At 73.0% G+C, this 113,306-nt stretch carries 89 protein-coding genes and 1 riboswitch (1 of these 90 only partly in view); of the genes, 26 read left to right on the plus strand and 63 right to left on the minus strand.

The window, feature by feature from the left end; all coding sequences use genetic code 11:
• Together ACIQUQ_RS26770 and pglZ are read left to right on the plus strand one after the other, a co-directional pair.
• Nucleotides 1-353, plus strand: the 3' end of a protein-coding gene (locus ACIQUQ_RS26770; protein ID WP_403980598.1) for a phage resistance protein. 3,544 nt of this gene lie to the left of the window's left edge; only the last 353 of its 3,897 coding nucleotides appear in the window; its start codon lies beyond the left edge, outside the window; the stop codon is at nt 351-353.
• Nucleotides 350-3,247 carry a BREX-2 system phosphatase PglZ gene (gene pglZ / locus ACIQUQ_RS26775; RefSeq protein WP_403980600.1) on the plus strand — a complete coding sequence of 966 codons (2,898 nt, stop codon included), beginning with the start codon at nt 350-352 and terminating at the stop codon, nt 3,245-3,247. Before ACIQUQ_RS26770 ends, pglZ begins: the two co-directional genes overlap by 4 nt.
• Before the next feature lie 8 nt (nt 3,248-3,255).
• Here pglZ and ACIQUQ_RS26780 read toward each other — a convergent pair whose 3' ends face one another.
• Both ACIQUQ_RS26780 and ACIQUQ_RS26785 read right to left on the minus strand, forming a co-directional pair.
• Nucleotides 3,256-4,302, minus strand: coding sequence for a CBS domain-containing protein (locus ACIQUQ_RS26780; protein WP_403980603.1), 1,047 nt, complete (start codon nt 4,300-4,302; stop codon nt 3,256-3,258).
• Nucleotides 4,299-6,122 (minus strand): DUF262 domain-containing protein, encoded by a 1,824-nt coding sequence (locus tag ACIQUQ_RS26785; RefSeq protein ID WP_403980605.1) that lies wholly within the window; start codon nt 6,120-6,122, stop codon nt 4,299-4,301. The genes ACIQUQ_RS26780 and ACIQUQ_RS26785 overlap by 4 nt, the downstream gene beginning before the upstream one ends.
• Nucleotides 6,123-6,271: 149 nt before the next feature.
• On the opposite strand from ACIQUQ_RS26785, the gene brxD reads away from it, so the two are divergent.
• A complete protein-coding gene (gene brxD / locus ACIQUQ_RS26790) occupies nt 6,272-7,606 on the plus strand; it encodes a BREX system ATP-binding protein BrxD (protein ID WP_403980608.1) in 1,335 nt (444 codons plus the stop codon).
• Nucleotides 7,606-9,819, plus strand: a complete 2,214-nt coding sequence (locus ACIQUQ_RS26795) for a DEAD/DEAH box helicase (RefSeq protein ID WP_403980610.1) — start codon at nt 7,606-7,608, stop codon at nt 9,817-9,819. Before brxD ends, ACIQUQ_RS26795 begins: the two co-directional genes overlap by 1 nt.
• A gap of 652 nt (nt 9,820-10,471) precedes the next feature.
• Here ACIQUQ_RS26795 and ACIQUQ_RS26800 read toward each other — a convergent pair.
• A complete protein-coding gene (locus ACIQUQ_RS26800; protein WP_403980613.1) occupies nt 10,472-11,803 on the minus strand; it encodes a class I SAM-dependent RNA methyltransferase in 1,332 nt (443 codons plus the stop codon).
• 143 nt (nt 11,804-11,946) lie between these two features.
• Entirely contained in the window at nt 11,947-13,995 is a 2,049-nt protein-coding gene (locus ACIQUQ_RS26805; RefSeq protein ID WP_403980615.1) for an APC family permease, read from the minus strand.
• Between the two features lie 199 nt (nt 13,996-14,194).
• On the opposite strand from ACIQUQ_RS26805, the gene ACIQUQ_RS26810 reads away from it, so the two are divergent.
• Both ACIQUQ_RS26810 and ACIQUQ_RS26815 read left to right on the plus strand, forming a co-directional pair.
• A complete protein-coding gene (locus ACIQUQ_RS26810) occupies nt 14,195-14,863 on the plus strand; it encodes a potassium channel family protein (protein ID WP_403665323.1) in 669 nt (222 codons plus the stop codon).
• Nucleotides 14,860-15,531, plus strand: coding sequence for a potassium channel family protein (locus tag ACIQUQ_RS26815; RefSeq protein WP_403980618.1), 672 nt, complete (start codon nt 14,860-14,862; stop codon nt 15,529-15,531). The genes ACIQUQ_RS26810 and ACIQUQ_RS26815 overlap by 4 nt, the downstream gene beginning before the upstream one ends.
• A 123-nt stretch (nt 15,532-15,654) precedes the next feature.
• On the opposite strand, the gene ACIQUQ_RS26820 is transcribed toward ACIQUQ_RS26815, so the two are convergent.
• The 7 genes from ACIQUQ_RS26820 to ACIQUQ_RS26850 all read right to left on the minus strand — a co-directional run bounded on the left by ACIQUQ_RS26820 (nt 15,655) and on the right by ACIQUQ_RS26850 (nt 22,380).
• Nucleotides 15,655-16,428: a DUF3159 domain-containing protein gene (locus ACIQUQ_RS26820; RefSeq protein ID WP_403980621.1), complete on the minus strand. Its 774-nt coding sequence runs from the start codon at nt 16,426-16,428 to the stop codon at nt 15,655-15,657.
• Between the two features lie 3 nt (nt 16,429-16,431).
• Nucleotides 16,432-16,842, minus strand: coding sequence for an OB-fold nucleic acid binding domain-containing protein (locus tag ACIQUQ_RS26825; protein ID WP_403665329.1), 411 nt, complete (start codon nt 16,840-16,842; stop codon nt 16,432-16,434).
• 24 nt (nt 16,843-16,866) lie between these two features.
• Nucleotides 16,867-17,553 (minus strand): response regulator, encoded by a 687-nt coding sequence (locus ACIQUQ_RS26830; protein ID WP_403980789.1) that lies wholly within the window; start codon nt 17,551-17,553, stop codon nt 16,867-16,869.
• Between the two features lie 20 nt (nt 17,554-17,573).
• Nucleotides 17,574-20,123, minus strand: a complete 2,550-nt coding sequence (locus ACIQUQ_RS26835; RefSeq protein WP_403980623.1) for an ATP-binding protein — start codon at nt 20,121-20,123, stop codon at nt 17,574-17,576.
• Between the two features lie 358 nt (nt 20,124-20,481).
• Nucleotides 20,482-21,261 (minus strand): DUF3710 domain-containing protein, encoded by a 780-nt coding sequence (locus ACIQUQ_RS26840; RefSeq protein WP_403980626.1) that lies wholly within the window; start codon nt 21,259-21,261, stop codon nt 20,482-20,484.
• A 1-nt stretch (nt 21,262) separates the two neighbouring features.
• Nucleotides 21,263-21,796, minus strand: coding sequence for a dUTP diphosphatase (gene dut, locus ACIQUQ_RS26845; RefSeq protein WP_403665335.1), 534 nt, complete (start codon nt 21,794-21,796; stop codon nt 21,263-21,265).
• The gene (locus tag ACIQUQ_RS26850) at nt 21,796-22,380 is read right to left on the minus strand and encodes a PaaI family thioesterase (RefSeq protein WP_403665337.1); all 585 of its coding nucleotides are present in this window, start codon (nt 22,378-22,380) and stop codon (nt 21,796-21,798) included. The genes dut and ACIQUQ_RS26850 overlap by 1 nt, the downstream gene beginning before the upstream one ends.
• Nucleotides 22,381-22,438: 58 nt before the next feature.
• Between ACIQUQ_RS26850 and ACIQUQ_RS26855 the strand changes: the two genes are divergently transcribed.
• Entirely contained in the window at nt 22,439-22,897 is a 459-nt protein-coding gene (locus tag ACIQUQ_RS26855) for a DUF3093 domain-containing protein (protein ID WP_403665339.1), read from the plus strand.
• Between the two features lie 16 nt (nt 22,898-22,913).
• Here ACIQUQ_RS26855 and ACIQUQ_RS26860 read toward each other — a convergent pair whose 3' ends face one another.
• From ACIQUQ_RS26860 to ACIQUQ_RS26875, 4 genes are all read right to left on the minus strand, one after another.
• Nucleotides 22,914-23,822 (minus strand): hypothetical protein, encoded by a 909-nt coding sequence (locus ACIQUQ_RS26860; protein WP_403980628.1) that lies wholly within the window; start codon nt 23,820-23,822, stop codon nt 22,914-22,916.
• Between the two features lie 8 nt (nt 23,823-23,830).
• Nucleotides 23,831-24,127 (minus strand): DUF4193 domain-containing protein, encoded by a 297-nt coding sequence (locus ACIQUQ_RS26865; RefSeq protein ID WP_399953278.1) that lies wholly within the window; start codon nt 24,125-24,127, stop codon nt 23,831-23,833.
• Between the two features lie 383 nt (nt 24,128-24,510).
• Nucleotides 24,511-25,755: a sensor histidine kinase gene (locus ACIQUQ_RS26870; RefSeq protein ID WP_403980631.1), complete on the minus strand. Its 1,245-nt coding sequence runs from the start codon at nt 25,753-25,755 to the stop codon at nt 24,511-24,513.
• A 5-nt stretch (nt 25,756-25,760) separates the two neighbouring features.
• Nucleotides 25,761-26,414 carry a response regulator transcription factor gene (locus tag ACIQUQ_RS26875; RefSeq protein WP_030206113.1) on the minus strand — a complete coding sequence of 218 codons (654 nt, stop codon included), beginning with the start codon at nt 26,412-26,414 and terminating at the stop codon, nt 25,761-25,763.
• 315 nt (nt 26,415-26,729) lie between these two features.
• Between ACIQUQ_RS26875 and ACIQUQ_RS26880 the strand changes: the two genes are divergently transcribed.
• On the plus strand, nt 26,730-26,897 hold the full coding sequence (locus tag ACIQUQ_RS26880; protein ID WP_399953285.1) for a hypothetical protein: 168 nt from the start codon (nt 26,730-26,732) through the stop codon (nt 26,895-26,897).
• A gap of 177 nt (nt 26,898-27,074) precedes the next feature.
• Here the strand turns inward: ACIQUQ_RS26880 and ACIQUQ_RS26885 are convergent, their stop codons facing one another.
• On the minus strand, nt 27,075-27,878 hold the full coding sequence (locus tag ACIQUQ_RS26885; protein ID WP_403980634.1) for an inositol monophosphatase family protein: 804 nt from the start codon (nt 27,876-27,878) through the stop codon (nt 27,075-27,077).
• A gap of 36 nt (nt 27,879-27,914) precedes the next feature.
• The gene (locus tag ACIQUQ_RS26890; RefSeq protein WP_403980637.1) at nt 27,915-29,072 is read right to left on the minus strand and encodes a ferrochelatase; all 1,158 of its coding nucleotides are present in this window, start codon (nt 29,070-29,072) and stop codon (nt 27,915-27,917) included.
• A 161-nt stretch (nt 29,073-29,233) separates the two neighbouring features.
• Between ACIQUQ_RS26890 and ACIQUQ_RS26895 the strand changes: the two genes are divergently transcribed.
• Together ACIQUQ_RS26895 and ACIQUQ_RS26900 are read left to right on the plus strand one after the other, a co-directional pair.
• Complete coding sequence (locus ACIQUQ_RS26895; RefSeq protein WP_403980639.1) at nt 29,234-30,493, plus strand: MFS transporter; 1,260 nt, start codon at nt 29,234-29,236, stop codon at nt 30,491-30,493.
• Complete coding sequence (locus ACIQUQ_RS26900) at nt 30,435-31,772, plus strand: D-arabinono-1,4-lactone oxidase (RefSeq protein WP_403980641.1); 1,338 nt, start codon at nt 30,435-30,437, stop codon at nt 31,770-31,772. The genes ACIQUQ_RS26895 and ACIQUQ_RS26900 overlap by 59 nt, the downstream gene beginning before the upstream one ends.
• 19 nt (nt 31,773-31,791) lie before the next feature.
• Here ACIQUQ_RS26900 and ACIQUQ_RS26905 read toward each other — a convergent pair whose 3' ends face one another.
• Nucleotides 31,792-32,781: a hypothetical protein gene (locus tag ACIQUQ_RS26905; protein WP_403980644.1), complete on the minus strand. Its 990-nt coding sequence runs from the start codon at nt 32,779-32,781 to the stop codon at nt 31,792-31,794.
• A 567-nt stretch (nt 32,782-33,348) separates the two neighbouring features.
• Here ACIQUQ_RS26905 and sepH point away from each other — a divergent pair.
• On the plus strand, nt 33,349-34,371 hold the full coding sequence (gene sepH / locus ACIQUQ_RS26910; protein ID WP_399953305.1) for a septation protein SepH: 1,023 nt from the start codon (nt 33,349-33,351) through the stop codon (nt 34,369-34,371).
• A 103-nt stretch (nt 34,372-34,474) separates the two neighbouring features.
• Here sepH and ACIQUQ_RS26915 read toward each other — a convergent pair whose 3' ends face one another.
• Nucleotides 34,475-35,311: a sulfurtransferase gene (locus ACIQUQ_RS26915; RefSeq protein WP_403980646.1), complete on the minus strand. Its 837-nt coding sequence runs from the start codon at nt 35,309-35,311 to the stop codon at nt 34,475-34,477.
• 145 nt (nt 35,312-35,456) lie between these two features.
• Between ACIQUQ_RS26915 and ACIQUQ_RS26920 the strand changes: the two genes are divergently transcribed.
• On the plus strand, nt 35,457-36,230 hold the full coding sequence (locus ACIQUQ_RS26920; protein WP_403980649.1) for a VOC family protein: 774 nt from the start codon (nt 35,457-35,459) through the stop codon (nt 36,228-36,230).
• 88 nt (nt 36,231-36,318) lie between these two features.
• Here the strand turns inward: ACIQUQ_RS26920 and ACIQUQ_RS26925 are convergent, their stop codons facing one another.
• Both ACIQUQ_RS26925 and ACIQUQ_RS26930 read right to left on the minus strand, forming a co-directional pair.
• Complete coding sequence (locus ACIQUQ_RS26925; protein ID WP_399953315.1) at nt 36,319-36,804, minus strand: cupin domain-containing protein; 486 nt, start codon at nt 36,802-36,804, stop codon at nt 36,319-36,321.
• Between the two features lie 139 nt (nt 36,805-36,943).
• Nucleotides 36,944-38,215 (minus strand): MFS transporter, encoded by a 1,272-nt coding sequence (locus ACIQUQ_RS26930; RefSeq protein ID WP_403980652.1) that lies wholly within the window; start codon nt 38,213-38,215, stop codon nt 36,944-36,946.
• Nucleotides 38,216-38,696: 481 nt separating this feature from the next.
• Between ACIQUQ_RS26930 and ACIQUQ_RS26935 the strand changes: the two genes are divergently transcribed.
• Nucleotides 38,697-39,554: an arylamine N-acetyltransferase gene (locus tag ACIQUQ_RS26935; protein ID WP_403980655.1), complete on the plus strand. Its 858-nt coding sequence runs from the start codon at nt 38,697-38,699 to the stop codon at nt 39,552-39,554.
• Between the two features lie 110 nt (nt 39,555-39,664).
• Here the strand turns inward: ACIQUQ_RS26935 and ACIQUQ_RS26940 are convergent, their stop codons facing one another.
• From ACIQUQ_RS26940 to ACIQUQ_RS26955, 4 genes are all read right to left on the minus strand, one after another.
• A complete protein-coding gene (locus ACIQUQ_RS26940) occupies nt 39,665-40,315 on the minus strand; it encodes a thymidine kinase (RefSeq protein WP_403980657.1) in 651 nt (216 codons plus the stop codon).
• A gap of 62 nt (nt 40,316-40,377) precedes the next feature.
• A complete protein-coding gene (locus ACIQUQ_RS26945) occupies nt 40,378-41,577 on the minus strand; it encodes an alkaline phosphatase family protein (protein WP_403980659.1) in 1,200 nt (399 codons plus the stop codon).
• Nucleotides 41,577-42,167, minus strand: a complete 591-nt coding sequence (locus tag ACIQUQ_RS26950) for a DUF5998 family protein (RefSeq protein WP_403980661.1) — start codon at nt 42,165-42,167, stop codon at nt 41,577-41,579. The genes ACIQUQ_RS26945 and ACIQUQ_RS26950 overlap by 1 nt, the downstream gene beginning before the upstream one ends.
• A gap of 67 nt (nt 42,168-42,234) precedes the next feature.
• The gene (locus ACIQUQ_RS26955) at nt 42,235-45,255 is read right to left on the minus strand and encodes a GNAT family N-acetyltransferase (protein WP_403980663.1); all 3,021 of its coding nucleotides are present in this window, start codon (nt 45,253-45,255) and stop codon (nt 42,235-42,237) included.
• A 184-nt stretch (nt 45,256-45,439) separates the two neighbouring features.
• Here ACIQUQ_RS26955 and ACIQUQ_RS26960 point away from each other — a divergent pair, with 184 nt between their 5' ends.
• Nucleotides 45,440-45,721, plus strand: coding sequence for an HPr family phosphocarrier protein (locus ACIQUQ_RS26960; RefSeq protein ID WP_403980666.1), 282 nt, complete (start codon nt 45,440-45,442; stop codon nt 45,719-45,721).
• A gap of 167 nt (nt 45,722-45,888) precedes the next feature.
• Here ACIQUQ_RS26960 and ACIQUQ_RS26965 read toward each other — a convergent pair whose 3' ends face one another.
• The 4 genes from ACIQUQ_RS26965 to ACIQUQ_RS26980 all read right to left on the minus strand — a co-directional run bounded on the left by ACIQUQ_RS26965 (nt 45,889) and on the right by ACIQUQ_RS26980 (nt 50,724).
• A complete protein-coding gene (locus tag ACIQUQ_RS26965; RefSeq protein WP_403980668.1) occupies nt 45,889-46,575 on the minus strand; it encodes a GntR family transcriptional regulator in 687 nt (228 codons plus the stop codon).
• 253 nt (nt 46,576-46,828) lie between these two features.
• On the minus strand, nt 46,829-47,626 hold the full coding sequence (locus ACIQUQ_RS26970) for a M23 family metallopeptidase (RefSeq protein WP_399953342.1): 798 nt from the start codon (nt 47,624-47,626) through the stop codon (nt 46,829-46,831).
• Between the two features lie 12 nt (nt 47,627-47,638).
• Nucleotides 47,639-47,798, minus strand: a riboswitch (cyclic di-AMP (ydaO/yuaA leader).
• Between the two features lie 206 nt (nt 47,799-48,004).
• A complete protein-coding gene (locus ACIQUQ_RS26975; protein ID WP_403980791.1) occupies nt 48,005-49,372 on the minus strand; it encodes a M16 family metallopeptidase in 1,368 nt (455 codons plus the stop codon).
• Nucleotides 49,373-49,392: 20 nt separating this feature from the next.
• Entirely contained in the window at nt 49,393-50,724 is a 1,332-nt protein-coding gene (locus ACIQUQ_RS26980) for a M16 family metallopeptidase (protein WP_403980671.1), read from the minus strand.
• Nucleotides 50,725-50,944: 220 nt separating this feature from the next.
• Between ACIQUQ_RS26980 and ACIQUQ_RS26985 the strand changes: the two genes are divergently transcribed.
• Nucleotides 50,945-53,401: a DNA topoisomerase (ATP-hydrolyzing) subunit A gene (locus tag ACIQUQ_RS26985; RefSeq protein ID WP_403980674.1), complete on the plus strand. Its 2,457-nt coding sequence runs from the start codon at nt 50,945-50,947 to the stop codon at nt 53,399-53,401.
• Between the two features lie 112 nt (nt 53,402-53,513).
• Nucleotides 53,514-54,635, plus strand: a complete 1,122-nt coding sequence (locus ACIQUQ_RS26990) for a DUF6183 family protein (RefSeq protein ID WP_403980677.1) — start codon at nt 53,514-53,516, stop codon at nt 54,633-54,635.
• Nucleotides 54,636-54,642: 7 nt separating this feature from the next.
• Here ACIQUQ_RS26990 and ACIQUQ_RS26995 read toward each other — a convergent pair whose 3' ends face one another.
• Nucleotides 54,643-55,749: a CobW family GTP-binding protein gene (locus tag ACIQUQ_RS26995; protein ID WP_403980679.1), complete on the minus strand. Its 1,107-nt coding sequence runs from the start codon at nt 55,747-55,749 to the stop codon at nt 54,643-54,645.
• Between the two features lie 164 nt (nt 55,750-55,913).
• Here ACIQUQ_RS26995 and ACIQUQ_RS27000 point away from each other — a divergent pair, with 164 nt between their 5' ends.
• Together ACIQUQ_RS27000 and ACIQUQ_RS27005 are read left to right on the plus strand one after the other, a co-directional pair.
• Nucleotides 55,914-57,542: an ATP-binding protein gene (locus tag ACIQUQ_RS27000; RefSeq protein ID WP_403980681.1), complete on the plus strand. Its 1,629-nt coding sequence runs from the start codon at nt 55,914-55,916 to the stop codon at nt 57,540-57,542.
• A 5-nt stretch (nt 57,543-57,547) separates the two neighbouring features.
• Nucleotides 57,548-58,288, plus strand: coding sequence for a response regulator (locus ACIQUQ_RS27005; protein ID WP_403980684.1), 741 nt, complete (start codon nt 57,548-57,550; stop codon nt 58,286-58,288).
• 15 nt (nt 58,289-58,303) lie between these two features.
• Here the strand turns inward: ACIQUQ_RS27005 and ACIQUQ_RS27010 are convergent, their stop codons facing one another.
• The 3 genes from ACIQUQ_RS27010 to ACIQUQ_RS27020 all read right to left on the minus strand — a co-directional run bounded on the left by ACIQUQ_RS27010 (nt 58,304) and on the right by ACIQUQ_RS27020 (nt 62,646).
• Entirely contained in the window at nt 58,304-59,884 is a 1,581-nt protein-coding gene (locus tag ACIQUQ_RS27010) for a cation acetate symporter (RefSeq protein WP_403980687.1), read from the minus strand.
• The gene (locus ACIQUQ_RS27015) at nt 59,881-60,384 is read right to left on the minus strand and encodes a DUF485 domain-containing protein (RefSeq protein ID WP_403980690.1); all 504 of its coding nucleotides are present in this window, start codon (nt 60,382-60,384) and stop codon (nt 59,881-59,883) included. The genes ACIQUQ_RS27010 and ACIQUQ_RS27015 overlap by 4 nt, the downstream gene beginning before the upstream one ends.
• A gap of 141 nt (nt 60,385-60,525) precedes the next feature.
• Nucleotides 60,526-62,646 (minus strand): type IIA DNA topoisomerase subunit B, encoded by a 2,121-nt coding sequence (locus ACIQUQ_RS27020; protein WP_403980693.1) that lies wholly within the window; start codon nt 62,644-62,646, stop codon nt 60,526-60,528.
• A gap of 457 nt (nt 62,647-63,103) precedes the next feature.
• On the opposite strand from ACIQUQ_RS27020, the gene ACIQUQ_RS27025 reads away from it, so the two are divergent.
• Nucleotides 63,104-63,334, plus strand: a complete 231-nt coding sequence (locus tag ACIQUQ_RS27025; RefSeq protein WP_403665404.1) for a hypothetical protein — start codon at nt 63,104-63,106, stop codon at nt 63,332-63,334.
• 132 nt (nt 63,335-63,466) lie between these two features.
• Here the strand turns inward: ACIQUQ_RS27025 and ACIQUQ_RS27030 are convergent, their stop codons facing one another.
• The 7 genes from ACIQUQ_RS27030 to ACIQUQ_RS27060 form a co-directional block, all read right to left on the minus strand.
• Entirely contained in the window at nt 63,467-64,312 is an 846-nt protein-coding gene (locus ACIQUQ_RS27030) for a S1 family serine peptidase (protein ID WP_403980696.1), read from the minus strand.
• Between the two features lie 123 nt (nt 64,313-64,435).
• On the minus strand, nt 64,436-66,001 hold the full coding sequence (locus ACIQUQ_RS27035; protein WP_403980699.1) for an RNA polymerase sigma factor: 1,566 nt from the start codon (nt 65,999-66,001) through the stop codon (nt 64,436-64,438).
• A gap of 391 nt (nt 66,002-66,392) precedes the next feature.
• Nucleotides 66,393-67,280 carry a FadR/GntR family transcriptional regulator gene (locus tag ACIQUQ_RS27040; protein WP_403980702.1) on the minus strand — a complete coding sequence of 296 codons (888 nt, stop codon included), beginning with the start codon at nt 67,278-67,280 and terminating at the stop codon, nt 66,393-66,395.
• A 170-nt stretch (nt 67,281-67,450) separates the two neighbouring features.
• The gene (locus ACIQUQ_RS27045; RefSeq protein WP_403980793.1) at nt 67,451-70,933 is read right to left on the minus strand and encodes an ATP-binding cassette domain-containing protein; all 3,483 of its coding nucleotides are present in this window, start codon (nt 70,931-70,933) and stop codon (nt 67,451-67,453) included.
• Between the two features lie 110 nt (nt 70,934-71,043).
• On the minus strand, nt 71,044-71,802 hold the full coding sequence (locus ACIQUQ_RS27050; RefSeq protein ID WP_403980704.1) for an NUDIX domain-containing protein: 759 nt from the start codon (nt 71,800-71,802) through the stop codon (nt 71,044-71,046).
• Nucleotides 71,803-71,883: 81 nt separating this feature from the next.
• Nucleotides 71,884-73,914: a glycogen debranching N-terminal domain-containing protein gene (locus tag ACIQUQ_RS27055; RefSeq protein ID WP_403980707.1), complete on the minus strand. Its 2,031-nt coding sequence runs from the start codon at nt 73,912-73,914 to the stop codon at nt 71,884-71,886.
• 125 nt (nt 73,915-74,039) lie between these two features.
• Nucleotides 74,040-75,968 (minus strand): DUF4192 family protein, encoded by a 1,929-nt coding sequence (locus ACIQUQ_RS27060; protein WP_403980710.1) that lies wholly within the window; start codon nt 75,966-75,968, stop codon nt 74,040-74,042.
• A gap of 111 nt (nt 75,969-76,079) precedes the next feature.
• Between ACIQUQ_RS27060 and ACIQUQ_RS27065 the strand changes: the two genes are divergently transcribed.
• Together ACIQUQ_RS27065 and ACIQUQ_RS27070 are read left to right on the plus strand one after the other, a co-directional pair.
• Nucleotides 76,080-78,239: a RecQ family ATP-dependent DNA helicase gene (locus ACIQUQ_RS27065; protein WP_403980712.1), complete on the plus strand. Its 2,160-nt coding sequence runs from the start codon at nt 76,080-76,082 to the stop codon at nt 78,237-78,239.
• Nucleotides 78,240-78,452: 213 nt separating this feature from the next.
• Nucleotides 78,453-79,082: a hypothetical protein gene (locus ACIQUQ_RS27070; protein WP_403980715.1), complete on the plus strand. Its 630-nt coding sequence runs from the start codon at nt 78,453-78,455 to the stop codon at nt 79,080-79,082.
• 168 nt (nt 79,083-79,250) lie between these two features.
• Here the strand turns inward: ACIQUQ_RS27070 and ACIQUQ_RS27075 are convergent, their stop codons facing one another.
• From ACIQUQ_RS27075 to nrdR, 9 genes are all read right to left on the minus strand, one after another.
• Nucleotides 79,251-79,865 carry a hypothetical protein gene (locus ACIQUQ_RS27075; RefSeq protein WP_403980718.1) on the minus strand — a complete coding sequence of 205 codons (615 nt, stop codon included), beginning with the start codon at nt 79,863-79,865 and terminating at the stop codon, nt 79,251-79,253.
• A gap of 61 nt (nt 79,866-79,926) precedes the next feature.
• Nucleotides 79,927-80,628 carry a ribonuclease HII gene (locus tag ACIQUQ_RS27080; protein ID WP_403980720.1) on the minus strand — a complete coding sequence of 234 codons (702 nt, stop codon included), beginning with the start codon at nt 80,626-80,628 and terminating at the stop codon, nt 79,927-79,929.
• Between the two features lie 150 nt (nt 80,629-80,778).
• On the minus strand, nt 80,779-81,687 hold the full coding sequence (locus ACIQUQ_RS27085) for an ADP-ribosylglycohydrolase family protein (protein WP_403980722.1): 909 nt from the start codon (nt 81,685-81,687) through the stop codon (nt 80,779-80,781).
• A gap of 11 nt (nt 81,688-81,698) precedes the next feature.
• Nucleotides 81,699-82,358: a histidine phosphatase family protein gene (locus ACIQUQ_RS27090; RefSeq protein WP_403980724.1), complete on the minus strand. Its 660-nt coding sequence runs from the start codon at nt 82,356-82,358 to the stop codon at nt 81,699-81,701.
• A gap of 107 nt (nt 82,359-82,465) precedes the next feature.
• Complete coding sequence (locus ACIQUQ_RS27095; RefSeq protein WP_399953414.1) at nt 82,466-83,071, minus strand: YdbC family protein; 606 nt, start codon at nt 83,069-83,071, stop codon at nt 82,466-82,468.
• 18 nt (nt 83,072-83,089) lie between these two features.
• Nucleotides 83,090-83,959, minus strand: a complete 870-nt coding sequence (locus ACIQUQ_RS27100) for an arylamine N-acetyltransferase (RefSeq protein ID WP_403980726.1) — start codon at nt 83,957-83,959, stop codon at nt 83,090-83,092.
• Between the two features lie 14 nt (nt 83,960-83,973).
• Nucleotides 83,974-84,669, minus strand: coding sequence for a DUF6215 domain-containing protein (locus ACIQUQ_RS27105; protein WP_403980729.1), 696 nt, complete (start codon nt 84,667-84,669; stop codon nt 83,974-83,976).
• Nucleotides 84,670-84,841: 172 nt separating this feature from the next.
• Complete coding sequence (locus ACIQUQ_RS27110; protein WP_403980732.1) at nt 84,842-87,721, minus strand: vitamin B12-dependent ribonucleotide reductase; 2,880 nt, start codon at nt 87,719-87,721, stop codon at nt 84,842-84,844.
• Between the two features lie 165 nt (nt 87,722-87,886).
• Nucleotides 87,887-88,399, minus strand: a complete 513-nt coding sequence (gene nrdR / locus ACIQUQ_RS27115) for a transcriptional regulator NrdR (RefSeq protein ID WP_399953498.1) — start codon at nt 88,397-88,399, stop codon at nt 87,887-87,889.
• Between the two features lie 521 nt (nt 88,400-88,920).
• Between nrdR and lexA the strand changes: the two genes are divergently transcribed.
• On the plus strand, nt 88,921-89,712 hold the full coding sequence (lexA, locus tag ACIQUQ_RS27120) for a transcriptional repressor LexA (protein WP_403980734.1): 792 nt from the start codon (nt 88,921-88,923) through the stop codon (nt 89,710-89,712).
• Nucleotides 89,713-89,826: 114 nt separating this feature from the next.
• Here lexA and ACIQUQ_RS27125 read toward each other — a convergent pair whose 3' ends face one another.
• The 5 genes from ACIQUQ_RS27125 to ACIQUQ_RS27145 all read right to left on the minus strand — a co-directional run bounded on the left by ACIQUQ_RS27125 (nt 89,827) and on the right by ACIQUQ_RS27145 (nt 97,851).
• The gene (locus ACIQUQ_RS27125; RefSeq protein ID WP_403980737.1) at nt 89,827-91,821 is read right to left on the minus strand and encodes an ATP-dependent DNA helicase; all 1,995 of its coding nucleotides are present in this window, start codon (nt 91,819-91,821) and stop codon (nt 89,827-89,829) included.
• A 39-nt stretch (nt 91,822-91,860) separates the two neighbouring features.
• Nucleotides 91,861-93,702 (minus strand): IucA/IucC family protein, encoded by a 1,842-nt coding sequence (locus tag ACIQUQ_RS27130; RefSeq protein WP_403980739.1) that lies wholly within the window; start codon nt 93,700-93,702, stop codon nt 91,861-91,863.
• Between the two features lie 73 nt (nt 93,703-93,775).
• Nucleotides 93,776-94,570: a GNAT family N-acetyltransferase gene (locus ACIQUQ_RS27135; RefSeq protein WP_403980742.1), complete on the minus strand. Its 795-nt coding sequence runs from the start codon at nt 94,568-94,570 to the stop codon at nt 93,776-93,778.
• Between the two features lie 12 nt (nt 94,571-94,582).
• On the minus strand, nt 94,583-96,469 hold the full coding sequence (locus ACIQUQ_RS27140) for an IucA/IucC family protein (protein WP_403980745.1): 1,887 nt from the start codon (nt 96,467-96,469) through the stop codon (nt 94,583-94,585).
• A complete protein-coding gene (locus ACIQUQ_RS27145) occupies nt 96,466-97,851 on the minus strand; it encodes a diaminobutyrate--2-oxoglutarate transaminase family protein (RefSeq protein WP_403980796.1) in 1,386 nt (461 codons plus the stop codon). Before ACIQUQ_RS27145 ends, ACIQUQ_RS27140 begins: the two co-directional genes overlap by 4 nt.
• A gap of 496 nt (nt 97,852-98,347) precedes the next feature.
• On the opposite strand from ACIQUQ_RS27145, the gene ACIQUQ_RS27150 reads away from it, so the two are divergent.
• The gene (locus ACIQUQ_RS27150) at nt 98,348-99,568 is read left to right on the plus strand and encodes a trypsin-like serine peptidase (protein WP_403980747.1); all 1,221 of its coding nucleotides are present in this window, start codon (nt 98,348-98,350) and stop codon (nt 99,566-99,568) included.
• 107 nt (nt 99,569-99,675) lie between these two features.
• On the opposite strand, the gene hflX is transcribed toward ACIQUQ_RS27150, so the two are convergent.
• The 6 genes from hflX to miaA all read right to left on the minus strand — a co-directional run bounded on the left by hflX (nt 99,676) and on the right by miaA (nt 107,687).
• Nucleotides 99,676-101,163 carry a GTPase HflX gene (gene hflX, locus ACIQUQ_RS27155; protein ID WP_403980750.1) on the minus strand — a complete coding sequence of 496 codons (1,488 nt, stop codon included), beginning with the start codon at nt 101,161-101,163 and terminating at the stop codon, nt 99,676-99,678.
• 205 nt (nt 101,164-101,368) lie between these two features.
• Nucleotides 101,369-102,829, minus strand: coding sequence for a M1 family metallopeptidase (locus ACIQUQ_RS27160; RefSeq protein ID WP_403980752.1), 1,461 nt, complete (start codon nt 102,827-102,829; stop codon nt 101,369-101,371).
• 78 nt (nt 102,830-102,907) lie between these two features.
• A complete protein-coding gene (locus ACIQUQ_RS27165; RefSeq protein ID WP_403980754.1) occupies nt 102,908-104,989 on the minus strand; it encodes a RelA/SpoT family protein in 2,082 nt (693 codons plus the stop codon).
• A gap of 140 nt (nt 104,990-105,129) precedes the next feature.
• Nucleotides 105,130-106,005, minus strand: a complete 876-nt coding sequence (gene dapF, locus ACIQUQ_RS27170; RefSeq protein WP_403980757.1) for a diaminopimelate epimerase — start codon at nt 106,003-106,005, stop codon at nt 105,130-105,132.
• 128 nt (nt 106,006-106,133) lie between these two features.
• Nucleotides 106,134-106,607, minus strand: coding sequence for a hypothetical protein (locus ACIQUQ_RS27175; protein ID WP_403980798.1), 474 nt, complete (start codon nt 106,605-106,607; stop codon nt 106,134-106,136).
• 141 nt (nt 106,608-106,748) lie between these two features.
• A complete protein-coding gene (gene miaA / locus ACIQUQ_RS27180; RefSeq protein WP_403980760.1) occupies nt 106,749-107,687 on the minus strand; it encodes a tRNA (adenosine(37)-N6)-dimethylallyltransferase MiaA in 939 nt (312 codons plus the stop codon).
• Between the two features lie 162 nt (nt 107,688-107,849).
• Between miaA and ACIQUQ_RS27185 the strand changes: the two genes are divergently transcribed.
• Entirely contained in the window at nt 107,850-108,113 is a 264-nt protein-coding gene (locus ACIQUQ_RS27185; protein ID WP_403980762.1) for a hypothetical protein, read from the plus strand.
• 24 nt (nt 108,114-108,137) lie between these two features.
• A complete protein-coding gene (locus ACIQUQ_RS27190) occupies nt 108,138-108,410 on the plus strand; it encodes an antitoxin (protein WP_403980764.1) in 273 nt (90 codons plus the stop codon).
• Nucleotides 108,411-108,486: 76 nt separating this feature from the next.
• Here ACIQUQ_RS27190 and ACIQUQ_RS27195 read toward each other — a convergent pair whose 3' ends face one another.
• Together ACIQUQ_RS27195 and miaB are read right to left on the minus strand one after the other, a co-directional pair.
• The gene (locus ACIQUQ_RS27195) at nt 108,487-109,209 is read right to left on the minus strand and encodes a class III extradiol dioxygenase subunit B-like domain-containing protein (protein ID WP_403980767.1); all 723 of its coding nucleotides are present in this window, start codon (nt 109,207-109,209) and stop codon (nt 108,487-108,489) included.
• A gap of 61 nt (nt 109,210-109,270) precedes the next feature.
• Nucleotides 109,271-110,791 carry a tRNA (N6-isopentenyl adenosine(37)-C2)-methylthiotransferase MiaB gene (gene miaB / locus ACIQUQ_RS27200; protein WP_403980769.1) on the minus strand — a complete coding sequence of 507 codons (1,521 nt, stop codon included), beginning with the start codon at nt 110,789-110,791 and terminating at the stop codon, nt 109,271-109,273.
• Nucleotides 110,792-110,893: 102 nt separating this feature from the next.
• On the opposite strand from miaB, the gene ACIQUQ_RS27205 reads away from it, so the two are divergent.
• Complete coding sequence (locus ACIQUQ_RS27205) at nt 110,894-111,889, plus strand: TAXI family TRAP transporter solute-binding subunit (protein WP_403980772.1); 996 nt, start codon at nt 110,894-110,896, stop codon at nt 111,887-111,889.
• Nucleotides 111,890-112,009: 120 nt separating this feature from the next.
• Here the strand turns inward: ACIQUQ_RS27205 and ACIQUQ_RS27210 are convergent, their stop codons facing one another.
• A complete protein-coding gene (locus tag ACIQUQ_RS27210) occupies nt 112,010-112,996 on the minus strand; it encodes an ROK family protein (protein ID WP_403980774.1) in 987 nt (328 codons plus the stop codon).
• Nucleotides 112,997-113,306 lie beyond the last annotated feature (310 nt).

The raw sequence follows: 113,306 nt of genomic DNA on the forward strand, positions 1-113,306 counted from the left end.
GCAGTGAACAGCAGCGCACGGACAGGCTGGAAGAGGCACTTGCACGCACCCAGCGCGAGGTCCTGGCCCTGGTCAAGCGGAACCGGACTGTCTCTCCGCCGCCGGTAGCCCCGATCCCCGCCCCGGGGCCCTCCGACGTCCCGCTGGACACACCCACCAGCGACCCCCGGATCCCGTACGAGCCGCAGCAGCCGTCACCCGCCGCCGCCTCGGGGCGGAAGTACCGCACGAGTGGTGGAGGTACGACCACGGCCTCGCGCGCGGTGGCCGAGCTCCAGGCGGAGCTGGCGGAGCTGGCCGCCGCCGAGCCGGGCGCCAGGGTCGAGATCACCTGGCGGGTCATCGGCGGATGAGCACCACTTCCACCACGGTCGCCGTCCGGCTGAACCTTGCGACCGTCACCCAGTACCTGTCGTCCCAGAGCTCTCTCACCGCTTCTCTGGCCGGGAGCGGCCGGCGCCGTGCCGTGTTGCTGCGCTCCGCGCCCCAGTGGGACGGCCCGGCCGAGCCCTCCTGGGGTGACGGGCTGGCCGCGCGCATCGCGGCCGCGCCCTCGCCGCTCGCCGTGCACGAACTGCTGCTGGACCACCTCGACGGCAGGGTGCCCGGGCCGGCCGTGCTCGTCGTCCTGACCGACCGCGAACAGAACGAGCTCGATCCGGCCATCCTCGCGCGCGCCCACAAGAAGCGCGTCGACACGGTCGACAGCTGGGACGTGGTCCGCGACGCGTTCCGTGCCCAGCAGGTCGACCCGCGTCTCAAGGAATCCAACTGGGCCGCGGAGGCCCTGCTCGACGCCACCCCGCCGAAGGGAGGAGGCTGGCCGCCCGTCGCCGGCGGCATGCTCTCCCGGCGTACCGCGCTGTCCTCCCTGGCCCTGCGCCGGCTGCGGCTGGGCCGGTACGACGAGGAGGCTGAATCCGCGGGCCGGACACCGACGGGAGACGCCCTGGACCCCCACGCGCTGTTCGGCTGGTCCCTGTCCGCCGGCGGACCCGAACTCCTCCTGAAGCTGCGCCGTCCGGAGCGCGACGGCCTTGCCGCGTTCCTCGGGGAGGAGGACCAGGCCGGCCTCGCCGGACGGGCGCTCCTCGCGCTGGTCGAGGCCGACCACGGCGCGGACGCGGTGGCGTTCGGCCTTGTCTGCGCGGCGCTGTGGGTGCACTGCCGGCCGGACGCCTCCGCGTACAAGGCACGGGGACGGGCCGAGCGGTGGTTCGGCGAACAGCCTCTCGCCCAGGGCGAGGAGCTGGATCTCCTCGTGTCCCGGTTCGGCCTCGCCGCCGAGGAGTACGTCGCCTCGCTCCTGACGTCCGCGGCCCGCGGTACCGGGGGCGACACCGAGACCGCGCGCGAGGCCCGAAGGCTCAGCGACACCGTCCTGGACCGTGCTTCCGTACTGGTCCGCCAGTTCGGCGCGGAGGATGCCGCCGAGACCAGCGCGCTGCTCGCAGCCGGCCTGGAGGCGCGCTTCGCAGCGGTGGGCCGAGCTCTGTCGGGCGGGCAGCCCCTCGTCATCGCCGATGCCGTACGCGCCCTCGGCCGGCACAAGCGGGCCGGCGGTCCCGACGTCCTGCCGCGGGTGGAACGGGCCCGTATGGCGCAGCGGTTGGCGCAGTGGCTGGCCGGCGACCCGGCCGTCTCCTCGGACACCGTCGCCGACGCGCTGCAACGCCACATCACCGAAACCGGGTGGGTGGACCGGGCACTCGAACACATCGAAGCGGGCGGCGACCCCACCCCCGTCCTGAAGTCGGCGTACGACACGCTCGGCGAGCGGGTGCGCCTCAAACGACGCGAGATCGACGGTGAGTTCGCCCGCGCCCTGGCCGGCTGGACTTCCGCCGGCACCCGGCCCGGCTCCATGCTGACGGTGGAGACCTTCCTGGACCGGGTCGTGAAGCCGGTGGTCCGCCGCGGGGCCGACCGCCGGGTGCTCCTGCTGGTCCTGGACGGGATGAGCGCTGCGATCGCCTGCGAGCTCGGTGAAGAACTGCGTTCTGCCTGGGCGGAGTTCGATCCGCTGGACGAGGGTGCGCCGCGCCGCCGTGCGATGGCCGCGGCCCTGCCCACGCTGACGACGGTCTGCCGTACGTCCCTGTTCGCGGGAAGGCTGACCAAGGGCACCCAGGCCGAGGAGAAGAAGCTCTTCCCCGCCCACGCCTTCTGGGACGGTGCCCCGGCCGCGGTCTTCCACAAGGACGAGCTCCGGGCCGAGGGCTCGGGCGACACCTTCGGACCCGCACTCACCGAAGCCCTCGGTGACGGGCGGACGCACGTCGCGGTGGTTCTGAACACCATCGACGACCGCCTCGCCAAGGAACAGAAGCTCGGCGACGGTGCGTGGCGCCTCGACGAGATAGGGCGGCTGCGCGATCTGCTGCGGGTCGCCGCCGCCCAGGGCATGGCCGTCATCCTCACCAGCGACCACGGCCACGTCGTGGACCGCCGCAATGTCAAGGTCAGTGCCACGGCCCCGGACTCGGCGCGGCACCGCGCCCCCGGCGGGCCGCTGGCGGCCGCGGAGGTCGCGCTGTCGGGGCCTCGTGTGGTCTGGCCCGAGCCGGGCGGCTCGATCGTCGCCCTGTGGGATGCGGACTCGCGGTACACCGCGCTCAAGGCGGGCTACCACGGGGGAGCCTCCCTCAGCGAGTTCACCATCCCCGTGCTCGCCTTCCTGCCGTTCGGCGCAACGCCGCCCGAGGGCTGGCGCGAGCTGGGCGATCAGCGTCCGGCGTGGTGGTTCCTGGAGGAGCAGAAGCCGCTTGCGGCCGTCCCCCAGGCCTCCCCCTCGCCCGCTCCGCCGGAGAAGCCGAGCCGGCAGAAGCCGACGAAGGCGCAGGCCGAACTCGCCCAGACCCACGACTCCCTCTTCGACGTCGCTCTGGTACCGGCGGCCGAAGGCGAGGGCGCCCTGGTCACACCCGTTCTGCTCGCGCCGGACGAGGCACTCGTCACGGCACTGCTCGCGTCCGAGGCCTTCCAGGACCAGGTCGGGCTACTGGCCCGCAAGCCTCCGTTGGACAAGCTGGAAAAGGCGATACTGGCGCTCCTGGAGGCCGGCGGCACCCTGCCCGTGACGGCTGTCGCGCAGCGCGTCGGCTACCCGGCCACCCGCGCGGACGGCTTTGCCGCAGTGCTGCGGCAGGTCCTCAACTACGACGGAGTGCAGGTCCTGCAGACCCTGCCGGACGGAAGGACCCTCCGTCTCGACAGGAGCCTGCTGCAGCTGCAGTTCGGGGTGTAGGCGGTGGCTCAGCCGGCGTAGTCACGCAGCAGGGTGGTGAAGGCGGTCAGCTCTCGCATCGACTCGAGGGGCAAAGGTTCCGCGTCGAAATGAGCGATGCGGTTCCGCACGTCCTTCACCCGTTGCAGATGGCGGACGAACTGGCCGCGGTCCAGGGACTCACACTGGAGCGCGGCCCAGTTGAGGTCCGCCTGTTGGGCCATCGTCTGCTTCTTCTGCTCGCCGTTGAGGAGGTAGACGTAGTCGCCGAACGCCAGGTCCTCGACCCTGCCCGAGCGGTGCTCCGGCTTCTTGTTCGTCTGGACAGCCTTGATCGCCTCCTCGGTGAGCCTGGATCCCAGCCACCGGCGCAGGAGGGATTCGATCTCGCCGAGCAGGAAGAATGGGCGGGCAGCGCTCTCGAAGCGGCCGACCACGTGGGCCTGTGTCACGATGCCGGACAGGCTTCCGTCCTCGCCGCGGACCAGAAGGTAGCCGTGCTCCGACAGCATGGGCAGACACGCGAAGAACTCCTGCCGCGCATCGGCCAGCGGCAGCGTCTCCTGCTGCATGGCGTTCTCCAGGCTGCTCTCCTTCCCCCGCTCGTACATGAGGGCCAGTGAGCGCCACGTAATGACGCCGTGGATCGTTGTCATGCCCGTCGTGACCGGTATCTGCGCATAGCCTCGCTGGCGCATCAGGTACGTCGCCTGGGACAGCTCCGTGGTGAGGGACACGCACCGCACCCCGCCACGGGCCGACGGCAGGTCGCCGATGCGGAGCCGCTGGGGCAGCGCGGCCGACGGGAGCGGATCCCGCTCCGCGGTGTCGGCGTCGTCCGCCTCGGGCTCGGATTGCACGGCCGTGGCGAAAGGGACGACCTGGACGCGCTCGCCCGGAGCGCAGGTGGCGAAGTCCGGCAGGGTGGCGAGCCCCGCATCGGTCAGTGCTTCCGCGATCTCGTGCACGTTCCACGGCCGGCGCACCCGGACGCCGAACAGGTCCAGCAGCTCCCCGAGGGGTACCTCTGTGCCCTTGAGTGCCAGGAGCTCTTCAGTGCTCGGCTTCTGGTTCACTTGACCGCCTTGCCGTCGGTCATGTCGCGCAGGATCGTCCGCTTGCCCATGGCGGCGTACACCATGTCCTCGAGCTGCTTGGCCCGCGCCGCGTAGAACGCCTCGTAGTCGTTGTTCCTCAGGAAGTACGGATCGATCAGATGCGTCGCGATGACGTCGTCGAACCATTCACGACGCATGTCCGAGGCAGCGGCGAGCGAGTCGAGGTAGCTACCGGGTGCGCCGGTGAGGGCCTGAGCCGCACGAAGGGACAGCGGTGTCTTGTTGACGATGGAGTTGGCGGGGGACGACTTGGCCCCGTCCTGGTTCCGGCGCACCCAGGCCCGGGGGAAGATGTGCCGGACGTCCACACCGTACTCGTCCATCAGGCCCGGCTTCAGCGGCGCGTCCGTGTAGTGCCAGTCCACCGCGCCCTGCTTGATGAGCAGCGCATAGATGCCCTTGTAGGCAGCGCTGTTCCGCGTGGTGAGCGTGTCCAGCCGCTCCGGGAAGAAGTAGGCGTCGGTGACGGTCTCCGGTGGGGGCCCCTCGCGCCGGACCCATGCCACCAGCTGTTCGACGTCCCGTGTGAAGCGGGTCTCGGTGGAGCCGCCGTACATCTCACCGAGCACGCCGCACCAATACCACTGCGTGATCATGTCTTCCGCACCGAGCCTGTCGGTGGCCTCCCCGAGAATGGCCCTGACCGCGGCGAGGGGTACCAGCTGGGTGCGGTAGGGCAGCTCGGCGGCGCGCACGATGCACTGCCTCTCGAGGAAGGCACCGGCCCAGGTGAACGCCTGGGCAAGCCGCGGCGCGAGCGACTCGAAGTCCGCCAGGGGGAGCTCCAGGAGGTCGCGGCGCTTGCAGGAGACGCCGGTGCCCTGGCCGTCCTGCTTCCGGGACCACGTGCGGACCAGTGCCACGGCCTGCAGGAAATCGCTGCTGCTCAGCCCGTCGTCGATGCCCGCCTCAAGCCGTCCGAACACGGGGTGGCGGCCGGCCAGGTCCTCCTTGATCGCCCGCCAGACCTGCGGCAGCTGGTAGTAGTCTCCGGTCCGCTCGCGGTAGTCCCGGTCACCGGCGTAGGTCGCCGTCAGGAGCTCGAACACGTTGAGGGGAACGCCCCCCGTGTTCACCCGCTCGAAGACGGCGCACACCGCGTCCATGGAGGTCGAGGCCGCAAGTTTGATCATGGGTACCTGGAAGGAGCGCACGGGCTCCAGGACCTGCTCCTCGAAGCGGCTCCACCGGTCGAAATGGCCGTCGTCCATCTTCTCGTACGCTCGTCGCCAGGCATTCACCTTCGCGGTGTCGAAGACGATGCTCAGGGGGAAGAGTCCGGCAGCGCACTCGCCTTCGGCAGTGGTCAGGTCGTGGACGACGCTTCGGGCGAAGTTGGACCGCTGGACCTTGTCCTCCGGTACGGACACGATGGCCTCGTCGCGGTCAGCGGGCGAGCCGATCGCGTTCTTGACGTCCACGTAGTACCAGCGCCTGACAGGGTTGCCACGCGCATCGGTGGTCTCGACAGGGCTGTCCTGGAACAGGGCTTGGAACAGCGAGGTGAGACGCTGCTGTCCGTCGAGGAGCAGCAGGCTGGGCGCCACCTCGTCCGCCACCTGCGCGCCCGTGAGGGCACGGGCACGGAACGGTGAGTCACCCCCTGTCTCCAGCGTCATCACCACGCCCAGGGGGTAGTCGAGCGTCACCGTCGCAATAATGGCTCGAATTCGATCGTCATCCCACTTCCAGTCCCGCTGGAAGTCAGGCAGTTGAAGGGAGCCTGACGCCACATCCGCCAGGAGCGCCTTGAGTTTCACATTGTCGAGTCCTGCCACGTGCCCGTTCCCCACCCTCGCAGTGCTGCGCGTTCTTCACGCGGGCGGCGATTAGACCAATCACGCGACATTAAGGTCAACGAGATCGGCCGCACCAGTAGTCGACTTCAGCCAACCGCTGGACGCCCTTGCAATGGGACACTGGTGGCGTGAGTACCGCTGCTTCCTCCCGTCCCTCCCCGGCCAGCGCGGCGCGGCGCCGCGCGGTGATCGACGCCTTGCGCCGCGGCGCCGTTCCCGAAAGCGGGCTCGACCTCCTGGCCACCGGCCTGGACCGGTTCGAGGCAGCACTCGACTCCGAGCTCGACACGGTCGCCTCCGGTTCTTCGGTGTTCAAGGCCGTCCGCGGGGAGTACGGATCAGGTAAGACCTTCTTCACCCGATGGCTGGGTGAACGGGCCAAGCGGAGGGGTTTCGCGTTGGCGGAGATCCAGATCTCCGAGACGGAGACCCCCCTCCACAAGCTGGAGACCGTCTACCGACGTCTGACCGAGCGGCTCACCACCACGAGCTTTCCCCCGAGCGCGCTCCGGCCTGTCGTGGACTCGTGGTTCTACACCTTGGAAGAGGACGCCCTCGCGGACGGCGCCGACGAGGAAGACCTCCCACAGGCGGTCGAGAAACTGCTGACGGCACGATTGGCCGAGGTGTCGCGGCACGCGCCCTCCTTCGCCACGGCGCTGCGCGGCTACAAGTCAGCCCTTGCCGGAGGCGACGAGGCGACTGCAGCGGCCGTGCTGGCCTGGCTGGGTGGCCAGCCGCACGTGGCTGCGGCCGCGCGACGCTCTGCCGGAGTCCGCGGCGACCTCGATCATTTCGGGGCCTTCGGCTTCCTGCAAGGCCTCTTGACCGTACTGCGCGACTCCGGGCACAACGGCCTGTTCGTCGTCCTGGACGAGGTCGAGACCTTGCAGCGCGTCCGTTCGGACGCCCGGGACAAGGCGTTGAACGCCCTTCGGCAGCTCATCGACGAGGTGCACTCCGGCCGGTTCCCCGGCCTCTATCTCCTGATCACCGGAACTCCTGCGTTCTACGACGGGCAGCAGGGAGTTCAGCGGCTCGCTCCTCTCGCTCAGCGCCTCGCCACCGATTTCACCACCGACCCGCGCTTCGACAACCCTCGTGCGGTCCAAGTGCGGCTGCCGGGCTTCACACAGGAGTCGCTGGTCGGCCTCGGAGTGACCATCCGGGACCTGTATGCGGAGGGTGCCTCCTCGCCGGAACGCGTGAAGTCACTCGCCGACGACGCGTACGTTGCCGACCTCGCGCGCGCGGTGGGCGGAGCCCTCGGGGGGAGGGCAGGAGTGGCGCCCCGGCTGTTCCTCAAGAAAATGGTCGGTGACGTGCTGGACCGCGTCGACCAGTTCGAGGACTTCGACCCGCGCCGGCACTATCGGCTGACCGTGACGACCAGCGAACTCACGGACGTGGAGCGCAATCACGCGGCATCCGGATCAGCCGACGACGTCGACCTGGACATGTGATGGTTGCAGTCCCGGCGGGTGGGACAGGATCCGCCCACACCAGCCCCCACCCAGACGGCACGGACCCCGTCGACCGGCTCGATCCCGTCATCCTCCACCATGTCGTGAACACGCTCGGCTGGCCCGACCTGCGGCCTCTGCAGCGGGCCGCGATCGATCCCCTCATGGACGGCGAGGACGCAGTGCTGCTCGCGCCCACCGCGGGTGGCAAGACCGAGGCAGCGTGTTTGCCGATCCTGTCGGCGATGTCCGGCCAACGCTGGTCCGGCACGTCGGTTCTCTACCTGTGCCCGCTCAAGGCGCTCCTCAACAACCTGGTCACCCGTGTCGACTCCTACGCCCAGTGGCTCGGCCGCCGGGCCGAGCTCTGGCACGGAGACACCAAGGAGTCTCAGCGCAGGCGCATCCGTACGGACTCACCCGACATCCTCCTCACCACTCCTGAGTCCCTCGAGGCCATGCTCATCGGGGTCAAAACCGACCACGCCCGTCTTCTGGGCGGGATCCGGGCAGTCGTGGTGGACGAGGTGCACGCGTTCGCCGGCGACGACCGAGGCTGGCACCTCCTCGCGGTGCTGGAGCGTCTGGAGCAGGTCACGAGACGCCCCATCCAGCGGATCGGCCTCTCTGCGACGGTCGGAAACCCTCAGCAACTGCTCACCTGGCTCCAGGGCTCCGGTGCGGGCAAGCGCCCGGGGCGGGTCGTCGCCCCCGACCTCACCCTCACGCCGGCTGCGACCAATACCACGGCCACCACGGGCGGGAGTCTTCGGCCGCCGGGAGAGGTGGAGCTGGATTACGTAGGGTCCCTCGACAACGCGTCCAAGTTGATCGCGGCCCTGCACCGGGGGGAGAAGAGGCTGGTCTTCTGCGAGTCCAGACGTCAGGTGGAGGAGCTGGGAGCAGCCCTGCGGGCACGCGAAGTGACGGTGTTCCTCTCGCACGCCTCCCTCTCGGCCGAGGAAAGAGCCCGCTCGGAACAGGCCTTCGCCGAAGCACGCGACTGCGTCATCGTCTCCACCTCCACATTGGAGCTGGGCATCGACGTGGGCGATCTGGACCGCGTCATCCAGATCGACTCGCCCCGCACGGTGGCCTCCTTTCTCCAGCGCATCGGCCGCACCGGCCGGCGCCCGGGGACCACTCGAAACTGCCTGTTCCTCGCCACCGGCAAGGACACCCTGCTGCAGGCCGCCGCCCTGCTGCTCCTCTGGGGGCGCGGCTGGGTCGAACCGGTCACACCCCCTCCGGAGCCTCGCCACCTCGTGGCGCAGCAGTTGCTCGCCGCCACGCTTCAGCAGCACCGCATCGGCGACCAGGCGTGGCAAGGGATGTGGAACGGGCTGGCTCCGTTCGACAGATCAGCTTCCCCCATCCTGCGCCACCTGGTGAACGAGGGGTTCCTCGATGAGGACAGCAGCATGCTCTTCATCGGTCCCGAGGCGGAACGCCGATTCGGCCGGCGTCACTTCATCGAGTTGACTGCTTCGTTCACCGCTCCCCCGCAGTTCACGGTGCTGTCCGGCCGTTCCGAAATCGGGCAGACGGACCCTTCCGTGTTGACGGAGGAACGGCCGGGACCCCGTCGATTGCTGCTCGGTGGGCGCAGCTGGCAGGTGACGTTCATCGACTGGGGGCGCAAGCGGGTGTTCGTCGAGCCGGCTGACGGTGGCGGCGTCGCCAAATGGACGGGCGGGTCGCTCGCCGGCCTCTCGTTCGCTCTGACCCGCTCGATGCGCGACGTACTGCTCGGAGCAGACCCCCTGGTTTCTCTCACCCGTCGGGCCGAGTCGTGCCTGACCGAGTGGCGCGAGGAGGATGCGCCTCACATCACCGATTCCGACGGCTCTCTGATCACTCGACTGGGGACGGACGTCCGGTGGTGGACGTGGGCCGGCTACCGGGCTAACGCGACGCTCGCCGCCACACTTCCGTCGATCAGTGACCCCGTCCAAAGGCCGACGGACTGCTACGTGCGGCTACGAGAAGACCTGACACCCGACATGTGGCAAGTGGCTCGTGCAGATGCTGACGGTGGAAACGCACTGGTGTTGCCCGATGTTGACCACCGAGCGGTACACGGCCTGAAGTTCTCAGCAGCGCTACCTCACCGACTCGCGATGGCCACCGTTGCCGCACGACTGGCGGACTTCGACGGAGCGCGCACGACCCTTCAGGGCCCAGTCCGTTTCCATACCGAATCCCTCACGTGAGACGGTCCGCAGGTCTTGATACTGACGGCGATGCCTGACGTCTCCGCATCAAGACGCCAGACAGGACGGACAGCCAGCAGGTGTGATGGCGTGTTGATCGCCGACCACGCATCGGACGATGTGAACTGAGATGCGGATACCTCGGGGTCGTCGCGACATCGCCCTGCGCGCCCAGCTGAGGAGGTACTCACCCTATGCCCGCCCAGTTCCGCACGCCATCCACCCATGGCGGCGATCCCAGCCTCGACCGCCTGTAGGCCGTCCTCGAGGAATGGCGAAGTCCCTGCTGGACATGGGCGGGCGCAACCGGCTGCTGAACGTATGGCTCACCAGGACCTCAAGATGGTGTCGCCGGCCGCAGAGTGCTCTCCGTCAGCGAGAAGGCCGCGGCGCTGAACGTAGTACGCAACCGCCTGCACAGCATCGGTCTGGGCGACTTCGTCACGGCTCTGCACAGCGGACATGGCCGGGCCGATGTGACGGGGCTTCAGAGCGTCAGCATCCGAAGACTGCATGGGTGCTGTCAGCGAAGGGCGAGCGCGTTTCCTGCTGAATCGGCAGGTCAAGCGGCTTTCAGCAGTCTCCGGACCGCTTCACTCCTTGCTTGGCTGGAAACACGTCGAGCAAGGAGTGAAGGCCAAGAAACCGCAGGTCAGGACCCTTCCCGGATCGGCTCCAGGATTGCCACGCACTCCACGTGGTGCGTCATCGGGAAGAGGTCGAAGGCTCGGAGGGTGCGGGGCTTGTAGCCGGCGTCGCGGAAGTACGCCAGGTCGCGGGCCAGGGCGGCCGGGTCGCAGGCGACGTACGCGATGCGGCGGGCCGAGAGGGAGGCCAGGTGGCGGACCGTGGCCTTGCCGGCGCCGGCGCGCGGGGGGTCCAGGACGATGAGGTCGCACTCCGTGATGCCGGTGCGCGGCAGGACCTGCTCCACCTTGCCCTGCTCGATGCGGACCCGCGGGAAGTCGGCGAGGTTGTGGCGGGCGTCCTCCACCGCGCGCTTCGTCGACTCGATGCCGAGGACCGCTCCGGTCTCGCCGAGCCGCTCCGCGAGGGCGCCCGCGAAGATGCCCACCCCGCAGTACAGGTCCAGGGCCATCTCGCCCTTGCGCGGCATCAGGCCCTGCATCACGGCGCGGACCAGGGTGTCGGCGGCCTGGGGGTGGACCTGCCAGAAGCCGCCCATGCCGACGCGGTAGGTGCGGCCGTCGGAGCGCTCGCGGACGAAGGGGCGGCCGTGGACGCGGTGGACGCCGCCGTCCTTCTCCTCCACGCGGAGGACGGAGACCGGCTTGTCGAGCTCGACGAGCGGGAGGCGGCCGCCGGGGCGCGGGGTCAGGACGACCTGGCGGTCCTGGGAGCCGCTGGCCGCGATGGCCTCGACGGTGGCCATGTCCGGCCAGGTGCGCTTCTCGATGCCGAGTTCGGTGACGCCGGGGGCCGCGATCATGCAGTGGGAGATGGGCTCGACGTCGTGCGAGCGGTGCTTGCGCAGGCCCGCGCGGCCCTCCTCGTCGACGGCGTACTGGACGCGGGTGCGCCACTGCGGGACCTCGCCCGCCGGGAGCTTGTCTCCCTCGGCCGGCATGACCGTGCCGTCCCAGCCGGCCTCCTCGGGCGTCAGCCCGGCCAGCCGCTGCAGCTGCTCGGCGATGACCTCGCCCTTGAGGCGGCGCTGGGCGCCGGGCTTGGCGTGCTGCCAGTCGCAGCCGCCGCACTTGCCGGGACCGGCGTACGGGCAGGGGGCCTCGACCCGGTCCTTGGAGGCCGACACCACCTTCACCGCGTCCGCGCGCAGGAAGCGGGAGTCCACGTCGCCCTCGGTGACCGAGGCGACCACCCGCTCGCCCGGGAGGGCGTGGCGGACGAAGAGGACCCGGCCGTCCGCGGTACGGGCGATGCAGTGGCCGCCGTGCGCGACGGGGCCGACCTCGACCTCGTACTCCTCCCCGACCAGTGACTGCTTCTCGTTCTGGTTCTGCATGGTGGGGAGTGCTCCAGGGTTCATGGGGTGGGTGGGGCCTACGTGCGGTTGTGCCGCGGACCACGGTGAAGCGTGCGCAATGCCGACGGACGCGACCCGTCAGTCTACGTCGGGTCGCGTCCGGGTCGGTAACCAAGCGGGGCTCAGCCCTTGCCGCTCGGCTCCTTGCGGCGCGTGTCCACGGGACCGCGGCGGACGGCGCCCGGGGCGCTCCACTCCTGCCGCTTCTTGGCCCGCTTCTTCGCCGCCTCGGACGACTGGAGCTGGTACGGCACCGAGGTGACCATGACACCCGGCGTGAACAGCAGGCGCCCCTTGAGCCGGAGCGCGCTCTGGTTGTGCAGCACGTGCTCGTACCAGTGGCCGACGACGTACTCCGGGATGTACACGCTGACTGCGTCGCGCGGGTTCTCGGTGCGCAGCCCCTTCACGTACTCGATCACCGGCCGGGTGATCTCGCGGTACGGCGAGTCGAGGATCTTCAGCGGTACGTCGATCCCGCGCCGCTCCCACTCCGCCTTCAGGGCACGGGTCTCGGCCGGGTCCACGCTGACGCTGAGCGCCTCCAGCTGGTTGGCGTGCAGCAGCTTCGCGTACGCCAGCGCCCGCAGGGTCGGCTTGTGCAGCTTGGACACCAGCACCACCGAGTGCACGCGCGAGGGGCGCACGTACTCGTCGGGGCGCTCCTCGGCGGCGGCGATCTCGGCCGCGACCTTGTCGTAGTGGCGCCGGATCGCGGACATCGTCGCGTAGAAGATCAGCATTCCGAGCAGGGCGACCCACGCGCCGTGCGTGAACTTCGTGGCGAGGACGACGACCAGCACGAGGCCGGTGAAGGTGGCGCCGAAGGCGTTGATGCCCCGCGAGCGGTGCATCCGGCGGCGGGCCGCCGGATCCTGCTCGCTCCTCAGGTGGCGGTTCCAGTGCCGGACCATGCCGATCTGGCTGAGGGTGAAGGAGACGAACACGCCGACGATGTACAGCTGGATCAGCTTGGTCGAGTCGGCGTCGTAGATCCACACCAGCAGGATCGCCGCGCCCGCGAGCAGCACGATGCCGTTCGAGAAGGCGAGCCGGTCGCCGCGGGTGTGCAGCTGGCGCGGCAGGTAGCGGTCCTGGGCGAGGATCGAGCCGAGCAGCGGGAAGCCGTTGTACGCGGTGTTCGCGGCCAGGAAGAGGACGAGCGCGGTGGCGGCGGCGAGCAGGATGAACAGGAAGCTGCCGTCGCCGAAGACGGCCTCGGCGACCTGGGAGATCACCGGGTCCTGCACGTACTCGGGGCCGACCGGCACGCCGTCGACGAGCAGGTCCTGCGCGGGCTTCTCGGCCATCCGCACGTCGGTGGCCATGGCCAGGCCGATGATGCCGCAGAACATGGTGACGGCCAGGGCGCCCATGAGGGCGAGGGTGCTGGCGGCGTTCTTGCTCTTGGGCTTGCGGAAGGCGGGGACGCCGTTGCTGATGGCCTCGACGCCGGTGAGGGCCGCACAGCCGGAGGAGAAGGCGCGCAGCAGCAGGAAGACCAGCGCGAAGCCGGCGATGCCCTGGTGCTCGGCCTTGATCTCGAAGTCGGCCGTGGGGGCCTTCATGGTGTCGTCGAGGACGAGTCCGCGCCAGGCGCCCCAGGCGATCATCAGGAAGACGCCGGCGACGAACACGTAGGTCGGGATCGCGAAGAGCTTTCCGGACTCCTTGACGCCGCGCAGGTTCATCAGCGTCAACAGCAAGATCATTACGACCGCGCTGAGCACTTTGTGCTCGATGACGAAATGGACGGCGGAACCGAGGTTCTCCACTCCCGAGGAGATGGAGACCGCGACGGTCAGCACGTAGTCGACGAGCAGGGCACTGGCGACGGTGAGTCCGGCCTTCGGCCCGAGATTGGTGTTCGCGACCTCGTAGTCGCCGCCACCGCTGGGATAGGCGTGGACATTCTGCCGATACGACGCGACCACCGTGAACATCAGCACCACGACCGCGAGCGCGATCCAGGGGCTGAAGTGGTACGCCGACACGCCCGCGATGGAGAGGACGAGGAGCACCTCGCCCGGGGCATATGCCACGGAGGAGAGCGGGTCGGACGCGAACACGGGGAGTGCGATGCGCTTCGGGAGGAGCGTTTCACCGAGGCGGTCGCTGCGCAGCGCCCGGCCGATCAGGATCCGTTTGGGCAGGTCGGTCAGTTTGGACACGGAGAGGATGTTAAGCGTTCGAAAAGAGCGCTGACCAACCACCACCCGAACCCTGCCCCAATTACGCACCACCACCGCACAAGAGGTCACACTGGTGACCGCCCGTGTGTAGCTTGGGCCATGGTCTGAGACCCTGTGAAGCCAGAGGATCACCCGGGCGGGACGGGGTCCGAAACTATTGACAGCCGGAAGGACGGCCGTGCACATCGTCATTATGGGCTGCGGAAGAGTGGGCTCGGCCCTCGCGCAGACCCTGGAGCAGCAGGGGCATACGGTCGCCGTCATCGACCAGGACCCCACGGCGTTCCGTCGGCTGGGATCGGGCTTCGGCGGCCGTCGCGTCACGGGCGTGGGCTTCGACCAGGACACCCTGCGCGAGGCCGGCATCGAGGACGCGGGCGCCTTTGCCGCGGTCAGCAGTGGTGACAATTCCAACATCATCGCGGCCCGCGTGGCCCGCGAGATGTTCGGTGTGGAGAACGTCGCCGCTCGCATCTACGACCCGCGGCGCGCCGAGGTCTACCAGCGCCTGGGCATCCCGACGGTGGCCACCGTCCGCTGGACCGCGGACCAGATGCTGCGGCGCCTGCTGCCCTCCGGCGCGGAGCCGCTCTGGCGCGACCCGAGCGGCGGCGTGCAGCTCGCCGAGGTGCACACCTCCCCGGCCTGGATCGGCCACAAGGTCAGCAAGCTCCAGGACGAGACGGGCGTGCGCGTCGCGTTCCTCACCCGGCTGGGCGAGGCCATGCTGCCGTCCTCCCAGACCGTGCTGCAGGAGGGCGACCTGGTCCACGTGATGATGCGCACGGACGAGATCGCCAAGGTCGAAGAGGCGTTCGCGCAGGGTCCCGAGGAGGCACACGCATGAGGGTCGCGATCGCCGGAGCCGGCGCCGTGGGCCGCTCCATCGCGGGCGAGCTGCTGGAGAACGGGCACGAGGTGCTGCTCGTCGACAAGGCGCCGACCGCCATCTCGGTCGAGCGGGTGCCGCAGGCGGAGTGGCTGCTGGCCGACGCCTGTGAGATCACCTCGCTGGACGAGGCCGCGCTGCAGCGCTGCAACGTGGTCATCGCCGCCACCGGTGACGACAAGGTGAACCTGGTCGTCTCGCTGCTGGCGAAGACGGAGTACGGGGTGCCGCGCGTGGTGGCCCGCGTGAACAACCCCAAGAACGAGTGGCTGTTCAACGAGTCCTGGGGCGTGGACGTCGCGGTCTCGACCCCGCGCCTGATGTCCGCCCTGGTCGAGGAGGCGGTGAGCGTCGGCGACCTGGTGCGCCTGCTCCGCTTCAGCCACGGCGACGCCAACCTGGTCGAGCTGACGCTGCCGCCGGAGTCCCCGATGGCGGGCGTGCGGATCAGCGAGATCAGCTGGCCGCAGGACACCTCCCTGGTGACGATCATCCGAGGCAACCGGGTGCTCACCCCGCACCCGGAGGAGAGCCTGGAGGCGGGCGACGAGCTGCTGTTCGTGGCCGCGCAGGCCCGCGAGGAGCAGCTGGAGGAGCTGCTGAACGCGGAGCGCGCGGCGGAGTAGGCCCCCGGCCGCTGTACGTGACGAGGGCCCCCGGAACCAATCGGTTCCGGGGGCCCTCGTCACGTACCCGGGCCGTCGACACGTACGGCGACCCCTGGCGCGTACAGCGGGCGGGGATCCTCGCTACGCCTCCCCGCGCCGCGCGGCCGCGGCGGCCTCCTTGCGCTGCCGCTCGGCCTCCTCCTCCGCCTCCATCTCGGCGAAGACGTCGATCGGCGGCGGGGCCTTGGCCAGGAACACCCAGGTGAAGTACACCGCCAGCACCATCGGCGGCAGCTTGAGGGCGATCAGCACCCAGCCCAGCTGCGTCGTGTCGCCCCACCAGTACAGCGGGAAGAGGATGGCGTACTTGGCCAGGAAGATCAGGCCCCAGGCCAGGCTGGCCTTGGTGTACGCGGCCTTGCGGCCGGGGTTGCGGGTGCGCCAGGAGAGGTTCTCCCGGAAGATCGGCCCCAGCACCACGCCGAGCAGCGGGAAGCCCACCAGCGCGGAGACGGTGAAGGCGACGCCGAGCCCGGCGCCGTAGATCATGCCTGGCAGGTAGAAGTCCTTGGCGTTGCCCGTGAACATGGCGAAGGCCACGCCGAAGCCCACGCCGAAGACGCCGCTGAAGGCGTGCTTGACGGTGTCCCTGCGGGCCAGCCGGACCACGACCAGCACGAGGGCCACCGCCACCGCGGCGATGGCCGAGAGCTTGAGGTCCTTGTTGACCGTGTAGATCCCGACGAAGAGCAGGCCGGGGAGCATGGTCTCCAGCGTGCCGCGGATCCCGCCGAAGGCGTCGAAGAGCGCCGCCTGCGTCACGGCCCTGGCGTCGGCGTCCGGGTCGGCGCCGGGCGCCCGGTCGCCCCGGGTCTCCTCCGAGCCCTCGTGGCCCTTTTTGTCGAGTGACGTCACCGGCTAATGCTCCTGTCCGAGCGGTCGGAGTTCGTACTTCGGATTGAAGAGCACCCGGCGGCCGTGGCTCATCGAGATGCGGCCGGAGGCGATCATCTTGCGGCCCGGTTCGATGCCCACGATCGAGCGCCTGCCGAGCCAGACCACGTCCAGCGCGGCGGAGCCGTCGAACAGCTCCGCCTCCAGGGCCGGAACCCCGGCCCGCGGTCGCAGGGTGACGGTGCGCAACGTACCAGCCACCTTGACTATCTCGCGGTCGTGGCAGTCACAGATACGGGTGCACCCCGCGGCCTCCGCGTCCTCCTGGAGCTCCGCGGAGTGCAGCTCCTCCTGTGAGGAGGACAGCCGCTCTATCATCCGGCGGAAGCGCCCGGCAGGCTTCGCGGGCTTCTCGGAACGAGGTACAGCACTCATACAGGAAGCCTACCGGCGCGGGGGTCACCTCTCGAAGCGGTATCCCATGCCCGGTTCGGTGATGAAGTGGCGGGGGTGCGCCGGGTCGGCCTCCAGCTTCCGGCGCAGCTGAGCCATGTACACGCGGAGGTAGTTGCTCTCGGTGCCGTAGGACGGTCCCCAGACCTCCTGGAGCAGCTGCTTCTGGCTGACCAGGCGTCCGCTGTTGCGGACCAGCACCTCCAGCAGGTGCCACTCGGTCGGAGTGAGCCGTACGTCCCTGCCGTCCCGGCTGGCCTTCTTGGCGGCCAGGTCCACGGTGAAGCCGGCGGTCGCGACGGTCACCTCGTCGCCGCCGCTGCCGGGCACCGGCTCCGCCCGGCGGACGGCGGCGCGGAGCCGGGCCAGCAGCTCGTCCATGCCGAAGGGCTTGGTCACGTAGTCGTCGGCCCCGGCGTCGAGCGCCTCGACCTTCTCGTCGGAGCTGTGGCGGGCGGAGAGGACGAGGATCGGGACCCGGGTCCAGCCGCGCAGCCCCCTGATCACCTCGACGCCGTCCATGTCGGGCAGGCCGAGGTCGAGCACGACCACGTCGGGGTGCCGGGCGGCGGCGAGCTCCAGGGCGGTGGCCCCGTCGGGGGCGGCGTCGACCTCGTACTTGCGCGCCTTCAGGTTGATCACCAGGGCCCGTACGATCTGCGGCTCGTCGTCCACCACGAGCACCCGCGTCATGGAGATCCTGCTTTCTGTCGTCATCGCGCTACCACGTCATCCTCCACCGCGGCCCGTGACGCGTCGCGGTCACGGGTGACGGCCGGCAGGCTCAGCACCATCGTGAGCCCTCCGCCCGGGGTGTCCTCGGCGCCGAGGGAGCCGCCGATGGCCTCGGTGAACCCCCGCGCCACGGCGAGCCCGAGGCCGACCCCGGCTCCGCGCGGGGCGTCCCCGTACCGCTGGAACGGGGCGAAGATCCGGTCCTTGGCCTCGTCGGGCACGCCCGGCCCCCGGTCCACCACGCGGACCTCGACGCGGCCGCCGAGGGCGCTGGCCTTCACGTGGACCGGCGTCCCGGCGGGGCTGTACTTCACGGCGTTCTCGACCACGTTGGCCACCGCCCGCTCCAGCAGCCCCGGGTCGACGGCCACCATCGGCAGGGTCTCCGGGATGTCGAGCTCGACGCTGCCCTCCGGTACGCCGCCCAGCGCCATCGGCACGACCTCGTCCACGTCGATCTCGCGGATCAGCGGGGTCACGGTGCCGGTCTGGAGCCGGGACATGTCGAGGAGGTTCCCGACCAGGTGGTCGAGGCGGTCGGCGCCGTCCTCGATGCCGGCCAGGAGCTCGGCCCGGTCCTCCTCCGACCACTCCACGTCGTCGGACCGGAGCGAGCTGACCGAGGCCTTGATGCCGGCGAGCGGCGTGCGGAGGTCGTGGCTGACGGCGGCGAGCAGGGCCGTGCGGATGCGGTTGCCCTCGGCCAGCTCCCGGGCCCGCTCCGCCTCGCCGACCAGCCGCTGCCGGTCGAGGACGACGGCGGCCTGGGCGGCGAAGGCGCCGAGGACGCGCCGGTCCTCGGCGGGCAGCACCCGTCCGGACAGCGCGAGGGCCATGTGCTCGCCGACCGGCATGTCGACGTCGGCGTCCTCGGGGCGCTCCGCGGGGTGGGGCCCGACGCTGGCGGCCGGGGTCCAGGGCTCGACCTCGCCGTCGCGTTCGAGCAGGGCCACGGACTCCATCGCGAAGGTCTCGCGGACGCGTTCCAGCAGGGCGTCGAGGGTGGTCTCGCCCCGCAGCACGCTGCCGGCGAGGAAGGACAGCACCTCGGACTCGGCCCGCAGCCGGGCGGCCTGGTGGGTGCGCCGGGCGGCGAGGTCCACGACCGAGGCCACCGAGGCGGCGACGGCGAAGAAGACGCCGATGGCCAGGATGTTCTTGGGGTCGGACACGGTCAGCCGGTGCAGGGGCGGGGTGAAGAACCAGTTGAGCAGCAGCGAGCAGAAGGCGGCCGAGGCCAGGGCCGGCACCAGTCCGCCCAGCAGTGCGGCGGCCACCGTGAGGGCGAGGAAGAGCAGCATGTCGTTGGCGAGGCCGAGATCGGTGTCGACATGCGTGAGCAGCAGCGCGAGCAGGGTGGGCAGGACCACGCCCACCACCCAGCCGGCGATGATCCGGGTGCGGCTGAGCCGGGCCTTGCGGCTGACGGGCAGCCCCCGGCCCTTGGCCACCTCGTCGTGGGTGACGATGTGCACGTCGAGGTCGGGCCCCGACTCCCGGGCCACCGTCATGCCGACGCCGGGCCCGAACACGTACTGCCAGGGCCTGCGACGGCTGGAGCCGAGGACGATCTGGGTGGCGTTCACGCCCCGCGCGAACTCCAGGAGGGCCTCGGGAACGCTGTCGCCGATCACATGGTGGAACGTTCCGCCAAGATCCTCGACCAGGGTCCGCTGGACCGCCAGCTCCTTGGGCGACGCGGCGGTCAGGCCGTCGCTGCGGGCGACGTAGACGGCGAGCACCTCGCCGCCGGCGCCCTTCTCGGCCAGCCGTGCCGCGCGGCGGATGAGCGTACGTCCCTCCGGGCCGCCCGTGAGGCCCACGACGATCCGCTCCCGGGCCTGCCAGGTGCTGCGGATGCCGTGCTCGCCCCGGTACTGGCGGAGGTACTCGTCGGCCCGGTCGGCGGTCCACAGCAGCGCCAGCTCGCGCAGGGCGGTGAGGTTGCCGGGCCGGAAGTAGTTGGAGAGGGCCGCGTCGACCTTGTCCGGCTGGTAGATGTTGCCGTGGGCCATCCGGCGGCGCAGCGCCTGGGGCGACATGTCGACCAGCTCGATCTGGTCCGCCCGCCGCACCACCTCGTCCGGCACGGTCTCCCGCTGCCGCACCCCGGTGATGGACTCCACGACGTCCCCGAGGGACTCCAGGTGCTGGATGTTGACGGTGGAGACCACGTCGATGCCGGCCCGCAGCAGTTCCTCGACGTCCTGCCAGCGCCTGGGGTTCCGCGAGCCCGGGACGTTCGTGTGCGCCAGCTCGTCGACCAGGGCTATGGCGGGCCGCCTCGCGAGCACCGCGTCCACGTCCATCTCGGTGAACACCGCGTCGCGGTACGCCAGCTCCCGCCGCGGCACCTGCTGGAGACCGGCCAGCATCGTCCGGGTGCGCTCCCGCCCGTGGTGCTCGACGAACGCGACGACGACGTCGGTCCCGCGCTCGGCCCGGCGGTGGCCCTCGGAGAGCATGGCGTAGGTCTTGCCCACGCCCGGTGCCGCGCCGAGGTAGATCCGTAGCTTGCCGCGTCCCATGTCCCTATTGTCTTTCACGCCCTGGAAACTCACCGTTGCGGGGGGTCAGCTCCGGGCCGCCCACCTGGGGGTGAAGGCCGGGCCGGAGGAAGGCCGACGGCGGGCGCCGCCGGGGGAAGTCGCTTTTCGGACCATCCGAGGAAACCCCGGTTCTGCGGCGTCAGGGCCGCCGTTGACGCCCTCCATACGGCGGCGGCCGCGCCCTTGACGACTTCCTGACGCCGGACGGCCGTTCCCGGGTACGCCGATGGGCCGCACCCCCGGAGCGGGGGTACGGCCCATCGGCGTGAAAGTGCCCCTACGGCGCCTCCGGCGGGCCCCTGAGGGCCCGTCGGCGCCGAGCGGGGGACCGGGGCTGCTAGCGGACCTCGGTGATCTCCGGGCCGCGCTCCAGCTGGCCCATGCCGCCGGAGAAGCGGGAGCCCTCCTGGTCGTCGGTCTGCACGCCGTCCGGCACCATCTGCGCGTCGTTCGGCAGCTTGAGGACGATCGGGTCGCGCGGGGCCATCGGGCCCTCGCCGCGCACCACGACGGTGTCACGGAAGATCTGCTCCAGCAGACCGGCGGCCTCGGGCTGCACCGCGCCCTGGCCGGAGATGACACCGCGCAGGAACCAGCGGGGGCCGTCGACACCGACGAACCGCACCAGCTGGACGCCGCCGGTGCCGTCCGGCAGCTGTACGGGGACCTGCGCGCGCAGCTCCCAGCCCAGCGGGCCCTCGACCTCGTCGATGAGACCGCCCTGCTGGGTGATGCCCGAGGCGATCTCCTCGCGGACCTCGCCCCAGATGCCCTCCTTCTTGGGGGCGGCGAACGCCTGCAGCTGGATCGCGCTGTCGCGCAGCACCACGGTCGCGGCGACGATCGCGTCCCCGGCGACCTCCACACGCAGCTCCATGCCCTCGACACCGGGCACGAAGATGCCGCCCAGGTCCACGCGGCCCTCGCCGGGCGCGCCGACCTCGGAGATGTCCCACGGGCCGTCGGGCCGCGGGGCCGGCGGCAGGTTCACCCTGCGCTGCTCGCCCGCGGCGAGCCCGGCGAGCTCATCGGCGTCCTGCTCGACGCCGTCGACGACCTGCTCGGCCTCGCCCGCCACACTCTCGGCGGCGCTGCTCTTCTTGCGACGTCCGAACACGTCACTGTCCTTCCCGGTCGGATACGACCGAAGCGTAGCCATTCCCACCCTGCTGCCCAGCGCCGGATCCGGACACGGCCGCGTGACCGCCGGTCGATCCGAATCCCCCCTCGGCACGTGCCGAACCGGGAAGTTCCGCCACCTCGTGGAAGCGCACCTTCTCGACCCGCTGGACGACCAGTTGGGCAATGCGGTCGAACCGCTCGAACCGCACGCTTTCACGGGGGTCGAGGTTGACCACAATCACCTTGATCTCCCCACGGTACCCGGCATCCACCGTCCCCGGGGCATTCACGAGCGCGAGCCCGCAGCGGGCCGCGAGTCCCGAACGCGGGTGCACGAAGGCGGCGTACCCGTCGGGCAGCGCGATGGACACCCCGGTGGGGAGTACGGTGCGCTCGCCGGGGGCCAGCTCCGCGGCCTCCGTGGTGACGAGGTCGCAGCCCGCGTCGCCGGGGTGGCCGTAGGCGGGCAGGGGCACCTCCGGGTCGACGCGCTTGATCAGCACGTCGAGGGGTGCGTGGTTGAAGGACATCAGGGGTTCACCTCGAAGGCGCGGGCGCGCCTGACCTGGTCCGGGTCGGCCATCGCCGCCTGGATCTCCTCGGGCCGACCGTTCTCGATGAAGTGGTCGACCTTGACCTCGATGAAGAGGGCGTCGGCGCGGACCGCGACCGGGCCCTCCGGGCCGCCTATCCGGCCCACGGCGGTGGAGTAGATCTTCCGCCCGGCCACGGCCGTCACCTCGGCCTCCAGGTGGAGGACGGTGTCGACCGGGACGGGGCGCACGAAGTCGGTCTCCAGCCGGCCGGTCACCGCGATGACGCGCAGCAGCCAGTTCAGCGAGCCGAGCGTCTCGTCGAGGGCCGTGGCCAGCACGCCGCCGTGCGCGAGGCCGGGGGCGCCCTGGTGCGCCGGCTTGACCGTGAACTCCGCGGTGACGCTGACGCCCTCGCCGGCCCGCGCCTCCAGGTGGAGGCCGTGCGGCTGACCCCCGCCACAGCCGAAACAGTGGTCGTAGTGCGCACCGAGGAGCTCACCGGGGGCCGGGGCGTCGGGGTGCCGCACCGGCGCCACGGCGTCGGCAGGGGGCGTCAAGGCTGTGTTTCGTCCACTCACAGGCGCAGACCTTACCCGCGCGGCTACCCGCCGGTCGCCCCGTGCCAAGCTTGGGGTCATGCAGCTCTCCCCCGCACACCACGACGAACGCCTCACCGCCCCCCGCTCCTGGTGGGCGATCACCGCCCTCGTCGGCGTCTCGGGTGCGCTGATCATGCTGCCGCTGGGCCTGCTGCCGATGGTGGCCGGGCTGGTCGGCGGCACGGCGCTGGCGGGGGTGCTCGTGAGTTCGTACGGCTCCGCGCGCGTGCGCGTGGTGGGCGGCTCGCTGGCCGCGGGCGAAGCGCGGATCCCGGTGACGGCCCTCGGTGAGCCGGAGGTGCTGGACGCGGCGGAGGCGCGGGCCTGGCGGACGCACAAGGCCGATCCGCGGGCGTTCATGCTGATGCGCAGCTACGTCCCGACGGCGCTGCGGGTGCCGGTCACCGACCCGGCCGACCCGACCCCGTACGTGTACGTGTCCACGCGCGAGCCGGAGGCCCTGGCCGCTGCCCTGCGGGCGGCGCGGGGCGCCTGAGTCCCGCGGGCGGGGCTCACTCGCCGGGGCCGGGCTCCAGGGCGTGGGTGTTGTGCCCGGGCAGCGGCAGGGGGTGCGCCGGTTCCTCCAGGGGCGGGAGCTGCTTGAGCAGGGCCCAGGGGACGGCGTTGGCCCGCAGGTCGCCGCGTACCTTCTCGGCGAGCTTCCTGGTGTCGCGCCGGTTCATCGCGGCGCCGACCGCGGCGCCGATCATGAAGGGCATCAGGTTCGGGAGGTTCCGGACCATCCGCTTCATGATCTGCTGGCGCAGTTCGCGCTTCATCTGCCCGCCGAGCGCCGCGTTGATCGTCGTGGGCTTGGTGACGTCGATGCCGCGTTCCTCGGTCCAGGCGCCGAGGTAGGCCATGCTGCGCTCCCTGAGCCCGCCGGGCGGGCGGCGGCCGTAGACCTCGTGGAGCTCCGCGACGAGCTTCAGCTCGATGGCGGCGACGCCGGTGATCTCGGCGGCCAGCTCGGTCGGCATGGCGGGCGGCACCGGCAGCATGGCCGCCGCCCCGATGCTCGCGCCGACCGTGGACGTGGCGTTGCAGGCTCCCGCGATCAGCTTGTCGGCCAGCTGGTCGGGGTCGAGTCCGGGGAACTGCGCGCGCAGGGTCTCCAGGTCCCGCACCCGCACGCGCGGGGCGATCTCGACGACCCGGTCGGCGAGGTACGAGATGACCGTGCGGGCGCCCGTGAGGGCACCTTCTCCGCCCTTGCGTACGCCGTCCCTGACGGCGGCGCGCAGGCGAGCCCCGGCCGCGGCCCGGGGCCCCTCGGTGCCCTCCGTGACGGCGGGCGGCGTGGCGGAGGGTACGTCGCCGGCATCGTGGCCCGTCTCCGGACCCGTGCCGCTCCCGTACGCCTCCGCTGAACCCTGCTGCCTCCGGAAGCGGCGCTTCCGGGACGGCGTCGAGCCTGCCACGGCGGCTGTCAGTCGCAGTCGCGGCAGATCGGCTGGCCGTTCTTCTCGCGTGCCAGCTGGCTGCGGTGGTGGACGAGGAAGCAGCTCATGCAGGTGAACTCGTCCGCCTGCTTGGGCAGCACCCGGACGGCCAGCTCCTCGTTGGAGAGGTCGGCGCCCGGCAGCTCCATGCCCTCGGCGGCCTCGAAGTCGTCCATCTCGATGGACGAGCTCTGCTTGTCGCTGCGCCGGGCCTTCAGCTCTTCCAGGCTGTCGTTGTCGACGTCGTCGTCGGTCTTGCGTGGGGTGTCGTAGTCCGTTGCCATAGTCGCTCTCCCCCTCTGGGTGTTAGCGGTGTCTCAGCGCACGTAACGCGCGAGAGGCCGGACTTGTGCCCGACCTGAGGCGGAGATTTTGCCTCACATCAAGGTCTGTTACTCAATCGACACCCAGCCGCACGCCTGAAGGAGCGATCGGCGGGGATGTCGAGCGGGACCGTACACGGTCCGACGGTCGCGCCGCATCGGTGCCACCCCGTGTATTTCCCGCCATTCGGGGGGCCGGAAACCCGGACTTTCCCGGGCTTTCCGGCACCCCAGAGGGTCACTGAACGTACAGGACCCGGCACGGCACAATGTGATCGATCACACAGAAATCGACCTCTCGCGACCGTGCTTGATTTCGCTCAGGGCGAAATCATGTCCGGATGCTAGATGGGTAGCGTGACACGCATCACCAGGCCACCGCCCTCCCGGGGCTCCGCGACGATCCGTCCGCCGTGCGCCCGGGCGACCGAGCGGGCGATGGAAAGACCCAGCCCGACGCCCTTGTCGCTGCCGGTCCGCTCGGTGCGCAGCCGCCGGAACGGTTCGAAGAGGTTGTCGATCTCGTATGCGGGAACCACGGGACCCGTGTTCGACACCACCAGCACCGCCTGGCCGTGCTGGATCTCGGTGGTCACCTCGACCCAGCCGCCCTCCGGCACGTTGTACCGGACGGCGTTCTGCACCAGGTTCAGGGCGATCCGCTCCAGCAGCACGCCGTTGCCCTGGACGACGGCCAGGGCGCGCTCGCCGCGGATCTCCACGCCCTTGGCGTCGGCCTCGGCGCGCGCCTGGTCGATGGCGCGCGAGGCGACCTCGGCCAGGTCCACGGGCTTGCGCTCGACGATCTGGTTCTCGCTGCGGGCGAGCAGCAGCAGGCCCTCCACGAGCTGCTCACTGCGCTCGTTGGTGGCCAGCAGCGTCTTGCCCAGCTGCTGGAGCTCCACGGGCGCCCCGGGGTCCGAGAGGTGCACCTCCAGCAGCGTGCGGTTGATCGCCAGCGGGGTGCGCAGCTCGTGGGAGGCGTTCCCGACGAACCTCTGCTGGGCCGTGAAGGCCCGCTCCAGCCGGTCCAGCATCTCGTCGAAGGTGTCGGCGAGCTCCTTGAGCTCGTCGTCCGGCCCGTCCAGCTCGATCCGCCGGGAGAGGTCGGAGCCGACCACGCGCCGGGCGGTACGGGTGATCTTGCCCAGGGGCGAGAGGACCCGGCCGGCCATCGCGTAGCCGAAGGCGAAGGCGATGATGCTCAGGCCCAGCAGCGCCATCAGGGAGCGGCTCAGCAGGTCGTCCAGGACCTGCTTCTTCTGCTGGTCCATGCAGGCCGAGATGGCCTGGTTGAACTGGTCGATCGTCTGGTCGCCGCCCACCCCGGGGCAGGTCGCGCTGGTGACCTCGATCTTCTGCCCGCCGACGATCTTGAACGGCGGGAAGCTGCCCCCGTGCACCGCCTGGGCGGCGAGCAGGTAGATGATCGACAGCAGCAGGATCCCGGCGATCAGGAACATGCCGCCGTAGAGCAGCGTCAGGCGTATCCGGATGGTCGGTCTGAGCCAAGGGAAGGGACCCTCGGGCTGGCCGGGGTCCCAGGTGGGCTTCGGGGGCGCCGGTGGCGGCGCGGGGGTCGATGCCACCGCCGTCAGATCCGGTATCCGGAGCCCGGCACGGTCACGATGACCGGCGGCTCGCCCAGCTTGCGGCGCAGGGTCATGACCGTCACGCGCACCACGTTGGTGAAGGGGTCGGTGTTCTCGTCCCATGCCTTCTCCAGCAGCTGCTCGGCCGAGACGACGGTGCCCTCGCTGCGCATGAGGACCTCCAGCACCGCGAACTCCTTGGGCGCGAGCTGCACCTCGCGGCCGTCCCGGAACACCTCGCGGCGGTTGGGGTCGAGCTTGATGCCCGCGCGCTCCAGGACGGGGGGCAGCGCGACGGTCGTACGCCGGCCCAGCGCCCGCACCCGGGCCGTCAGCTCGCTGAAGGCGAACGGCTTGGGGAGGTAGTCGTCCGCCCCCAGCTCCAGGCCCTCCACGCGGTCGCTGACGTCGCCAGACGCGGTCAGCATCAGGACCCGGGTGGGCATGCCCAGCTCGACGATCTTGCGGCAGACGTCGTCGCCGTGGACCAGAGGGAGGTCTCGGTCGAGGACGACCACGTCGTAGTCGTTCACGCCGACGCGCTCCAGAGCGGCCGCGCCGTCGTACACGACGTCCACGGCCATGGCCTCCCGGCGCAGTCCGGTGGCCACCGCATCGGCGAGCAGCTGCTCGTCCTCGACGACGAGTACGCGCACGTCGATTTCCTTCCTCATGGGCCCGTGGGGGGCAGCGTCTGTTGCGCGTCCATCCTGCCCTTTTCTCCGGTAAACCGGCTGTAAGGCGTCACGGGGCGGCCTCCCGCGGGGGCCGGAGGCGAGGATTCCCGCGCCTTCCGAGGTTTCTGCGTTCCGGGGGGCGGGGAGGAGGGGGTCACACCCTCGATCACCCGGCCGTGGCAGACCCACGCGTCCTGGTGACCGGCGATGGGCCCCCCGGCACCCCCGTGCCGGGCGACCGAACCCCCGGCACCCCCGTGCCACCGACCCCGACCCACGAAGAGGGGGCGCACCATGGACGCATTCACCGCAGGTCTTCTGCAGCGCATCAAGACCACGGAGTCCGACCTCACGCAGGCGCGCGAGACGGGCGACGACTTCCTCGCGGAAGTCGAGCAGGCCGAGCTGGACGACCTGCACCGCCTCGCCGCCGAGCACGGCGTGCGGGTCAGCGCCGCATAGCGCGCACCGGCCGCACGAGAGGCGTCCGAGGCGATTCCGGTCCGTCCGGAACCTTCGTAGCCGCTCGAACCGTCACGACGCACGACACGGGGGCCCCGGTACCGCGGGACGGTACCGGGGCCCCCGTGCGTGTGTGCGCATGGCCCCGGGCTGCGGGATGCGCCGCCGGGCGGGCGGTCAGTCGTGCCAGGCCCCCGCCTCGTCCAGGAGGCTCTGGAGGGGCTCGAAGACGGCCGGGGTGGCCGCCACCGCCAGCTCGCCCGACGGGGGCTGTCCGGGCCGTCCGCCGGTGAGCGCGCCGGCCTCCCGGGCGATCAGGTCGCCGGCGGCCAGGTCCCACGGGTGCAGCCCGCGCTCGTAGTAGCCGTCGAGCCGGCCGGCCGCGACGTCGCACAGGTCCACGGCGGCCGAGCCGCTCCGCCGGATGTCCCGGACCTGCGGGACCAGCCGCTGGGCGACGTCCGCCTGGTGGGCACGGACGGTCTGCACGTAGTTGAAGCCGGTGGCGACCAGGGCCTGGTCCAGGGGCGCGGCTGCCCGGCAGCGCAGCGGCCCGCCGCCGGCCAGCCAGGCTCCGCCGCCCAGCACCGCGTGGTACGTCTCGCCGCGCATCGGCACGGCCACCACGCCGACCACGGTCTCGCCGTGGTACTCGGCGGCGATGGAGACCGCCCAGGACGGCAGCCCGTAGAGGTAGTTCACGGTGCCGTCGAGCGGGTCGACGATCCAGCGCACCCCGCTCGTGCCCGGGCTGCTGGCGCCCTCCTCGCCGAGGACGCCGTCGTCGGGCCGGTGGGCGCCGAGGTAGCCGGTGATCAGCTTCTCGGCGGCGATGTCCATCTCGGTGACGACGTCGATCGGACTGGACTTGGTGGCGGCCACCCCGAGGTCGGCGGGGCGGCCGTCGCGCAGCAGCTCTCCGGCCTGCCGGGCGGCCTCCAGGGCGATGCCGAGCAGTTCGGCGTTGAGCGGGTCGGTCATGGATCTCCTCTCGGCGGGCGGGCGGGTGCGGTGGCGTCAGGCGTACGGGCTGTCCTCGCCGGCGGCGGCCGGGCGGGGCGCCCGGGCCGGGCAGCAGCCCACGGCGCACAGGTCGTGGCTGGCCCCCAGCATGCCGACCCAGCAGCGCTCGGCCTCCTCGCCGCGCTCGACGGCGGCCCGCTCCAGCACGAGGTCGCGCACGGCGGCCGCGAAGCGGGGGTCGTCGCCGACCGTGGCCGAGCGGGCCACCGGCAGGCCCAGTTCCGCGGCCTTGGCGGTGGCCTCGGTGTCGAGGTCGTACATGACCTCCATGTGGTCGGAGACGAAGCCGATGGGGACCATCACGGCCGCCGGGGTCCCGGAACCGTGCAGGGCCTCCAGGTGGTCGCAGACGTCCGGCTCCAGCCACGGGATGTGCGGGGCGCCACTGCGGGACTGGTAGACGAGGTCCCAGGGGTGCGCGACGCCGGTCTCGACGGCCACGGCGTCCGCGATCACCTCGGCGACGTCCAGGTGCTGCCGGACGTACGCGCCGCCCTCGCCGTGCTCGGTGTGCTCCCCGGCCGGGCCCGAGGCGTCGGCCGCGGCGGTGGGGATGGAGTGGGTGGTGAAGACGAGGCGGGCGGAGTCCCGGACGTCCTCGGGCAGCTCCGCGAGGGAGGCGACCACGCCGTCGATCATGGGCTCGACGAAGCCGGGGTGGTTGAAGTAGTGCCGCAGCTTGTCGACGCGCGGCAGCTCCAGGCCCTCCCCGGCGAGGACGGCGAGCGAGTCGGCCAGGTTCTCGCGGTACTGCCGGCAGCCGGAGTACGAGGCGTACGCGCTGGTGGCCAGGACGGCGATGCGGCGGCGGCCGTCGCGGACCATCTCGCGCAGGGTGTCGGTGAGGTACGGGGCCCAGTTGCGGTTGCCCCAGTAGACCGGGAGGTCCAGGCCGTGCTCCGCGAAGTCCTTGCGCAGGGCGTCCAGCAGGCGGCGGTTCTGGTCGTTGATGGGGCTGACCCCGCCGAAGCCGAAGTAGTGCTGCCCGACCTCTTTGAGGCGCTCGCGCGGGATGCCCCGGCCCCGGGTGACGTTCTCCAGGAACGGGACCACGTCGTCGGGGCCCTCGGGGCCGCCGAAGGAGAGCAGCAGGAGGGCGTCGTACGGGCGGGCGTCGGCGGTGGTTTCGGGAGTCGCGAGCTGGTCTGGCATGTCCCGAATCCTGCCACCCGGCTCGGACACCCGGTAACCGGCCCGCCACGGGACCGCAGGTAAGGTTCACCTAACTTCTTTCCCCCGGGAAACCCCCTGCCGCCCCGTACCCGGCGCACGTAACCTGTACGGGCCATCTACGTCCCTTACGGAGGGCCCCCTTGCCCAGTCCCTACCGCGCGATCTTCGCGGCGCCCGGCACCCGGGCGTTCACGGTTGCCGGATTCTTCGGGCGGTTGCCCCTCTCGATGCTCGGCATCGGCATCGTCACGATGATCTCCCAGCTCACCGGCCGCTACGGCCTGGCGGGAGCCCTCACGGCCACCCTGGCGCTGTCCGCCGCCGTGCTCGGCCCGCAGGTCTCCCGGCTGGTGGACCAGTACGGCCAGCGGCGGGTGCTGCGCCCGGCCGCGCTCATATCCGTGGCCGCCGTGTCGGGACTGCTCGTCTCCGCGCGGGAAGGGGCGCCCGACTGGGTGCTGTTCGCCTTCACCGCGTGCGCCGGCGCGGTGCCGAGCGCGGGCGCGATGCTCCGGGCCCGCTGGGCGGCGCTCTACCGGGACTCGCCGGACCAGCTGCACACCGCGTACTCCTTCGAGTCCGTGATGGACGAGGTCTGCTTCATCGTCGGCCCGATCGCCTCCATCGGACTGTCCACCGTCTGGTTCCCCGAGGCCGGGCCCCTGATCGCGACGGTCTCGCTGCTGATCGGCCTGTTCTGGCTGACCGCCCAGCGCGCCACGGAGCCCGTCCCGCACCCGCGCGAGCCGGGCGCCGACCGGAGCTCCGCGCTCCGCGCCCCCGGTCTCCAGGTGCTGGTGGCGACCTTCGTGGCGACGGGCGCGATCTTCGGCTCGGTGGACGTGGTGACGGTGGCCTTCGCGGAGGAGCGCGGCAGTCAGGCGGCGGCCAGCGTGGTCCTCGCGGTCTGGGCGCTGGGGTCCTGCATCGCCGGACTGCTGTTCGGCCTGGTCCGCCTGAAGGGCCGCAAGGAAAGGACCTGGGTCCTGGGCATCTGTGCGATGGCCGTGAGTATGATCCCCCTCCTACTGGCCGGGAACCTTCCGTTTCTGGCCGTGGCGCTCTTTGTCGCGGGCCTCGCCATCGCTCCCACGATGGTCACCACGATGGCCCTGATCGAGACGCACGTACCGCGCGCGAAGCTGACCGAAGGCATGACCTGGGTGGGTACGGGCCTGGCCGTCGGCGTCGCGCTCGGGTCCTCCGTGGCCGGCTGGGTGATCGACGCGGCCGGGGCGCGGAGCGCGTTCGTGGTGTCGATCTCGGCAGGGGCCGCCGCGGCGGCGGTCGCGTTCGCGGGTTACCGCAGGCTGACGAGGCCTGCGCTAGGGGAGGGACCCGATGGGCACGCAGAGCAGCACGAGGACGGCCGGCGCGACGACGCCCGGCACGTGGCGTAACTGGGCCGGCAACGTCACCGCGCGGCCCGCGCGGGTGGTCGCGCCCCGCACCGTCGAGGAGGTCCGGGAGGCCGTGCGCCGCGCCGCGGCCGACGGGCTGAAGGTGAAGGCGGTCGGCACCGGCCACTCCTTCACCTCGGCGGCTGCCACGGACGGGGTGCTGGTGCGCCCCCAGGCCCTGGCCGGCATCCGGCGCATCGACCGCGAGGCGGGCACGGTGACGGTCGCGGCCGGCACGGCCCTGAAGGACCTGAACGCGGCCCTCGCCCAGGAGGGCCTGTCGCTCACCAACATGGGCGACATCATGGAGCAGACGGTCTCCGGCGCCACGAGCACCGGGACCCACGGCACCGGCCGCGACTCCGCCTCCATAGCCGCCCAGATCCGGTCCCTGGACCTGGTCACGGCCGACGGTGAGCTGCTGACCTGCTCGGAGAAGGAGAACCCGGAGGTCTTCGCGGCCGCCCGGGTCGGCATCGGCGCGCTGGGCATCGTCACCTCGATCACCTTCGCCGTGGAGCCGCTCTTCCTGCTCACCGCGCGCGAGGAGCCCATGCCCTTCGAGCGGGTCACGGACGAGTTCGACCAGCACTGGGCCGAGAACGAGCACTTCGAGTTCTACTGGTTCCCGCACACCGGCAACTGCAACACCAAGCGGAACAACCGCAGCGCGGGGCCCGCCGCCCCCAACGGCCCGGTGAGCGGCTGGATCGAGGACGAGCTGCTCTCCAACGGCGTCTTCCAGGCGGCCTGTTCGCTCGGCCGGGCGGCGCCGTCGACGATCCCGTCGATCGCCCGCATCGCCAGCCGGGCGCTGTCCGCCCGGACCTACACGGACATCCCGTACAAGGTGTTCACCAGCCCGCGCCGGGTGCGGTTCGTGGAGATGGAGTACGCCCTGCCGCGCGAGGCCGTCGTCGGGGCGCTGCGCGAACTGCGGGCCATGGTCGACGCCTCGGACCTGCGGATCAGCTTCCCGGTGGAGGTGCGCACGGCTCCGGCCGACGACATCGCGCTGTCGACGGCGTCCGGGCGCGAGACGGCCTACATCGCGGTCCACATGTACAAGGGCACGCCGTACCAGGCGTACTTCACCGCGGCCGAGCGCATCTTCACCGCGCACGGGGGCCGTCCGCACTGGGGCAAGGTGCACACCCGGGACGCGGCGTACTTCTCCGAGGTCTACCCGCGGTTCGGCGAGTTCACCGCACTGCGGGACCGGCTCGACCCGGACCGGGTGTTCGGCAACGACTACCTGCGCCGGGTGCTGGGCGACTGAGGTCCGCCCGCGGCGGGCGCTAGTTCCCGCCGTCCTGCGCGTCCGCGGCCGCGGTCGGGGCCGTGCCGCCGTCGGCCGTGCCGGTCCCGGAGCCCGGGCCGCTCCCCGATCCCGTCGGCTTCTCCGGGCTCGGGGTCGGGGTGGGCTCCGGCGGAGTGGGCGTGGGCGTCGGCGGGGTGGGCTCCGGGGTCGGGTCCGCGGAGTGCGACGGCGTCGGCGTCCCGCTCGGGTCGGGAGTGGCGCTGCCCGGCCCCGACGGGTCGGGCGCCGGTGTCCCGGAGTGCGTGGTCCCCGGCTCCTCCCGCCCGTTCCCCGAGGGCTCGTCCTCCGGGGTGGTGCGGTGCTGCCGGGACTGCGTACCGCCGGTGGTGACGCCGCCGAAGGCGGAGGTGTTGCCGGAGACCAGCTCGTACGCGGCTATGCCGCCCATCGAGACCCCGAAGACCAGTGCCGCCGCGACCGCCTTGGCCTTCCAGCCGCGCACCCGGGTGCCGTGCGTGGTGGCCGTGCCGAAGTCCGCCGGCGGGCCCGGCGAGGGCCCCGGCCCGGGCGGTACGGCGTCCACGGCCCGCGTGGCGTCCGGCGGTTCCACCGCGCCGAGCACCATGGTCCGGTCGTGGCGGGGCGGCGCCCCCGCCGGGTCGGCGGCCGGCATCAGGCGGGTGCGCGCGTCGCCGTCCGCCTCCGGTACCACGGCCCCCGGCCGGGGTTCCGCCACCGGCACCTGCCGGGCCCTGGGGCGGGCGGCCTCGCCGGTCTCCCGGAGGGTCTCGCCGGTGCGCTTGAAGAGGTGCTGGATGACCGGTCCGCCCGCGGTGGCGACGACGCTGACGACGCCGGCGCCCAGGATGGTCCCGTAGACGCCCATCTTGGACGCGAGGTAGGCGGCGGCGATGGTGGCGAGGGAGCTGCCCGCGACCTGGGCGACGCTCAGGTCGAGCCGCTTCTGCTCCGCGCCGCCCGCGTCCGTGCCGTCCGCTTCCGCGTCGCGCGCCTGCCGCTCCGTCACTCCCGTCGCCGTCGTCCCAGCCGACGCGGTGTCCGTTTTCCGACCCATCCCCAGCCTCTGCCGTCACCGACCACTCCACTTACAGCAGTTACTGACATGTGGGCGAAGCGGATAGTTCCACCGAGAGGGATTCTGTGAATCAAGACACCAGAAAACGCCCGTTCGTCAGGCCCGCGTAAGGAATCCCGCGCCCCAACTCCCCTGCCGTGGGACAAGTTCGGCGGCGCGGCGGTCCACCCAGGTGGCCCGAATGGAGTACTGTGGCGAGCCCTGGGACCGCGCTTCCTTTCGGATGCCCGGACTCGGGAGAGGGGGCCGGTCTTCGGAGAAACGGCGCTCGCAACCGGCGAAGCCGTGGGTTCGTACGGTGCCCCGCTGCACAGAGTGACCACGTCGTCACTTTGAGTGGCGAACAGGTAACCGTGCCATAACGGCGATCAAGGGCGCATGCCCGACACGCCGGTTTAACTCGGCAAGGTTGTGGCAGGCTGCACCCGGGCAGGCCACACTCGACTAGCGGAAGCAGCGACGCACGTGACGTCGGCAGGCACCACCCGGGAGGTCCCCATGCCCGAACTGCGTGTCGTGGCCGTCTCGAATGACGGCACACGACTGGTGCTCAAGGCTGCGGACGGCACGGAGTACACCCTTCCGATCGACGAGCGGCTGCGCGCGGCCGTGCGCAACGACCGGGCCCGGCTCGGCCAGATCGAGATCGAGGTGGAGAGCCACCTCCGCCCCCGCGACATCCAGGCGCGGATACGTGCCGGTGCCTCCGCGGAGGAGGTCGCACAACTCGCCGGCATCTCCGTCGACCGGGTACGCCGCTTCGAGGGACCCGTGCTCGCCGAGCGCGCCTTCATGGCCGAGCGCGCCCGCAAGACTCCCGTGCGCCGGCCCGGCGAGAACACGGGACCCCAGCTGGGCGACGCCGTGCAGGAGCGGCTGCTGCTGCGCGGGGCCGAGAAGGACTCCGTCCAGTGGGACTCCTGGCGCCGCGACGACGGCACCTGGGAGGTCCTGCTGGTCTACCGGGTGGCGGGCGAGCCGCACTCGGCGAGCTGGACGTACGACCCGCCCCGGCGGCTCGTCCAGGCCGTCGACGACGAGGCGCGCTCCCTCATCGGCGAGGCCGACGACCTTCCGGCGCCGGAGCCGAGCTTCCCGTTCGTGCCGCGGATCGCGCGGCTGCCGCGGGACCGGCCGCTGGACCGCGCCCTGGACCGGCAGCTGGAGCGGGCCCCCGCGCCGGCTCCGGAACCGGAGGAGGAGCGGGACTCGCTGACCAGCCTGCTGGAGGCCGTCCCGAGCTTCCGGGGCGACCTCGTCGTACCGGAGCGGACCACGCAGCCCGAGGAGTCCGAGACCGAGGCGGAGGAGGCGGCCACGGCGGCCCCCGCCGCGTCGGCCGGGGCCGGTGCGGCGTACGCGGACGTGCTCATGCCGCGTTCGGTGGCGGGCCACCGGGAGCGGCTGATCGGGACGACCGACCGGCAGGCGGAGGCGGACGGCGTCCGTCCCGGCCGCCGCGCGGCCGTGCCGAGCTGGGACGAGATCGTCTTCGGCACGCGCCGCAAGAAGCAGGAGTAGGAGCAGCCGGAGCCGCCTGCGCGGCCGCAAGGCAGGGCGTACGGGCCCGGTACCGCGTGTGGAGCGGCACCGGGCCCGTACGCGTGCACGGCCTCCCGCGCGCCTACTGCGGGTCCGGACCCGTGGCCACCGGGCGGGACGGGTCGGAGCACCACTCCGACCAGCTGCCGGCGTACAGCGCCGCCGGCACCCCCGCCACGGCCAGGGCCAGCACCTCGTGGGCGCCGGACACCCCGGACCCGCAGTACACGCCCACCGGGCGCGCCCCGTCCGCTCCGAGCGCCGAGAAGCGCGCCGCGAGCTCCGGCGCGGGCAGGAAGCGCCGGTCGCCCCCCACGTTCTCCGCGGTCGGCGCCGACAGCGCGCCCGGGATGTGACCGCCGACGGGGTCGATGGGCTCGACGTCGCCCCGGTACCGCTCACCCGCCCGGGCGTCGAGCAGCACACCTGCGCGGGCCGTTTCCGCGGCGCCCTCGGCGTCCAGCAGACCCACGGCACCCGGACTTGGCTTGAAATCACCCTCGGCCGGCGACGGGATCTCGGCCGACAGGGCACCGCCCGCGGCCACCCACGCACCCAGTCCCCCGTCCAGCACACGGACGTCCTCGTGCCCCGTCCAGCGCAGCAGCCACCAGGCGCGCGCCGCGGCCCAGCCCAGGCCCCCGTCGTACACGACCACCGGGGTCTCCGGGCCCACACCGGCGCGGCGCATCACGGCTCCGAAGGCCTCGGGGTCCGGCAGCGGGTGGCGGCCGCCGGCACCGGGCGGACCTGCCAGTTCGCGGTCGAGGTCGACGTAGACCGCGCCCGGGACGTGCCCGGCCTCGTACTCGGCCCGCAGGTCGGGGCCGCCCAGCTGCCAGCGGACGTCGAGCAGCACGGGCGGCACGGGGCCGGCCGTCGCGGCCAGGAGCTCGGAAGCGGAAATGATCGGGTTCATGGGCACATCCTCCTCCAGCCGCCACGCCTGGCGTAACAGGCACGAAATCACCCGGGCGCATCGATTCGGACATCTCTGTCCCGCGGGCCGGAAAGGCGGCGCGGCCGGGGCGCGCGGCGGAGCGGGGAGTGCCACCATCGTCTCCATGACCGAGCAGGCGTTGCGGCGCTCCCCCGGCACCCCGTGCTGGGTCAGCCTGATGGTGCACGGCCTCACCACGACCCAGGAGTTCTACAGCTCCCTCTTCGGCTGGGAGTACGTGCCCGGTCCCGGGCAGCTGGGCCCGTACGTGCGGGCGCGGCTGGACGGCAAGGAGGTCGCGGGCATCGGGCAGTTGCCGCCCGACCGGCACCTGCCGACCGCCTGGACCCCGTACCTGGCCACGGACGACGCGGACACGACGGCCGAGCTGATCCGCAGCTGCGGCGGCACGGTGGCGGTGGGGCCGCTGGACGCGGACCACGCGGGGCGGATGGCGATCTGCTCGGACCCGGTGGGCGCGGTCTTCGGCATCTGGCAGGCCTCCGCGCACGTCGGCTCGCGCCTGACCGGGGTGCCCGGCACGCCGGTGTGGAACGAGCTGGTGACCCAGGAGACCTCGACGGTGGCGAAGTTCTACCAGAGCGTCTTCGGGCACGAGCTGGAGGCACTGGTGTCGGCGGACTTCGACTACGTCACCCTGCACCTGGAGGGCCGCCCCGTCTGCGCGGTGCACGGCGTGGGCCGGGCCCTGCCGCACGACCGGGGGGCCCACTGGATGACGTACTTCGAGGTGGCGGACCCCGACGGGGCGGCCCGGCAGGTCGTGGACCTCGGCGGCCACGTGATCCAGCCGCCGCGCGAGGGCGCGAGCGGCCGCCTGGCCACGGTCGCGGACCCCGAGGGCGCGGTCTTCACGATCATCCGCACGGAGCGCTGACGACGGCGGCCGTGGCCGGTCCCCGGGGACCGGCCACGGCCGTCGGATCGTCACGTCCGGACGTCGCGTGCCCGGGCGGTGGACCGGACTAGCGGATGACGTCGAACTCCAGGGCCACCACGCTGGCGTCCTTGGCGTCGATCTCGAACTGCTCGGCCGGCGGGCGCGGCACGCCGTTGGCCGCCGAGATGCCGAGCTTCTTGAAGTAGCCCTCGGTGCCGCCGGGCGTGTACCAGGCGAGCATCTTCACCGGGGTGTCGCCGAGGACGCTGTACGTGTGGGCCTTGCCGCGCGGCAGGAAGACGAACGAGCCCGGCCCGGCCGTCTCGACGCGGCCCTCCCAGCGGAGTTCCAGGCTGCCCTCGAGGAGGTAGAAGGCCTCGTCCTCGCCGTGGTGGGTGTGCGGCGGGGCGCCGGAACCGGGGTGCAGCACGACCTCCAGCAGGCCGAACGCGCCGCCGGTGTCCTGCTTCTCCGCCTTGAAGGTGTAGTGGTCACGGAATACCCACCGGGTGTCGCCCTCGCCCTGGGCGACGTGGATGAGTTCCGGAGCCGACTGTTCCTGAGTGGTCACTGCTCTCTCCCTCTGTGGAAAGTTCTTCTGTGTGGCCTTCGCGTGGGACGGCGCCCGGTGAAGGGGCGTCACGTCCGGTGGTGCTGACGGTTCACGGGCTCAATGGGCCACCACCTCCTCTCCCTGCCGGGGGACTCCGTCACGCGGTCGCGTGGCGGCGGGCGGACCGGGCGGCGAGGCCGACGAGCCCGATGCCGACCACCAGGGCGGCCGCGAGGAGCAGCGCCAGGCTGGACAGCCCCGGCATGCCCTGCGGGATCTGGGCACCCAGCGCGACTCCGCCGTTGAGGATGAAGCTGTAGATCGCGGTGGCGGTGGCCCGGGCGGGCCCGGCGCTGGTGCCGACGGCCTGGACGAGGGCCGGGCTGACGGTGGAGATCGCCAGCACGTAGACGAAGAGCGAGACGCCCAGGCCGATCACGGAATCGGCGTACAGGGCGGCCGCGAGCAGTCCGACGGCGCCGACGGAGAAGCCGATGACCGTCCGGGTGAGTGCGGACAGGCGTCCCATGACCGGCGCGAGGAAGACGGCACCGACCATGGCGGGGAGGGCGCTGGCGCGGAGGGCCAGCATGGTGTCGTGGTTCCCGACCACCTCCGCCGGCCCGTAGAGCTGCACACCGGTGTAGATCGCGGTGAGGCTGCCCAGGACGCCCAGGGAGGCCACGAAGAGCGCGACGATCGAGCCGTTCCGCAGCACGCCGGCGACGGGGGAGGGCCCCTTGGCCCCGCGCGGCGGCAGGTCCTTGGCCTCGTCCGGCAGCAGGACCTTCCAGGCCACCGCAGCCACGACCGCCAGCAGCGGCGCCACCAGCCAGAACACGGACTGCCAGCCGAGCGAGGACCCCAGGATCTGCGCCATGACCTGGCCGACGCACAGCGCGACGCCCAGTGCGCAGGACACCACGGTGAGGGCCAGTGCGAGGCGGCGCGTCGGGACCCGGTCGCTCAGGTAGATGTACACCACCGGCGTGAACACACCGGCCATCGAGCCCTGCAGGGCCCGCAGGAGGGAACCGGTCACGAGATCGGACGCGAGCGGCACGAGCGCCGTCATCACGGCCATGACCGCGATGCTCGCGACGACGACGTTGCGACGGCCGTACCGGTCGGCGAGGAAGCCGCTCGCCAGCGAGGCGCACGCGTAGGCGGCGGAGAACGCCGTGGTCGCCCACGCCGCGGAACCCTGCGACACGCCCCACGCCTCGCCGAAGTCCGGCATGAGCGGGATCGCCACGTAGCCCTGGCTGACGACGACGACGGCGGCGAGGGCGAGGACCGCCAGGGTCGTGGCGAAGGGGAACTGCTCGGCGCGCTCCTCGGCCGTGAGGCCGACCGCCGGTTTCGACGCCGCTGTTCCGGTGGTGCGGACCGCTGCTGTTTCGCTGTCCGAGGCCGATGTGTTCGACATCAGAAATACTCTCCTTTGTGCGGCCAGGGCCGGGGAACGTACCTGGGCACGCTCGCGGTTGGCGTTCTCTTCGCAGCGACGGATCACAGCCCGCCGGCCAACCTTTCTGAAGGTTGCGGAGCGGGCTCGGGCAGGGTCAAAGGGGCGGGCGCGGGTCCGTCAGGTCCTCGGGCCGGCCGCCGCGGAGGCACCGGCGAGGCCCGTCCGCCCCGGGACCAAGGCTCCGTGAGCCCCGGGACGGAGGCTCGGTGGGCCCGGGGACGAAGGCTCCGAGGGCCCCGGGACGAAGGCTCGGTAGGTCCGGGGACGAAGGCTCCGAGGGCCCCCGGACCGGGCATCGGGCAGCAAGTGACCGCAGTCCTGACAAACTCCCGGAATCGGATCCCGGCCCGCCGGACGACTGCCGGAGCATGGCCGCTGGGTGCGCACGCGAGCACGATCCGCGCGCGGGCCCCGTACCCCACCACACCGGGAGATGACCATGCAGATTGACGCACTACCCGCGCAGCCCGGCACCGAGCCGGACTGGGGCGCCGAGAAGCTCGACCTGGACGCGTACCTGGCCCGCGTCGGCTACGACGGTCCGCGCACCGCGGACGCGGCCACGCTCCGCGCCCTGCACCGCGCCCACCTCGCCACGTTCTCCTTCGAGAACGTCGCCCTGGCGCTCGGCGGCGCCATCGACATCGACATCGACGCGATCCAGCGGAAGATGGTCGGCGAGGGCCACGGCGGCTACTGCTACGAGAACAACCTGCTGTTCGCCGCCGTCCTGGAGCGCCTCGGCTTCCCGGTCTCCCGGCTGCTGTCGCGCGTACGCCGCGGGAACGCGCCGGTCCGCTGGCGCTCCCACACCGTCCTGCTGGTCGAGGCGGACGGGCGGCGCTGGATCGCGGACGTCGGCTTCGGCGACGAGGGCCCGCTCGAGCCGGTGCCCTTCGAGGCCGGCGGTCTCATGACGGCGGGCGACTGGACCTGGCGCCTGGACCAGGAGGGCGACGACTGGATCCTGCGCAGCGAGCACGCCGACGGCTGGTTCGACGTGTGGGCGGTCCGCCTGGAGCGGCAGCACGCCATCGACTTCCAGGTGGCGAACTACTACTCCTCCACGCACCCGCGCTCGCCCTTCGTGGGCCAGCTCGTCGCGCAGCGGCCCGAGGCGCACGTGCGCTACAGCCTGCGCAACCAGGAGCTGGTGCGGACGTTCCCGGACGGCCGCAAGGAGACCGTCAGGCTGTCCGCCGACGAACTCGTCGACACCCTGCGCGAGACGTTCCGCATCGCGCTGACCGAGGACGAGTCGAAGCTGCTCCGCGACCTCTACCCGGCCGCGGCCTGACAGCCGCCCGGGCGGCGCACCCCGAAACCCCCGACACGCGCCGCCCGGGACCGTCCAGGACCGCCCGCTTGGACGTGGTACCGGACCGGAGGAGTTCCGGTACCGGCGGATCAGCCGGAGGGGACCGGGAGGACGTCCGGGGAGAGGGAGCCGGCGTGGGCCGCGGCGCTGGTCATGTGGCGGCGGTGGTGGCGGCGGCAGAGGACCTCGTAGCCGATCTCCTCCGCGGGGCGGTTCACGTCGCCGACGACGACCTGTTCGCCCTCGACCACCATCACCCCGCCCACCGTGCGGGCGTTGTGCGTGGCGCGGGCGCCGCACCAGCACAGGGCCTCGACCTGGAGCTGCTCGATGCGGTCGGCCAGTTCGATCAGGCGCTGCGAGCCCGGGAAGAGCTTGGTGCGGAAGTCGGTGGTGATGCCGAAGGCGAAGACGTCCATGTCCAGGTCGTCCACGATCCGGGCCAGCTGGTCGATCTGGTCCGGCGTCAGGAACTGCGCCTCGTCCACGATCACGTAGTCGGCCTTGCCGCCCGCCGAGAGCTCCCTGACCAGGTACGCGTACACGTCCATCGAGTCGGTGACCTCGACCGCGTCCGTCACCAGACCGAGGCGCGAGGAGAGCTTGCCCTCGCCGGCGCGGTCCTGCCGCGTGAAGATCACGCCGACCAGGCCCCGGGCCGAGCGGTTGTGCGTGATCTGGAGAGCGAGGGTGCTCTTTCCGCAGTCCATCGTTCCGGAGAAGAACACCAGCTCGGGCATGGGGAAGCGCTGACCTTTCGGGTCGGGTCGGGGAGAGGGGCGGCGGCGTCGGGCGGCAGGCGTCAGGTGCGGACTTCGAGGAGCGGCACGAACTGCTCCGCCGGGGTCATCGAGCCGTGCATGCCGGTCAGGGCGGACTCGTTGACCTCGGTGCGGGAGGCGATGATCGCGACGTCGTCCCGGGCGGCGGCGATCACGTCGCCGATCCGGCCCAGCACGCGCTCGTCGCACTCCCCCGGCGCCCCGAACCAGCCGAGGGCCAGGGCCTCCTCGCGGCTCGCCACCCAGAAGCGGTCCCCGAGCACCTCGCGCCAGACCGTGAGGACGTCGGCCTCCGCGCCCGGTACGGCGTACACGTGCCGCGCCCGGCCCTCGCCGCCCAGCAGCGCGACGCCCGCGCTCAGCTCCCAGTCCTCGTCGAAGTCGTAGCGGGACTCCTCGTCGAACGGGATGTCCACCATGCCGTGGTCGGCCGTGACGTACAGCGCCGACCGCGCCGGGAGCTGCTCCGCCAGCCGCTGGACCAGCCGGTCCACGTACATGAGCTGGCCGCGCCAGGCGTCCGAGTCGACGCCCTGCCGGTGGCCGGCGCCGTCCAGCTCGCTGTAGTACGTGTAGACCAGCGAGCGGTCCCCGGCGCCGAGCAGCTCGGCCGCGAGGTCCATCCGCTCCTCGCCGGTGATCCGGCCGTGGAAGGTGCCGCCGCTCAGCGCGACCTTGGTCAGCGGCGTCTGGGCGAAGTCGGGGGACGACACCTGGGCCGTCGCCACCCCGGCCTCGTGCGCCATGCGGAAGACCGTCGGGTACGGCTGCCAGACGGCGGGCGGGGTCCAGGGCCGCCAGCGCAGCTGGTTCATCAGCTCGCCGGTTGCGGGGTTGCGGGCGGCGTAGCCGGGCAGGCCGTGCCGGGCCGGCGGCAGGCCCGTACCGACCGAGGCCAGCGAGGTGGCGGTGGTCGCCGGGAAGCCGGCGGTGAGCGGGCGGCCGGTGCCGCCGCGCGAGCTGCCGAGGAGCGAGGTGAGGTACGGGGCCTCGTCCGGGTGCGCCTTGATCTGCTCCCAGCCGAGTCCGTCTATCAGGAACACGCAGTTCCGGTCGGCCGGGGTCAGCTCGGTGATCGTGGCCGTCAGCCCGGGCACGCCCTGGCCTGCCGCGAGCGTGGGCAGCAGGTCGGCGAGCGAGCCCGACCCGTACTGGGGCACGGGCGCGCCGTCGAGGTCGAGGAGTACCGGCTCGGGCTCCTGCCAGGCGGAGTGCACCATCAGCGGGCGCCGGTGGCGGCCGTGGCCTCGGACAGGGCCTGCGCGAAGGCGAGCGTCTGCCGCACGGCCTCGGGGCCGTCGCCCGCCTCGCTGACGCGCAGGCTCAGGTCGTCGGCGGTGGAGTTGCCGGTGTAGCCGTGGTCGGAGTCACAGTTCGGGTCGCCGCAGGCGGCCGGCTCCAGGTCGATGCGGGCGACCGCGCCCCAGCCGATGGTCAGGACGACCTCGCGGGGCAGGGTGCCCGGCGTGTAGGACTCGGGGTTCGCCACGACGCGGCTGACCACCACGGAGGAGATCGCGCTGATCTTGACCGACTCGGTGGAGGTGGTCGCGTACGGGGACGGGGAGCCCGCGTCGGCGGCCTGCTCGTCGGTGTGGCTCACGATGAAGCGGTTGCCGGTCAGGACCAGGACGGTGACGTGCCGCCGCACCTCGTTGGAGTCGAAGGTGGTCTCCTGGTGGACCAGGTACGACGAGATCGGCTCGCCGCCCACCGCGGCCTCCACGGCCTCGGCCACGAGGGCCGGGTAGTAGCCGCTGCGCTCGATCGCCGCGCGCAGCCCCTGGGTCGTCGTACCGGATTTCGCCATGGGGTCCATCCTAAGGCCCGCAGGAGGCGCCCAAGCCGCTCCGTGCGGCCGCTCCCCGCAGTGCCGGTCAGTAGCTCGGCAGCGTGCGGGGCCCGAGGTCGGTCCTGACCGGCGGGCGGGCGATCCGCACCTGCGCGCTGAGCACCGAGAGGCCCTCGGTCGCGACCACCACGGGCTCCAGGGAGACGCCGGCGACCTCGGGGTGCTCGTCGACCAGCCGGGAGACGCGCAGCAGCAGCTCCTCCAGGGCGGGGGTGTCCACGGGCGCGCTGCCGCGCCAGCCGAAGAGCAGGGGCGCGGTGCGGATGGAGCGGACGAGCGCGGCGGCGTCGCGGTCGGTGGCGGGCACGAGGCGGTGGGCGGTGTCGCCGAGCAGCTCGGAGGCCACGCCGGCCAGGCCGAAGGAGAGGACGGCGCCGACCGCGGGGTCGATGACGGACCGGACCACGGTGTCGACGCCCCGCGGGACCATCGCCTGGACCACGGGCAGCAGCTCGGCCGGCTTGCCGAGCAGCTCGGTCAGCTCCCCGTAGGCACGGCGCAGCTCCTGTTCGTTGGCCAGCTCCAGGCGTACGCCGCCCAGGTCGGCGCGGTGCCTGAGGTGCGGGGCGGTGGTCTTCAGGGCCACGGGGTAGCCGAGCCGGGCGGCGGCCCCGGCGGCGGCGTCGGGGGTGGGCGCGGGCAGCGTGGGCAGCACCCGGATCCCGTACCGGGCGAGCAGCGCGTGGGCGTCGGCGTCGGCGAGGGTGGTCCCGGCGTCCGCGTCGGCGGGGGCGGTCCCGGCGTCGCCGTCGGTGCCGGCGAGCAGCGCCTCCAGCTGGGCGGCGGCCCCGGCGGTGTCGATGTCCTCGTACTCGGGGACCTGACCGGACACCACGGTGCCGCAGCGCCACTCGGCGTACCGGACGGCCTCGGCGAGCGCCCGGACCGCCCGCTCCGGGGAGGGGTAGGCGGGGATGGGACCGCGCGGCGGGCGGGCGGGCTCGGCGCTGGGGGCGGCGTTGCCGGGGGTGTGGGCGGGTGTGCGTGCGGGTGCGGGTGCGGAGGGGGCGGCGTGAGCGGGTCCGGCGGGGGCAGGTGACGCCGCGGCCCGGCCGGCCGCCTGCGTTCCGGTGGCCGCCGGGCCCGGGCCGGCCTGCGCCCCGGGCGCCGGGCCTCCCGCGGCCGGTCCGGCCGTGCCGGTCCCGGCTGTCGCCGGCAGGCCGGCGACGGCCCCCGCCTCCCCTCCCGCCGCCGCCGTCGTCGAGGCCGCGGTCGAGAGCGCCTCCGCCAGGTCGCCCAGTTCCACGTGGACCACGGCCACCGGCTTCGCCGGGGCCTCCGCCGCGGCAGCCCGGAGCGCCTCGGCCAGGTCCTCGGTGAGGGTGCTCTCCCCCACGGACGGGATGGCGGTGACGATCACCGCGTCGTTCCCGGGGTCCCGCAGCGCCGCGCCCAGGGCGGCGCGGAAGTCCTCCGGCGCCGCGGCCGTGGTCAGGTCGAGCGGGGCGTGCGGGCGCAGCCGCTCGGTGAGGCAGGCGTCGTACGAGAGGAGGCCGAGGGACTCGGAATTGCCGAGGATCGCCACGCGCGGGCCGGCGGGCAGCGGCTGGTCGGCCAGCAGCAGGCCGACGTCCACGAGTTCGGTGACCGTGTCCACCCGGATCACGCCGGCCTGCCGGAGCAGTTCGGAGACGGTGGCGTCCGGCAACCGGGTCTCGGGCACGGTGTGGCCGGCCGGGCTGACCCCGCTGTGGCGGCCGCCCTTGGCGACGACCACCGGCTTCACGGCGGCGGTCCGCCGCGCGAGGCGGGTGAACTTCCTCGGGTTGCCCAGGGTTTCGAGGTACAGCAGGGCCACGTCGGTGGCGGGGTCCTCGTACCAGTACTGGAGGAAGTCGTTGCCGGAGACGTCGGCACGGTTGCCCGCGGAGATGAAGGAGGAGAGCCCCGCGCCGCGCCGCACCAGGCCGGCGAGCAGGGCGATGCCGATGGCGCCGGACTGGGCGAACAGGCCGATGCGGCCCGCCTCCGGCGAGCCGGGGGCGAGGGAGGCGTTGAGCCGGACCTCGGGGTCGGTGTTGATGACGCCGAAGGCGTTGGGTCCGATCAGCCGCATCCCGTACGAGCGCGCCTGGCGCACGAGTTCGCGCTGCCGCTCCAGTCCCGCCGGGCCGCTCTCGGCGTACCCGGCGGAGAGGACGACCAGGCCCTGGACGCCGTGCTCGCCGCAGTCCGCGACCGCCTCGGGCACGCGTTCGGCGGGGACGGCGACGACCGCGAGGTCGACCGGGCCGTCGAGGCCCGCGAGGGAGCGGTACGCGGGTACGCCGGCCAGCGTCCCGCCCGTACCGTCCGGCAGGGCGGCGTTGACGGCGTGGACGGTTCCGGTGAAGCCGGAGTCCAGGAGGTTGCCCAGCGCGGCCCGGCCGACGCCGCCCTCGGTGCGGCTGACGCCGATCACCGCGACGGAGCGCGGCGAGAGCAGCCGCTGCACGGAGCGGGCCTCCGCGCGCTGCTCGCGGGCGCGCTGGACGGCGAGGGACTCGGCGGTGGGTTCGAGGTCGAGGGTGAGGTGGACGGAGCCGTCCTCGAAGCTGCGCTTCTGGGTGTACCCGGCGTCCGTGAAGACCTTGATCATCTTGGTGTTGGCCGGCAGCACCTCGGCGGCGAAGCGCCGGATGCCGCGCTCCCGCGCCACCGCCCCGATGTGTTCGAGCAGTGCGGAGGCGACGCCGCGGCCCTGGTGGGCGTCCTGGACCAGGAAGGCGACCTCGGCCTCGTCGGCGGGGCCGGTGGCGGGGCGGCCGGTGGCGTCGATCCGGTCGTAGCGGACGGTCGCGATGAACTCGTCCCCCACGGTGGCGGCCAGGCCGACCCGGTCGACGTAGTCGTGATGGGTGAAGCGGTGCACGTCCTTGGCGGACAGCCGCGGGTAGGGCGCGAAGAACCGGTAGTACTTCGACTGGTCCGAGACCTGCTCGTAGAAGCTGACCAGCCGGCCCGCGTCCTCTGTGGTGATCGGCCTGATCCGGGCGGTGCCGCCATCGCGCAGCACGACATCCGCTTCCCAGTGGGCCGGGTACGAAGGATCCGACGGCGTCCGCATGGGCCAAGAGTACGGCCCGGGACCCGGCGGACCCTACGCGCGCGGCGGGTTGGGCAGGAGGGACAAACCAGGGCAAGCTGGGAGGTCGAACGGCAGGCTCCTCCGGGCCGAAGGTCGGTCGGATGCAGCCCGGCGGTCGTGAGATAGTGGTCTAGACAACCCGTAGAACCTGAAGGGCATCACCATGGCAGAGCGCCGCGTCAACGTCGGCTGGGCCGAGGGCCTGCACGCTCGTCCCGCCTCGATCTTCGTCCGGGCGACGACCGCTTCCGGTATCCCGGTGACCATCTCCAAGGTCGACGGCACCCCCGTCAACGCCGGCTCCATGCTCGCCGTGCTGGGCCTGGGTGCGCAGGGTGGCGAGGAGATCATCCTGGCCTCCGAGGCCGATGGCGCGGACGCCGCCCTGGACCGCCTGGCGAAGCTGGTCGCGGAGGGCCTCGAAGAGCTTCCCGAGACCGTCTGAGCTTCCGGCCGGTTTCCGGCCGCCGAATGAGCCGTACCCCGCTCCGGGGTGCGGCTCATTTCTTCTCTTCCGGTCAGCCCGGCCGGACAGGAATGGCCGCGAGGAAATCAGGGCATGGGAAATGAGCGGCCTCATGAATTCCGCCGTCCCTTTGTATACGGCCTTTGTTAAAGGCGGCCGCCCGCGGTGTTTACGGCAGGTTGCGAACCCCTCACACGCGCCTCGCCCCGCGCCCGCCGCAGCCGGTGCGCCCCCGTGGTGCGGTCCATGTGCGCGGCGGTGAGGGCCCGCGCCCGGTCGGCGTCCCCGCGCGCCACGGCGTCGACGATGGCGCCGTGCTCGGCCCAGGACTCCACGGGGTGGGCCGGGGCCTCCACCACGTACATCCAGGCGATCTTGTGCCGCAGCTGGGTGAGCATCGAGATCAGGTTGGGGCTGCCGGAGGCCTGGGCGAGCGTCTCGTGGAACCAGCCGCCCAGCGAGCGCAGGTCCTCGCCCTGGCCCCGGCGGGCCCGCTCCTGGCCGAGGCGCACGAGCCCGCGCAGCACCTTCAGGTGGCCCTCGGTGCGGCGCTGTGCGGCCCGGGAGGCCCCCAGGGGCTCCAGCAGCACCCGCAGCTCCAGCAGGTCGGCCGCCTCCTGTTCGGTGGGCTCGGCCACGCAGGCCCCGGCGTGCCGGCGGGTGGTGACGAAGCCCTCGGACTCCAGGGTGCGCAGGGCCTCGCGGACGGGGACGCGCGAGACGCCGTACCGGCGGGCGAGGAGTTCCTCGGTGAGCCTGCTGCCGCGCTCGAAGACGCCGGCGACGATGTCGTCGCGGATCGCCGTGCACACCGCGTGCGCGGGAATGCGCATGACCGGACCTCCGCTTAATCCCCGCGAAACGCGGTCGGCGTCGACATGTGTGCCGCCGACTCTATTGCAGAAACGAGGAATTCCGGAGCGCACCGATGAATTCCGGAATGGTTTTTTGCCAGATCTGCACGCACCGGATGCCCGCGCCGGATCCGCACCCCTCCGGCGAAGGGCACGCCGAAGGCCCCGGCTCGGGGAGCCGGGGCCTTCGGGAAGCGTGCGGCGCCGCGGTGGCGGCGGGTGCGGTCGCGGGTCAGATGCTGACGCCGTGCGAGCGCAGGTACGCCAGCGGGTCGATGTCCGAGCCGTAGTCGGCCGAGGTGCGGGCCTCGAAGTGGAGGTGGGGGCCGCTGGAGTTGCCCGTGGAGCCGGAGAGGCCGATCTGGTCGCCCGGGGTGACGCGCTGGCCGACCGAGACGCTGATCGACGAGAGGTGGCCGTACTGCGTGTACGTGCCGTCGTTCATCTTGATGACGACGTTGTTGCCGTACGCGCCGCCCCAGCCCGCCTCGACGACGGTGCCGAGGCCGACCGCGTGCACCGAGGTGCCGGAGGCGGCGTGGAAGTCGATGCCGGTGTGGCTGCCGGAGGACCACATGGAGCCGCCGGCCTTGTACGAGGTGCTGACGTACGAGCCCGCGACGGGGGCCACGTAGGTGAGCAGACGCTTGCGCTCGGCCTCACGGGCGGCGCGCTCGGCGGCCTCGCGCTCGGCCTTGGCCTTCGCCTCGGCCTTCGCCTTGGCCTCGGCGGCGCGCTGGCGGGCCTCGTTCTCGGCCTGGGCCTTGGCGGCGGCGATCTCGGCGGCGGCCTGCTGGGACTCGGCCTGGGCCTCGATCTGGCCCGCGAGGTCGTCGGCGACGACGACGGCGTTCAGGCCGGTGTCCTCGGGACCTCGGGAGTCGGCGTCGGTGGCGGCGAAGGCCGGGCCGGCCAGGGTGCCGACGACACCGGTGGTCGCGAGGGCGGCTATGCCGGCCACGTTCGCGCTCTTGCGGCTCAGACGGCTGGGGCCACGGTGCTTACCGGTGGCACGACTGCCAAAGGCCATGGAGAGGCTGATCCTTTCCTTCCCTCTCGCCTACCGGGTTAGCTGACGGGTTCGGAGCAGGAAGGTCTCCTACGGGCCACCTCTGGCGAGGCGGTCCGATTCACCCCAGGGACTGATGTGGGTCCCCGGCTCCCCAGGCTCGCGCCTGACGGGGACTCGGCGATCGCTGTCCGGTGCCGCGGGTGCGGCTGTTACAGCTGACGGACAGCGAGGTTGACGCTAGGCGGATCGTCGGACAATCACCAAACGGACACGCTGTTTTGTGGCGTACGCCACGGGTCATTCAGGCAACGACCACCCCGAAACGGACAGAAGACACAAACAGGGCCCTGATGGACAATCCATCAGGGCCCTGCCCCATCTCGGGCCGGAATCAGGTCAGTTGGTGACCACGGTCACCTCTCCGATGCCCAGCGCCCGCACCGGGTCGGCGATCTGGGACGCGTCACCCACGAGCACCGTCACCAGACGGTCCACCGGGAAGGCGTTCACCACGGCCGAAGTCGCCTCCACCGTGCCGGTTTCGGCGAGCCGCGCGTACAACTGCGCCTGGAAGTCGTCCGGCAGCTCCTGCTCGACCTGGTCGGCCAGGGTCCCGGCGACGGCCGCCGCCGTCTCGAACTTCAGCGGCGCGACGCCCACCAAGTTCTGGACGGCCACGTCGCGTTCGGTGTCCGTCAGCCCCTCGGCGGCGAGGGTGCGCAGCACCTGCCACAGGTCGCCCAGCGCGGGGCCGGTGTTGGGCGTGTCCACCGAGCCGCTGATGGCCAGCATCGAGGCGCCGGTCCCGTCGGCCGTGGAGCGCAGCACCTGCCCGAAGGCGCGCACGCCGTACGTGTAGCCCTTCTCCTCCCGGAGCACGCGGTCCAGGCGCGAGGTGAGCGTGCCGCCGAGGCAGTACGTGCCGAGCACCTGCGCGGCCCAGACCCGGTCGTGGCGGTCCGCCCCGATCCGGCCGATGAGCAGCTGGGTCTGCACGGCGCCGGGCCGGTCCACGATCACCACGCGGCCGGTGTCGTCCGCGGTGACCGGGGTGACCGGGTACGCCGTGCCGGTGCCGCCGGTCCAGGAGCCCAGGGTGTCCGCGAGGACGGCGTCCAGGTCGGTGCCGGTCAGGTCGCCGACCACGACGGCCGTGGCCGTGGAGGGGCGCACGTGGGCCTCGTAGAAGGCGCGGACGGCCCCGGAGTCGATCCGGCCGACGGTCTCCTCGCTGCCCTGGCGCGGACGCGACATGCGCAGGGTGGCGGGGAAGAGCTCCCTGGAGAGCTGCTTCGCGGCCCGGCGCTGCGGGTTGGCCAGCTCGTGCGGGATCTCGTCGAGGCGGTTGCGGACCAGGCGGTCCACCTCGCTGTCGGCGAAGGCGGGGGCGCGCAGGGCCTCGGCGAGCAGGGTCAGGGCCTTGTGCAGACGGGAGGCGGGCACCTCCAGGGAGACCCGCACACCGGGGTGGTCGGCGTGCGCGTCGAGGGTGGCGCCGCAGCGCTCCAGCTCGGCGGCGAACTCCTCGGCGGAGTGCTTGTCGGTGCCCTCCGACAGCGCGCGGGCCATGATCGTGGCCACGCCGTCGAGGCCCTCGGGCTCGGCCTCCAGGGGGGCGTCGAGGATCACCTCGACGGCCACGACCTGCTGGCCGGGGCGGTGGCAGCGCAGGACGGTCAGGCCGTTCCCGAGCGTGCCGCGCTCGGGGGCGGGGAAGGCCCACGGCTTCGGCTGTCCGGCCTGCGGCTGCGGGTGGAAGGTCATCGAGGAAGCGACGTCGGCGGTCACTGGTCTGCCCCTTCGGCGTTGTCTTCGGTGGCGGGCAGCGGCTCGTACACGAGGACCGCGCGGTTGTCCGGGCGCAGCCGGGCCGCGGCGACGGCCTGCACCTCTTCGGCGGTGACGTCGAGCACCCGCTGGACGGCGGTGAGCGCCAGCTGCGGGTCGCCGAACAGCACGGCGAAGCGGCACAGTTCGTCGGCCCGGCCGGCGACGGTGCCGAGACGGTCCAGCCACTCGCGCTCCAGCTGGGCCTGGGCGCGCTCCATCTCCTCGGAGGTCGGACCGTCCGCGGCGAAGCGGGCGAGCTCCTCGTCGACGGCGGTCTCGATGCGGGGCACCTCGACGCCGCCGGAGGTCTTCACGTCCAGCCAGCCCAGGGAGGGCGCGCCCGCCAGGCGCAGCAGGCCGAAGCCCGCGGCCACGGCGGTCTGGTCGCGGCGGACCAGGCGGTTGTGCAGGCGGGAGGACTCGCCGCCGCCGAGGATGGTCAGGGCGAGGTCGGCCGCGTCGCACTCGCGGGTGCCGTCGTGCGGGAGGCGGTAGGCGGCCATCAGCGCGCGGGCCGGGACCTCCTCGACGATCTCCTCGCGCAGCTGCGCGCCCATGACGTCCGGCAGGCTGCCGTCCCGCGGCGGCTGCTTGCCGTCGTGGGAGGGGATGCTGCCGAAGTACTTCTCGATCCAGGCGAGGGTCTGCTCCGGGTCGATGTCGCCGACGACCGACAGCACCGCGTTGTTCGGCGCGTAGTAGGTACGGAAGAACGCGCGGGCGTCCTCCAGCGTGGCGGCGTCGAGGTCGGCCATGGAGCCGATCGGCGTGTGGTGGTACGGGTGGCCCTCGGGGTAGGCCAGGGCGGTCAGCCGCTCGAAGGCGGTGCCGTACGGGACGTTGTCGTACCGCTGGCGGCGCTCGTTCTTCACCACGTCGCGCTGGTTCTCCATGGACTCGTCGTCCAGCGCGGAGAGCAGCGAGCCCATCCGGTCCGCCTCCAGCCAGAGCGCGAGCTCCAGCTGGTGGGCCGGCATCGTCTCGAAGTAGTTGGTGCGCTCGAAGCTGGTGGTGCCGTTGAGCGACCCGCCGGCGCCCTGCACCAGCTCGAAGTGACCGTTGCCCGAAACGCTGGCCGAGCCCTGGAACATCAGGTGCTCGAAGAGGTGAGCCAGACCGGTGCGCCCCTTGACTTCGTGGCGCGAGCCGACGTCGTACCACAGGCAGACCGCGGCGACCGGGGTCAGGTGGTCCTCGGACAGCACCACGCGCAGGCCGTTGGCCAGGCGGTGCTCGGTCGCTGTCAGGCCGCCGGAGGCGGCCTGCGCTGTGGCCGTGTGACCCATGGGCATGTGATCCCTTCGATCGCTTGGGGAGAAGTCCTGCCACTGTATGCAAGCGCGCCGACGGACGGAGAAGTTCCCGGGGCCTTCCGCCCCCTCCGCCGCACCCCCTCGCCGCACCCCGTCCGGGGGTACCCCCAGGGTCGGGGTCGGCGTTGTCGGCGGGGCGGTCCACAATGGACCGCGTCAGACCGATCTCGGATCACGAGGAGCCGCAGCAGCGATGGCCCGCCGCAGCACGAAGACCCCGCCGCCGGAGGATTTCGAGGAGAGGATCCTCGACATCGACGTCGTCGACGAAATGCAGGGCTCCTTCCTCGAGTACGCGTACTCGGTGATCTACTCCCGCGCCCTGCCCGACGCGCGGGACGGGATGAAGCCGGTGCACCGCCGCATCGTCTACCAGATGAACGAGATGGGCCTGCGCCCCGACCGCGGGTACGTGAAGTGCGCCCGTGTCGTGGGTGAGGTCATGGGCAAGCTCCACCCGCACGGCGACGCCTCCATCTACGACGCGCTGGTGCGCATGGCGCAGCCGTTCTCGATGCGGCTGCCGCTGGTGGACGGCCACGGCAACTTCGGCTCGCTGGGGAACGACGACCCGCCGGCGGCCATGCGTTACACCGAGTGCCGGATGGCGGACGCCACGTCGCTGATGACGGAGTCGATCGACGAGGACACGGTCGACTTCACGCCGAACTACGACGGCCAGGAGCGCGAGCCCGTCGCGCTGCCCGCGGCGTACCCGAACCTGCTGGTCAACGGCGCGTCCGGGATCGCGGTCGGCATGGCCACGAACATGCCGCCGCACAACCTGGGCGAGGTCATCGCCGCCGCCCGCCACCTGATCCGCTACCCGAACGCGGACCTGGAGGCGCTGATGCGCTTCATCCCGGGTCCCGACCTGCCCACCGGCGGCCGGATCGTGGGTCTCCAGGGGATCAAGGACGCGTACGAGTCGGGCCGCGGCACCTTCAAGATCCGCGCCACGGCGACGGTGGAGAACGTCACGGCGCGCCGCAAGGGCCTGGTCGTCACGGAACTCCCCTTCACGGTCGGCCCGGAGAAGGTGATCGCCAAGATCAAGGACCTGGTCGGGTCCAAGAAGCTCCAGGGCATCGCGGACGTCAAGGACCTCACGGACCGCTCGCACGGCCTGCGCCTGGTCATCGAGATCAAGAACGGCTTCCACCCCGAGGCCGTGCTGGAGCAGCTGTACAAGCTGACGCCGATGGAGGAGTCCTTCGGCATCAACAACGTGGCGCTGGTCGACGGCCAGCCGCTGACGCTGGGCCTCAAGGAGCTGCTGGAGGTCTACCTCGACCACCGCTTCGACGTGGTCCGGCGGCGCAGCGAGTTCCGCCGGCGCAAGCGCCGCGACCGCCTGCACCTGGTCGAGGGCCTGCTGGTGGCCCTGCTCGACATCGACGAGGTCATCCGGCTGATCCGGTCCAGCGAGAACTCCGCGCAGGCCAAGGAGCGCCTGATCGAGCGCTTCTCGCTGAGCGAGGTGCAGACCCAGTACATCCTCGACACCCCGCTGCGCCGGCTCACCCGGTTCGACCGGATCGAGCTGGAGTCGGAGCGCGACCGCCTGACGGCCGAGATCGAGGAGCTGACGAAAATCCTCGAATCGGACGCGGAGCTGCGCAAGCTCGTCTCGTCCGAACTGGCCGCCGTGGCGAAGAAGTTCGGCACCGACCGGCGGACGGTCCTGCTGGAGTCGGCCGGCGCCGCGGTCTCGGCCGTGCCGCTGGAGGTCGCGGACGACCCCTGCCGGGTACTGCTCTCGTCGACGGGCCTGCTCGCGCGTACGGTCACGGGCGACCCGCTCTCCGAGGGCGACGGCAAGCGCGCCCGCCACGACGCCATCGTCTCCTCCGTGCTGGCCACGGCCCGGGCCGAGGTCGGCGCGGTCACGTCCACGGGCCGTCTGCTGCGGCTGTCGGTGATCGACCTGCCGCAGCTGCCGGACACGCACGCCGCGCCGAACCTGGCGGGCGGCGCCCCGATCACCGAGTTCCTCTCCTCCCTGGCGCCCGACGAGAAGGTGGTCTGCCTGACCAGCCTCGACGAGGCGAACTCCCAGGGCCTGGCGCTGGGCACCGAGCAGGGCGTGGTCAAGCGCGTCGTGCCGGACTACCCGGCGAACAAGGAGGAGCTGGAGGTCATCACCCTCAAGGAGGGCGACCGGATCGTCGGGGCCGTCGAGCTGCGCACCGGCGAGGAGGACCTGGTCTTCATCACCGACGACGCCCAGCTGCTGCGCTACCCGGCGGGGCAGGTCCGCCCGCAGGGCCGCCCCGCGGGCGGCATGGCAGGCATCAAGCTGTCGGACGGCGCCAAGGTCATCCACTTCTCGGCGGTGGACCCGGCCACGGAGGCGTACGTCTTCTCGGTGGCCGGCTCGCACGGCACGCTGGACGCGTCGGGTACGTCGGCCAAGCTGACCCCCTTCGACCAGTACCCGCGCAAGGGCCGGGCCACCGGCGGTGTCCGCTGCCAGCGCTTCCTGAAGGGCGAGGACCTCCTGGTGCTGGCCTGGGCCGGCTCCGCCCCGGTCCGCGCCGCCTCGGCCAACGGCACCCCGGTCGACCTCCCGGACCCCGACCCGCGCCGCGACGGCTCGGGCACCCCCCTGCCCACGCCGGTCAACACCCTCGCGGGCGCCGCGCTGTAGCGCGTGGGGGCCCTCGGTACGCCCGGGGGCCCCCGCCGGCCGCGCACGCCGTGGTTCACCGGCCCCGCTGCGCGCCGGGCCAGGGCCGGCCAGGGCCATAGGGTGACGGATCATGACCGACGAAGCGCGTGAACTCGTAAGACTGGTGTGGGAGCAGGCCGAACCGCGGGCGGCGGCGGGCGACACCGGATACGCGGCTGAGCTGGGCACGCTTCTCGCCGCCCGGTACGAGGCAGCCCAGGCGCAGTCGGGCGAGTACCGGCACGGCCTCGCCCGGGTGGTGCGGATCCTCGCCCTCACCCCCGGCCGGGACGGCCTGGAGCAGCTGGTCCGCCTCCTCGACGGACACGTCCGGCACGGCTCCGGTGAGACCGGCCCCCGCCACGTCGCCTCCCTCCTCGCCGGGGCGCACGACCCCGCAGAGCTGGCCCGGGTCCTCTACGGCCGGCCGGGCCCGGACGGCCTCGACGAGCTCCGCGCCTGCCTGTTCCACGAGCTGCTCCTGCGCGGCGTCGACGTCCAGGCGTCCAAGGAGCTGGAACCGCTGGCCCATTGGCGGCGGAACCGCCGCCCGTACTCGCCCCTGGCCTGGCTCCCGGACGAGCGGCGACCGTTCGAGGCCGGCTCCACGTTCCGCGTCCACTCCGTCAACGGCAGCGCGTACGGACCGCCGAGCGGGCTCCCCGCCGAGGGCCGACTGGACCCGCCGACGCCCCGTACGACGGAACCGGCGCGGATGCGGGACGTCGCGACCAAGGACGTGCACGAGACCATCGTCGCCGCGCCGGAGCAGGGCGAATTCGGCAACTGCGACGCCTGGGTCTTCGAGCCGGACACACCCCTGGATCCCGCCGAGGTGCCCGCCCTGCTGCCCGCGCTCCCGATGGCCTGCGTCTCGGACCTCACCCCCACGTCCCGCTTCGCGTTGGCCCGCCGTCCTCTGGAGGACATCTGGCCGATGCTCTTCGGCACCGCCTCGATGGGCGGCTGCTACGGCGGCGGCGTGGGCGGCGCCTGGGGCCGCAGGGCGGCCTGGTGGTCCGTGGCGGGGCTGTGCGGAGCACCGTCGGGCGCGACGGCCGGGGAGGTCGAGCGGATCGCGCTCGGCAGCGCGTGGTTCCACTTCGAGTCCGATTCCGCGTGGTTCCACAACGAGATCCACGACTACGGGATCGCCGCGCTCTCCCCCGACGGCCGCCGTCTCGCGGTGCTGGCGGCCACGGACACCGACTGAGCCGGTACTACTCCTCCTCGGCCGCCGGTGCCGGCGGGCGGGGGACGTAGCGGAGGACGGACCACATGGCCTCCGGCGGGGTGTGCTGGGGGGACGGTTCGCGGCAGGCGGCGAGGTCGCGGGTGAGGGCCTCGGGGTCGGTGCCGGAGCCGATCAGGACGAGCTGCGTGCGGCGCGGCTCGTCCCGCCCCCAGGGGGCCGGGTCGAAGCGCAGGAAGCGGCCGACCGCGTGGACCTCGTACTTCTCCTCGTGGCCCGGCACCCCGAAGTACACGTAGCCCTTGATGCGGTACAGCCCGGCCGGGCGCCGGTCCAGGAAGTCGATCAGCCGGCGCGGACTGAGGGCCTGGTCGGAGACGAATTCCGTGCTCTCGTAGGCGTGGTGGAGGTGGGCTTCGCCGCACGACGGGCCGCAGGGGTCCGTTCCGGGGCCGGAGTCCCCCTCGTCCTCACGCTGCTCCGCCTCCGCGAGCAGGTCCTCGAACGACAGCTGGCCCCGCGTCTCGGTCCAGGGCCGGCGGTCGAAGAGCAGCTCCGGATCGATCCGGCCGTGGTCCGCGCCGACCACCGGGATGCCGGGGCAGAGGACGGCGAGGGCCGCCTCGGCCCGCTCCCGCTCCCCCGGTGCGGTCCGGTCCGTCTTGTTCAGCACCACGAGGTCCGCGATGCCCAGGTGGCGGTCGGTCTCGGGGTGGCGGGCACGGGTGGCCCCGAACTCCGCCCCGTCGACCACGTACACCAGCCCGCCGTAGGTGATCCCCTGGACCTCGCTGGCCACCAGCATCCGGACCATCTCCTGCGGCTCGGCCAGCCCGCTCGCCTCGATGACGATCACGTCGATCCGGTGGACCGGCCGCGCCAGCTTCTCCAGGTAGGCGTCCAGCTCACTGCCGTCGACGGCGCAGCACAGGCAGCCGTTGCCGAGGGAGACCATCGAGTCGCCGACCTGTCCGGCCACGGACATGGCGTCGATCTCGATCTGCCCGAAGTCGTTGACCACGACTCCGATCCGGGTGCCACGGCTGCTCCTGAGCAGGTGGTTGAGCAGGGTGGTCTTGCCGGAACCGAGGAAACCGGCGAGAACGACGACGGGGATGGGCTGCCTGCTGGTCACGCCGTCCGATCGTAGTCGGATCCCGCGGCCCGGCCCGCCCCGGGCGGCCGGCGGGCGCCTCCCGGCCACCGGCCGACGGGACCCCCGGCCGACGGCGGCCGGCCCCCGGCACCTGACGGGCCGGAAGTACCGCAAAGCGCGGGCCCCGCTTACCGTTCTCAGTCATGAGCGCCGCCCCGGGAACCCTCCGCCGCACCGCCACGCACCCGTGGCGGCTCGGGCTGCCCCGCAGGGTCTTCTCCCAGGTGCTGCTGATGCAGCTGGCCGTCGCGGCCGGCGTGGCCGTCCTGGCCACCGGGCTCTTCCTGGCGCCGCTCGGCTCCCAGCTCGACGACCAGGCCATGCGCCGCGCACTGGCCATCGCCCAGAGCACCGCAGCCGACCCCGGGATCGCCGCCGCCGTCATCTCCGCGGCCCCCGCCCCCGACGGCCCGGTGCAGGAGGCCGCCGAGCGGATCCGCCGGGCCACCGGAGCCGAGTACGTCGTCGTGCTCGACCGGCAGGGCATCCGCCGCTCGCACCCGAGCCCGGAACGGATCGGCCGCCACGTGTCCACCGACCCCGCCCGCGCCCTGGCCGGCGAGGAGGTCATGGAGATCGACGACGGCACCCTGGGCCGCTCCGCCCGCGGCAAGGTCCCGCTGCGCGACGCCGACGGCGCGATCGTCGGCGCGGTCTCGGTGGGCATCGCGTACGAGGGCGTGCGCGACCAGCTGGTCGGCGCGATCCCCGGCCTCCTCGCCTATGCGGGCGGCGCGCTCGCGGCGGGCGCGCTCGCCGCGTACCTGATCTCCCGCCGGATCCAGCGGCAGACCCGTGACCTGGCGTTCTCCGACATCTCCGGTCTGCTGGCCGAGCGCGAGGCGGTGCTCCACTCGATCCGCGAGGGCGTCGTGGCGCTCGACCGCGACGGCCGGGTACGCCTGGTCAACGACGAGGCCCAGCGGCTGCTCGGCCTCGGACCCGACGCCACCGGCCGCTCCCTGGACGAGCTGCTCGGCTCCGGCCGCACCACCGACGTGCTCGCCGGCCGCGTCACGGGCACCGATCTGCTGGCCGTGAGCGGTCCCCGGGTCCTGGTGGCCAACCGGATGCCCACCGAGGACGGCGGGGCCGTGGCCACCCTGCGCGACCGCACCGAGCTGGAACGGCTGGGCCGGGAGCTGGACTCCACCCGGGGCCTGATCGACGCGCTCCGCGCCCAGGACCACGAACACGCCAACCGCCTGCACACCCTCCTCGGCCTGCTGGAGCTGGGCCTGCACGAGGAGGCGACCGCCTACATCACCGAGGTGTCCGGCGGGCACCGGGCGACGGCCGAGGAGATCACCGAGCGGGTCCGGGACCCGCTGCTGGCCGCGCTGCTGGTGGGCAAGGCCACGGTCGCGGCCGAGCGCGGCGTCTCCCTGCGGCTGGCGGAGAGGACGCTGCTGCCGGCCCGGCTGGTGGACCCCGGCGGGCTGGTGACCATCGTGGGGAACCTGGTGGACAACGCCCTCGACGCCCTGGCCGGCACCGCCGACGCCCGGGTGGAGGTGGAGCTGCTCGCCGAGGACACGACGGTCGTCCTGCGGGTCCGCGACACCGGTCCCGGTGTGCCGCCCGGCCGGCTGGAGGAGATCTTCACTGAGGGCTGGTCCACGAAGTCCCCGCAGTCGCACGGCGGCCGGCGGGGCCTCGGGCTGGCGATGGTACGGCGCCTCGCCGAGCGGCAGGGCGGCAGCGCCCGGGCCGCCGCGGCGGACGGCGGCGGCGCGGAGTTCTGCGTGGTGCTGCCGGAGGCCCTGCGGTGACCGGCGTGCCCGGAACCCCGGCCGGCACCCGGCGGGCCGGCGAGCCGGACGCGCCGATCGGCGTCCTGGTCGTGGACGACGACACCCGGGTCGCGCGGATCAACGCGGCGTACGTGGCCAAGGTGCCCGGCTTCCGCGTGGTCGGCGAGGCGCACAGCGCGGCCCGGGCCCGGGTGCTCATCGAGGACGGGCCCGTCGACCTGGTGCTGCTCGACCACTACCTGCCCGACGGGACCGGGCTCGACCTGGTGCGGGACCTGCGCCAGAGCGGCCACCACACCGACGTGATCATGGTGACGGCCGCCCGCGACCTGGCGACCGTGCAGTCCGCGATGCGGCTGGGGGCGCTCCAGTACCTCGTGAAGCCGTTCACCTTCGCGGGGCTGCGGGCCAAGCTGGAGGGGTACGCGGAGCTGCGGCGCAGCCTGGCGGGCGGCGGCGAGGCCGAACAGGCGGAGGTCGACCGCATCTTCGGCGCCCTCGCGACGGCCGCGGGACCCGTGGAACTGCCCAAGGGCCACTCGCCCACCACCGCGGAGCTGGTGCGGCAGGTGCTGATGGCCGCCGACGGCTCCCTGTCGGCGCAGGAGATCGCCGAGCGGGCGGGCCTCAGCCGCCAGACCGCCCAGCGGTACCTGAAGCTGCTGGAGCGCGGCGGCCGCGTACGCCTCAGCCTGCGCTACGGGGAGACCGGCCGGCCGGAGCACCGGTACGCGTGGCTGCCGGCGGGCCGGACGGGCGGGTGAGCGGGGCCGCGGGACTCAGACCGCCCCCGCTCCGGTGAGGGAGCGCACCTCGGTCTCCGCGTGCTTGGCCTCGTCCGGGACCTCGGGCGAGGTCACCGTGCCCAGCCAGCCCGCGAGGAAGCCGAGCGGGATGGAGACGAGGCCGGGGTTCTGCAGCGGGAAGAGCTGGAAGTCGACACCGGGGAAGAGCGCGTCGGGGCTCCCGGAGACGACGGGCGAGAGGACCACCAGCAGGACGGCCGGTACCAGTCCCCCGTACACGGACCAGACGGCACCCCGCGTGGTGAACCCGCGCCAGAACAGCGAGTAGAGCAGCACGGGCAGGTTCGCGGAGGCCGCCACGGCGAAGGCGAGGCCCACCAGGAAGGCGACGTTCAGGTCCTGGGCCAGCAGTCCGAGGCCGATGGCGGCGGCGCCGATTCCGACGGCGGCGATCCGGGCCACCGTGACCTCGCTGCGCTGCTTGGCCCGCCGCCGCTTGAGCGAGGCGTACAGGTCGTGCGCGACGGAGGCCGATGACGCCAGGGTGATGCCGGCGACCACGGCGAGGATGGTGGCGAAGGCGACCGCGGCCACGAAGGAGAACAGCACCGTGCCGCCCATGCCCTCGCCGCCCAGCAGCTTGGCGAGCAGCGGGATCGCGGTGTTGCCCGAGGCGCTGGAGGCCCGGACCGCGTCGGTGCCGACCAGGGCGGCGGCGCCGAAGCCGAGCACGATGGTCATCAGGTAGAAGCCGCCGATCAGACCGATGGCCCAGACGACGGAGCGGCGGGCGGCGCGGGCCGTGGGCACGGTGTAGAAGCGCGAGAGGATGTGCGGGAGTCCGGCGGTGCCGAGGACCAGGGCGAGGCCGAGGCTGAGGAAGTCGAAGCGGGCGGTCCAGTCGACGCCGTACTTCAGGCCCGGCTCCAGGAAGGCCCGGCCGTGGCCGCTGCGGTCGGCGGCGGTGAGCAGCAGCTCGTTGACGTTGCCGTGGAAGCGGACCAGGACGAGCAGGGTGAGCGCGATCGCGCCACCCATCAGCAGCACGGCCTTGACGATCTGGATCCAGGTGGTGGCCCGCATGCCGCCGAGCGACACGTAGATCACCATGAGGGCGCCGACGCCGACGACGGCCCAGGCGCGGGCCGCCCCGCTGGTGCTGCCGAGCAGCAGCGACACGAGACTGCCGGCGCCGACCATCTGGGCCACCAGGTAGAGCACGGAGACCGCGACGGACGAGGTGCCCGCGGCGATCCGCACGGGGCGTTCGCTCATCCGGGCGGCGACCACGTCGGCGAGGGTGAACCGGCCGCAGTTGCGAACCAGTTCGGCGATCAGGAAGAGCACGACGAGCCAGGCGACCAGGAAGCCCACGGAGTAGAGCAGTCCGTCGTAGCCGAAGAGGGCGATCAGGCCGGAGATGCCGAGGAAGGAGGCGGCGGACATGTAGTCGCCCGCGATGGCGAAACCGTTCTCCAGGGGAGAGAAGAGTCTTCCGCCGGCGTAGAACTCCTCGGCGGAGCCGTGGCGGTTGCGGCTGACCCAGGTGGTGATGCCGAGGGTGGCCGCGATGAAGAGGCTGAAGAGTACGAGTGCCAGCGCCCGCTCGCTCACCGTCCGGCCCCCCGGGTCCGCTCCTGGTCGCGGGCCTGCTCGAAGACGGTCCAGCGCAGGTCGAGTGCGGCGCGGTCCCGGCGGAGCCGAGCGTGGCGGGCGTACGCCCAGGTCAGCAGGAAGGTGGAGAGGAACTGCCCCAGTCCGGCGACCAGTGCCACGTTGACCGCTCCGGCCACGGGGCGGCCCATCAGGCCGGGTGCGGCGACGGCGGCGACGACGTACGCCACGTACCAGCCGAGGAAGGCGACACAGCCGGGGATGACGAACCGGCGGTAGCGGCTGCGCACTTCCTGGAAGGCGGCGCTGCGCTGGACCTCCAGGTAGATGTCCGCGGCTCCGGGGGCGCGGACCGCCCCGGCGGGCGAGGGGGCGGGGACGGCGCGGGGCTCCGGGCCGGCGTCCTGCTCGTCGCCTTCGCCCCAGCCGGAGGCCAGTGCGTCGTACCAGGGGTCGTCGAGCCGGATCGTTCCGGCATCGGGACCTTCGTGCTTGTCCACCGAACTCTCCTTGTCCGCCGCCGCATTGGCCGCGTGCGCACAAGGATGCGCGGAAGAGGTGGTTTCCGGACTGGTGTCCCGGTGCTCTTCACCCCATCAGGTGATGGGGTGAAGAGCGGACGGGATTCCGGAACGCCCGGATCAGGCGTCGATGCGGGACCGGTCGAGGGTGGCCGCGGAGCTGGTGATGAACTCCTTGCGGGGGGCCACCTCATTGCCCATCAGCAGGTCGAAGACCTGCTCCGCGGAATCCAGGTCGCCGATGTTGATCCGGCGCAGGGTGCGGTGGCGGGGGTCCATCGTCGTTTCCGCCAGCTGATCGGCGTCCATTTCGCCGAGGCCCTTGTAGCGCTGGATCGAGTCTTTGTACCGGATTCCCTTGCGCTGGTATTCGAGGAGGGTCTGGCGCAGTTCGTTGTCCGAGTACGTGTAGACGTACTTGTCCTGGCCCTTCCTCGGCTGGACCAGCTCGATGCGGTGCAGCGGCGGCACCGCGGCGAAGACGCGGCCGGCCTCGACCATCGGGCGCATGTAGCGCTGGAAGAGGGTGAGCAGCAGGCAGCGGATGTGCGCGCCGTCGACGTCGGCGTCGACGAGCAGCACGATCTTGCCGTACCGGGCGGCGTCGATGTCGAAGGTGCGGCCGGAGCCGGCCCCTATGACCTGGATGATCGCGCCGCACTCGGCGTTCTTGAGCATGTCGGAGACCGACGACTTCTGGACGTTCAGGATCTTGCCGCGGATGGGCAGGAGGGCCTGGAACTCAGAGTTCCGCGCGAGCTTGGCGGTGCCGAGGGCCGAGTCTCCCTCGACGATGAAGAGCTCGCTGCGGTCGACGTCGTCGCTGCGGCAGTCGGCCAGCTTGGCGGGGAGCGAGGACGACTCCAGCGCGGTCTTCCGGCGCTGGGCCTCCTTGTGCTGGCGGGCCGCGATCCTGGTGCGGGCGGCCGCGACGATCTTCTCCATCACGGCGCGGGCCTGCTGCTTGTCGTCCCGCTTGGTGGAGGTCAGGAACGCCTTGAGCTCCTTGGCGACCACGGCGGCGACGATCCGGGCGGCCGCGGAGGTGCCCAGCACCTCCTTGGTCTGGCCCTCGAACTGCGGCTCGGCGAGGCGGACGGTGACGACCGCCGTCATGCCCTCCATGGCGTCGTCCTTGACGACGTCGTCCTCGGCGACGCGGAGCAGCTTGGCTGCGCGGAGCACCTCGTTCACCGTCTTGGTGACCGAGCGCTCGAATCCGGACACGTGGGTGCCGCCCTTGGGGGTGGCGATGATGTTCACGAAGGACCGGACCGTGCTGTCGTACCCGGTGCCCCAGCGGAGCGCGATGTCGACGCCCAGCTCACGGGTGACCTCGGTGGGGGTCATGTGGCCGCGGTCGTCGAGGACCGGGACGGTCTCCTTGAAGGTGCCCTGTCCGGTGAGGCGCAGCACGTCGCAGACGGCCTTGTCCTCGGCGAGGTAGTCGCAGAACTCGCTGATGCCGCCGTCGTAGCGGAACGTCTCCTCGGTCTTGCCGGCGCCGTCGACCGCGCGCTCGTCCCGGACGACGATGGTCAGTCCGGGGACGAGGAAGGCGGTCTGGCGGGCACGCTGGTACAGCGTCTCCAGGGAGAGCTTGGCGTCCTTGAGGAAGATCTGCCGGTCGGCCCAGTACCGCACCCGGGTGCCGGTGCGGGTCTTCGGCACCCGCTTGCCCTTGAGCAGGCCGTTCGCCGGGTCGAAGGGGGCGTCGGGGCCCTGTTCGGTGAACATGCCGGGGACGCCGCGGCGGAAGCTGATGGCGTGGGTGGCGCCGTTCCGGTCGACCTCGACGTCCAGGCGGGCGGAGAGGGCGTTGACGACGGAGGCGCCGACGCCGTGCAGACCGCCGGAGGCCGCGTACGAGCCGCCGCCGAACTTGCCGCCCGCGTGGAGCTTGGTCATGACGACCTCGACGCCGGACAGCCCGGTCTTGGGCTCGACGTCGACGGGGATGCCGCGGCCGTTGTCCTTGACCTCGACGGAGCCGTCTTCGTACAGGACGACCTCGATGTGGTCGCAGTAGCCGCCCAGGGCCTCGTCGACGGAGTTGTCGATGATCTCCCAGAGGCAGTGCATCAGGCCGCGGCTGTCGGTCGACCCGATGTACATGCCGGGACGCTTGCGGACTGCTTCGAGGCCTTCGAGGACGAGCAGGTGCCGCGCGGTGTAATTGGAACCGTCCCGGTCTGCTCCGGTCAGCAGCGCGCTGGAAGGCACGGACGTGTCGGCGGTCACGCAGTTCGCTCCTCGCTGAATTTCTTTTCTGGCCCGGTCGGGCGCAGCCCTGGCTCACTAGCCGGTCTGAGGGTACCGAGGCCTGGTAGAGCCGATGCAACGCCACCCTCGTGGTTCTCCAGCCTAGTGCAGACTCGTATGGATGTTCGATCCCTCGTAGGAGTGAAGGAAACATCACGTTCCCTTCCAGGCATGAACCATTTAGGGTTCGGGCACGTCCTCATGAACAACCGGCAAGACCGCCGGAGGTGGACGGACCCGCTCGGCATCGAGGCCGGGCAACGACCAACAACGCGAAACCGTAAAGCAACGCAATACGGCTCCTTCGCCGCCAACCGGCAGCAGCCGACCAGCTTCGGGAAGGAAGTTTCGAGGAAAAGCCGAGGGCGGGAACGTTTTCGGCCTGGTTGGATGTTGACCCTGGTACGACAGCTCGTCGAGCTAGAGAAGAGGCGACGTGACTACTGTTCTGACCCCCGCGACCCCGCTGACGGCCGCTGACCGATGCGACCGTTGCGGCGCCCAGGCATATCTGCGCGTCGTCCTGATGAGCGGCGGTGAACTGCTCTTCTGCGCCCACCACGGGCGTAAGTTCGAGCCGGAACTCAAGAAGATCGCCGCGGAAATACAGGATGAGACTGAGCGGCTGACGGCCGTCCCGGCCAGCGCCGACACCGAGGAACGCTGACCCTCCCATCCCGACGAGCACGACCGGTCCCGGACCGGCCGACGGGCGGCACCCCTGAGAACCAGGGTGGCCGCCCGTCCTCGTGTCCGCGGCCGGCCGGGGCAGCACCCGTGACGGCCCGGCCGCACCGCGTCACCTCCCGCGGCCCCCCTTCGGCGCCGCCAGCAGTTCGAGCACCGGCGCGATCCGCGTGTAGACCCCGGGACTGTCCGAGCGGCCGCAGCCGCGCCCCCAGGACACCAGCCCGATGAGCCTGCCCTGAGCCACCAGCGGACCGCCGCTGTCCCCCTGGCAGGCGTCCCTGCCCCCTTCGCGGTGCCCCGCACAGACCATCGTCGCGCGTGTGTACCGGCCGGCCGAGTCGCCGGGGTAGGCCTCCTCGCACGTCTCGTCCGGCAGCACCGCCACGCGCGCCGCGCGCAGCCCGGACGCGTAGTCGCCGTACCCGCTCGTGTCCCCCCAGCCGTATACGGTCGCCTCGGCCCCGGCGGCGTAGCCGGGGTGCCCGGCACCGGCCATCGGGAGTACGTACCGCGCCGGGAGCTCCTCGGCGAGGGTCAGTACCGCGAAGTCCCCCGAGTTCGTGACCGGGTCGTAGGCGGGGTTGGTCCAGGCGCCCCGTACGGCGATCTCGTGGCCGTCGGCGGCGAGGAGGTGCGTACGGCCGGCGATCACCCGGAAGTCGCGCACCGACTCGACGGGGCCGCCCAGCACCGCCCGGCCGAGGCAGTGGGCCGCCGTGAGCACCGCCGTGGGGGCGATCACCACACCCCCGCAGAACTGGCCCGCCCGCGTACGGCCGAACCGGTCACGGCTGGACAGCGCCACCACCCAGGGGCTGTCGCCCGCCCGGACCGCCTTGCCTCCGATGACGACGCCGTCGGCACGGGCGGAAGGGGCCTGGGCCAGGGGCGCCACGGCCGTCCCGGCCAGCAGGGTCAGCGCTCCCGCCAGGGCTCGGGCAAAGGAACGTCGCATGGGGCCTCCTGACTCCGGGTGTGCGTTGCTCCACTCAGAGTGGGCCGCCCTCCCCCGCCGCGCACGGCGAAGGCCCGCGGTCCCCGAGGGGGCCGCGGGCCTTCGTGCGTACCGCCGGTGCGACTAGTCGAGGTAGTCGCGCAGCACCTGGGAGCGGGACGGGTGGCGCAGCTTCGACATCGTCTTGGACTCGATCTGCCGGATGCGCTCGCGCGTGACGCCGTAGACCTTGCCGATCTCGTCGAGGGTCTTCGGCTGGCCGTCGGTGAGGCCGAAGCGCATCGAGACGACGCCCGCCTCGCGCTCGCTCAGCGTGTCGAGCACCGAGTGCAGCTGCTCCTGGAGCAGCGTGAACGAGACCGCGTCGGCCGGGACGACCGCCTCGGAGTCCTCGATGAGGTCACCGAACTCGCTGTCGCCGTCCTCGCCGAGCGGGGTGTGCAGGGAGATCGGCTCGCGGCCGTACTTCTGGACCTCGATGACCTTCTCGGGGGTCATGTCGAGTTCCTTGGCCAGCTCCTCCGGGGTGGGCTCGCGGCCCAGGTCCTGGAGCATCTGGCGCTGCACGCGGGCGAGCTTGTTGATGACCTCGACCATGTGCACCGGGATGCGGATGGTGCGGGCCTGGTCGGCCATGGCGCGGGTGATCGCCTGCCGGATCCACCAGGTCGCGTAGGTGGAGAACTTGTAGCCCTTGGTGTAGTCGAACTTCTCGACCGCGCGGATCAGGCCCAGGTTGCCCTCCTGGATCAGGTCCAGGAAGAGCATGCCGCGGCCGGTGTAGCGCTTGGCGAGGGAGACCACGAGGCGGAGGTTGGCCTCCAGCAGGTGGTTCTTCGCCCGGCGGCCGTCCTCGGCGATGATCTCCAGTTCGCGCTTGAGCTTGGGCGCGAGCTTGTCCGAGTTGGCCAGCTTGTCCTCGGCGAACAGGCCCGCCTCGATGCGCTTGGCCAGCTCGACCTCCTGCTCGGCGTTGAGCAGGGGGACCTTGCCGATCTGCTTGAGGTAGTCCTTGACCGGGTCGGCCGTGGCTCCGGCGACGGCGACCTGCTGGGCCGGCGCGTCGTCCTCGTCATCGTCGGAGAGCACGAAGCCCTTGGCCTCGCCGCTCTCCTCCTCTTCCTCGGCCCCGCCCTTGGCGCCGGGGCCCTCCTCCAGCGGCTCTTCCTCGGAGGCCTCGTCGTCCTTCTTCGCGGCGGTCTTCTTGGCCGCGGTCTTCTTCGCCGCGGTCTTCTTGGCCGGCGCGGCCTTCTTCGCGGCCGCCTTCTTGGCCACGGCCTTCTTGGCGGGCACGGGCTCGGTCTCGTCGGCAGGAGCGTCCACGTCCACCGTCCCGGCCTCCGGCTCCGCGGGGGCCTCGACCTTCGGGGCCGCGGTCTTCGCGGCCACGGTCTTGGTGGCCGTGCGCTTGGCGGGAGTCTTCGCTGCGACGCTCTTGCGGGGGGTGCGCTTGGGCGACTCCGCGGCACTGACCATCAGCGTCACACCCTCTTCCTCGAGGATCTGATTGAGGCTGCGCAAGACATTCTTCCACTGGGTCGGCGGAATCTGGTCAGCCTCGAAGGCCCGACGCACGTCATCGCCGGCGATCTGCCCCTCAGCCTTTCCCCGCTCGATGAGCGCCATCACAGACTCGGACTCGGAGATCTCCGGGGGGAGCGTACGGGATGTGCTGGCCGACACGAACAACCTCTCGGAACGAAGGGAACGGCTTCCGGCCCCCGTCCTGGTGCTGGACCGGAGCCGACGACCACCGGCTGGGAAGGTCCGGCGGCGCGGGCAGCGACCGGGGAGCTGCACAGCGCCCTGAGAGGCTGCTGTATTCCCTCCGTCGGCCATCACCTCTTAGGTCATCGCGTGACCTCGCGGAGCGTTACGCCCAATCTTCGTGGCCCGAGTCACACCCCGTTTGATCCGAAAACGGTTTGGACGGTCGTTCTGCGGGTTCTGCACGCACCCGCACACCCGTGTCGCCGGACCCGTCGGGGTCCGGCGACACGCGGTCCACGGGTACTGGCGGGAGGCCGTCCGGGGGGTCGCCGGGAGTCCCGTCCGGGGCGTTCCCGGGTCGTCGTCGCCGTCAGTGCTCGCGCGGGGCGGGGACGACGCGCTCCACCTCCGGATGCACCGTCAGCAGCTGGCGCATGGCGTTCTCGGCCGCCTGGGAGTCGCCGGAGGCGAGGGCGTCGACGATCCGGGCGTGGTGGGCCACCGAGGTCTCGCTGGGGCGGTCGCAGGCGGTGGCGGGGCTGCCGGAGACCTGGAGGGCCGCCGAGACGATCCCGGAGAGGTGCTCCAGCATGCGGTTGCCGGCGACCTGGATCAGCAGCGCGTGGAACTCGTTGTCGGCGCGCGAGAAGGTGATCGCGTCGCCCTGGCCGAGGGCGTGGCTCATGATCTCGACCATGTCGGACAGTCGCTGCTGGATGTCCTGCCGGCCGTGGCCGGCCGCCAGCCGCGCCGCGAGGGGCTCGATCGTCCAGCGGAGCTCGTTCAGCTCGCGGCGCTGGTCGTCGCGCTGCGGGCCGAAGGCGCGCCACTCGATGATGTCGGGGTCGAGGAGGTTCCAGTCGCTGACCGGACGGACCCGGGTGCCGACGTTGGGACGGGCGCTGACGAGGCCCTTGGCCTCCAGGACCCGGAGGGACTCCCGGACGACCGTGCGGGAGACCTCGAAGCGCTGGCCGATCTCCTCGGGGACGAGCGGGCGGTCCGCGCCGAGGTCGCCGGAGACGATCATCTGGCCGAGCTGCTGGACGAGTTGGCCGTGCAGGCCACGGCCGCGGCTGCCCGCGGCGCGGCGGCCGACCCGGCTCAACTCGACGTCGGAACCGTCCCAGTGGGGGGTGCCGACGCGGTCGGTGCCGGGGGCCTCCGCGTAGGGGTAGCGGTCGAGTTCGCCCGGTCCTGCGAGGCCTGATTCGGCATGGCGGGCGGCGGTCATCATGGTGTGCGCAAGGGTACTCACGAATCCTTTGTCGGCGCGGCTTCCACGACCCTTGAGGTCTTTGGTGAAAAGCACACGAAAGGGTGATCAGCGCCACCTGCGCAATTGACGCCTTATCGTAAAGAACCGGGCCTTTTGGGGGGAGTTGCGGTCTGCCCGGCCGGTTGCGGTCGCTCCATGATCCAAAGCGATCACCAACGCACCCGACTGCGAAGTCCCGTGAACCCGTACGCACACATGAGGACCGTCAGGGACAACACCAGCGCGGTGCCGACGGGTTGGGCCATCACCCGCAGGGCCCCCATGACCAGCCGGTCGGCCTCCGGCGGCCACTGCGCCCAGGCGAGGCCGCGCAGCCGGGCGGAGAGCCCGGCCACCGGGTACGCGGAGGGGCCGTCGAACACCTTGCGGACCAGCGGCACGACCAGCACCGGTACGGCGAGCACGGCGGCCACTCCGGCGGTAGCTGACCGGAACACCCCGGAGGCGAGCACCCCGGCCCAGGCACAGCCGACCAGCAGGCCGGCCCAACTGACGGCGGGCGACAGCCAGTCGGCCGGCGTGCTGATCAGGTCGGTGTCGAAGACGAGCCGCAGGGCGGCGGCGTCGGCCGTGACGGCGAGCCCGCCCAGGACCACGGCCAGACCCGCGGAGACGCCGAGCTTGGCCAGGAGCAGGCCTAGTCGCCTGGGTACCGTGCCGCGGTCGGCCGCGAGCGCGGGGAAGCGGTACTCCTCCCCGAAGGCCAGGGCGCCGAGCAGCCCGGCGGCGAGCGCGGCGGGGGGCAACGGCAGGTACGAGGGCCAGGCGGCCAGGAGCCGGGTCTGCGGGACGTGGCCGCCGCGGGCCAGGAGGAGGGTGATCAGCACGGACAGGACGGTGGCGGCTCCGGTGACGACGGGCACGACGGCGGTGCCGAAGGCGCGGCGCAGCTCGTAGCGCCAGGGCCGCAGCGGCCCGCCGATCCGCCGGACGGCGGACACGGGCGCCCCGGTCCGCGCGTGCCGCGGCCCGCCCGCGGAGTACCGCCCCTGCCCGGGCACGCCCTGAGCCCCACGGCTCCCTTGCCGGTCCGCGTCGGCCACGGGCGCGGGTTCGCCGCCGGTGCGCAGCCCAGCAGCGGCATCGGCGGACTGCGCCCGGCCGGGGCGCGGGTGGCCCTCGGCATCCGAGCCCGGGGCAGCATCCCGCCCGGCCCGAGGCTGAGTGCCCACCTCCGTCCCCGAGTCCCGCACCCGGACGGGCACGGGGTCGCCGTCGGCGTCCGCCCAGGGGTCCGTCGCCAGGACAGCCCGCGGCTGAGCGCCGGCGTCCGCCCCGGAGGCCCGCACCCGGACGGGCAGGGGGTCAGAGTCGGGATCCGACCCCGCCCCGGGAAGCTGGACCGGCAGGGGGTGGGTGTCGGCGCCCGACCCTGACCCGGTGGGCAGAACAGACCCAGGGTGGGCGCCGGCGCCTGGCCCGTGGGCAGGCACCCGGACCGTCGGAGGGTGGGTGTCGGCATCCGTCCCCGAGCCCGTCACCAGGACAGGCCGGGACTCGGCATCCGACACCGCCCCGGGCGCCCGGACGGAGCGAGGGTGGGTGTCGGTACCCGGCCCCGAGCCGGGCACCCGGACGGGCTGAGTGTCAGCGCCGGCGTCCAGCCCCGGCTCGGGCACCCGGACAGGCAGGGGCTCGGCGCCGGTCTCGGCCTCCGGCACGGCAGTCCAGGCAGGCTCGCGGTCAACGGCTGCGTACGTCCCGCGTGTGGCGGGCCCGCCACCGTCCGCCACGAGGTTCCGGCGGTCAGCGGCTGTATCCGACCCCGACCCGGGTGCTCCCACCTCCCCGTGCTGACGGGGGGCGCCGGCCGCGGGCGCGGCCGCCCGGAGTGGCCTCGGGTCACCAGCCCCGTCGTCGTCCGCCCCGGACTCGGCAGCCCGGTGCGACCCCCGGTCGCCGGCTCCCGGGCCCGCAGCGCGAACGGGGCCACTCCCGGCACCAGGGTCGGTCCCGGAAGCGGAAGCTCCGACCTGCACGTGCCGCTTGGCGTTGTCCGCCCCGGTCTCGGCGGCCCGCCCCGAGCCACGGTCGCCGGCCCCCGGGTCCGCAACGCGAACGGGCCTGCTCCCGGAGCCCACGAGGAACCCGCCGTCAGGGCCATGGACGGTCACCGGCTCTGCGGCCCGGCCAGGCTCGGGGTGGTGGACGGAGTAACCCCCGGGCTCGGAAGCCCGGACGGACCCCCAGCCACCGGCCCCAGGGGCGGCGACCCCGAGAGACCCGGCCCGGCCCTGAGTTCCAGGATCCGGATCCGCCTCCGTCCCCCGACTGGACCCGCGGTGAATGCCGGAGTCGGACTCCGGGACGGCGGCCCGGACGGGCCTGGCGCCAGGCGCGACCGGCGGTACGAGGCCGGCACCCGAGCGTGCGGGGTCGGCGGCACCTTCGGCGGCCGGGACGGCCGTGCCACCCGTTCCGGGAGCCCGCACGGCACCCAGCCCGTCACCCTGCCCGGGAGCGGGCACGGTGCCCGCTCCGGGAACCGGAACCGGAACCGGGCCCGCGCCATGCCCCTGCCCGGTCGCGAGGCCCTGAGCGGCCCCCTGACCGGCGACCGGCATGGTGCTCGACGCCCGGGCGGTGCCGGAGCCGGGGGCGGGGCCCGTACCCGGGCCGGGCACGGGGCCCTGCGCGCCCCCCGCGGCGGAATGCGGTGCCGAGGCGTCCGCTGTCGCGGAGGCCGGCAGCGGGCCGGCCGCCGGCGTGGGGCGGGCGGACGGGTGGTCGCGGGTCGGGGTGGGGCGGGGGAACGTGGGGCCGGAGTCGCCCGTTTCGTCGGCGAGCTGGTGGACCAGGACGCCGTGCCGGAAGGCGGTTTCGCCCACCTCCGCGCAGCTGCTGCCGTAGACCGACAGTCGGCTGCCGCTCTCCTCCACGATCTCCACGGACTTCTGCGCGGCCCGGGCCTCCCGGCCCAGCAGCGCGGCGAGCCGGGCCGCGTGCGGGGTGCGCACGGCCACCCGCGGCCGCAGCCGGGTGCGGGCGAAGTCCGCGGCCTCCTGGTCGGCGACCAGCCGCCCGCCCGCGATGCTCACGACGCGGTCCGCGCTGCGGGCCGCCTCCTTGGCGTCGCTGGTGGTGAACAGCACCGCGCCGCCCAGCTCCGCGTGCCCCCGCAGCAGCCGGTACAGCCAGCTCTGGTCCCGCGGGGAGAGCCCGGCGGAGGGCTCGTCGAGCAGCAGGGTGCACGGATCGGCGAGCAGCGCGGCCGCCAGGCCCACCCGTCGGTCCATCCCGAGGGACAGGGAGCCGAGCCGCTGGTCTCGCAGCCCCGAGATGCCGACGACCTCCAGCATCGTGTCGGCGCGGGAGGCCGGTACGCCCACCGCCGCGCACAGCATCCGCAGCTGTCCGCGGACCGTGCGCGCCGGATGACCGGGCACGTCACCGAGCAGGACGCCGACCTCGCGGGCCGGATGCGGGATCCGGTGCAGGGGCCGGCCACGGAAGTAGGTGACGCCGCGGCCCGGTTCGAGCTCCAGCATCAGCCGGAGCGCCGTGGTCTTGCCCGCTCCCGGCTCGCCGAGGAGGGCGGTCACCCGGCCCGGGCACGCCTCGAAGGTGAGGTCGTCCACGGCGGGCGGGAGGTCTTTGCGGGGGGCACTGGTGAGTCCGATGGCCTGGAGCATCGCTTCTCTCGCGGGGTGTGAGACCGCCATGCGGCAGGGAGGGTACCCCTAGAAGATAACGCGATATGTCCGATTTTTGGCGTAACTTGGCGCGTGCCGGTGTCGGACCGTCAGACCTCGGGCCGCAGCATCGGCGGGTTCAGCAGCGTGGCACCGCCGGCCCTGAACAGCTGGGCCGGCCGCCCGCCCTGACGGGTGGTCGTGCCGCCGGCCGGCACGAGGAAGCCCGGCGTGCCGGTCACCTTGCGGTGGAAGTTGCGCGGGTCGAGGGCCACGCCCCACACCGCCTCGTACACCCGGCGCAGCTCGCCGACCGTGAACTCCGGCGGGCAGAAGGCGGTGGCGAGCGAGGAGTACTCGATCTTCGAGCGGGCGCGCTCGACGCCGTCGGCCAGGATGCGCGCGTGGTCGAAGGCGAGCTGGGCGGATTCCTCGCGGTCGAAGCCGGTCTCGGCTTCCAGGAGTTCGTCCACGGGGGCCCAGCGTGCGAGGTTCGCGTCGCCGCCGGCACGCGGGGCGGGGAGGTCGGGGGCGAGGACGAGGTGCGCGACGCTGACGACCCGCATCCGCGGGTCCCGCCCGGGGTCGCCGTACGTGGCGAGCTGCTCCAGGTGCGCGCCGTTGCCCGCGCCGGGCTGGGCCGGGTCGTGGGCGCACAGGCCGGTCTCCTCGGCCAGCTCCCTGGCCGCGGCCCCCGCCAGGTCCTCGTCGCCCCTGACGAAGCCGCCGGGCAGCGCCCAGCGGCCCTGGAACGGCTGCTCACCACGGCGGACCACGAGCGCGCAGAGCGCGTGGCGCCGCACGGTGAGCACGACCAGGTCGACGGTGACGGCGAAGGGCGGGAAGGCCGACGGGTCGTAGGGCGACATGCCGCGATCATAGTCGTCTTCCTGACGATAAACAGTCCTTTCGCGATCTCCTTCACCACACGCATCACGGACCCCGTCCGCTCAGACACCCAGCTGGAGCGCATCGGCGGCCTCCTCCACCATGCCCAGCCCGAGTCTGCTGACCCGGACGGCGAACGGCGCACCCGCCACCTGCAGCCCGGAGAGCCGCAGGGCGCCCAGGGGCGCGCTGCCCAGCGGCTCCAGGGCGACGGTGCCGGCGGGGGCGTCCGGGCGGATGCCGGCCAGGGCCACCAGGACGTGGATGCCGGCGGCGGCCGACACCGCCGCGGGGCGGCAGGCGGCCGGGTGGGGCAGCGGGGCGCTCCCGGCGGTGCGCTGGGGGGCCGCGTACATCTCCGGCAGCCGGTGGCCGAAGAACTCCGCGGCGTCCAGGAGGCCCTTCAGGAGGCCGCCCGCCTCCTTGTCGAACCCGGCGGCGGCCAGGCCCGCGACGGCCACCGCGCTCTCGTGCACCCTGACCGCGCCGGACCGGTGCCCGAAGGGGTTGTGTCCCGCCTCCTTGACGCCCAGGCTGCGCAGTCCCCAGCCCGAGTCCATGGCGGGTGCGCCCAGCAGCCGGGCCAGTTGCTCGGTGCGGACCCGGTCGAGCAGGCCCCGGGCGAGGCGGCCGCCGCCGAGCAGTCCGGTGTCGAGGAGGTGGGCGCTCGCGCCCGTGAGGTGGGCCAGGGGTCTGCCGTCGGGATGGACGGCGGCGGCAGGCCCGCCGCCGGACGGGGTCTCGGTCCAGAAGGAGGCGTGGAAGCGGTCGCGCAGGGCGTCGGCCCACTCGCGCCACTCGTCCGCTCCCGGCCGTCCGCAGTCCTCCAGCAGGTCCGCGCCGAGGAGCGCGGCCCGGTGTGCGTGGGCCTGCGTCTCGCACCGGAAGGGGCCGGGCACGGGGTCGGCGAGGAATCCCGTGCCGTCGGTGCGGTCCCGCAGCCAGGCCAGGCACCGCTCGGCGGCCGGCAGCAGGGCCGCCACCTCGCGCTCCGGCATCCCCCAGCGGCGGGCCTCGGCCAGTACCACCGGGAAGGCCAGGGTGGCCTCGGTGCCGGTGCAGCCGGGCGGCAGGCCGGGCCCCGCCGCCCGCAGCGGGCCGGGGATCCGCCCGCCGTCGGGCCCCCTGCCGTCGGCCTGGGTGCGCGCGAGGGTGCGCAGGGTGGCGGCGGCCAGACCCGTGCCCAGTGGCAGGGCCATCCTGGCCGCCCAGAGGGACTCCGCCGGGGCGAGACCGCAGCGCCAGGGCACCCCGGCGGCCGCATAGGCGTCGGCGGGCTCGGCGGGGTCGCGCAGGAGCAGGGCGCGCAGGTCGTCCAGACCCGTGCGAAAGAGCGCCTCGGTGCGGGGGTCGTCGCCTTCGGCGCGGGCCGCGGAGAGGGGCCCGGCGAGCTGGGCCACGGGCGTTCTGGACACGCGCTCCTGGGCGGTCCTCAGCTCGATGGTGACCGCCTCGCCGGGCCGTAGGTCCAGCTCCCAGCGGAGCAGGCCCAGGGAGGCGAGGGCGTCGTCGGGCGGGGGGTCCGCGGTGGTGAAGGCCTGCGCCCCCTGGGTGCTCCAGCGCAGGCCCGCCGCGTGGACCCCGGCCGGGAGGTCGGGGCCCGCCCGGCCGGCGGCGACCGCGCCCAGGTCGGCGAGGTCGGTGCCGAGGGAGATCTCCACGGGCAGCCGGAGCGGGCGGGGGGCGTGGCTGCGGAGGGTGATCCGCTCGGTGCCGTCGGCGTGCCTGACCCGGTCGACGCTGACGTCCGGGTCGGGGCCTTGCGCGGCCCCGGTGCGCACGGTGGCGGTGAACCCCGCCCGGTCGGCACCGAGGCTGCGGCCCTGGACGGCGACCGGGTCGCGTCCCGCGACCCGCAGGAGGCAGCGGGAGAGGAGCCGGCGGCCCGAGCGGTAGATGCCGTCGAGGCCCCGGCCGGTGAGCTGGCCGTGCTCCGGCGAGATCGCGAGGCAGGGCGCGGCCACGCAGATCACCGCCGCGTGGACCGGGGGCAGTTCCGCGGGTGCCCGTGCGGGGCCGCGCGGCCGTCCGGCGGACGGGCCCTGCGGGGGCACGGACGTGGGTCTGCGGGCGGGGGGAACGGGGTGTGCCATGGGTCGCCTCGGGTGCGCGCCGGTCGGGTGGGCGGGGCGGCGGTGCGGCAGGGCGTCCTCCACCCCCCAACTGAACGGTGCGGCGGGCGCCCGGGTCACGGGCCGCCGTCGGCGCTGATGAAGGCTCATTCCGGCTTCCTCTCGGGCTGCTTCGGGATCCGCCGGGACGGGTGGGCGCCCTTGGGCCGCCTGGCACGGGGCCGTGCCCGCTCCGCCTCGGGCCGGCCCTGACCGGGCCCCGACGGCCCCGACGGGCCCGCGGGGCGCGCGGGGCCCGCGGGGGCTGCCCCGGCGCCGGCCGCGCCCGGCCGGCGGACCGCCGGTTGCCTCGGATCGCTGGACTTCCGCAGGACGACGGGTCCCGTCGGGTCCGTGGACACCCGCGGCGCGGAGCGACCGCCCGCCACACCCGCGTCCTGCGGGTCCGCGCCCCCACCTCCCGGGGTCCGCTCCGACCCGGGCGCGGCAGGAGCGGGGCCGGCCGCGACCACCGGGTCTCGCTCGTCCGCCGGGCCCTGCCCGAACCGGGGTCCCTCCGGCGCGGGACTCGCCGTAGGCGGGGCGGCAGGGTCCCGGAACGCCGGGTCCTGCGCGGACCGGGGTCCGGGCGGGGCCGGGCGGGACTCTCCGGGCTCGGGCATGCGCGGCGCGGGGACTGTACGCCGAGTGGCCTCGGGCGTGGCGGGCTGGGCGGGCTTGCGGGTGGCGTCTGTCGGGGGTGTGCCCCAGGTGCCAGGCGCCACGTCACCGGCACTCTCCGGGGCCGTGGCGGTGTACGGGCCGGGGTTCTCCGAGGGCCCCTCCCCGGTGCGGGAGTCCCGGCCCGGTGCCAGGCCGAGACCCGGTACTTCCGGGGGCAGGCCCAGCGGGAGCTGCCCCTGTCGGGGCCGCGGCCGCCGCCGGGCCTCGGCGAAGGCCGGCCCGTCCCGCCGGCGCCGCTCGTCCCGCAGGCAGCGGCGCAGGCTCTCCGGGTCGACGCCCTCGTTGCACGCGTGGTGGAGGAGCAGTGCGAAGCGGTACCCGGGGTCGGCCCGCAGCGCGAGGGAGAAGGCGATCCTGGCGTACGGCTCGTCGCCCATGGACCAGGTCACCCAGCCGGCCAGCGTCAGGGGTGCGGCGGCGTGCTCGTGGTACTCACCCGCACAGCGGCGCGCGAGCGCCCGCCAGAGCCGCAGGGCGGGTCCGGCCTCCTCGCCCTCCATCCATTCGGCGGCCACGTCGCGCGTCTCGCGGTCCTGGAGCCCCAGGACGAGCAGCGCAGCCTCCTCGTCCTCGATCAGCGCGTCGTCCCACGCGTCCGAGCTCGGGCCGCCGTCGGACGGCGTGGCCCTGGCCAGCCGGCGCATCACGGTGCGGGCCAGTGCGAGGGTCTCCGCGGCGACCTGGCCGCGGTCCGTGCCTTCGAGGATCCGCGGCACCAGGGCGGCGGCCGTGCGGTCCAGGGCCCGCACCATGTCCTCCGCGGCGGGACCGGTCACGGGGCTGAGCCTGGCCTGCAGTTCCTTGAGCGTGCCCCGCACCTGGAGTCCGGCGTACGTGGCGGCCGCCGCCATCACCGAGGTGCCCGGCATGGCCAGTGCGGTGCCCTCCGGAGGGCAACACCGCGGGTCGGGGCAGCAGTAGCTCCAGTACCGGCCGCCGGAGAGGCAGAGCGCCTCCAGCACGGGCACGTCGAGCGCGCCGCAGGCCAGCCGGATGCCCTGCGCGAGGGGCCGCAGCCGGGCCATCACCCGGGCGGGGTCCTCCCCCGCGGGCGGGTCCTGGCAGAGGAAGAGGACGATGCCGTCCGGCCGGGCGCCACGGCGCTCGCTGCCGCCGATGAGGGTCTCGGCGACCTGGCCCGAGAGCTCCTCCCATTCCTCGGGTGCGGGTGGGATGCCGACCCGCAGCCTGCCGCCGAAGCGTCCGCCGCTGCCGTGGACGGTCACCATCACGATCGAGTCGTCGGGGTGGAAGCCGAGCATGTACGGCAGGGCGTCCGCCAGCTCCGCGGGACTGCGCAGGGTGATCTGCCGGCCGGAATCGGGACCTGTGGTGTCGAAGTGGTTCGTCATGCCCCGACGTTCCCGCGAACCCGCCGATCTCCGCGACCCCTGTGGATAAAGTTATCCACAGGCTGGCGGGGGCGTTCGCGCGATGTCGGTGGCATCGGGTTGCATGGGGGTATGAACGCAGACCTCAGGGCCCAGGCCGATTCCGTTCTCGCCCGCCTCGTCGGTGACCCCACGGGCTCCGCGCGGCTGCGGGAGGACCAGTGGCGGGCGATCGAGGCCCTGGTCGCGGACAAGCGCCGGGCCCTGGTGGTGCAGCGCACCGGCTGGGGCAAGTCGGCCGTGTACTTCGTCGCCACCTCCCTGCTCCGCGCGAGCGGGAGCGGACCCACCGTCATCGTGTCCCCCCTGCTGGCCCTGATGCGCAACCAGGTGGACGCGGCCGCCCGCGCGGGCATCCACGCCCGCACCATCAACTCCGCGAACCCCGAGGAGTGGGAGACGATCCAGGCCGAGGTCGCGGCGGGCGAGGTGGACGTCCTGCTGGTGAGCCCGGAGCGCCTGAACAACCCCGAGTTCCGCGACCAGGTGCTGCCCAAGCTCGCGGCGGCGACCGGGCTGCTGGTGGTGGACGAGGCGCACTGCATCTCGGACTGGGGCCACGACTTCCGGCCCGACTACCGCCGGCTGCGCACGATGCTGGCCGACCTGCCGCCCGGCGTCCCGGTGCTGGCGACGACGGCGACGGCCAACTCCCGTGTGACGGCGGACGTGGCGGAGCAGCTGGGCACCGGCGCGGGCACGGACGCGCTGGTGCTGCGCGGGCCGCTGGACCGGGAGAGCCTGAGCCTGGCCGTGCTGCGGCTGCCGGACAACCCGCACCGGCTGGCCTGGCTGGCCGACCACCTGGACGAACTGCCGGGTTCGGGCATCGTGTACACCCTCACGGTGGCCGCGGCCGAGGAGGTGACGGCGTACCTGCGGCACCGCGGGCACGCGGTCGCCTCGTACACCGGCCGCACGGAGAACGCGGACCGGATGCAGGCGGAGGAGGACCTCCTGGCCAACCGCGTGAAGGCGCTCGTGGCCACGTCCGCGCTGGGCATGGGCTTCGACAAGCCGGACCTGGGGTTCGTGGTCCACCTGGGCTCGCCCTCCTCCCCCATCGCCTACTACCAGCAGGTGGGCCGCGCCGGACGCGGCGTCGAGCACGCGGAGGTGCTGCTGCTGCCGGGCCGGGACGACGAGGCGATCTGGCAGTACTTCGCCTCGGTGGCCTTCCCGCCCGAGGAGCAGGTCCGCCGCACCCTGGACGCGCTGGCCCAGGCGGGCCGCCCGCTGTCGCTGCCCGCGCTGGAGCCGATGGTGGACCTGCGGAGGACGCGCCTGGAGACCATGCTCAAGGTGCTCGACGTGGACGGGGCGGTGCACCGGGTCAAGGGCGGCTGGACGTCCACCGGACAGCCCTGGGCCTACGACACGGAGCGGTACGCCTGGGTGGCCCGTCAGCGGGCCGCCGAGCAGCAGGCGATGCGCGAGTACGCAGCCACGACCGGCTGCCGCATGGAGTTCCTGCGCCGCCAGCTCGACGACGAGGAGGCCGCGCCGTGCGGTCGCTGCGACAACTGCGCCGGTGCCAGGTACACCGCGGACGTCTCGCAGGCCGCCCTGGACACCGCGCGCGGCGAGCTGAGCCGGCCGGGCGTGGAGCTGGAGCCGCGCCGGATGTGGCCGACCGGACTCCCGGCCGTGGGCGTGGATCTGAAGGGCCGTATCCCGGCCGGCGAGCAGGCGTCCACGGGGCGCGCGCTGGGCCGGCTCTCGGACATCGGCTGGGGCAACCGGCTGCGCCCGATGCTCGCCGCCGGGGCTCCCGACGGGCCGGTTCCCGACGACGTGACCCAGGCCGTGGTGAGCGTCCTGGCCGACTGGGCGCGTGGGCCGGGCGGCTGGGCCTCCGGGGCGCCGGACGCGCCGCCCCGCCCGGTGGGCGTGGTCGCGATGGCCTCGCGTTCCCGGCCGGTCCTGGTCGGCTCGCTGGCCGAGCGGATCGCCGAGGTCGGCCGGATGCCGCTGCTGGGCACGGTCGAATACGCCGCGGAGGCGCCGCCGTACGGGCTGCCGTCCTCCAACAGCGCCCAGCGGGTGCGGGCCTTGCACGAGCAGCTGACGGTCACTCCGGAGCTGGCCGGGGCCGTTGCCGCGGCGGGCGGCCCCGTACTGCTGGTTGACGACCGCTCGGAGAGCGGCTGGACACTGGCAGTGGCCGCACGGCTGCTCCGCCGGGCGGGCGCGGGGGAGGTGTTTCCGCTGGTCCTCGCGGTTCAGCAGTAAGGCGATGCGTCAATAGCGGTGTGACTGGGCAAGGATATGAACGGCATACCGGCGCAATCCGGCCGGTGACGTCAATTGCTCGTTGCCGCGCACAGACGGGCCACGCAAGAATTGGAGTGCTCCCGCATGGCTCGTCAGCCCTCTCTTAGGGCTGCGCCGCGGCGTGCCTGCACCCACTCGTGCCCCACCGCGGGCACCACCGAAGGGAGGACCATGACCTTCGGATTCGCTCCGTCCGCAGCCGCTTCGACGCCCGCCTCGCAGGGCAGCGCCAGCCGCCACGGTCGCGTGCTGGAGCCGGCCGAGTGGACGGCGGCGGGAATCCCCCTGCTGAGCAATCCCCGCGAGGTCGTCAGCGGCCTGCACTCCCGGCACAACCCCGGGGTCTCCACGGCCGTGATCGCCGTGCTCGGCCCCGAGGAACGCCTGGTCGCCAGCGCGTCCTTCACCCAGCGGACCGCCTCGGCGGACGGCTGGGACTACCGCAACTCCCTGCTGTCCGCACTGCGCCGGGTGATCCCGCACGACCTGCGGCGCAAGACGCCCGCCCGGACCGCCGTGCTGCTCTTCTGCCGCGAGGGGGACGAGCGGTGGACCGAGGAGGACGGTGCCTGGATGTGGGGGCTGCGCGACGCCTGCACGCTCCACGGGCTGCGCTGCGGCGCGTACATCACGCTCACCCGAGCCGGCTGGCAGGTGCTGGGCGAGGGCCGCGGCGGCAGACACCCCAGCGCCGGTTCCCGCCCCCTGCGCCTGGAGGACGCCGGGATCGAGCCGGGGCCGCCGTCGCTGCGCACGGTGGCCGGCGCGATAGAACCCCTGCGCCGCACGGCCGCGCGCTGACCGCTCGGCGGCGGGCCGGCCCGAAGGCGGCCCGCCGGCATCACGTCGGCCCGCTGACGGTACGACCTCCCACCGTGTGCCATCGGCGGGCGCGCCGACGTCACGGCGCCGGGCCGTGGCCCGACACCGGGCGGTCCCGCCGATGCCACGCGGCGGGACCACAGAGCGTCAGACGCCCGCGCCCAGCACGGAGTTGATCTGCTGCGCGTCGCCGCACACGACCAGCAGCGCGGTGGCCCGTCCGAGAGCGACGGGAAGGCTGCGCGCGACGTCGGCCGGCTCGCCGCCGTTGACGGCGAAGACCACGACCGGACGGGCGGCGGCCCGCTCGGCCTGCGCGGCATCCGCGTAGAAGACGTCGTCCCGGGCGTCGTGCTGCGCCCAGTAGGCGGCCTCACCGAAGGACAGCTCGTGCGCGGCCCACGGGTGGAGCTCGCCGGCGGTCAGGACCAGCACGTCACCGGGGGCACGGCCGGTGTCGAGCAGCAGGTCGACGGCTTCCTCCGCCGCGTCGAGCGCGCCCTCCGCCGAAGCGGGGATCAGCTGCACCTGCGGCACCTGCGTGGAGACGGAGGGGGTGGTGGCGGCCGGTCCGGGCTTCGCCGGCTGCTGCGGGGTGCGCTGCGCGGGCGGAGCGGGACGGGGGCCGGGGCGCCCGGGCCGCGGTACGGCTGCGGGACGCGGACCAGGTACGGGGCGGGGGGTCGGCGCGGTACGGCTCGGGGCCGGGGTCGTCGCGGGACCCTGGGCACTCTCGTGAATCTGAGGCTCCTCAGGAGGCATGAGTGGATGGGAATTTCAAACGCCGGTACGAGTCATACCGGATGGTGGCACATGCGTGCGATCAGAAATCGAAGCCGAGTTGGCCTCCGTTTTCCAGTTCGATGGCCTCTTCGCTCCTGCGGACCTTCTTCAGGTGCCGCCACTGCGGGAGCGCGTCGAGGTACGACCACGACAGGCGGTGGTGCGGGGTCGGGCCGCGGGTCTCCAGCGCCGCCCGGTGCACGGGCGAGGGATAGCCGGCGTTGGCCCCGAAGGCGAAGTCCGCCAGGTCCGGGCCGAGTTCGGCCATCATCCGGTCCCGCCGCACCTTGGCGATCACCGAGGCGGCGGCCACCGCGACACACGACTGGTCGCCCTTGATCACCGTACGGACCCGCCAGGGCGCCCCGAGGTAGTCGTGCTTGCCGTCGAGGATCACCGCCTCCGGCCGGACCGGCAGTCCGTCGAGAGCGCGCACCGCGGCCAGCCGGAGGGCCGCGGTCATGCCGAGTTCGTCGATCTCCTCGGGCGAGGCGTCGCCGAGGGCGTACGCGGTGACCCAGCTCTCCAGCACCAGGGCGAGTTCGTCCCGCCTCTTGGGGGTGAGCAGCTTCGAATCGGTGAGTCCCTCGGGCGGGCGACGCAGTCCCGTGATCGCCGCGCACACGGTGACCGGGCCGGCCCAGGCCCCTCGTCCGACCTCGTCGACCCCGGCGATGATCTTGGCGCCGGTGGTTGCGCGGAGGGAGCGCTCGACGGTGTGGGTGGGTGCTTCGTACGGCATGGCGCCATTAGGTTACGCCGCCCGGTTCGCCCGCGACACCCCGGGCCACGCCCCTCTCACCTGGTGGTCGGGGCGGACGCGCTGAACCGCGCGTTCCGCCCCGGCACCGGGTGCCGCAGTGCTCAGCCCGCAGTGGTCAGCCGGTGGTGGTCAGCCGGTGGTCTCCGGAACCCACTCCGGCAGCAGCTCGGTCTGCGTCAGCCACTCGCCGGGGACGTGCCCGTCCCCGCGGCCGGCCAGCACCCCGCCCACGATCGCGCAGGTGGTGTCCACGTCGCCGCCGACGCCCGCCGTGGTCCAGAAGGCACCGGCGTAGTCGCCGAGGTTCCGGGCCGCCGACCAGAGCGCGAAGGGCACCGTGTCGTGGGCACTGGTCCGCCGTCCGCAGCCGAGCACGGCCGCCACGGTGGTCGCATCGCCGTAGTCCAGCATGTCCCGCGCCCGCCGCAGCCCGGCGCCCACGGCGCTGCGCGGCACGAGCGCGATCACCCCGTCCAGCAGGGCCTCGGCCGTCGGAGGCCCGGCCGGGTCGGCGGCGATGGCGGCGGCGGCCGCCACGGCCATCGCGCCCATCACGGCCTCGCGGTGCTGGTGGGTCGTGTAGGCGGAGATCTCCGCCTGGTGGGTGGCCTGCTCGGGGTCGTCGGCGTAGTACGCGCCGAGCGGCGCGATCCGCATGGCCGCGCCGTTGCCCCACGACCCCTGGCCGTTGAACAGCTCGGCCGCCAGCTCCCGCCAGTCCTGGCCCTCCCGGACCAGCCTCAGCATGCGGTTGACCGCCGGGCCGTAGCCGCGGTCGAAGTCGTGGTGGTGCGCGAAGGACGAGGCCAGCGCGTCCTGGTCGATCCGGCCGTGCTCGGCGAGCACGGCGAGCACGGAGCAGGCCATCTCCGTGTCGTCGGTCCACTGCCAGGGACCGGGGGGCAGCTCACGCCGCTTGAGCAGCGGATAGTTCGCGGGGACGAAGAACTGGGAGCCCAGGGCGTCACCCACCGCCAGTCCGCGCAGGCTGGCCAGGGCGCGTGCGTAGCGCCGGTCGGGAGAGGAGTCAGGGGTCATCCCGCGTAACTCTATCCCCAAAGGTCAAATGTCTGGGGTGTGGTCCACCTCTCGAAGGGGCGGTCCAGCCGATAGCGCCCGTCCGGACCCAGCACCAGCGTGCGGTGGGAGCCGTTGTCCGGATTGGACAGGCACTCGAACTCCGCGACCGACCAGTGGAACCAGCGCATGCAGAACAGCCGCATGGTCAGCCCGTGGGTCACGAGCAGCACGTTCGGCGGGTGGTCGGGCGCCTCGAAGCTGCGGTAGAGGCTCTCCAGGAAGGAGCCCACCCGGTCGTACACGTCGGCGCCGGACTCGCCTTGCGCGAACCGGTAGAAGAAGTGCCCGTAGGCGTCCCGGTACGCCTTCTGGAGCCGTACGTCCGCCAGGTCCTGCCAGTTGCCCCAGTCCTGCTCCCGCAGCCGGGGCTCCTCGCGCACCCGCACCCGCGCGGGGTCGAGCCGCAGTTCGCGGAAGGTCTCCAGGGTGCGCCGGTACGGGGAGACGTACGCGCTCACCCGCTCCTCGCCGAAGAGCGCGCGCAGCCGCTCGCCCGCCTCCGCCGCCTGGACGAGGCCCGTGGGCGTCAGGGCCAGGGCGTGGTCGGGCTCCCGCTCGTACACGGTGTCGTCGGCATTCCCCTCCGATTCCCCGTGCCGGACAAGGACGATGCGCCGCGGTCGTGCCATGCGTCGACCCTAAGCCGGGGGACGCCCGTTCGAGCGACGCGACGGGCCGGAGCGTGCGCCGGGGTGCGCTCCGGCGCACCCGGCCACGGCCACGGCCCGGGCCCCGCTCAGACGGTCCACGACGGTTCGAGGTCGACCACGTCGCCCGTGAGCCCCTCCAGATCGGCCTCGATCTGCGCCCGCAGCGAGAGCCGCTCCACCCGCTCCTCGCGGTACTTGCCGTGTTCCGCGGCGGAGCGCCACATCGACAGGATGAGGAACTCGCGCCCCGGCGCCTCGCCGAAGAGTCCGCGGATCATGCCGGGGGACCCCGCCATCGCCGGGTTCCACACCTTCTCCTGCATCAGGGCGAAGTGTTCGAGCCGTCCCTCGCGGACCTTGCAGTGCGCCACGCGCAGCACGTCGGAGTCCGTGAAGCGCGGCTCGAAGCCGGTCTTCACGTCGAAGCGGTGGTCGAAGAGGGTGACCCGGGAGTCCTTGTACGTGCCGTTCTGGGAGGCGGCCAGCCGGTCGTGGGAGCGCGCCATGAAGGAGTCGTAGAAGGACCGGCTCTCCCAGAACGCGAAGACGTGCGCCACCCCCGGACGGCTGCGGCTCCATCCCCCGCCCTGCCCCCGGAAGCCCGGTTCCCCCGGCAGCCCCGCCCACTTCCGCTGCCCGCGCTCGAACCCCCGGCGGTCCACCACCGTGCAGCGAATCCACTTGACCAGCACCGCGCCATCGTACGGGGATCAGCGCGGCCCCGTTCGGACTCCGGGCCAGTACGTGCCGACGAGTTCCGCCGTGTCCGCCTCGGGCAGCTCGATCCCGAACTCCCGTGCCAGCAGCCCCGCCAGTTCCGCAGGCCCGACGGCGCGGCGCCCGGTGCTCCCGTCCGCCCGCAGCTCGGTCAGCGTGTCCCGCACGAGGGCGGCGCGCAGCTCCTCGCCGGCCCTCTGGACCACGATCTGGCCGGTGAAGTGGGAGCGGGGGTGCGTGGAGCTGTAGTGGTTCATCGGCACGAGGTCGACGGCGTACGTGCGCTGCGGCGCGAAGGCGTACAGGTCCCGCCACCCCTCGTCCCGGAGCATCCGCAGGACCAGGATCCCGTCGTCCTCCCGCCCGATGCCGTACGTCCAGGGCCCCTGCCGTACCTCGCCCGGGGCGTCCAGCGGCACCGGCTCCAGCGGACCCTGGTGACCGAACCCGGCGTCGGCGAGCCAGGACCGCCCGCCGGCGGCGACGACGAGGACCGCGTGGGTGACCGGCGTCAGCTCGGCGCCCCGCGTGCGGTTGCGGGCGCCGCGCCCGGCGACCTCGAAGCCGAGCCGCTCCAACGCGGCGGCGAGCAGGGAGTTCTGCTCGTAGCAGTAGCCGCCGCGGCGGCGGCGCACGAGCTTGTCCTGCACGCTCGGGAGGTCGAGCGGCACCGGGCGGCCCAGCGCCACGTCGAGGTTCTCGAAGGGTACGGACGTCACGTGCGCCCGGTGCACCCCGGCCAGCGTCTCCGCCGTGGGCTCCAGCGGGCCCGCGTACCCGATCCGCTCCAGGTACGCGTCCAGGTCCAGCTCGTCACCGCTCCACATGCCCCGTCCCCCGTCGTCGTCCGTCCGGACGATCATGCCAGGGCCAGGCCTCAGCCCCGGTTCCAGCCCGGCACCGTCGGCAGGACCTGCTCGGCCACCCGCAGCAGGGCCGCGTCGTCGGGGATCCTGCCGTCCTCGCGCCAGACGACCAGTTCGAAGTAGCCACCGGTGTCCTTCGCGTTCTTCGCGATGACCAGGCTCCGGGTGACCGGGCCGGGACCGGCCATCTGGCCGCCCTCGCTCGCGCCGAGGCTGATCGCCATCGCCCGGTCCGAGTACAGCGTCGCCGGCCGCCCGAGCACGGTCCGCTTCTCCGCGGTGCCGCCCAGCAGGGTCGCCATCTGTCCGGCCCGCAGCCGGTTGTACGCGGCCGAGAGCTTCACCTGGTACGTCGCCAGCTGGACGGTCGCGGACGGCGTGACGACCTTCGCGCCGCCGCCGGCCGGGGTGAACACTCCGTCGCCGCCGGAAGCGGTCAGCGCCTGCTCGCCCGGGGTGCCGAGCAGCACCGGCAGGTCGGGGCGGTTCAGGGCCGTGCACAGCTCCCCCCCGGAGAGCTGCGGTGCGCTCGCGGTGGACCGTTCGGCAGTGCACTCCGCCGGTCCGCGCCCGGTCCCGCCGGTGTTCCCCATGACCTCCCCCAGCCCCCACAGGCCGCCGCCCACTCCCCCGACCAGCACCACCGCCGCGATCGCCTGGGCCCCCGCGCCCATGCCCTTCCTGCCTCCCGCCGTCGCCCCGCCCATGCTCCGTGCCCCCTGTCGTCCGCGCACCGTGCGCGCGGGGAGCCTAGGCCAGGGAGCGGTTGGAGCGGAAACGATTACTCACGGGTACGGCCGCGGCCGGGGAAGGCCGGGAACGCCGGAGGGGACCGCCCCTTCCGGGACGGTCCCCTCGTCAGCTACTCAGCGGCACGGATCAGCTGCAGCCGCTGGTCGAGCCGCAGCCCTCGCAGATGTAGCAGGAGCCCGCGCGCTGCATCTTGGTCCCGCAGGAGAAGCACAGCGGAGCGTCGGCGCTCACGCCCAGCTGCATCTCGACCAGCTCGGCGTTGGTGTGGGCCTGCTTCGGCGCCGAGGTCTGGACGACCGGCTTCGGAGCCGCGGGGACCGCCGCCAGCGGGGCAGACTGGGCCAGGCCCTCGACGTCGATGTCCTCCTCGACCGGCTCGTACGAGCCCGTCTCCAGGTGACGCTGGCGCTCCTCGGCGGAGTGGATGCCGAGCGCGGAGCGGGTCTCGAAGGGCAGGAAGTCCAGCGCCACGCGGCGGAAGATGTAGTCGACGATCGACTGCGCCATCCGCACGTCCGGGTCGTCCGTCATGCCGGCCGGCTCGAAGCGCATGTTGGTGAACTTCGAGACGTAGGTCTCCAGCGGGACGCCGTACTGCAGGCCGACGGAGACGGCGATGGAGAAGGCGTCCATCATGCCCGCGAGGGTCGAGCCCTGCTTGGACATCTTCAGGAAGACCTCGCCCAGACCGTCGTCCGGGTAGGAGTTGGCGGTCATGTAGCCCTCGGCGCCACCGACCGTGAAGGAGGTGGTGATCCCCGGACGGCCCTTGGGCAGGCGCTTGCGGACCGGGCGGTACTCGACGACCTTCTCGACCTTGGCCGGCTCGACGACCTTGGTCTCCTCGGCCTTCTCCTCCGCCTTGTCCTTGGTCTTCGCCGACAGCGGCTGGCCGACCTTGCAGTTGTCGCGGTAGATCGCGAGGGCCTTGACGCCGAGCTTCCAGGCCTCGAAGTAGATCTCCTCGACCTCCTCGACGGTGGCCGTCTCCGGCATGTTGACCGTCTTGGAGATGGCGCCGGAGATCCAGGGCTGGATCGCGGCCATCATGCGGACGTGGCCCATCGGGGAGATGGAGCGCTCGCCCATCGCGCAGTCGAAGACCTCGTAGTGCTCGGTCTTCAGGCCGGGCGCGTCGATCACGTTGCCGTGCTCGGCGATGTGGGCGACGATCGCCTCGATCTGCTCCTCCTGGTAGCCCAGGCGGCGCAGGGCCTGCGGGACGGTGCCGTTGACGATCTGCATCGAGCCGCCGCCGACGAGCTTCTTGAACTTGACCAGGGCCAGGTCCGGCTCGACACCGGTGGTGTCGCAGGACATCGCCAGACCGATGGTGCCGGTCGGGGCGAGGACCGAGGCCTGCGAGTTGCGGAAGCCGTTCTTCTCGCCGAGGCGGATGACGTCCTGCCAGGCCTCGGTGGCCGCGGCCCAGACCGGGGTGTCCAGGTCGTCCATGCGCGGCGCGGCGGCGTTGGCGTCGGCGTGCTGCTTCATGACGCGCTTGTGCGGCTCGGCGTTGCGGGCGTAGCCGTCGTACGGGCCGACGACGCCGGCCAGCTCGGCGGAGCGCTTGTACGCGGTACCGGTCATCAGCGAGGTGATGGACGCGGCCAGCGCGCGGCCGCCGTCGGAGTCGTACGCGTGGCCGGTGGCCATCAGCAGGGCGCCGAGGTTGGCGTAGCCGATGCCCAGCTGGCGGAAGGCGCGGGTGTTCTCGCCGATCTTCTGCGTCGGGAAGTCCGCGAAGCAGATGGAGATGTCCATCGCGGTGATGACGAGCTCGACGACCTTGGCGAAGCGCTCGACGTCGAAGGACTGGTTGCCCTTGCCGTCGTCCTTGAGGAACTTCATCAGGTTCAGCGAGGCGAGGTTGCAGGACGTGTTGTCCAGGTGCATGTACTCGCTGCACGGGTTCGACGCGGTGATCCGGCCGGACTCCGGGCAGGTGTGCCAGTTGTTGATCACACCGTCGTACTGGATGCCCGGGTCGGCACAGGCCCACGCGGCCTCGGCCAGCTTGCGGAAGAGCGCCTTGGCGTCGACCTTCTCGATGACCTCGCCGGTCATGCGGGCGCGCAGGCCGAACTCGGTGCCGTTCTCGACGGCCGTCATGAACTCGTCGTTCACACGGACGGAGTTGTTGGCGTTCTGGTACTGGACGGACGTGATGTCGTCGCCGCCCAGGTCCATGTCGAAGCCCGCGTCGCGCAGGGCGCGGATCTTCTCCTCCTCCTTCACCTTGGTGGCGATGAAGTCCTCGACGTCCGGGTGGTCCACGTCGAGCACGACCATCTTGGCCGCGCGGCGGGTGGCGCCGCCCGACTTGATCGTGCCGGCGGACGCGTCGGCGCCGCGCATGAAGGAGACCGGGCCGGAGGCGTTGCCGCCGGAGGAGAGGAGCTCCTTGGAGGAGCGGATACGGGAGAGGTTCAGGCCGGCGCCGGAGCCGCCCTTGAAGATCATGCCCTCTTCCTTGTACCAGTCGAGGATCGACTCCATGGAGTCGTCGACGGACAGGATGAAGCAGGCGGAGACCTGCTGCGGCTGGGGCGTGCCGACGTTGAACCAGACCGGGGAGTTGAAGCTGAAGATCTGGTGGAGCAGGGCGTAGGTCAGCTCGTGCTCGAAGATCTCGGCGTCCGCGGGCGACGGGAAGTAGCCGTGGTCCTCGCCGGCCTTCGTGTAGGTCTTCACGATCCGGTCGATCAGCTGCTTGAGACCGGTCTCGCGCTGCGGGGTGCCGACCGCACCGCGGAAGTACTTGCTGGTGACGATGTTGACCGCGTTCACCGACCAGAAGTCGGGGAACTCGACGCCGCGCTGCTCGAAGTTCACCGAGCCGTCGCGCCAGTTGGTCATGACGACGTCACGGCGCTCCCAGACCACTTCGTCGTACGGGTGCACGCCGGGGGTGGTGTGGATGCGCTCGATACGCAGGCCCTTGCTCGCCGCCTTGGTTCCCTTGGCGCGGGAACCACGTGCCGGACCGCTCGCCGTCTCTGTCATGCCGCTGCCTCCCATATACGGGCAAAAACGCCCTAAAGTGCCCGCGAAATTCCATATCCGTTGGCACGGTGTGTGTCTGATGTAGCCGGTTCGTCCGCCCGCCCTCAGGCGTGCGGACAGGTCTGTGGTCCCGCCCTGCGGGACGGCCGCCGCGCGGCCGTCCGGTCAGTCGGCGGCGGAGGCGGGCACGGGGACCGAACCGGTCCCGCCGGGCCCGCACTCTTCATGCGGAGGACGCCGGTCGCGCAGCTCGGCGATGGCGGCCTCGAAGTCTTCCAGGGTGTCGAAGGCGCGGTACACCGACGCGAAGCGCAGGTACGCGACCAGGTCGAGCTCCTGGAGCGGGCCGAGTATGGCCAGACCCACGTCGTGGGTGGTCAGCTCGGCGCTGCCGGTGGCGCGCACCGCCTCCTCGACCCGCTGGCCGAGCTTGGCGAGGGCGTCCTCGGTGACGGGGCGTCCCTGACAGGCCTTGCGCACGCCGGAGATCACCTTCGTACGCGAGAAGGGCTCCGTGACGCCGGACCTCTTGATCACCATCAGTGACGCGGTCTCCACCGTGGTGAAGCGGCGGGAGCAGTCCGGGCACTGGCGGCGCCTGCGGATCGACGTCCCGTCGTCCGTGGTGCGGCTGTCTACTACGCGGCTGTCGGGATGCCTGCAGAAGGGGCAGTGCACGGCTCCCATCCCTCCCTCATGGCACGACTGAATTGCCCCGGAGCACCACCGGACAGGTCTCTGTCGGGGCTCTCGAAGCAGCCACCAGCATATGCGATGTCGGGACCCTCAGCAGACCGAGGACCACAACTTCTGGGTGGCCGCGCCAATCCAACCACTAGATCTTGGGTTTCGGCAGTACGTCACACCCGGGCGTGTCGCCCTTCGCCGAAAGAATCCGGACATGCCGGAAGCGGCTCACGAGCCTACTGGGGCGCGGGCCGGTCCGGGAATTCCGGGGTACCGGATGCCACACTGGGCGAAGACCCCGAGCGGTGGCGATCCGACCGGGAAGGGTACCGTAATGAACGGATTCGGCACCGAACCCGCGTTCGGTGCACTGATCGTCCATACACCTCTTCATGTGATCACGTCCGGTGAACTGCGATTTTTCACTCGAACGTGTGTTTGGCGCAACCTTTCGAAAGCCACTACCGTTGTCCGCTAGGGAGAGCAAGCACATTTCGAGAGGGGCCGCCGACGTGACCACCACCGCAGACAGTGCCACCATCACTGCCCAGAACCGCTCCCACAGCCGACTCGAGCCGGTGCATGCCATGAACGACGCAGCCATGACCCCGGAGCCGGACGCGATGCGCCCCGCACGCTCGCTGCCCGGCCGGCCTCCAGGCATCCGGGCGGACAGCTCCGGCCTCACCGACCGGCAGCGGCGGGTCATCGAAGTGATCAGGGACTCGGTGCAGCGGCGTGGCTACCCACCGTCGATGCGGGAGATCGGCCAGGCGGTCGGCCTCTCCAGCACCTCCTCCGTCGCCCACCAGCTGATGGCCCTGGAGCGCAAGGGCTTCCTCCGCCGGGACCCGCACCGGCCCCGTGCGTACGAGGTGCGCGGCTCCGACCAGCCCAGCACGCAGCCGACGGACACCGCCGGGAAGCCCGCCGCCTCGTACGTGCCGCTCGTCGGCCGGATCGCAGCCGGCGGCCCGATCCTGGCCGAGGAGTCCGTCGAGGACGTCTTCCCGCTCCCCCGCCAGCTGGTCGGCGACGGTGAGCTCTTCGTCCTCAAGGTCGTCGGCGACTCGATGATCGAGGCCGCGATCTGCGACGGCGACTGGGTGACGGTCCGCCGCCAGCCGGTCGCGGAGAACGGAGACATCGTGGCCGCCATGCTCGACGGCGAGGCCACCGTCAAGCGCTTCAAGCGCGAGGACGGCCACGTCTGGCTGCTGCCGCACAACGCTGCGTACCAGCCCATCCCCGGCGACGAGGCGACCATCCTCGGCAAGGTCGTCGCCGTGCTGCGGCGCGTCTGAGCGACCGCCCTCCCTGACCGGACCCCGGGACCCACTGCGCCGGTCCCGGGGTCCTGCCGTGTCCGGGACCGGACTCCGCGAGCGGACTCCGGGACACCGGAGACGGGACGGGGGCTACTTGCCGTCGGCCTTCGCGGTCGCGTCGATCGCCGCGAGCGACTTCCGCACCTGGTTGCGGTCGGTCGTGTACCAGAAGTCGGGCAGCGAGGACCGCAGGAAGCCGCCGTACCGCGCCGTGGCCAGCCGCGGGTCGAGCACCGCCACCACACCCCGGTCGCCCGAGGCGCGGACGAGACGGCCGGCGCCCTGCGCCATCAGCAGCGCCGCGTGCGTCGCGGCCACGGCCATGAAGCCGTTGCCCCCGGCCTCCTCGACCGCCTTCTGCCGGGCGCTCATCAACGGGTCGTCCGGACGCGGGAACGGAATGCGGTCCATCACCACCAGCTGGCAGCTCGGGCCCGGCACGTCCACGCCCTGCCACAGCGAGAGCGTGCCGAACAGACAGGTCGCCGGATCCCCCGCGAACGTCTTGATCAGCTCACCCAGCGTCTCCTCGCCCTGGAGCAGGATCGGGTTGTCGATCCTCCCCCGCAGCTCCTCCGCCGCCGCCTGCGCGGCCCGCATCGAGGAGAACAGCCCCAGCGTCCGCCCGCCGGCGGCCCCGATCAGCTCGGCCAGCTCGTCCATCATGTCGCCGCGCGTGCCCTCCCGGCCGGGCGTGGCCAGGTGCTTCGCGACGTACAGGATGCCCTGCTTCGGATAGTCGAACGGGGAGCCCACGTCCAGGCCCTTCCAGACCGGTACGTCCTCCCCCTGCACGCCCTCGGGCGGCAGGCCCAGCGAGGCGCCCACGCCGTTGAAGTCGCCGCCCAGCTTGAGGGTGGCCGAGGTGAGGACCACCGAGCGTTCGGCGAACAGCTTCTCCCGCAGCAGGCCGGAGACGGACAGCGGAGCCACTCGCAGCGTCGCCCCGCTGTGCCGATAGGCGGCTCCGCCGCGGGGCTCGTGCCGCTCGTACCAGACCACGTCGTACTCGGAGCCCTGCGTGATCCGCTCCGCCACCGCGTGGACGTTCTCCACCGAGGCCAGGGCCTGCTTGCGCACCGCGTCCTCGTCCTGCACGGACTTGTCGCGGGTGGCGCCCAGCGCCGAGATCACGTTCCGCGCCGCGTCCCGCAGGGCCAGCAGCGCGTACCCCAGGTCCTCCGGCACCTCCTCCAGGCGGCCCGGGAGCGCCAGCTCCATCACCCGCTCGAAGGACTCCGCAGCGGTCTGGAGGGAGTCCGCGGCCTTCTCGTTGACCAGCTTGGCAGCGCGCTTCACCGCGCGGTTGACCTGCCCCGGGGTGAGCTCGCCGGTGGCCACGCCGGTCACCCGGGACACCAGCTCGTGGGCCTCGTCGACGATCAGCACCTCGTGCGAGGGCAGCACGGGCGCGCCCTCGATGGCGTCGATGGCCAGCAGGGCGTGGTTGGTGACCACCACGTCGGCCAGCTTCGCCCGCTCCCGGGCGGCCTCGGCGAAGCACTCCGCGCCGTACGCGCACTTGCTCGCGCCCAGGCACTCGCGCGAGGACACCGACACCTGGGACCAGGCCTTGTCGGAGACGCCCGGGGTCAGATCGTCCCGGTCGCCGGTCTCCGTCTCGTCCGCCCAGTCCCGCAGGCGCAGCAGGTCCTTGCCGAGCTTGCTGGTCGGTGCTGCGGCCTCGAACTGGTCGAACAGGCCGTCCTCCTCGTCCTGCGGCGCGCCCTCGTGCAGGCGGTGCAGGCAGAGGTAGTTCGACCGCCCCTTGAGCATCGCGAACTGCGGGCGGCGGCGCAGCAGCGGGTGCAGCGCGTCCACCGTGCGCGGCAGGTCGCGCTCGACCAGCTGCCGCTGGAGGGCCAGCGTGGCGGTGGCGACCACCACGCGCTCCCCGTGCGCCAGCGCCGGCACCAGGTAGCCGAGGGACTTACCGGTGCCGGTACCGGCCTGGACCAGGCGGTGCGACTGTTCGTCGATGGCTTCGGCGACGGCTTCGGCCATGGCCACCTGGCCGGGACGCTCGGTGCCGCCGACGGCGGCGACGGCGGCGTGCAGCAGGTCGGGGAGGGAGGGCTTCGTCATAGCACTCACCACCCTACGCGGCCCCACTGACAGCGGGCTTCACCGCCGGTACAGGGGGTTGGGCACCGTACCGTCGACCACCGCGTGCGGACGCTCGGCACGGTCCCGGTACCCGTCGGCGTACAGCCGGTTGCGGTTCAGGCAGAGCCGCTCGATCCGCGGGGTGAAGAGGTCGAACATCTCGAAGCGCTCCTTCAGCTCAGGGAACCGCTGCTGGTACCGGACGATCTCCGCCCGTACGAGCGACCAGAACCGCTCCTCCGGTACGTCCAGCCGGTCCGCGCAGAGCGCCGAGAGGTAACGGAACACACCGACGAACAGCCCGGAGTGGATGAACTGGGTGAGGAAGCCGGGCGGCTCGGTGAGCAGCACCGCGCGCACCTCGTGCGGCATCGAGTCGTGCTCGGGCAGCGGGCGGGCGCTGACGTTGATGTCGTCGACGAAGTCCTTGACCGCCAGCCGCACCGGCACGTCGTGCTCGTCGTAGACCACGATCGCGTTCTCGCCGTGGGGGGAGAAGACGGTCCCGTACCGGTAGAGGAAGTGCAGCAGCGGCGGGAGCAGCGCGGCGAAGAGCCGCTGCAGCCAGGCCTCGGGGGCGAGGCCCGAGCGGGCCACCAGCTCTTCCGTGAAGGCGCGCCCCCGCGGGTCGGTGTGCAGCAGGGAGGCCAGGGTCCTGGCCCGCTCGCCGGGGGCGAGCCGTCCGGTGAGCGGCTCCCGCCAGATCGCGCCGAGCAGCTCGCGGTACTGGTACGGGACCTCGGGGAGCGCGTCGTAGACCGGGTGCGCCACGGTGACCGAGGCGACCTCCCCGAGCAGGATCACGCCGCACTCGGTGTGCAGGAAGGGGTCGGCGTCGCGCAGCCCGTGCACCCAGGCCGTCACTGCGGGGGCGGCCAGGGTCCGCTCGGTGGGCAGGCCCCGCCAGACCAGGGTGTTGAGGACGGACAGCGGCAGCTTGACGGTGTGCCGCTCGGGCCGGCTCAGGTTGAGGAAGGTCCGGATGGACTGCTGGGGCAGGCGTACGTCGGGGTCGGCGCGCAGCGGTACGAGCGTGCCGGCAGCCAGCGCGGGGGCGAACAGCGGCAGCACCACCTCGTCCCACTGCCAGGGGTGGACCGGCAGGTACAGGTACCCGGCCGGGTCGAGTCCCCGCTCCCGCAGCTCCTGGTCGAAGGCGGCGCGGGTGGCCGGGTCGAGCTCGTGGGCGTAGAGCCGGGCGGGGTCCGCCAGGGCGCCGGTGCCCCGGTAGACGGCGAGCGAGGTGTGCGCGGCCAGCCAGGGCAGGCGCCGGCGGACCCGGGCCTCCGGTGCCCAGGCGGCGGTGTCACTGCCGGAGAAGCCGAGCCGTCCCTTGTTCAGGACCAGCCAGGGGTGGCCGGTCTGGTGGCCTTCCAGCTCGGCGTAGTCGAGGCCGGCCAGCACGTCGGCGGTGCGGGCGGTGTGGTCGATGCGCGCGTCGGCGGCCAGGGTGGTGCTCAGTTCCCGCAGCAGGTGCCCGAGGGTGGTCCCGTCCAGGGCCAGGAGCTTCCTGGCCAGGACGATGAAGCGGAAGGGGTCCCCGAACTCGACGGGCGCCGCGTCCGGTCCGGGCGGGGTGTGGGTGATCGACCGGGCGTCGACGCGCCAGCCGTCGTACGCGCCCCTGCGCGCCCGGAAGCCGAGCGTGCCGCCGCCCTCGTCCAGCGGGAGGGCCCAGGCGTCCTCGCCCTGGGCGGGCACGGGCGTGACGATGCCCTCGTACGCGAACTCGCCGAGCATCTTGGCGAGGAGCCGTCGTGCCGCGGTCTCCCAGGTGGGGCCGTTGAGCTCGGGCGGGCAGTGGGGTGGCCGGGAGGCGGGGGGTTCGGCCGAGTCGTGGGTGGCGGGGAAGGTCGGCACGGGACTCCTCGGTGGGCGCTCGGGGTCAGGGAGCGGGGCGGGACGGGTGACGGGGTGGGTCACGCGGTCACGGTCACAGGAGGGTGCGCAGCGCCCGTTCGCGGATCATCAGGGCGGCGCGCTTGGCGGGCAGTTCGATCTCCGCGGAGAAGCGGAAGCCGGAACTGAGGAAGGCCGACACGGACGGGACGTTCGCCAGGTCGGGTTCGGCGACGACCCGGGCGCACCGGGGCCGGTTGTCGAGGACCAGGTCGGCCACGGCGCGCAGCAGCAGGGTGCCCAGACCGCGGCCGCGGTCCGTGGCGTTGCCGATGAGCAAGTGGAGGCCGGTGTCGTGGGGGCGGGCCGGGTAGTGGCGGGAGAGCGGGTCGAGATCGGCCCGGTAGATCTCCCAGTAGCTCATCGGGCTGCCGTCGAGGGTGCCGAGGCAGGGGATGCTCCGGCCGTCGCCGTCGAGCTGGGCGCGCAGGTGGGCCTCGGTGACGGATTCGGGGCCGGCCAGTTCCCAGAAGGCGGCCACGTCGGGGTCGTTCATCCACCGGGTGATCAGGGCGAGGTCGCGGTCCACCCGTACGGGTACCAGCTGGAAGGCTCCGGCGACGGTGGGGACCGGGCCCCATTCGGCGGGCGAGTCCAGCAGGTCGGCCTCGGCGAGGTAGGGCAGGGTGCTGACCGCGGTGGCCCGGGCGGTGGCGGCGGCGCTCTCGTCGGCGAGCAGGGCCAGCAGTTCGGTGGGGATCCGCAGGTCGAGGGTGTCCTCGCAGCCGCTGCCGGTGCGGGGCGCGGAGGTGGGGGCGTGGGCGGGCGCGGGAGCGTGGGCGGGAGCGTGCGTGGGGGCGGGGGCGGTGTCGGCGTCCGTGGGCGGCATGGCGGGCTCCGGTCAGCTCTGGTCGTGGAGGGGGTTGGCGATGGTGACGTACACGGACTGGGTCTCGACGGGGCCGACGAGTTCGTCGAGCCCTTCGAGCCGGGTGCGCAGGTTGGCCTTGCAGCGCAGGGTGGGCGAGTCGAGCAGCAGGGCGGGCAGCGGGCCCAGCCGGCTGTTCTGGCCGAGGAAGCGGCGGAAGGCGGCGAGCAGGACCCGCTCGTCGGCCAGCCGCTGCGCGCCGAAGGCACCGATGAGGCCGAGGACGTTGTTGATCCCGACGTAGTAGGCGAAGCGCTCGTCGGTGACCGCGTCGGGCACGAAGGTGTCGCTGACGGTGCCGATGCCGGGCAGCCGGCGGTCCAGCTCCGCGCGCCGGGACTCGCGGAAGTAGTAGCCCTGGTTGTCGCGGTAGCGGCCGCCGACGGGCCAGCCGTCGGGCGAGAGCAGGACGAGGGTGTTCTGCTGGTGGGCCTCCAGGGCGATGCCGGCCAGTGCGTCGAGGGCCAGCACGGGCCGGACGACCTGGTCCAGGTAGCGCAGGAACCACTCGGCGGAGACCGCGGAGCGGGGGCGGCCGGTGCGGACGGCGAGCCGGGAGACGGTCTCGGCGAGCCGGGAGCTGACCGTCGGGCGGCCGGGCCAGGGGCGGGGCGAGGTGAGGGACGCGATGCACACGGCGTCGTCCGCGGGCCCGAAGGGGTTGTGCCGCAGCAGGACGTCCAGGCCGGGGACGGGGTCGCCGTCGGGGCCGTCGACGGCCACCCAGGCGGGGTCGCGCACGATGTCGAAGCCGGGGTGGCGGAACGTCCACTCCTTGGCCAGGCCGGCGCGGAGCAGCCGGTGGACCTCGACGCCCCGGTGGAGCTCCTTGCGGAGGTTCTCCCGGCGGGAGTTGGTGATGGGCAGGCCCAGCGAGAGCTTGAGCATCGCGGGGGCGCCGGGCCGGTGCACGGTGCGCACCGAGGAGGTGGGGTGCCAGGCTGCGCCGAAGGGGCCGAGGTCGTGCAGGGCGCCGGTGTCGAGGAGTTCGCGGACGGCGGGCCGTTCCAGCAGGTCGCGGGCCTGCCAGGGGTGCAGGGGCAGCGGGGTGCTGCCCGCGGGGAGGGGCAGTCCGGGCGCGAGGCGGGCGAGCAGCTGCGCGGCGGGGACGGAGCGGCCGCTCTCGGTCCAGGCGGAGTCGGTGGCGAGCGCGGAGCGGTCGACCGCCGTCCAGTGCAGGGGGAAGGAGCCGTACAGCTCGGGCGAGTAGCGGTGCCCCTCGGCCTCGGAGAGTCCTTCGCGGCTCTTGGGGGTGGGGTGCAGGGGGTGGCCGAGTACGAGCGACTGCTCGGCGGCGAGGAACGGGTCGGCGGTCTCGGGCGGGGCCGGGCGCCGGCGGCGGTCGGCGATGAAGGCGGCGGTCCGGCGCACGGAGTCGGAGACCCGGCCGACGAGCTCGGCCCCGCCGCGTGAGCCGCCCTCGCGGACCAGCAGCCCGGCGAGCGTGACGGCGTCGAGGGCGGGGGCGCCGGGCGGCGCGGATTCGAGGCGCGCCGGGGCGAAGCGGTGCCAGCCGGCCTCGGACCAGTGGCGGACGGGCACGAGCAGGGCCGTGCCGGAGGCGGTGAGGGGGATGCGCAGCACGGGCCCGTCGGGGCGGGCGAGGGTGTTCTCGCGGACCCAGCAGCGGAGCAGGTTCTCCACGGCGGCGGCCTCGGCGGCGACCGCGGGGTCGGTGTGGTCGAGCAGGTCGGGCTGGTCGGCCGGGTGGGTGCCGGGAGCGGCGGGGCCGGCCGGCCGGAGGCGGGTGACGCAGTCCTTCTGGCGCGGAACCGTGGCGGGCGGTGCGGCCGGGGCGGGGGGCTGGGAGCCTGACGGGCCGTCGGCGGGGGGCGGTTCCGGTGCGGGGGTGGAGTTCACGGGTGCTTCCTTGGAGGGTGTCCGGATCGGTTCCGGAGGCGTTCGGCGGCGGCGACGGCGTCGGCGAGCCGGTCGAGCACGGCCGTGGCCTGTTCGTCGGTGAGGGTGAGCGGGGGGAGGAGCCGGACGACGCTCTGGTGCCGGCCGCCGAGTTCGACGATCAGGCCGCGCCGGAGGCACTCCCGCTGGACCGCGAGGGCGAGTTCCGGGTCGGCGGGCGCGGGTTGCCCGGGCACCGGCTCGGCTTCGGGGTCGACCAGCTCGATGCCGGTCATCAGGCCGCGGCCGCGCACGTCGCCGATGCCGGGGTGGTGTCCGGCGAGGGAGCGCAGGGCGGTCAGGATGCGCTCGCCGAGAGCGGCCGCGCGTTCGGCGAGGCGGTTCTCCCGTACGTACGCGAGGGTGGCGGCGCCCGCGGCCATGGCGAGCTGGTTGCCGCGGAAGGTGCCGGCGTGGGCGCCGGGCGCCCAGGTGTCCAGTCCGGCCCGGTACACCACGACGGCCAGGGGCATGCTGCCGCCGATGGCCTTGGAGAGGACCATCACGTCGGGGGTGACGCCCGCGTGGTCCACTCCCCAGAAGGCGCCGGTCCGGCCGACGCCGGTCTGCACCTCGTCGGCGATCAGGGGGATGCCGCGGTCCGCGGTGGCCTTGCGGAGGCGGCGCAGCCAGTCGTCGGGGGCGGGGTGGACCCCGCCCTCGCCCTGGACGGGTTCGAGGATCATGCCGGCCGGTGCGGGGACCCCGCTCTTGGGGTCGTCCAGCAGGTTCTCGGCGAGCCGGGCGCACAGGTCCGCCCCGCGTGCGCCGCCCTCGCCGAAGGGGCAGCGGTAGTCCTGGGGGTACGGGAGCCTGGTGACGCGTACGTCGGTGGCGCCCCCGGAGGCGTCGAGCGCCCCGGCGGTCATGCCGTGGTAGGCCCCGGTGAAGGCGACGATGCCCTGGCGGCCGGTGGCGTTGCGGACGAGCTTGAGGGCGGCCTCGACCGCGTCGGTGCCCGCGGGGCCGCAGAACTGGACCCGGGCGTCGGCTGCGAGGGCGGGCGGCAGGTTGGCGAACAGCTCGGTGGTGAAGGCGTCCTTGACCGGGGTGGCCAGGTCCAGCACCTGGAGCGGCGCCCCGGAGTCGATGACCCTGCGGATGGCCTCCAGCACCACGGGGTGGTTGTGGCCGAGCGCGAGGGTGCCGGCGCCGGAGAGGCAGTCGAGGTAACGGCGGCCGTCGGCGCCCTCGATGGTCAGCCCGCGGGCCCGCACGGGCACGACGGGGAGGGCGCGGGCGTACGTGCGCGCGGCCGACTCCCGCAGGGACTGGCGGCGCAGGATCGCGGCCGGCCCGCCGGCGCCCTGGCTGGCCAGGGGCTCGGGCGCGCCGCGCGGCACGGGGACGGTGGCCCGTACACCGGCCGGGTCCGCGGCGCCCGCCGCGGCGGGTTCCGCCGCCCGTACGGCTGCCGGTTCCCCCACCCGTACACCCGCCGGTTCCGCCGCCCGTGCGCCGGCCGGCTCCCCGGCGGCCGGCCCGGTGCGGTGGTCCTCCGCCCGTACGGCGCTGGGCCCTTGGGGCAGGGTGCCCGGGGTGGCGTCCGCCGGGCCCTCCCCCGGTCCCTCGGCCGGCACGGACGCGGCAGGCTGCTCGGTCACGGCCACGGTTCTGGTCCTCCCGCATCGATCGCATGTCGGATCGAACGCTGCCCTCGCGTTCCCCCGTACGTACCAACGACGCGGACCCCGGGGGATCACGGGTGGATCCGGAGATCCTTGCGAGCGGACGGCTCCGGCGGACGGGAACCGTGGACCCGGCCTGCACCGTCCCCAACGGCAGCGGCATAGTGGGGGGTTGCACTCCACGCCTCGAAGCACCAGGGGGATTCACGACATGCGACCGATCCGACCGGCCTCCGACGCCCCCCGCGGGCGCAGCTCCCGTCGCGGATCCCGGACCCTCGCGGCCACCGCGCTGTGCGCCGCCCTCGCGCTGACGGCGGCGGCCTGCGGGCCCGGTTCCGACCAGGCGGACGGGCAGCCCTCGGTGGCGGCCAGCGACCCGGCAGGTGGCCCCGAAGGGATCAAGATCCCGGACGACATCAAGCAGAAGCTCAAGGAACACGGCATCGACCTCGACAAGTGGCGGGGCGGTGCGTGGAAGAACTGGGACCGCGACAAGTGGCTCCGCGAGGCCGAGGACTTCGTCAACCCGATCATCGAGGACCTGTGGGACCCGGACCGGATGGGCCGCGCCAAGCAGCCCGAGAAGCCCACGGTGGACCCCGACCTCGGCAAGGACCAGGGCGTCACGGACCCGACCCCGGCCCCCGTCCGCGCGCGGACGGTCGAAGCGCCGTACCACCAGAGCGTGCCGGAGGCCGGCAAGGTCTTCTTCGACGGCCCCGAGGGCTCCATGGTCTGCTCGGCGACCGTGGTGAAGGACCCGGCGCACCCGGGCAAGTCCAACCTGGTGTGGACGGCCGGCCACTGCGTGCACGCGGGCAAGAAGGGCGGCTGGTACCGCAACATCGCCTTCGTGCCCTCGTACAACGACGCGGGCCGTTCTGCGGCCCGGCTGAAGGGCGCGACGCGCGAGCAGGTGGCCCCGTACGGCGTCTGGTGGGGTGACTGGGCGCAGACCTCCGACCAGTGGATCGCCGAGGGCGGCCCGACGGGCGGCGCGGGTGCCCCGTACGACTTCGCGGTCATCCACGTGACGCCGGAGAAGGGCAACGCGAAGTCGCTGGAGGAGACGGTCGGCTCCGCGCTGCCGGTGGAGTTCAACGCCCCGGCCGTGCCGAAGGTCAGCCGCATCACGGCCACCGGCTACCCGGCGGCCCCGCCCTACGACGGCCAGCGGGCCTACCAGTGCGCGGACCGGCCGGGCCGGCTGTCGATCGACGCGGCCGCGCCGGTGATGTACCGGATCGGCTGCACCATGACGGGCGGTTCGTCGGGCGGCGGCTGGGTGGCCGAGGGCCGCGACGGGCAGCCGGCGCTGGTGTCGAACACCTCGATCGGTCCGGTGACGGCGGGCTGGCTGGCCGGGCCCCGGCTCGGCCCCGAGGCGAAGGCCGTCTTCACCGCGGTGAGCGGGAAGTTCGCGCGGTAGTGGCGTAGCGCCGCGGCGCGCATGACGGAGGGCCCGCCCCCTGGATCGGGGCGGGCCCTTCGTCGTACGCCGGCCTGGAGACGCTGCGGTCTGCGGGCTGTTGCGCGTCAGTGCGCGGCGGGCACGAACGGCGCGAACTCCGCCGCCAGTTGCTCGTGGACCCGTGCCTTGAGCAGGGTGCCCTCCGCGGTGTGCTCCTCGGAGATCACCTCGCCCTCGGCGTGGGCGCGGGCGACCAGGCGCCCCTGCGTGTACGGGACCAGCGCCTCCACCTCGACCTCGGGCCGCGGCAGTTCGGCGTCGATGAGCGCGAGCAGCTCGTCGATGCCCATGCCGGTGCGGGCCGAGACGGCGATGGAGTGCCGCTCGATGCGCAGCAGGCGCTGGAGGACCAGCGGGTCCGCCGCGTCGGCCTTGTTGACGACCACGATCTCGGGGACGTCGACGGCGCCCACCTCGCGGATCACCTCGCGCACGGCCGCCAGCTGCTCCTCCGGTGCCGGGTGCGCGCCGTCGACCACGTGCAGGATGAGGTCGGAGTCGCCGACCTCCTCCATCGTGGAGCGGAACGCCTCGACGAGGTGGTGGGGCAGGTGGCGGACGAAGCCCACGGTGTCGGCCAGGGTGTAGATCCGGCCGGACGGGGTCTCGGCCCGCCGCACGGTCGGGTCGAGGGTGGCGAACAGTGCGTTCTCCACCAGCACGCCCGCGCCGGTGAGGCGGTTGAGCAGCGAGGACTTGCCGGCGTTGGTGTAGCCGGCGATCGCGACGGAGGGCACCTTGTTGCGCCGGCGCTCCTGCCGCTTGACCTCGCGGCCGGTCTTCATCTCCGCGATCTCCCGGCGCATCTTCGCCATCTTCTCGCGGATCCGTCGCCGGTCCGTCTCGATCTTGGTCTCACCGGGGCCTCGGGTGGCGAGGCCGCCGCCCTTGCCGCCGCCCATCTGACGGGACAGCGACTGACCCCAGCCTCGCAGTCGCGGCAGCATGTACTGCATCTGCGCGAGCGCGACCTGCGCCTTGCCCTCTCGGGACTTGGCGTGCTGGGCGAAGATGTCGAGGATCAGGGCGGTCCGGTCGATCACCTTGACCTTGACGACGTCTTCGAGGGCGATGAGCTGGCCGGGGCTGAGCTCGCCGTCGCAGACGACGGTGTCGGCGCCCGACTCGATGACGAGGTCGCGCAGCTCCAGGGCCTTGCCGGAACCGATGAAGGTCGCCGGGTCGGGCTTGTCGCGGCGCTGGTAGACACCGTCGAGGACGAGGGCGCCGGCCGTCTCGGCCAGTGCGGCGAGCTCCGCGAGGGAGTTCTCGGCGTCCTTCAGGGTCCCCGAGGTCCAGACGCCGACCAGCACGACCCTTTCGAGTCGCAGCTGTCGGTACTCGACCTCGGTGACGTCTTCGAGCTCGGTGGAGAGGCCCGCGACGCGGCGCAGGGCCGCGCGCTCGGAGCGGTCGAACTGGTCGCCGTCCCGGTCTCCGTCGATCTCGTGGCTCCAGGCGACGTCCTCTTCCATCAGGGCATCGGCCCGAAGGCTCTCGGTGAAGCTCTGCGCGTCCTGCGCGTCCTGGGAAGGGTACGAAGAGGAGGTCATTGGATCCTTACGTCGATGCGAATCTTCTGCGTCGGCTACAACGTGTGACGGCCGGCGATGATTCCCCGGCCTGCGGGAGACTACCCGGCCCGGGGAGATCCACCCGCGGCGCCCGCCGACATGTCGATGGTGACATGCCCCCGCGAAGGCCGTCACACGCTTTTCGCCGCCGCCCGGGCCGGGCGTCCCGCCGGACCGGCCGGGCTCAGCCCGTGGCGGCGGGGACCGCGGCCGCCTTCCATTCGGGGTGGCCGGGCACCTCGGGGGTCTTCTGTCCGTACAGCCAGGCCTCGAAGAAACCGGTCAGGTCGCGGCCGGCCTCGGCGGACGCGAGCCGGACGAAGTCGTCCGTGCCGGCGACGCCGTCCCGGTGGTCGGCGACCCAGCGGCGCTCGATCCGGTCGAAGGCGGCGGTGCCGAGCTCCTTCCGGAGCGCGTACAGGACGAGCGCGGAGCCGTCGTACACGACCGGCCGGAACAGGCCGATCTTCTGGCCCGGGGCGGCGGGCTTGGGGGCGGCCGGGGGGCCGCCGGCGGCCCGCCACTGGTCGGAGCGCTCGTACGCCTCGCGCATGCGCCGCTCCAGGGAGTACTTGCCGAGCCCGTCCGCGTACAGCGCCTCGTACCAGGTGGCGTGGCCCTCGTTGAGCCAGAGGTCGGACCAGCTGCGGGGGGTGACGCTGTCGCCGAACCACTGGTGGGCGAGCTCGTGGACCATGACGGCCTCGACGTACCACTCGGGGTAGGCGGCCTCGGTGAACAGGCCGCGCTCGAAGAGGGAGAGCGTCTGGGTCTCCAGCTCGAAGCCGGTCTTGGCCGCCGCGATGAGGACGCCGTAGTTCTCGAAGGGGTACGGGCCGACCCGCGCCTCCATCCACTCCAGCTGGCCCGGGGTCTTCGCCAGCCAGCGCTCCAGCGCGGTCCGGTCGGCGGCCGGCACCACGTCGCGGACGGGCAGGCCGTGCGGCCCGGTGCGGTGCACCACGGCGGACCTGCCCACGGAGACCTGGGCCAGCTCGGTGGCCATGGGGTGCACGGTGCGGTACGTCCAGGTCGTGTCGCCTGCGGCGGCCGGCCGGCGCGCGGGGGCTGCGGCGATGCCGTTGGCCACGGCGGTGAGCCCCTCGGGAGCGGTGATCCGGAAGGTGAAGTGGGCCTTGTCCGAGGGGTGGTCGTTGCAGGGGAAGACGCGGTGCGCGGCATCGGCCTGGTTGGCCATGGCCAGCCCGTCCTCGGTGACGACCCAGCCGCCGTCGCGGGCGCCCGAGGGGTCGCTGGTGTGGCGCACGGTGATCCGCATCAGGCCGCCTTCGGGGACCGGCCGGGCCGGCGTGAGCACGAGGTCCTCGCCGGCGCTCGCGAAGGTCGCGGGCAGGCCGTTGACCTGGGCGGACGCCACCTTGCCGTGGGTGAAGTCGAGGTTGATGCGGTCCAGGGGCGCGGTGGCGCGGGCGTCGATCACGGTGGTGGCGTCCAGCGGCTGCCGGTTGGTGCGGTACGTGAAGGACAGGTCGTACGCGAGCACGTCGTAGCCGGGGTTGCCGAGCGCCGGGAAGAGCGCGTCGCCGATGCCGAGGGGGCCCGGGGGCGGGACGGCGGCGGCGACCAGGGCGAGGGAGGCCGCGGCGAGCAGGGCGGCACGCGGGCGGCGGGAGGTGAGCTGCATCCCCCACCGCTACCAGCGACCGCGCCGCCGCCGGGCCCGACGCGCGACGGGCCCACCCGAACGGGAGACGGCCGGGGGTCAGGCCCGGCCGACGTCGTACACCCCCGGCACGTCGCGCATGGCCCGCATCAGGGCGGGGAGCAGGGTCGCGTCGGGGAGCTGGAGCGTGTAGGTGTGCCGCACCCGCTGCTCGCTGGGGGGCTCGACGGTGGCGGAGACGATGTCGACGCCCTCCCGGGAGATGGCCTCAGTGAGGTCGGCCAGCAGGTGGGGGCGGCCGAACGATTCGGCGACGAGGGTGACGCGGCAGTCGGCGGTGGCCCGCCAGTGGACGGCGACCGAGGTGCGGCCCAGGCCGCGCATCTGCTCGACGGCCGGGCACTGCACGCGGTGTACGGTCACGGCTCCCCCGCGTACGACGAACCCGGCGACGGAGTCGGGCGGTACGGGCGTGCAGCAGCCGGCCAGCCGCACCGTCGCGTCCGGCAGGTCCGCCACGGCGTTGCCGCCGCCGCCCCGGGCGCCGACCATCGGCAGCGGCGCGCGGGGCGCGGCGGGCTGCACCTTCGCCTCCTCGGGGTACTCGCGCAGCCAGCGCTGGATGGCGATCCGGGCGGCCGGGGTGCGGGCGTGGTCGAGCCAGCCGGAGGCGGGCCCGGAGGAGGCGTCCTGGGACAGCAGCAGCTGGACGGTGTCGCCGTCGGAGAGCCCGGTGCCGAGGGCGGCGAGTCGTCCGTTGACCCGGGCGCCGATACATCGGTGGGCCTCCTCGCCGTGCAGGGCGTAGGCGGCGTCGACGCAGCTGGCGCCCGCGGGGAGGCCGATGCTGCCGCCGTCGGCGCGGTAGACGGTGATCTCCCGGTCCTGGGCCAGCTCCTCGCGCAGCGAGCTCCAGAAGGTGTCGGGGTCGGGGGCGGACTGCTGCCATTCGAGGAGCCGGGAGAGCCAGCCGGGCCGGGTGGGGTCGACCCGCTCCTCGCCGGGGTCCGGGGCCTCGGCGGGGGCGTACGGGTTGCCGAGGGCGATGACCCCGGCCTCCGCGACCCGGTGCATCTGGTGGGTGCGGATGAGGACCTCGGCGACGTCCCCGCCCGAGGTGGCGACGGCGGTGTGGAGTGACTGGTAGAGGTTGAACTTGGGGACCGCGACGAAGTCCTTGAACTCGGAGATCACCGGGGTGAAACAGGTGTGCAGCTCGCCGAGGACGCCGTAGCAGTCGGCGTCCTCGCCGACGAGCACGAGGAGCCGCCCGAAGTCGGAGCCGCGCAGTCGGCCGCGCTTGAGGGTGATCCGGTGGACGGAGACGAAGTGCCGCGGCCTGACGTGCACTTCGGCGGGGATGCCGGCCTCGCGCAGGACGGCGCGCACGGAGTCGGCGATGGCCGGGAGGGGGTCCTGCTCGCCGGCGTGCGCGGCAATGAGGGCGCGGGTCTGCTCGTACTCCTCGGGGTGGAGGATCGCGAAGACGAGGTCTTCCAGCTCGGTCTTGAGGGCCTGGACCCCGAGGCGTTCGGCGAGCGGGATGAGGACGTCGCGGGTGACCTTGGCGATGCGGGCCTGTTTCTCGGGGCGCATCACGCCGAGGGTGCGCATGTTGTGCAGCCGGTCGGCGAGCTTGATGGACATGACGCGGACGTCATTGCCGGTGGCGACGAGCATCTTGCGGAAGGTCTCCGGCTCGGCGGCGGCGCCGTAGTCGACCTTCTCCAGCTTGGTGACGCCGTCGACGATGTAGCAGACCTCCTCGCCGAACTCGCTGCGCACCTGGTCGAGCGTCACCTCGGTGTCCTCCACGGTGTCGTGGAGGAGCGACGCCGTCAGGGTGGTGGTCTCGGCGCCGAGTTCGGCGAGGATCAGGGTGACGGCGAGCGGGTGGGTGATGTACGGCTCGCCGCTCTTGCGCATCTGGCCGCGGTGTGACGATTCGGCCAGTACGTACGCACGGTGCAGTACGGCGAGGTCGGCATCCGGATGATGGGCGCGGTGCGCATCGGCCAGGTGGCTGATGGCGTCGGGCAGGCGGTCGCGCGGGGCGGGGCCCAGGAGCGCGGCGCGGCCGAGCCGCCGCAGGTCGAGTCTGGTGCGGCCGCGGCGGCGGCCTGGAGCAGTGTCGGAGCGGAGCTCCGGGCCCGTGTCGGGGTTCGTGGCCTCTGCACTCATGGGCACCTCCGGCGGCTTCGACCGGCGGTGGCGGGCATGGGGTGAGCCCTGAGGGCCGGTGTCTGATGCTACCGACCCCACCACGTGGCGCAGTCCGCCTCTCGCCGAGCGTGAAACGGATCACCCATTCGAGGGAAGCTTCAGCCGAAAGCCGTTTCGGTCAGCCAGGCGGGGTCGATCTCGCCTTCGGCCACGATCACGGCGGGCCCGGTCATCTCGATCTCGCCGTCGGGGTGCTCGGCGATCACCAGCGTGCCGCCCGGGAGGTCGACGGTGTACGTGGCGGTCGTGCCGGTGACGGCCGGGTCTGCGCCGTCGCGCCGGGCGGTGGCCACGGCCACGGCGCAGGCGCCGGTGCCGCAGGAGCGGGTCTCGCCCGAGCCGCGCTCGTGGACGCGCATGGCGACGTGGCGGGGACCCCGGTCGACGACGAACTCGACGTTGACGCCGGTGGGGTAGGCGGAGGCGGGGCTGAACGGGGGCGCGGCGTAGAGGTTCCCGGCGTCGGCGAGGTCGTCGACGAAGGCGACGGCGTGCGGGTTGCCCATGTTCACGTTGGTGGCGGGCCAGCTGCGCTCGCCCACCGAGACGGTGACCTCGCCCTCGGGCAGCGCCGCCCGGCCCATGGAGACGGTGACGTCCCCGTCGGCGGTCAGCCGGACCGTCTTGACGCCGCCCCGGGTGGCGACGGCCAGCTCGCCCTCGTCGGCGTACCCGGCGTGCCGGAGGTAGCGGGCGAAGACCCGGACGCCGTTGCCGCACATCTCGGCGACGGAGCCGTCGGAGTTGCGGTAGTCCATGAACCACTCGGCGACGTCGGCCATGGCGCGGGCCTCGGGGTGCTCGGCGGACCGTACGACGTGCAGCAGCCCGTCGCCGCCGATGCCGGCCCGGCGGTCGCAGATCCTGGCGACGGCGGACGGGGGCAGGTCGACGGCGTTGTCCGGGTCGGGGATGATCACGAAGTCGTTCTCGGTCCCGTGGCCCTTGAGGAAGCTGAGCTGCGCGATGGTCACCCGGCCATCCTACAAAGCGCTGGTGGGACGGGGCGGGAGTGGCCGGGGAGTGGGACGGGCCGCTCCTGAGGGGGCGCCGGACGCCGGCCGGGTGCCGGCCCGAGGCCGGTGGTGCTCCCGGCGGCGGCTCAGCGGAGGCGGGCGACGCGCCAGACGGCGAGGAACGCCAGGGTGAGGACCACCACGGCGTACAGGGCCACGATCCGCCAGTCCGGGCGCTCGCCGGAGCCGCGGGCGGGCAGGCCCGGCCAGGAGTAGCCGACGCGGCGGGCGGCCATCATGCCCCAGCCCCCGGCGCAGCAGCTGATCAGCAGGCCGAGCATGGCCACGACGGCGCCGCCGTCGCCGAACTCGAAGGCGAGGGGGAAGGCGAACATCAGGGAGCCGGCGGCGGCGAGCATGACGATGGGCGCGAGCTGCCAGATCCGCAGCTTGCGCTGCGGCCGCAGCTCGACCTCGACCTCCGGGACGACGGTCTCGTCCTCGGGCCCGTCCGGCGTCAGCCGGGCGGGCTCCGCCGGAAGGCCCAGGTCACCGGGAAGGACAGACTCCGGATCGGGTCCGGTGCCGTTCCGCTCGGTGTCGCGAGGGCCGGCCTCCATCGCCACGCGCCCTCCCCATCAGAACTTCCTGGACTTCACTCGCTTGCGTGCCCGTCGGTGCGTACGACCGGCGGGAATTTGATGATGGCACGCCACCGGGCCCCCAACAGGCGTGCGGGGCGTCCCGATGCCATCACGTGATCAGGCTGTAACCGCTCGTTCGACCAACGACTGCGCGAGTCCGGGGAGTTCCGCCCGGTCCTCGGCGGCCCCGCTGAGCCAGTGCACGCGGGGATCGCGACGGAACCACGAATCCTGCCGACGGGCGAAGCGCTTGGTGGCGCGGACGGTCTCGGCGCGGGCCTCGTCCTCGGTGCACTCGCCCGCGAGGGCTGCCAGCACCTGCTGGTAGCCGAGGGCGCGGGAGGCGGTGATGCCCTCGCGGAGCCCCTGGGCCTCCAGGGTGCGCACCTCGTCGACCAGTCCGGCCTCCCACATGCGGTCGACGCGCAGCGCGATCCGCTCGTCCAGCTCCGGGCGGGCCACGTCCACGCCGATCTGCACGGTGTCGTAGACGGAGTCGGGGCCCGGGAGGTTGGCGGTGAAGGGGCGCCCGGTGATCTCGATGACCTCCAGGGCGCGGACGATCCGGCGGCCGTTGCTCGGCAGGATCGCGCGGCCGGCGTCCGGGTCGGCGGCGGCCAGCCGGGCGTGCAGGGCGCCGGGCCCGCGCAGGGCCAGCTCCTCCTCCAGGCGGGCGCGCACCTCGGGGTCGGTGCCGGGGAACTCCAGGGCGTCGATGGCGCCGCGGACGTACAGCCCGGAACCGCCGACGAGGACCGGCGTGCGGCCCTCGGCGAGCAGGCGGTCGATCTCGGCGCGGGCGAGCCGCTGGTACTCGGCGACGCTGGCGGTCTCGGTGACGTCCCAGACGTCGAGGAGGTGGTGCGGGATGCCGCCGCGCTCCTCGGTCGTCAGCTTGGCGGTGCCGATGTCCATCCCGCGGTAGAGCTGCATGGAGTCGGCGTTGACGACCTCGCCGTCGAAATGCCGGGCGAGGTGGACGCCCAGATCGGACTTTCCGGCCGCGGTGGGGCCGACGACGGCGATGACCCGCGGGGCGGGGGCTGCGCTTCTCACCGCCCCAGTCTCGCAAACGTCGGGGCCGCTCCCCGAACGGGTGAGGTGACGGGCCCGGAGCGGGGTCGTTGCCCTGGCGGGGTTCCGGCCCGGGAGACGCCCGTTCGGCCTCTTGCGGCAACGCGGAACCCTGTCCTCACGAGTAACGTTATGGGAGTAGACATGGGCGTTTTCGCATGGTTTCGCCGTAAGGACGCGGACCAGACCGCCGTCGAGGCGGCGACCGAGGAGGCACCGGTGACGGCCGAGGCGGCGGCGGACGCCGACGGAGCGGCCGGGGCCGCGGTCCCCGGGGCCGGGACGGCCGCCGAGGAGGCGGAGCAGCCGGAGGGCGGCACGGCCGCCGAGGCCGGCGCCGCGATCCCCCGGCAGCAGTCGGCCGACGGGGCCGTCGACAGCGAGACCGGTGACGGCGCCCGTATGTGAACATCCGCCAAGAGAAGGTGACCCATGGGCCTGCTGGACAACCTCAAGGCCAAGCTCGCGCCCGCCAAGGACAAGGTCGGCGGCCTCGCACAGCAGCACGAGGGAAAGATCGGCCACGGTCTGGACAAGATGGCGAAGGCCGTCGACTCCAAGACCAAGGGCAAGTACCACGACAAGATCGAGAGCGGTACGGGCAAGGCAAAGGGCGCCCTGGGACGGATCGCGCACAAGGACGACGACGGCGGCGCCGGAGGCACGACCGGCACCCCCGGCCCGACCCCGCCGCCGGCCTCCTGACACGGTCCCCGAGGAACGGGGCGCGGTTCTGCCGCGCCCCGTTCCCGCGTCCGGGTGCCCCCATGGGGCGGGCGGGTCAGGACCAGGCGGCGACGAAGTAGCCGACGCCGTACGGGGCGTCCTCGTACAGCAGCCGGCCGGCCAGCCCGGCACCCTCGGCGGCTCCGGCGAGCACCTGCCAGGGAGCCCGGCCGGCGGCCTGCAGCTCTGACGCGAGCCCGGCGTCGATCGCGGCCAGCGCGGCGGTGTCGGCCGCGGCCAGGGCCCGCGCGGCCGCGCCGTCGAAGCCCGCGGCACGCTCGTCGAGGTATCCCGGCGCCTTGAGCGTCCGGCAGGCACTGCCGTCGCCCATCACCAGCAGCCCGACCCGCTCAGGACCCGCGGCCAGGTCGCGGCCGGTCTCCAGGCACCGCTCGGCCGGCAGCCCCTCGCCCACGGCGACGCCCTGCACCGGCGCGGCACCCCAGGCGACGTGGTCCAGCAGCCACCCGGCCACGGCGAGGGAGGCCGGCAGCCCGGCGGCGTCCGGCTCCCCGGCAGCGGCCTCCCCCGGGCCGAGCCGTACGTCGAGCGCGACGCCGAAGCCGCGGAACGTGCCGCGCGCCCCCTCGGCGTACGGCTCCACACCCTCCAGGCGTGCGGGGCCCACCACCACGAGCCGGTCGGGGCGCGCGGCGGCCAGCACCGCGAGCGCGTCGGAGCACGCGGTGCGGGCATCGGCGAGTTCGTCCGCGGCACCGGCCGCGACCTGCGGCACGAGGAGCGGCGGACACGGGCATACGGCAGCGGCTACCAGCATGATCCGCAGCCTAGCGGGGCGACCGGCGGACCCGGCGCCCCGCGGGCTCACCCGAGGCGGCTCAGCAGGTCGAGGACCCGCACGCCGAACCGCCGGCGGCGACCGGCAGCGGCGCGGGCACGCCCAGCGTCGGGATGCCGAGCATCACCCCCTGCGGCTTGGCCGCCTGCGCGGCCTGCCGCTTCTCCCACGCGTCGCCGGCACGGGTGCGCCGGACCTCGGTGGTGGGGCCCTCGGCCAGCAGGTGGTGCGGGGCGGCGTAGGTGATCTCGACGGTCACCACGTCACCGGGGCGGACCTCCGCCTCCGGCTTGGTGAAGTGCACCAGGCGGTTGTCGGGCGCCCGGCCGGACAGCCGGTGGGTCTCGCCGTCCTTGCGGCCCTCGCCCTCGGCGACCATGACCTCGAGCGTGCGGCCGACCTGCTTCTTGTTCTCCTCCCAGGAGATCTCCTCCTGGAGGGCGACCAGGCGCATGTACCGCTCCTGCACGACCTCCTTGGGGATCTGCCCGTCCATGTCGGCGGCCGGGGTCCCGGGGCGCTTGGAGTACTGGAAGGTGAAGGCGTTCGTGAAGCGGGCCTCGCGGACCGTGTGCAGGGTCTGCTCGAAGTCCTCCTCGGTCTCGCCGGGGAAGCCCACGATGATGTCGGTCGAGATGGCGGCGTGCGGGATCGCGGCGCGCACCTTCTCGATGATCCCGAGGAAGCGCTCCTGGCGGTACGAGCGGCGCATCGCCTTCAGGATCGTGTCCGAGCCGGACTGCAGCGGCATGTGGAGCTGCGGCATGACGTTCGGGGTCTCGGCCATGGCGGCGATCACGTCGTCGGTGAAGTCGCGCGGGTGCGGCGAGGTGAAGCGGACGCGCTCCAGGCCCTCGATGGTGCCGCAGGCGCGCAGCAGCTTGCTGAAGGCCTCGCGGTCGCCCAGGTCGGAGCCGTAGGCGTTGACGTTCTGGCCGAGCAGGGTGATCTCGGAGACGCCCTCGGCGACCAGCGCCTCGATCTCGGCGAGGATGTCGCCGGGGCGGCGGTCCTCCTCCTTGCCGCGCAGGGCGGGGACGATGCAGAAGGTGCAGGTGTTGTTGCACCCGACGGAGATCGAGACCCAGGCGGCGTACGCGGACTCGCGGCGGGTCGGCAGCGTCGACGGGAAGGCCTCCAGGGACTCCGCGATCTCGACCTGCGCCTCCTCCGCGATGCGGGCGCGCTCCAGCAGCACGGGCAGCTTGCCGATGTTGTGGGTGCCGAACACCACGTCGACCCAGGGGGCCTTCGAGACGATGGTCTCGCGGTCCTTCTGCGCCAGGCAGCCGCCGACGGCGATCTGCATGCCGGGACGGGCGGCCTTCATGGGGGCGAGCCGGCCGAGGTTGCCGTACAGCTTGTTGTCGGCGTTCTCACGGACGGCGCAGGTGTTGAAGACGACGACGTCCGCCTCGCCCTCGCCGATGCCCTCGGGCGCGCGGACGTAGCCCGCGTCCTCCAGCAGGCCGGACAGCCGCTCGGAGTCGTGCACATTCATCTGGCACCCGTAGGTGCGCACCTGGTACGTCTTCACAGCAGCCTCGCCCTCAGCACTCACCCGACAAGGGTAAGGCTTGGGGTCGGCGCGCCCTCCCGCCCGCAGGCCGGCCGGGACGGGCCGGCCGTGACAGGGCGGAGGCGGGGTGGCAGGATCGCGGGCATGCCCGTCGTGCTCTCCCGGATCAGCAGGCGCCGCGCCCTGCTGGGCGCGGTGGCGCTGCTCGCCGTGGCCGGGGCCCTGCTGTGGTGGCTGCTGCCGCTGGGCCGGCCGGAGCCGGAAGGGCGGCTGACCTTCAGCACGGGCGTGCGGTCGGGCGTCTACCAGAAGTACGGCCAGCTGCTGCGCGCGGAGCTGGGTCGCGACCTGCCGAAGGTCGACGTGAAGCTGGTGAACAGCGAGGGCTCGCAGCAGAACCTCCAGCGGGTCGCGACGGGCGAGGCGGACTTCACCCTGGCGACGGCCGACGCGGTGGCGAAGTACCAGCTGGACCGGAAGCCGGGCGCGGACCTGCTGCGCGGCTGCGCGCGGCTCTACGACGACTACGTGCAGCTGGTCGTGCCGGCGGACTCCCCGGTCCGGTCGGCCGCCGACCTGCGGGGCAAGCGGGTGGCGATCGGCCAGCCGGGCTCGGGCGTACGGCTGCTGTCGGAGCGGCTGCTGGCGGCGGCGCAGCTGGATCCGGTGCTGGACATCAAGCCCGTGTCGATAGGGATCGACACCATGCCGGCCGAGCTGGAGGCGAAGCGGATCGACGCCTTCTTCTGGTCGGGCGGCCTGCCGACGACGGCCGTGAAGGAGCTGTCGGAGCGGTTCCAGATCCGCCTGGTGCCGCTGGGCGACCTGGTACGGGAACTCCAGCGGGCGGGCAGCCCCTCGCGCTACTACCGGGCGGCGGTGATCCAGCTGGACGCGTACAAGCTGGCGCGGAACACCTCGGCGGTGGCGACGCTGGCCGTGCCGAACCTGCTGGTGACCACGGAGCGCACGGACCCGGCCCTGACCGAGGCCCTGACCCGCACGGTGATCGACAGCCGCGACCGCATCGGCGGCGAGGTCCACGCGGCCCAGCTGGTGGATCTCCGCACGGCCATCTTCACCTCCCCCCTGGACCTCCACGAGGGCGCGGCGCACTACTACCGCTCGGCCAAGCCGTAACCCTCCGGGGGCGGCTCCGCCACCACTTAGCGGCGCGGCACCTCGCAGTGCCGTCTACGGTCGGCCGCCCGGCCACAGGGCGAGGCACCGCGCCGTGGGCCCGAAGACGAGGGCGGCGGGTCAGGCGGGGAGGAGCTCCGTGGCGGCCGCGGCGGCGCCGATGAGGCCCGCGTCGGTGCCCAGGGCCGCGGGGACGACGGTGAGGGACTGCACGAACGACAGCGTGGCGTACGAGGACAGGTGCGCCCGCAGCGGGCCGAACAGGGTGTCGCCGGACGCGGCGACCCCACCGCCGATGACCGCGACGTCCACCTCGACCAGGGTCGCGGTCGCCGCGATGGCCGCGGCCAGGGCGCGTCCCGCACGGTCGAAGGCCGCGAGGGCCACCTCGTCGCCGCCGCGCGCCGCCGCGGCGACCCCGGCGGCGGTACGGTCCCCCGCACCCGGATCCCAGCCCTGGGCCAGCGCCCAGCGGGCGATGGAGGTGCCGGAAGCGATGGCCTCGACACAACCACGCGCGCCGCAGACGCACGGCTCGCCGTCGAAGGCCACGGAGATGTGCCCGATGTGACCGGCGTTGCCGGTGGGACCCGGATGCAGCCGCCCGTCCAGCACCAGACCGCCGCCCACGCCGGTGGAGACGACCATGCACAGCGCGTTGTCATGGTCCCGGGCCGCGCCGAGCCAGTGCTCGGCCGCGGTCATCGCCACGCCGTCACCGACGAGTACGGCCGGCACCTCGGCCCCGTGCGCGGCCAGGGCGGCACCGGTCCTGTCCAGGACCGGATAGTCGCGCCAGGCGCCGATGTTGACGGGGCTGACGGTGCCGCGCGAGGCGTCCACCGGACCCGCACTGCCGATGCCGCAACGTCGTACGTCGGCCCAGGCCGGGTCGCCGGCCAGCTCGGCGACGACCTCCTCGACGGCCGCCATGACCCCGTCGCCGTCCACCCCGCGCGGGGTGGGCCGCCGGGTGGCCGCCGCCATCGTGCCGTCGGGCAGCACCAACGCCCCGGCGATCTTCGTGCCGCCGATGTCGACGGCGACGGTGACTCCGGCACCGACGGAGGCTCGGGGCAGCTGAACGGTCGACGCGGGGGTGATCACGTGGCTCTCCAGGAAAGGGGTCGGTTTCAGTATGCGCGCGCTGCCCGCCCGCTACGCCCGCGGGTGGCCCGACCGGAAGGCCGTCTCCCGAAGCACGCCGGGGGCGCACGCCGGTCACCTCGGAGGGGCCACGTCGGTGACCGGTCCTCGCCCAGGGGCCCAGGCGATACCCCGTGGGCCTGTATCCCACTCCAGGCCACTCCCCCTTGGCAGGGCCTGGTGGGTCGTGTGGTGTGTGGGGAAGGTGCTTGACGCGTCGTGGCAGGCTGGTCCGGAGGCAGGCCCGGGCCTGGGGTGGCCGAAGGCCAGG

The organism is Streptomyces sp. NPDC101118 (assembly GCF_044759445.1).
Classification (GTDB): Bacteria; Actinomycetota; Actinomycetes; order Streptomycetales; family Streptomycetaceae; genus Streptomyces.

What these genes read in the sequence shown, in the direction of transcription:
- ACIQUQ_RS26990 (WP_403980677.1), top strand. Translation starts at nt 53,514, where the DNA reads ATGACCGACGAAGCGCGTGAACTCGTAAGACTGGTGTGGGAGCAGGCC.
- hflX (WP_403980750.1), bottom strand. Translation starts at nt 101,163, where the DNA reads ATGACCTCCTCTTCGTACCCTTCCCAGGACGCGCAGGACGCGCAGAGC.
- ACIQUQ_RS27090 (WP_403980724.1), bottom strand. Translation starts at nt 82,358, where the DNA reads ATGGCACGACCGCGGCGCATCGTCCTTGTCCGGCACGGGGAATCGGAG.
- ACIQUQ_RS26980 (WP_403980671.1), bottom strand. Translation starts at nt 50,724, where the DNA reads ATGGGTCACACGGCCACAGCGCAGGCCGCCTCCGGCGGCCTGACAGCG.
- ACIQUQ_RS26955 (WP_403980663.1), bottom strand. Translation starts at nt 45,255, where the DNA reads ATGCGGACGCCGTCGGATCCTTCGTACCCGGCCCACTGGGAAGCGGAT.
- ACIQUQ_RS26885 (WP_403980634.1), bottom strand. Translation starts at nt 27,878, where the DNA reads ATGACCGACCCGCTCAACGCCGAACTGCTCGGCATCGCCCTGGAGGCC.
- ACIQUQ_RS26960 (WP_403980666.1), top strand. Translation starts at nt 45,440, where the DNA reads ATGGCAGAGCGCCGCGTCAACGTCGGCTGGGCCGAGGGCCTGCACGCT.
- ACIQUQ_RS27125 (WP_403980737.1), bottom strand. Translation starts at nt 91,821, where the DNA reads ATGACGAAGCCCTCCCTCCCCGACCTGCTGCACGCCGCCGTCGCCGCC.
- ACIQUQ_RS27190 (WP_403980764.1), top strand. Translation starts at nt 108,138, where the DNA reads ATGGGCCTGCTGGACAACCTCAAGGCCAAGCTCGCGCCCGCCAAGGAC.
- ACIQUQ_RS26940 (WP_403980657.1), bottom strand. Translation starts at nt 40,315, where the DNA reads ATGCCCGAGCTGGTGTTCTTCTCCGGAACGATGGACTGCGGAAAGAGC.
- ACIQUQ_RS26965 (WP_403980668.1), bottom strand. Translation starts at nt 46,575, where the DNA reads ATGCGCATTCCCGCGCACGCGGTGTGCACGGCGATCCGCGACGACATC.
- ACIQUQ_RS26865 (WP_399953278.1), bottom strand. Translation starts at nt 24,127, where the DNA reads ATGGCAACGGACTACGACACCCCACGCAAGACCGACGACGACGTCGAC.
- ACIQUQ_RS26915 (WP_403980646.1), bottom strand. Translation starts at nt 35,311, where the DNA reads ATGAACCCGATCATTTCCGCTTCCGAGCTCCTGGCCGCGACGGCCGGC.
- ACIQUQ_RS26970 (WP_399953342.1), bottom strand. Translation starts at nt 47,626, where the DNA reads ATGGCCTTTGGCAGTCGTGCCACCGGTAAGCACCGTGGCCCCAGCCGT.
- ACIQUQ_RS27060 (WP_403980710.1), bottom strand. Translation starts at nt 75,968, where the DNA reads ATGACGAACCACTTCGACACCACAGGTCCCGATTCCGGCCGGCAGATC.
- ACIQUQ_RS26950 (WP_403980661.1), bottom strand. Translation starts at nt 42,167, where the DNA reads ATGGCGAAATCCGGTACGACGACCCAGGGGCTGCGCGCGGCGATCGAG.
- ACIQUQ_RS26830 (WP_403980789.1), bottom strand. Translation starts at nt 17,553, where the DNA reads ATGACGCGGGTGCTCGTGGTGGACGACGAGCCGCAGATCGTACGGGCC.
- ACIQUQ_RS27065 (WP_403980712.1), top strand. Translation starts at nt 76,080, where the DNA reads ATGAACGCAGACCTCAGGGCCCAGGCCGATTCCGTTCTCGCCCGCCTC.
- ACIQUQ_RS27085 (WP_403980722.1), bottom strand. Translation starts at nt 81,687, where the DNA reads ATGACCCCTGACTCCTCTCCCGACCGGCGCTACGCACGCGCCCTGGCC.
- ACIQUQ_RS26835 (WP_403980623.1), bottom strand. Translation starts at nt 20,123, where the DNA reads ATGGGACGCGGCAAGCTACGGATCTACCTCGGCGCGGCACCGGGCGTG.
- ACIQUQ_RS27030 (WP_403980696.1), bottom strand. Translation starts at nt 64,312, where the DNA reads ATGCGACGTTCCTTTGCCCGAGCCCTGGCGGGAGCGCTGACCCTGCTG.
- ACIQUQ_RS27135 (WP_403980742.1), bottom strand. Translation starts at nt 94,570, where the DNA reads ATGCCGCCCACGGACGCCGACACCGCCCCCGCCCCCACGCACGCTCCC.
- ACIQUQ_RS27055 (WP_403980707.1), bottom strand. Translation starts at nt 73,914, where the DNA reads ATGGCACACCCCGTTCCCCCCGCCCGCAGACCCACGTCCGTGCCCCCG.
- ACIQUQ_RS27205 (WP_403980772.1), top strand. Translation starts at nt 110,894, where the DNA reads ATGCCCGTCGTGCTCTCCCGGATCAGCAGGCGCCGCGCCCTGCTGGGC.
- ACIQUQ_RS26975 (WP_403980791.1), bottom strand. Translation starts at nt 49,372, where the DNA reads ATGACCTTCCACCCGCAGCCGCAGGCCGGACAGCCGAAGCCGTGGGCC.
- ACIQUQ_RS26800 (WP_403980613.1), bottom strand. Translation starts at nt 11,803, where the DNA reads ATGCAGAACCAGAACGAGAAGCAGTCACTGGTCGGGGAGGAGTACGAG.
- ACIQUQ_RS27045 (WP_403980793.1), bottom strand. Translation starts at nt 70,933, where the DNA reads ATGCTCCAGGCCATCGGACTCACCAGTGCCCCCCGCAAAGACCTCCCG.
- ACIQUQ_RS27195 (WP_403980767.1), bottom strand. Translation starts at nt 109,209, where the DNA reads ATGCTGGTAGCCGCTGCCGTATGCCCGTGTCCGCCGCTCCTCGTGCCG.
- ACIQUQ_RS27185 (WP_403980762.1), top strand. Translation starts at nt 107,850, where the DNA reads ATGGGCGTTTTCGCATGGTTTCGCCGTAAGGACGCGGACCAGACCGCC.
- pglZ (WP_403980600.1), top strand. Translation starts at nt 350, where the DNA reads ATGAGCACCACTTCCACCACGGTCGCCGTCCGGCTGAACCTTGCGACC.
- ACIQUQ_RS27075 (WP_403980718.1), bottom strand. Translation starts at nt 79,865, where the DNA reads ATGCCTCCTGAGGAGCCTCAGATTCACGAGAGTGCCCAGGGTCCCGCG.
- ACIQUQ_RS26945 (WP_403980659.1), bottom strand. Translation starts at nt 41,577, where the DNA reads ATGGTGCACTCCGCCTGGCAGGAGCCCGAGCCGGTACTCCTCGACCTC.
- ACIQUQ_RS27050 (WP_403980704.1), bottom strand. Translation starts at nt 71,802, where the DNA reads ATGTCGCCCTACGACCCGTCGGCCTTCCCGCCCTTCGCCGTCACCGTC.
- ACIQUQ_RS27070 (WP_403980715.1), top strand. Translation starts at nt 78,453, where the DNA reads ATGACCTTCGGATTCGCTCCGTCCGCAGCCGCTTCGACGCCCGCCTCG.
- ACIQUQ_RS26795 (WP_403980610.1), top strand. Translation starts at nt 7,606, where the DNA reads ATGGTTGCAGTCCCGGCGGGTGGGACAGGATCCGCCCACACCAGCCCC.
- ACIQUQ_RS27175 (WP_403980798.1), bottom strand. Translation starts at nt 106,607, where the DNA reads ATGGAGGCCGGCCCTCGCGACACCGAGCGGAACGGCACCGGACCCGAT.
- ACIQUQ_RS26815 (WP_403980618.1), top strand. Translation starts at nt 14,860, where the DNA reads ATGAGGGTCGCGATCGCCGGAGCCGGCGCCGTGGGCCGCTCCATCGCG.
- ACIQUQ_RS27150 (WP_403980747.1), top strand. Translation starts at nt 98,348, where the DNA reads ATGCGACCGATCCGACCGGCCTCCGACGCCCCCCGCGGGCGCAGCTCC.
- ACIQUQ_RS27105 (WP_403980729.1), bottom strand. Translation starts at nt 84,669, where the DNA reads ATGGGCGGGGCGACGGCGGGAGGCAGGAAGGGCATGGGCGCGGGGGCC.
- ACIQUQ_RS27110 (WP_403980732.1), bottom strand. Translation starts at nt 87,721, where the DNA reads ATGACAGAGACGGCGAGCGGTCCGGCACGTGGTTCCCGCGCCAAGGGA.
- ACIQUQ_RS26985 (WP_403980674.1), top strand. Translation starts at nt 50,945, where the DNA reads ATGGCCCGCCGCAGCACGAAGACCCCGCCGCCGGAGGATTTCGAGGAG.
- dut (WP_403665335.1), bottom strand. Translation starts at nt 21,796, where the DNA reads ATGTCCTTCAACCACGCACCCCTCGACGTGCTGATCAAGCGCGTCGAC.
- ACIQUQ_RS26930 (WP_403980652.1), bottom strand. Translation starts at nt 38,215, where the DNA reads ATGTCGAACACATCGGCCTCGGACAGCGAAACAGCAGCGGTCCGCACC.
- ACIQUQ_RS27080 (WP_403980720.1), bottom strand. Translation starts at nt 80,628, where the DNA reads ATGCCGTACGAAGCACCCACCCACACCGTCGAGCGCTCCCTCCGCGCA.
- ACIQUQ_RS26900 (WP_403980641.1), top strand. Translation starts at nt 30,435, where the DNA reads ATGGGCACGCAGAGCAGCACGAGGACGGCCGGCGCGACGACGCCCGGC.
- ACIQUQ_RS26920 (WP_403980649.1), top strand. Translation starts at nt 35,457, where the DNA reads ATGACCGAGCAGGCGTTGCGGCGCTCCCCCGGCACCCCGTGCTGGGTC.
- ACIQUQ_RS27000 (WP_403980681.1), top strand. Translation starts at nt 55,914, where the DNA reads ATGAGCGCCGCCCCGGGAACCCTCCGCCGCACCGCCACGCACCCGTGG.
- ACIQUQ_RS26880 (WP_399953285.1), top strand. Translation starts at nt 26,730, where the DNA reads ATGGACGCATTCACCGCAGGTCTTCTGCAGCGCATCAAGACCACGGAG.
- ACIQUQ_RS27165 (WP_403980754.1), bottom strand. Translation starts at nt 104,989, where the DNA reads ATGAGTGCAGAGGCCACGAACCCCGACACGGGCCCGGAGCTCCGCTCC.
- sepH (WP_399953305.1), top strand. Translation starts at nt 33,349, where the DNA reads ATGCCCGAACTGCGTGTCGTGGCCGTCTCGAATGACGGCACACGACTG.
- ACIQUQ_RS26890 (WP_403980637.1), bottom strand. Translation starts at nt 29,072, where the DNA reads ATGCCAGACCAGCTCGCGACTCCCGAAACCACCGCCGACGCCCGCCCG.
- ACIQUQ_RS26825 (WP_403665329.1), bottom strand. Translation starts at nt 16,842, where the DNA reads ATGAGTGCTGTACCTCGTTCCGAGAAGCCCGCGAAGCCTGCCGGGCGC.
- ACIQUQ_RS27100 (WP_403980726.1), bottom strand. Translation starts at nt 83,959, where the DNA reads ATGATCGTCCGGACGGACGACGACGGGGGACGGGGCATGTGGAGCGGT.
- ACIQUQ_RS26935 (WP_403980655.1), top strand. Translation starts at nt 38,697, where the DNA reads ATGCAGATTGACGCACTACCCGCGCAGCCCGGCACCGAGCCGGACTGG.
- ACIQUQ_RS26855 (WP_403665339.1), top strand. Translation starts at nt 22,439, where the DNA reads ATGCAGCTCTCCCCCGCACACCACGACGAACGCCTCACCGCCCCCCGC.
- ACIQUQ_RS27160 (WP_403980752.1), bottom strand. Translation starts at nt 102,829, where the DNA reads ATGCAGCTCACCTCCCGCCGCCCGCGTGCCGCCCTGCTCGCCGCGGCC.